The following is a 114,248-nucleotide window of genomic DNA, read 5'->3' as shown; positions in this document are numbered from 1 at the left end:
ACCTGGCATCCGAGCCAGGCCCACCGAACGGATCACATTAGCCGTTTCCCATCTTCGCGGGTGATTATTACTGTGGCTGAACGAGGCCTGCGACCAGAGCCATCCGGCCAGCTACTTGTGAAGTTTGTTGAAGTTGAGCCCTCGCCTGGGTGTTGAATATTAACGAACAGTGTTCGGAAGTCTGGCGTTGCTGTAATGCCTGTGACTTCAGCACCCTTTGGTCCGACTAGAAAACGCTTGGTCTCGCCTGTCCTGGGGTCGGAAACCAGCATCTGATTGTTGCCAAAAGGTCCGGAGCTTAACTGACTACCACTCATGTCGGTCTGGATCCACAGGCGGCCTTCGTCGTCGAACCATAGTCCATCGGGGCTTGCCATGATATTGCTTTCATTCAGCGCGCGGCCTTTGGGGTCTTGGCTGTTTTCCTGTGGGCCGGCGAGCAAATAGATGTCCCATTCAAACGGCGTTCCAGCGAAATCACGGCTCGCTTCGCGCCAGCGAATGATGTGGCCGAACGCGTTGGGCGCGCGCGGATTGGAAGCGTCGGCTTCCTGCCGGCCGCTGTTATTGGTGAGCGTGAAATAAACCTCGCCGGTATCGGGATGTACTGCTCCCCACTCGGGACGATCCATTTTAGTCGCCCCCACGATATCCGCCGCCAGACGGGTGTTGATCAGCACTTCGCCTTGGTCGGCAAACTGGACGCCAGCCGCTTGGCATGCGCTTTGAAATGCAGGGTTGGCATGATCGAGTGCGAGCCAGTCGCCGCTGCCGTCGGGGTTGAAGCGTGCTACATAGAGAACGCCGTCATCGAGCAGGCGTCCGTCGCTGCGCTGCGGACGATACTTGTCGCGGCTAACGTACTTATAGATGTACTCATTTTGCGAGTCGTCGCCTGAGTAGCAAACGACGGGGCGACCTGGTTTGACCGGTGCGAACACTAGCCCTTCATGGGCGAAGCGACCAAGGGCAGTGTGCTTCACTGGGGTCGCATTTGGGTCGAATGGGTCTATTTCGACCACCCAGCCGAATGTGTTGGGCTCGTTACGATAATCAGAACGCGCGTCGCCGCCGATACGGGTGGCATTGAAGCGCTCAAACTCATCGCCAGCAACTGTCTCCCAGCCGTAACGGCCGCTGCCGCGTACGCCATAGCGGCTGAGCTCGCGCGGTAACTCGCTGTCGGCGGTGCCGAAGTAGCCTGCCCAGTTCTCTTCGCAGGTAAGGTAAGTACCCCAGGGCGTATGCCCGTTAGCGCAGTTGTTCAGAGTGCCTCTGGTTGACGTGCCGCTCGGGCTGTAGCGAGTTTGCATCAGCGCATTACCGCGTGCAGGTCCTTCGATGCGCATGGGCGTGGCACCGGTTATGCGGCGATTTCTCTCCGTTGGCAGTACCGACCATTCGCCACGTGGGCCGCGGCGGACCTCCACAACGGACACGCCGTGCGCGTTGATCTCTTTACGCACCTCGTCGACATTGGTGCGCTTGCCGTCCACTACTGTCGGGCCGTTCCGATGGAGCAGGGGAGCGTCGATGTATTCGTGATTGAGCACCAGCAAGCCATGATCGCTCTGCCGTCCACCGAGCTTCGCGTTCATTGGAAAGAAGTGCATCCCATCATGGTGCATGCCCACCTGCTGAGCCTGGTCTTCGGCGCTATTGCTGCCGTCTTCCAGCCAGGCCGGATAGCGGCCCGTAATGGGGGTGCCCCACGGAATGAAGGTTGTGGCGGCATAGCCGGCGGGTACGGTGATGGTGTCCGCGCGTGTAACCGAAACCGGGGAAAAGGGCAGGCGGGTACGACGCTTGAACGGAATATCTTTAAGTCCGCGGGCCGACGGTTCGGCTGCTTGTACGAGTCCCGGAAGCGACGCGCCAAGAAACGCCAGGGCGCCCATTGCTGCACCGCCAGCTAGCACTTTGCGGCGACCAATGGAGATCACATCCTGGATATGTGGATTCGTTGAATGGTTACTGGGCAACTCGTCCCCGTTGCCGAACAGAATGTCTTCGTTCTCAGTAATCACGGCGCAGCTCCATAACGATTTGTTGTCGGAGCCATGACGCTAAATTGCATATGCGACAAGAGAATGACAGTTGGCCGCTTGGCCGACGAGGAGCAGGCGCATGTAGCGTTTTGCCTGCGCAAAAAAAAGCCTCGGCACAGGTGCCGAGGCTTTTTACTACACCGCAGCGTTGAGGCTGCGAACCTGTTCTTAGTGGAACTGGTTCATGGTGTTGTCTTTACCGCTTGCCTTCAGAGCAGCTTCGCCAGCGAAGTACTCCTTGTGGTTGTCGCCGATGTCGGAGCCAGCCATGTTCTGGTGCTTGACGCAGGCGATACCCTGACGCAGTTCCTGACGCTGAACGCCCTTCACGTAGGCCAGCATGCCTTGGTCGGCAAAGTAGCCCTTGGCCAGGTTGTCGGTCGACAGTGCGGCAGTGTGGTAGGTCGGCAGGGTGATCAGGTGGTGGAAGATGCCGGCGTGAGCCGAACCATCGCGCTGGAAGGTGCGGATCTTCTCGTCTGCAACCTGGGCCAGTTCGGTTTCGTCGTACTCGACGCTCATCAGCTTGGCGCGGTCGTAAGCGGAAACGTCCTTGCCTTCGGCTACGAACGCGTCGAACACCTGCTGGCGGAAGTTCAGGGTCCAGTTGAAGGACGGGCTGTTGTTGTAAACCAGCTTGGCATCCGGGATGGTCTTGCGGATCTCGTTGACCATCTCGGCGATCTGGCCAACGTGCGGCTTCTCGGTTTCGATCCACAGCAGGTCGGCACCGTTTTGCAGCGAGGTGATGCAGTCCAGGACGCAGCGCGCTTCGCCAGTACCTTTGCGGAACTGGAACAGGTTGCTTGGCAGGCGCTTGGGACGCAGCAGCTTACCTTCGCGCTTGATCACAACATCGCCGTTACCCAGCTCGGCTTCGGTGATTTCTTCGCAATCCAGGAAGGAGTTGTACAGGTCGCCCAGGTCGCCCGGCTCTTTGGTCACGGCGATCTGCTTGGTCAGGCCAGCACCCAGGGAGTCGGTACGAGCAACGATCACGCCGTTGTCGATGCCCAGCTCAAGGAATGCATAGCGAACAGCTGCGATCTTGGCGAGGAAGTCGGCGTGCGGAACGGTCACTTTACCGTCCTGGTGGCCGCACTGCTTCTCGTCGGAGACCTGGTTTTCGATCTGGATGCAGCAAGCGCCTGCTTCAATCATGCGCTTGGCCAGCAGGTAGGTGGCTTCCGGGTTGCCGAAGCCGGCGTCGATGTCGGCGATGATCGGTACGATGTGGGTTTCGTAGTTATCGATCTGGTTCTGGATCTCAGCGGCCTTGGCTTGGTCGCCAGCTTCACGAGCGGCATCCAGGGCGGTGAACAGCAGGTCCAGTTCGCGGCTGTCAGCCTGACGCAGGAAGGTGTACAGCTCCTCGATCAGGTCGGAAACGGCAGTCTTCTCGTGCATGGACTGGTCCGGCAGCGGGCCGAACTCGGAACGCAGAGCAGCAACCATCCAGCCAGACAGGTAGAGGTAGCGCTTGTTGGTTGTCTTCAGGTGCTTCTTGATGGAGATCAGCTTCTGCTGACCGATGAAGCCGTGCCAGCAGCCGAGGGACTGCGTGTAGACGGACGAGTCGGCGTCGTACTCGGCCATGTCCTTGCGCATGATGTCGGCGGTGTACTGAGCGATTTCCAGACCGGTCTTGAAGCGGTTCTGGGCGCGCATGCGAGCGACGGACTCAGGGTTGATGGCGGCCCAGCTGCTGCCGTATTGCTCTTTCAGGGCGGCAACTGCCTTGATGTCGTCTTGATATGCGGACATGTTCAATCCTTCAAAATGAGTGTGGTTGAGCACCGACTTTTCCCACCGAAACCTACGTGCTATCGCTGATCTTTGCGGGCAACACGCGGCAGAGCGTCGAAATATCGACTGGGACGAGGATTGAACCAAGAGAAGGGGGGATACGATCGCCGGGCTGGTTCCGGTCATTGCGCCCACAGCCGGCGTGGCTGCCGTGTGCGCTACAACAACGAGAAGCGGTCAGTCTGGCTGATGCGTCAATCGCTACCCCGTCCCTCAGGACGACTCGTTCCAGTCGCAACCTCGTCAGTCCGCCTTGTGGGCAGTACAGTCACGGAACGGCTCGGCTGGTTGGCTTGAGCACGCCCCGGAGACCCTTGCCAGGGCCCCTGGTTAGCGGGAGCGGGGCAATAATGCTCCGCTGAAATAGCATCGTCAATCGTTTTGTAGTGTTTTTTTCAGGGCACTACATTGTTGTGGGGTGTCTGGAGAAGGGCTGGTTCACTCGAGAACATCGACCTTCAAGCGCATCGACAGGTTCTGCCCGCCATCAGTCGAGTAGCGACGTAGCGTTCCGCGTTGTTCGGAGCTGGCACTTTCGTCGACGCCGCCAATGGTGATCCATTCGCCGACGCGGCCGCTGACTCGGGTATCGGCGCTCTGAACCTCGACGACACCGCTGCGGCCCTGCGCGAGCCGGTCACGGGTACTGCTAATCGTGATCTGCACCCGGTCGCCGTGCACCGTAGCGGTGGCATAGAAACCTCGAAGAACATCACGGTATTGCGTTTGCTGGTAGATCTGGCCGTACCCGTCGGTATTCCGCGTAGTCAGCGGGACACTCTGGCCAACTTGAATCAGAGCTGGATAACCCTCGCTGGCTTGTATTTGCTGAACGCCGCCTTCGCGACTGTTGGTGCTTCGGCGGATGATGCGTACTTGATCTCGGCCGCCTATCTCGCCGCGGCCGGTTTCAAATTCCACGTTGCCGGAACGTACTGAGCCGTCAACGCGATATCCACTGGCGCTGCTGCTTGCTGAGTCTTGGGTGTCGACGCTGATAAGCAGACGCTTAGGTTCCACATCCAGCTGATCGACTACACGGCGCAGTTCACTGATCAACGACTCTGGCGCGTTGACGATGAGCTGGTTGCCGTAGGCCGTAACCCGTCCCTGATTGCCTAGCACGGACTCGGCGACAGCGATCACATCTTCAGCCATGCGATTGTTCAGTTGGATGACTTCAGTCGCGGCGTGTAGTGGTAGGCAGACGCTGAGTGTGGCCGCCAGTAGCAAGGCACGAAGGGTCATAGCAGGAAACTCCGCAGGTTTGCATCCGATAGTCCATGATCCCACGCCTTGTCGAATTCCGCTTGGCGTACGCGAACCCGTGCGAGGTCACAGTACAGGGCGTATCCAACGTACTGGTCGACCTTGGGGCGCTCCAGCAGCCCGCAGTTGTCGGCGATTAAATAGGTGCCACCCGGGTCGGGGTAGTCGGGCTGCAGCTTTCGAATATGCACACTGCTGGTCAGGCGCCGGGCAAGCTGCAAGAGCCTATGGCCTTCCTTGACTGCGCGAGTGGGGTCGCGCAACAAGATGCGCAGCTGATTACGAGGATGAGCCACAAGCAAACGCGTGCAAGCCTCTTGGATACTGCTGTGATGATAAAGCCAGGGTTCTAGATCTGTACTGTAAATGCACAGGGATCTACGGGCTTGCTGCATCATGGCCAGTGCGTGCTCGCGTATTTCAGTAGGCTTGCTGAAACGCTGTAAGGCGGCGTCTTGGCCGAGCTGGAACGGTGCAGCATCCCAGTCCTGTGGCTCTGAAAGATCAACCGGCGGATTATGGAGCGCAAAACGCCCTGGAGAATGAAAGTCTATGGCCGGCAGTTCGGCACTATCAATTCCTTCATCCAGGGTGTGATCGCTCATATGGCCTCATTGGCTCCGGCGAAGCATCTCGACATGGGGTATGCCTGCTTCGAGAAATTCGTCGCTGACGACTTCAAAGCCAAGGCGCTCGTAGAACGCGGTGGCGTGAACCTGTGCGGTCAGTGTCTGTTGCGTCAAGCCGCGGTGTTCGGCCTCAGCAATCACTGCACGCATCAACGCGTCGCCTACATTCATGCCGCGCCAGTCGCGTAGAACGGCTACTCGGCCGATCTGCCCGTCAGCCAGGAGGCGGGCGGTACCGATTGGATAGTCACCCTCCAGTGCGAGGAAGTGAATAGCTTCGGCATCATCGGCATCCCATTCCTGTTCCGGTGGAACAGCCTGCTCGGCGATGAAGACCGCCTCGCGGATGCGTCGTAGCTCTGAGTTGTCCTGCTGCCAATCGGCAATTCGTACTTGAACGCTATTCATCAGCAAACTCCAGACTTCCTTGTTTGACCAGCTCGCACAGCAGGCTACGCCCGTCTTCGTCGTCCAGCCATTGGCCGATATTTTCGACATGCAAGGCGTCGGCTGAACAGATCAGTTTCAGCAACTCTCGGAGCGTGGAAGGAAGCAGGCGGCTCTGACCACTGGCAAACAACAGTAGCCCGATATCTACCTCGCTCCAAGCCAATCGGGCTGCCGGATTGCGCACCAAAATAGCACCATCCTTCAGTGCCGAAAGCAGCTCAGCGTTATCCATCCCGGGACCTTCTACCCGCTCGGGGTAACGTGGTTCGGTCATGAACTGGCCAAACCATGTGAGGAGCAGGCGTTCGTCACTCATGTGTTCGGCGAGTAGTCCTTTCAGGCGGTCCAGTGCATCGCTTTGAATTTGGTATGGATCGTCTGTTGGCTGCAGGTCGGCGTCGCTGTAGCGATCTTCGTCCGGCAGAAACTGCGCCAGGAAGTCGGTGAAGTGGGTCAGTACCTCGGCGGCGCTTGGCGCGCGGAAGCCGACCGAGTAGGTCATGCAGGCGTCTTCGGCAGTACCGAAGTGAGCGAGGCGGGGGGGTAGATAAAGCATGTCGCCCGGCTCCAGTACCCACTCATCGGTGCCTTGGAAGTCGGCGAGAATTCGCAGATCACCATGGGCCAGCATTGGGCTTTCGCTGTCGCACATCTGGCCGATGCGCCAGCGGCGCTGACCATGTGCTTGCAGGAGAAACACATCGTAGTTGTCGAAATGTGGGCCGACGCCGCCCCCCGGCGCCGCGTAGCTGATCATCACATCGTCGATGCGCCAGTTAGGCAGGAATCGAAAGTGCTCGATCAGATCGGCGACCTCCGGTACCAGCTGATCAACAGCCTGGACCAGCAGGGTCCAGTCACGCTCGGGAAGTTGCTGATAGGTGTCCTCGGCAAACGGGCCGCGGCGCAGCTCCCAGGGGCTTTCGCCATGCTCGATGACCAGACGGGATTCGACTTCCTCTTCCAAGGATAGGCCTGCCAGTTCGTCTGCCGAAATGGGGCTTTGGAAGTCTGGGATGGCCTGGCGAATGAGCAGTGGTTTCTTCTGCCAGTAATCGCGCAGAAACTCCCGGGCGCTGATGCCGCCTAGGACTTGAAGTGGAATGTCAGAAGTCATGCGTAACACCTTGCTCTATATACAGAGCTGAAAATAAAAACGCCCGGCACAGCCGGGCGTGCATACATGTAATCGCTCAGATGCGCTTGGCCTGGGCAACGGCGTTGCCGATGTAATTGGCCGGCGTCAGTTTGCGCAGCTCTGCCTTCGCTTCGGCTGGAATGTCCAAACCGTCGATGAAAGTCTGCAGGGCTTCGGGCGTAATGCCTTTGCCGCGGGTCAGGTCTTTCAGCTTTTCGTACGCGTTTTCCACGGCGTAGCGGCGCATGACTGTCTGTACTGGCTCGGCCAGCACCTCCCAGCAGGCGTCGAGGTCTTCGGCGATGCGGGCGGCGTTGAGCTCCAGCTTGCCGATGCCCTTGAGGCTGGCCTCGTAGGCGATGACGCTGTGGGCGAAGCCGACGCCGAGGTTGCGCAGTACGGTGGAATCGGTCAGGTCACGCTGCCAGCGGGAGATCGGAAGCTTGCTTGCAAGGTGCTGGAAGAGTGCGTTGGCGATGCCGAGGTTGCCTTCGGAGTTCTCGAAGTCAATCGGGTTGACTTTGTGCGGCATGGTAGAGGAGCCGATCTCCCCGGCAACGGTCTTCTGCTTGAAGTAACCGAGCGAGATGTAGCCCCAGACGTCGCGGTCGAAGTCGATGAGAATGGTGTTGAAGCGCGCGATGGCGTCGAACAGCTCGGCGATGTAGTCGTGCGGCTCGATCTGCGTCGTGTAGGGGTTCCATGTCAGGCCGAGGTCACCTTCGATGAACTCGCGGGCGTTGGCCTCCCAGTCGATATCCGGATACGCACTCAGATGGGCGTTGTAATTACCCACTGCGCCGTTGATCTTGCCCAGCAGCGGAACGGCCGCAACCTGGGCAACCTGACGCTCCAGGCGATAAACGACGTTCGCCAGCTCTTTGCCAAGGGTGGTCGGTGAAGCAGGTTGGCCATGGGTGCGCGACAGCATCGGCACGTCAGCAAACTGCACCGCGAGCTTGCGAATCGACTCGGCGACCTGGCGCATCAGTGGCAGCAGAACGCTGTCGCGGCCTTCACGCAGCATCAGCGCGTGGGAGAGGTTGTTGATGTCTTCGCTGGTGCAGGCGAAGTGGATGAACTCGTTGACCTTGGCCAGTTCCGGCAGCTGCTTGGCCTGCTCTTTGAGCAGGTATTCAACTGCTTTGACGTCGTGATTGGTGGTGCGCTCGAACTCCTTGACGCGCTCGGCATGTTCCAGCTGGAAGTTCTCGGCCAACTGATTCAGCACGGCATTGGCTTCGCTGGAGAAGGGCGCGACTTCCGGTACGCCTGGATGAGCAGCGAGGCGCTGGAGCCAGCGGACTTCGACCTGAACACGGCAGCGGATCAGGCCGAATTCGCTGAAGATCGGGCGCAAGGCGCTGGTTTTGCCGGCGTAACGGCCGTCGACGGGGGAAACCGCCGTGAGCGAGGAAAGCTGCATAGAGGGCATTCTCGGACAGTCAGGCAACGAAAAGAGGGCGCAGATTATACATGAATGTACCAGGTGAGCCCGGCACATTCGCTGTGGTTAGAGGTCTTCGCTCTGGGTCGCGCGCAGCCTGGGATAAAGGGCATCGAGCAACTTGCGCCGACTAAAGATCAGTTGCCAGCGATGGCCGCCGAGTTGGCGCCAGAGGCGGGCCGAACGAATGCCTGAGAGGAGCAGGGCGCGGATCTTGGAAGCATTGTCCGGCTGCTGAAGGTGGCGCATGTCGCCCTGGACCTGAATGCGCTGACGGAAGGTGCTCAAGGTGTCCTGATAGAGACCGCCGAACGAAGCGACGACATTTTCGTGCGTTATACCGAAGTGCTCGACTTGCTGCTGGATCTGGTCCAGCCGGCTGCCGATGACCTGGAGCATGTCATCGCGTTTGTCGAGCTGGCGTTCCAGACCGATCATCGCCAAGGCATAGCGCAGGGGCTCGCGTTGCAGGGTGCTGCTGTCGCGTTCCAGCGCGCCGACCAGAGCGCGGTAACCGTCACGCAGATTCAGATCATTGCCGCCGTAGATTTCAAGGGTGGTTTGCGGGTTGCGGGCCAGTAGACTGCCAAGCATGCAGCCGAGCGAGGCATTCGGAATTTGGCCGGTGCGTGCGATTCGGTCCACCAGCGTTGCGGCTTCGAAGACCGCGCCAAGTGCGATCAGCTGTTCGTCCAGCGCTTTCATGGGCGACCCTCGAACCAGGGTTCGGCCTGCTCGATCACGCCACCGCCCAGGCAAATTTCACCTTCGTAGAAAACCACTGACTGGCCTGGCGTAACTGCGCGCTGAGGTGCATCAAAGACAGCGCGATAGCCGTCTGGTGTCTTTTCCAGCGTGCACGCCTGATCACTCTGGCGGTAGCGAACTTTGGCTGTCAGCCTGAGTGGCTCGCTGAGGTTGATCGGGTTTACCCAGTAGATGTCCGACGCCAGTAGGGCGCGAGAAAAAAGCCATGGATGATCGTTACCCTGACCAACTACCAGCACATTACGCTGCAGGTCTTTGCTCAGGACATACCAAGGCTCGTCCGAGGCATCTTTGAGGCCGCCTATGCCCAAGCCTTGCCGCTGTCCGATGGTGTGATACATCAAGCCGTGATGACGGCCGATCACTTCACCATCGATGGTTTCGATATTACCGGGCTGGGCGGGAAGGTATTGCTTGAGAAAGTCGCTGAAGCGCCTTTCGCCGATGAAGCAGATGCCGGTGGAGTCTTTCTTCTTAGCCGTGGCAAGTCCGTACTTCTCGGCGATCGCTCGCACTTCAGGCTTTTCAAGCTCGCCGACAGGAAACAGCGTCTTGCTCAGCTGCTCCCCACCGACCGCATGCAGGAAGTAACTTTGGTCCTTGTTCGGGTCCAGCCCTTTGAGCAGCTCGCTGCGATCATTCACGTCGCGACGACGTACGTAATGGCCGGTCGCGATGAGGTCTGCTCCCAGCACCAAAGCGTAGTCGAGGAAAGCCTTGAACTTGATCTCCCGGTTGCAAAGGATGTCGGGGTTCGGCGTGCGTCCCGCCTTGTACTCGGCAAGGAAATGTTCGAAAACGTTGTCCCAGTACTCGGCTGCGAAGTTGGCTGTGTGCAGCTTGATGCCGATCCGATCGCACACAGCCTGGGCGTCGGCCAGATCTTCCTTGGCGGTGCAGTATTCCGTGCCGTCGTCCTCTTCCCAGTTCTTCATGAACAGGCCTTCGACCTGATAGCCCTGCTCGAGCAGCAGGAGGGCGGAAACGGAAGAGTCCACTCCGCCGGACATGCCGACGATGACACGTGTTTTTTCCGGGGAGATGAGGGTGGTTACAGACATAGGAACACGCTGAGGCTCTGCAAAGGGGCGGAATTCTATCAGGCTGCAGCAGGCATGACGAAGCCGCGTTCAGTTGCGAATCACGTCAAGCGAATGCAGCGGCCCGGTCAGATAATCATCGATACAGCGGGGCACCAGTTCGCTGCGCCAGCGTTCAGGTTGCGCCTCCAGCTCTTCGCGGCTCAGCCACCGAGCGGCGACGATGCCCTCGTCGAGTTGACGCTGCGGATCATGCTGCAGGGCTCTGGCGGCGAAGCACACGCGCTGATAGGTCACGCCATTGCTGGGGGCGGTGTACAGATAAATTCCCACGACGCCAATGAGCTCGACGTCCCAGCCGGTTTCTTCGAGTGTTTCTCGAATAGCCGCCTGGCGCAGATTCTCATTGGCTTCCAGATGCCCGGCAGGCTGATTGAGTACGAGACGGCCTGCCTTGAGCTCTTCTACCAACAGAAAACGTCCCTGGTCTTCGATAACGGTCGCGACGGTGATATGCGGTTGCCAGTCCATATAAGCTGCCTTGCGCAAATGACGCGATCATAGCAGCGGGCTACCAGAAAGCACGAACCCCGGCACGGGCCGGGGTTCGTGGTAACGCTCAGGCGTTGACTCAGGCGTTCAGCGCGGCCAGGGCAGCGTTGAAGGTCGCGCTGGGGCGCATGACCTTGCTGGTCAGTTCAGGATTGGAGCGGTAGTAGCCACCGATATCGACTGGCTTGCCCTGAACGGCGGCGAGTTCGTCAACGATGGTTGCTTCCTGCTCGGTCAGTTGCTTGGCCAGCGGAGCGAAGTGGGCCTTCAGCTCGGCGTCTTCGTCCTGGGCGGCCAGGGCTTGCGCCCAGTACAGAGCCAGGTAGAAGTGGCTGCCGCGGTTGTCTAGCTGACCCACCTTGCGTGCCGGGGACTTGTTGTTGTCCAACAGCTTCCCGGTGGCCTGGTCGAGGGTCTTCCCTAGGATCTTGGCTTTGGCGTTGCCGGTCTTGATTCCGGTTTCCTCCAGGGACACCGCCAGAGCGAGGAATTCGCCGAGGGAGTCCCAGCGCAGGTAGTTTTCTTCTACCAGCTGCTGCACGTGCTTCGGTGCGGAACCGCCGGCACCGGTCTCGTACATGCCGCCGCCCGCCATCAGCGGAACGATGGAGAGCATCTTCGCCGAGGTGCCCAGTTCCATGATCGGGAACAGGTCGGTCAGATAGTCGCGCAGCACGTTGCCGGTCACCGAAATGGTGTCCTGGCCACGAATCATGCGCTCCATGCTGACGCGAATGGCTTCGTTGTAGCCCATGATGCGGATGTCCAGACCGGACAGATCGTGGTCCTGAAGATAGGCTTCTACTTTCTTCTGAAGCTGGCGATCGTGCGCGCGCTCAGGGTCCAGCCAGAAGATTGCCGGGGTGTTCGACTGACGAGCGCGGGTGACGGCAAGCTTGACCCAGTCGCGGATCGGAGCGTCCTTGGTCTGGCAGGCACGCCAGATGTCGCCTTTCTCGACGTCATGCTGCATCAGCACGGTGCCATCGGCCAGGACGACGCGCATGGTGCCGTCAGCCTGCATCTCGAAGGTCTTGTCGTGCGAGCCGTATTCCTCAGCCTTCTGCGCCATCAGGCCAACGTTCGGTACGCTGCCCATGGTGACCGGATCGAAAGCGCCGTTGGTTTTGCAGAAGTTGATCATCTCTTGGTAGATGCGGGCGTAGGTGCTTTCCGGCATTACCGCTTTGGTGTCCTTCTGCTTGCCGTCCTTGCCCCACATTTGACCGGAGTTGCGAATCATCGCCGGCATCGAGGCGTCCACAATGACGTCGCTCGGGATGTGCAGGTTGGTGATGCCCTTGACCGAGTCAACCATCGCCATTTCCGGACGGTGGCTATAGACCTCATGGATGTCGTGCAGGATTTCTTCCTGCTGCGAGACCGGCAGCGACTTGATCTTGTCGTAGACGCTGCTGATACCGTTGTTCGGGTTGACACCCAGCTCCTTGAACAGCTCGCCGTATTTGTCGAATACGTCTTTGTAGTAAACGCTGACCGCATGGCCAAAGACGATCGGGTGCGAGATCTTCATCATGGTGGCTTTGACGTGCAGGGACCACATTACGCCGGTCTCCTTGCAGTCCTGCAGCGTTTCTTCGAAGAACGCGCGCAGTTTGTTGCAGCTCATGAACATGCCGTCGAGCACTTCACCTTCCTGCAGGGCGAGCTGCTTCTTGACCTCGACCTTGCCATCCTTGCCGACGAACTCGATGCGCACGTCACCGGCTTTGTCCATGGTGATCGACTGTTCGCTGGAGAAGAAGTCGCCGCCGCGCATGTAGTCGGCGTGAGACTGCGACGCCTTGCTCCACTTACCCATGGAGTGTGGGTGCTTGCGTGCATAGGCCTTAACCGCAGCAGGAGCGCGGCGATCGGAATTGCCTTCACGTAGGACAGGGTTTACGGCGCTGCCGAGCACCTTGCCATAACGCGCGCGAACATCTTTCTCCGCGTCGGTTTGCGGATCTTCCGGGAAATTGGGGATGTTGTAGCCAAGGGCCTGCAGCTCGGCAATGGCCGCCTTGAGCTGAGGTACGGAAGCGCTGATGTTAGGGAGTTTGATGATGTTGGCATCGGGCTGGTTGGTCAGCTCGGCGAGTTTGGCCAAGTCATCATCCACTTTCTTGTCGGCGTCCAGCTGGTCGGCAAAGCTCGCAAGAATGCGCCCTGCAAGAGAGATGTCGCGTGTTTCGACGGCTAAATCGGCAGAGGCTGCGAACGCTTCTACAATGGGCAGAAGCGAATAGGTGGCCAGGGCTGGAGCTTCGTCGGTGAAGGTATAGATGATCTTCGAAGGGGTGGACATTTAGCGTTAACTCTCTTCTTGCTGGGCGTGCACAGAATCCCGAGTGCGCCGGGTAGGCGCTCTGGCTCTCCGTCTAGTTGAACCAGAAGTGGGATTCGCCGCGGTGTGATGGATGCACCAATAGAGTGTCGAGCATTTGAACCGGTGAGCCGCGATAGCAGCTCGGCGGTTTCAAGAGGCGGGTCTTGTACAAGACAGGCTCGTCCCTTATGACTTGTTAGTCATCGGGCCAGTATACCATCGAGCCAGCGCATGGCAGAACGGCGTTGCGCATACGACGAACGAACATGTAGTTTCAGTCGATTCAAGTGAGTTACCCTCAAAGATGATCGATGTCTAACCACGAAGACGGAGTCAAGCATGGGATACCAAAAGATCCAGGTGCCAGCCAGCGGTGACAAAATCACCGTCAATGCCGATAACACACTGAACGTACCTAATAACCCCATCATTCCCTATATCGAGGGTGACGGTATCGGCGTTGACATCAGCCCGGTGATGATCAAGGTGGTGGATGCGGCTGTTCAGAAGGCCTATGGCGGTGAGCGCAAGATTGCCTGGATGGAAATCTATGCAGGCGAAAAGGCCACACAGGTCTACGACCAGGACACCTGGCTGCCGAAGGAAACCTTGGAAGCCGTTCGTGATTACGTTGTGTCCATCAAGGGCCCGCTGACTACTCCGGTTGGGGGCGGTATCCGTTCATTGAATGTTGCGCTGCGCCAAGAGCTCGACCTCTATGTCTGTCAGCGCCCGGTTCGCTGGTTTACAGGCGTGCCGAGCCCGGTGAAGAAGCCGCAAGACGTGGATATGGTGATCTTTCGTGAGAACTCCGAAGACATCTACGCCGGCGTCGAATGGAAGGCTGGATCTCCGGAAGCGGAAAAGGTCATCAAGTTTCTGACCGAGGAAATGGGCGTCAAGAAAATCCGCTTCACTGAGAACTGCGGCATCGGCGTTAAGCCGGTTTCTTTGGAAGGTACCAAGCGTCTGGTGCGCAAGGCGTTGCAGTACGCGGTCGACAATGACCGGAGCTCAGTGACCATTGTCCACAAGGGCAATATCATGAAGTTCACCGAAGGCGCCTTCAAAGAGTGGGGCTACGAAGTGGCCCGCGACGAATTCGGTGCAGAGCTGCTGGATGGCGGCCCTTGGATGCAGTTCAAGAACCCGAATACCGGCAAGAACATTGTCGTCAAAGACGCCATCGCGGACGCCATGTTGCAACAGATTCTGCTACGGCCGGCTGAGTATGACGTCATCGCTACGCTCAACCTGAACGGCGATTATCTATCCGACGCACTGGCTGCTGAGGTGGGTGGTATCGGCATTGCTCCGGGGGCAAACCTGTCGGATACCGTTGCCATGTTCGAGGCGACTCACGGCACAGCGCCGAAGTATGCCGGTCAGGACAAGGTCAACCCAGGTTCGCTGATTCTCTCTGCCGAGATGATGCTACGCCACATGGGTTGGGTGGAAGCAGCTGACCTGATTATTAAGTCCACCGAAAACGCCATTGCCGCCAAGACCGTTACCTACGACTTCGAGCGTTTGATGGACGGTGCACAGCTGATGTCCTGCTCGCAATTCGGCGATGCAATGATCAGTCACATGTAAAAGCGGGTGTACAAAAAAAGGCCGATCAGATGATCGGCCTTTTTGTTTTGTTTCATAAAAAGTCAGGCGTCTACTGTTGAAACGCCTTGGGCAACAGCAGGGGTCGTCGCTTCAGACACGACCTGCTGCGGTCTGATGTCGGTAGCGTGTAGGCCTTTCGGACCCTGCAGAATGTTGAACACGACTGCTTGCCCAGCTTTGAGAGTTCGGTAGCCTTCCATCTGGATGGCCGAGTAGTGGGCGAACAGGTCCTCATCGCCGCCGTCTGCTACGATGAACCCATAGCCTTTGGCGTTGTTGAACCACTTGACCTTACCGCTTAGCATGCTGTTATCCCTCTGCAAATGAGTCCATTACTGGAGTAACATCCATTTCATTCCGCGCTTATGCAGCCCGAGGCCTCATGTTGCGCAACCCGTTTGCCCTTGTAGGCACATACTGTTTGTATCACCGTTTTGCCGATAGTCAAGGCGACTCGTCAGCTGGCTGCGAAGCTGTCCATATTTATCTGGCCCCCGTGCCACGACCTAGAACCGTTATGCGCATGCATGCTATTGCTCAGATTCGACTAACATTCAATCAGGATCGGCCCTTAGGGGACGAGGACGATGCCACTGGCCTCGCGGTCGAGGAGGCCAAGCCTGAATTAAAGGCACCACCGATGTACAAAGTTGTCATGTTTAATGATGACTACACGCCGATGGATTTCGTCGTCGAGGTGCTGGAAGGTATTTTCAATCACAGCAGGGAGCAGGCCACCAAGATCATGCTGGCCGTTCATACCGAGGGGAAGGCGGTCTGCGGGATGTATACCCGTGACGTAGCCGAAACCAAAGCGATGCAAGTGAATCAATATGCAAGGGAGTGCCAGCACCCGCTGCTTTGTGAGATCGAGAAGGACGGTTAACTCCGACTGCTGGGGAAGAGGTGAAGCTATGTTGAACCGTGAGCTCGAAGTCACTCTGAATCTGGCTTTCAAAGAGGCACGTACCAAGCGTCATGAGTTCATGACGGTTGAACACCTCCTGTTGGCCCTACTGGACAATGAAGCGGCTGCGACCGTATTGCGAGCCTGTGGCGCGAGCCTGGACAAGCTGCGGCACGATCTGCAGGAGTTCATTGATTCCACCACTCCACTTATTCCACAGCACGATGAAGAGCGCGAAACCCAGCCTACGCTTGGGTTTCAGCGAGTTCTGCAGCGTGCAGTCTTCCACGTACAAAGCTCCGGCAAGCGTGAGGTCACCGGGGCCAATGTGCTGGTGGCGATTTTCAGCGAGCAGGAGAGCCAGGCTGTATTCCTGCTCAAACAGCAGAACGTTGCACGCATCGACGTCGTTAACTACATCGCCCACGGTATTTCAAAGGTGCCTGGCAGTGCCGGAAATCCGGAAGGCGATGCGGAGATGCAGGACGAGGATGGAGGGGAGCCGGGTGCCTCGAGTAATCCTCTGGATGCATACGCTAGCAACTTGAATGAGCTGGCGCGCCAGGGGCGGATCGACCCATTGGTCGGGCGCGAGAACGAGGTGGAGCGAGTAGCGCAGATTCTGGCGCGTCGCCGCAAAAATAACCCCCTCTTGGTTGGCGAGGCCGGTGTGGGCAAGACAGCCATTGCCGAAGGGTTGGCCAAGCGTATCGTCGACAATGAAGTGCCCGATTTGCTGGCTGACAGCGTCGTCTACTCGTTGGACCTGGGCGCGCTGCTGGCCGGTACGAAATACCGTGGTGACTTTGAAAAACGGTTCAAGGCACTACTCGGGGAGTTGCGCAAGCGGCCTCATGCAATTCTGTTCATCGACGAAATCCACACCATCATTGGCGCTGGCGCTGCGTCCGGCGGTGTAATGGATGCATCGAATCTACTCAAGCCTCTGCTTTCTTCAGGGGAGATTCGCTGCATTGGTTCTACGACGTTCCAGGAGTTTCGTGGGATCTTCGAAAAGGATCGTGCGCTCGCGCGTCGATTCCAGAAAGTTGATGTCACCGAACCGTCTGTCGAGGACACCATTGGCATTCTGCGCGGCCTCAAAGGGCGCTTCGAGCAGCACCACAACATCGAATATAGCGATGAGGCGCTTCGTGCGGCAGCCGAACTGGCGTCCCGTTACATCAATGATCGCCATATGCCCGACAAAGCTATCGATGTGATCGATGAGGCGGGTGCCTATCAGCGCCTGCAGCCGGAAGATCGTCGAGTCAAGCGCATCGAGGTAGAGCAGGTCGAGGATATCGTTGCGAAAATCGCGCGAATTCCTCCAAAGCACGTCAGCAGCTCGGACAAGGAGTTGCTGCGAAATCTCGAGCGTGACCTCAAGCTCACTGTTTTTGGGCAAGACGACGCAATCGACTCTCTTTCCACCGCAATCAAGCTTTCCCGTGCCGGACTCAAGGCGCCGGATAAACCCGTCGGCTCATTCCTCTTCGCTGGCCCTACTGGTGTTGGTAAGACTGAAGCTGCGCGGCAGCTTGCCAGGGCGCTGGGTGTGGAGCTGGTGCGCTTCGACATGTCCGAATACATGGAGCGCCACACCGTATCGAGACTGATCGGTGCGCCCCCAGGGTATGTCGGGTTTGATCAAGGCGGATTGCTCACCGAGGCGATTACCAAGCAACCGCATTGCGTGCTCCTGCTTGACGAGATTGAGAAGGCGCATCCCGAAGTCTTCAATCTGCTTCTGCAGGTTATGGACCACGGCACGCTTACGGACAACAACGGGCGTAAAGCTGACTTCCGTAATGTGATCATCATCATGACCACGAATGCAGGGGCGGAGACCGCGGCGCGCGCTTCCATTGGCTTTACCTTGCAGGATCACGCGTCTGATGCGATGGAAGTCATTAAGAAGAGCTTCACGCCGGAGTTCCGTAACCGTCTGGACACCATCATCCAGTTCGGTCGCTTGAGCCACGAGGTGATCAAGAGCATCGTCGACAAGTTCCTCATCGAACTGCAGGCGCAACTGGAAGACAAGCATGTGACGCTAGAGGTGTCGGATGCGGCCCGCGGATGGCTGGCCGAGCATGGCTATGACGCACAGATGGGCGCGCGTCCAATGGCGCGGCTGATTCAGGACAAGATCAAGCGGCCACTGGCTGAAGAGATTCTGTTCGGAGAGTTGGCTGAGCATGGCGGGGTAGTGCATATCGATATTCGTGGCGGGGAGCCGTTCTTCGAATTCGAGACTACTGCCGAGCTGGCCTGATTGTAAGTTGTAACTAGCGCCCGGCTTCGGCCGGGCGTTTTCGTTTTTGGCATTGCACCAGTGCCGTTCCCCCTGTTTGCTGCGCCAACAAAAAAGCCCGGTAAGAACCGGGCATTTTTTCTCGCAGCTCGCTTAGCGGGCGCGGTAGGTGATGCGACCCTTGCTTAGATCGTAGGGGGTCAGTTCAACGCGAACCTTGTCACCGGTAAGAATCCGGATGTAGTTCTTGCGCATCTTTCCGGAGATGTGCGCAGTAACGACGTGCCCGTTTTCCAACTCCACACGAAACATGGTGTTAGGCAGGGTGTCGACGACAGTACCTTCCATTTCGAAGCTGTCTTCTTTCGACATTCAGTAAAGTCCTCGGTGTCCAAATGAGTAACCCGGCGCATGCGTGCGCGGGCAAAAGCGGCAAGCATTGTGCCCGAAATGGGTCGATGAGCCAAGGACTTCAGCTGAGCGTAACCCAGCGCTGGTTAACCAGCAGTTCGATGGGGCGATATTCGGTCTTGTAATTCATCTTTCGGCAGTTCTTGATCCAGTAGCCGAGATAGACTGCTTTCAACCCCAAACGCGCGGCCTCACCTATCTGCCAGAGGATCGCGTAGCGCCCCAGGCTGCGGCGTTCTTCTTCAGGGTCGTAGAAGGTGTAGACCGCGGATAATCCGTTAGGCAGTACGTCGGTTACGGCCACAGCCAGCAGCCGCCCGTTCAGGCGGAACTCATAGAACCGTGAGAACGGCAGGTCGCGTACCAGGAAGGTGTTGAACTGGTCTCGGCTGGGCGGATACATGTCGCCATCGGCGTGGCGCTTATCGATATAAGTGGCGTAAAGGGTGTAAAGCTCTTCACTGAAAGCTGGGCGGACGCTATGAACCTGCAAGTCGGCGTTGCGCTTCAGGATTCGCTTCTGTTGACGGCTCAGGTCTGGTGCGCTTACCGGGATACGCGCCGGAATGCAGGCGGAACAGCGCTGGCAGTGGGGGCGGTATAGGTGATCGCCACTGCGCCGAAATCCCATCTCCGAAAGCTCCGCATACACCTGCACGTCCATCGGCTGGCTTGGATCGAGGAACAGTGTGGTGGCCTGTTCATCGGGCAGGTAGCTGCACGCATGGGGCTGAGTGGCGTAGAACTTGAGGCGAGCCAGTGAAGTCATGGTCAACTCTCAGAAATCATGAACTCAGTGTAGGTCAGCTTATGATGGCCGACTAGGCGCGCCAGTCTGCTGTGCTGGGGCAATCCAGGTACGCGGCGAGTGCGTCCGCAAACGCCTCTCGCGTGATGCTGCGAGCGCCGAAACTCTCCAGATGCCGCGTGGGCATCTGGCAGTCGATCAAAGCGAACTCCCACTCACGCAGTCGTTCCACCAAGGTGACGAACCCGACTTTGGATGCATCGGTTGCGCGACTGAACATCGACTCGCCAAAAAATAGCTTACCGATGGCCAGTCCGTAGAGTCCTCCGACGAGTTGTTCGTCGCGCCAAACCTCCACCGAGTGCGCCAAGCCTATTTCGTGAAGCCTGATATAGGCCTGCTGCATTGGTGTGGTGATCCAGGTACCTTCGGCATAACTGCGAGGGTCGGCACAGCCTTGAATGACATCGCTGAATGCTCGATCAAGTGTGACCTCGTAGTCCCCCTGGCGGATACGTTTGCGTAGGCTGCGGGAGACGTGTAGTTCGTGCGGATAGAGGACGGTACGTGGGTCGGGCGACCACCATAGCAATGGCTGCCCATCCTGATACCAGGGGAAGCAGCCATGGCGATAGGCAGCCACTAGCCGCTCGGCGCTCAGGTCGCCTCCGGCCGCCAGTAGGCCGTTGGGTTCACGCAGAGCCGTTTCGAGAGGGGGGAAAGTAAGGTCGTCGCGCTTAAGCCAAGTCAGCATATCGCCACGCTGGTAGGGGAGGGCGGGCCGTAGCCCGCCGCATGATCAGTTGTCGAGGTATTTTTCGGCGTCCAGCGCCGCCATGCAGCCAGCACCGGCAGAGGTAATTGCCTGCCGATAGACGTGGTCGGCCACGTCGCCGGCTGCGAAGACTCCCGCAATGCTGGTGCAGGTCGCGTCGCCTTCTCCGCCGCCTCTGATCTTCAGGTAACCATCCTTCATTTCCAGCTGGCCTTGAAACAAGTCGGTGTTCGGTTTGTGGCCGATGGCGATGAATACGCCAGCGAGGTCGAGTTTGTTCTCTTCGCCGGTAAGCGTGCTCTTCAGTCGAACGCCGGTCACGCCGCTCGCGTCACCAAGCACCTCCTCGAGCGTGTGGTTCCAGTGCAGACGGATATTGCCGTTGGTCGCCTTATCCATGATCTTGTCCTGCAGGATCTTCTCCGACCGCAGTTTGTCGCGGCGGTGGATCAGATGGACTTCCTTGGCGATGTTGGACAGGTAAAGGGCTTCCTCGACCGCGGTATTGCCGCCGCCGATCACGGCGACGACCTGGTTGCGGTAGAAGAATCCGTCACAGGTAGCGCAGGCGGAGACGCCGCGGCCGGCGAACGCCTCTTCCGAAGGCAGGCCGAGATACTGCGCGGAAGCACCGGTGGCAATGATCAGGGCATCGCAGGTATAGACGGCGCTATCCCCTCGAAGGGTGAACGGACGCTGCTGCAACTCTGCGGTATGGATGTGATCGAAGACGATCTCGGTGTCGAAGCGTTCGGCGTGCTTCTGCATGCGGACCATCAGGTCCGGGCCGGTCAGACCTTCGACATCGCCGGGCCAGTTATCTACTTCGGTTGTGGTGGTCAGTTGGCCGCCTGGCTGGATGCCAGTGATCATCAATGGCTTCAAATTGGCGCGGGCAGCGTATACCGCAGCGGTATAACCGGCCGGGCCTGAGCCGAGGATGATCAGACGCGAATGCTTGACTTCACTCATAAAAAGCCCTCATAAGCCTTTGTTGCAAATAGAGAAGCGTGCTCCAGTCGAGCCGCGCCGGGAAATCGGGCGTTTATGCTACACCGAAGCATTGGCAAAAGCCCAAGCCGCCGCGGAACCCGCATGCCATCGAATCGACAAACCCGTACAATGCCAGGGTTCTGGCTGACTACGGTTCATCGCGCCGCAGGCGCAGGAAAGAAAGCGTTTTGAAGAATTCCTCATCTCCCGCGCCGGCAACTGTCTGGCGACAACAACTGCACTATCGCCTCAAGGAAGGCGCGTTGATTGCGCTCGGTGCGCTCTGCGTCTATCTGTGGATGGCTCTGCTGACCTACGATCCGGGCGACCCCGGCTGGACGCATACGAGTAATGTCGATCAGGTCCGCAATGCTGCGGGGCGCGCTGGCGCCTGGTTTGCCGACGTTCTGTTCATGGCGCTCGGTTATTTCGCTTACCTGTTCCCGCTGTTGCTGGGCGTCAAAACCTGGCAGGTGTTTCGCGCGCGGCATCAGGCCTGGGCGTGGAACGGTTGGCTGTTTTCCTGGCGCTTGATCGGGCTGGTGTTCCTGATCCTGTCCGGCTCGGCTTTGGCGTACATCCATTTCCAGTCTGCCGCCGGTCTGCCCGCTTCGGCCGGTGGTGCGCTCGGTGAAAGTCTCGGGCAGTTAGCCGTACTTTCGCTCAACGTGCAGGGCAGTACCCTGGCGCTGTTGGCGTTCTTCCTGTTTGGCTTGACCGTTTTTACGGACTTGTCCTGGTTCAAGGTGATGGATATCACCGGCAAGATCACGCTCGATCTGATAGAACTCATCCAAAGCGTCTTCAGCCGCTGGTGGAATGCCCGGGCGGAGCGCAAGCAGATGGTTGCCCAGCTCCGTGAAGTGGACGACGTGGTAAGTGAGGTGGCAGCGCCCATGGTGCGTGACCGTCGTGAGCAGGCCAAGGTCAAGGAGCGCATCATCGAGCGCGATGAATCCCTGGCCAAGCACATGAGCGAACGTGACAAGCGTGTGGCGCCGGTTATCGCGCCGCCTGCTCCGCCCAAGGCGGCCGAGCCGAGCAAGCGTGTGCTCAAAGAGAAGCAGGCTACGCTGTTCGTCGATCCGCTGATCGAGGGCAGCCTTCCTCCGATTTCCTTGCTCGATGCCGCGGAAAAGCAGCAAAAGCAATACTCGCCGGAATCGTTGGAGGCAATGTCGCGGCTACTGGAGATCAAGCTCAAGGAGTTTGGCGTCGAGGTCATCGTCGAGTCCGTTCATCCAGGCCCAGTCATTACCCGGTTTGAGATCCAGCCCGCGGCAGGCGTCAAGGTCAGCCGCATTTCCAATCTGGCGAAGGATCTTGCGCGCTCCTTGGCGGTGATCAGTGTACGTGTGGTCGAAGTCATTCCGGGCAAGACCACCGTAGGTATCGAGATTCCCAACGAGGATCGCCAGATCGTGCGCTTCTCCGAGGTCCTTTCTTCTGCGCCTTATGACGACGCCAAATCGCCGGTCACCATTGCTCTGGGCCACGATATCGGCGGCAAGCCGGTTATCGCCGACCTCGCGAAGATGCCGCACCTGCTGGTGGCCGGTACGACCGGCTCCGGTAAGTCGGTGGGCGTCAACGCGATGATTCTTTCGATCCTGTTCAAGTCCACGCCAGAAGAGGCGCGGCTTATCATGATCGACCCGAAGATGCTCGAGCTGTCGATCTACGAAGGTATTCCGCACCTGCTCTGCCCGGTCGTTACCGACATGAAAGAGGCCGCCAACGCCCTGCGTTGGAGCGTCGCCGAGATGGAGCGCCGTTACAAACTGATGGCGGCGATGGGCGTGCGTAACCTCGCGGGCTTCAATCGCAAGGTCAAGGACGCCGAAGAAGCCGGCACACCGCTGACCGATCCGCTGTTCCGTCGCGAAAGCATGGACGACCAACCGCCACCGCTGAAGACGCTGCCGACCATCGTTGTGGTGGTGGACGAATTTGCCGACATGATGATGATCGTCGGCAAGAAGGTCGAAGAGCTGATCGCCCGTATCGCGCAGAAAGCGCGCGCGGCCGGCATCCACCTGATCCTCGCCACGCAGCGCCCGTCGGTGGACGTGATTACCGGCCTGATCAAGGCCAACATCCCTACCCGTATGGCGTTCCAGGTATCGAGCAAAATCGATTCGCGCACCATCCTCGATCAAGGTGGTGCCGAACAATTGCTTGGTCACGGCGACATGCTCTATCTGCCGCCGGGTACCGGTTTGCCGATTCGTGTACACGGCGCCTTCGTTTCCGACGAAGAGGTACATCGAGTGGTTGAGGCCTGGAAGGCCCGGGGCGCACCCGACTACATTGAGGAGATCCTTGTCGGCGTGGAAGACTCCGGCAGTGGTTTCGATGGCGGCAGTGGCGAAGGCAGCGGGGAAGGCAGTGAAGAAGATCCGCTGTACGACGAGGCCGTGCGCTTCGTCACTGAAAGCCGTCGTGCATCGATTTCCGCCGTGCAGCGCAAGCTGAAGATTGGCTACAACCGTGCCGCGCGGATGATCGAGGCCATGGAAATGGCCGGCGTGGTGACATCCATGAATACCAATGGCTCGCGCGAAGTCATCGCGCCGCCGCCTATGCGCGATTGAATCGCTTCGAGGGCTAAATGCAATTGATCCGTTTGCTGTGTGCATCTGTCCTGATGGTCGCCCTGGCCCCGGCTCACGCCGACCAGGCTGCGTCTACCCAACGACTGACTGGCTTGCTCAATCAGGCCGAAACCCTGACCGGCCGCTTCTCGCAGCTTTCGCTTGATGGCGGCGGTACTCAGCTGCAAGAAACCTCCGGTGAGCTTGCGCTCAAGCGCCCTGGACAGTTCCGCTGGCACACCGACGCGCCGATGGAGCAGCTGCTGGTCTCCAACGGCAAGAAAGTCTGGCTGTATGACCCGGATCTCGAGCAGGTCACCATCCAAGAGCTCGACCAGCGCCTGACCCACACTCCGGCGCTGCTGCTGTCCGGCGACGTTTCCACCATCAGCGAGAACTTCGAGGTTTCCCACAAGGAGGCCGGTGAGGTCGTGGACTTCACGCTCAAGCCTAAAGCCAAGGACACGCTTTTCGATAACCTGCGTCTGTCATTTCGCAACGGAGTGATCAATGACATGCAACTGATCGACAGCGTCGGTCAGCGCACCAACATCCTCTTCATGGGCGTGAAGATGAATCAGCCGCTCAAGGCCGATCTGTTCACCTTCGACATTCCAGAGGGTGCCGATGTCATTTCCGAGTGACCGTCATCCGACATTCGTATCAGGTGGCCTGCGCAGCTGCGGGCCGCTGCAATCGAGGTAACCGTCCGCAATGGACCTGTTCAACCGCGAACCTGTCGCCCAGCCCCTTGCCGCGCGTCTACGTGCGTCCAGCCTCGACGAGTACGTCGGGCAGGACCACTTGCTCGCTCGCGGCAAGCCTTTGCGTGAGGCGCTAGAGCAGGGCGCGCTGCATTCGATGGTGTTCTGGGGGCCGCCCGGGGTCGGCAAGACCACCTTGGCGCGGCTTCTGGCCAAGGTTTCCGATGCCCATTTCGAGACGGTTTCCGCTGTGCTCGCCGGGGTCAAAGAGATTCGTCAGGCGGTAGAAATAGCCAAACAGCAGGCGGCGCAATATGGCCGACGTACCATCCTGTTCGTCGATGAAGTGCATCGCTTCAACAAGTCCCAGCAGGACGCCTTCCTGCCTTACGTCGAAGACGGCACGCTGATCTTCATCGGCGCGACCACCGAGAATCCCTCCTTCGAACTCAACAACGCCTTGCTCTCACGTGCCCGCGTCTATGTGCTGAAAAGCCTCGACGAAGCGGCCTTGCGCAAGCTCGTCGCGCGCGCGCTAAGTGATCCAAAAGGGCTGGGTGACTTGCATCTGGAGCTGCCGGAAGAGAGCTTCCAGATGCTGCTGGCCGCGGCCGACGGCGATGGCCGTCGGTTGCTCAACCTGCTGGAGAACGCATCGGATCTGGCCGAGGAGGGCGGTAGCATCAGTACCGACCTGCTCCAAGATCTGCTGGGCGACAGTCGACGACGTTTCGACAAGGGCGGCGAAGCGTTCTACGACCAGATTTCCGCCCTGCATAAGTCGGTACGTGGTTCCAATCCGGATGCGGCACTGTACTGGTTCGCGCGTATGCTCGATGGCGGCTGCGATCCTCTGTATATCGCCCGGCGCGTCGTGCGCATGGCCAGCGAGGAAATCGGCAATGCCGACCCGCGCGCGCTACCTCTATGTCTGAATGCATGGGACGTGCAGGAGCGCCTAGGCAGCCCGGAAGGCGAGCTGGCCGTAGCGCAGGCCATCGTCTATCTCGCCTGCGCGCCGAAAAGCAACGCTGTCTATACCGCGTTCAAAGCAGCCATGCGCGACGTTGCAGAGAGTGGCTCGCAGGAGGTGCCGCTGCATCTGCGCAATGCGCCGACCAAGTTGATGAAAGAGCTCGGTTACGGCAACGAGTACCGCTACGCCCATGACGAGCCGGATGCTTATGCTGCCGGTGAGGATTACTTCCCTGAAGCCATGCAGCCGCGCCGCTACTACCAGCCCGTGCCTCGTGGGCTGGAAAGCAAAATCCGCGACAAGCTGGAACACCTCGCCAGGCTTGATCGCGAAAGCCCGAAACAACGGAGAAAAGGATGATCCGTATGGCCTTGGCCGTCGCGTGCGGCGGTGTGATCGGTACACTGTTGCGTTTTGCTGTCGCCACCTGGGTCAGCGCTCAGTGGCCTCGGCATTTTTATCTGGCCACAGTGGCCGTAAACCTGCTTGGTTGCCTACTGATCGGCTATCTCTACGCGACCTTTCTCGCGCGGCCAGACATTTCCCCAGAGTTGCGCGGCGCATTGATCATCGGTTTTCTCGGCGCACTGACGACTTTCTCCAGCTTCTCGCTGGATGCGCTGCGGCTGCTGGAGAGCGGCCAGCTGGCGACCGCTTTCGTTTACGTCGGCGGCAGCGTACTCGGCGGGTTGCTGGCAGCCTGGGGCGGTCTCACGCTCGCGAGGTTATGAACCGGCGCCCGTTCACAGTAAACTTCGCTCCCTGTTCGCCCTTCATCCAAGCTTTCACAGACGAGACCCACCATGCTTGATTCGAAACTGGTACGCACTCAGCTACAGGACGTGGCGGCCCGCCTGGCCACCCGTGGCTACCAGCTGGACGTGGCGCGCATCGAGGCGCTGGAAGCTCAGCGCAAGACCGTGCAGACCCGCACCGAACAACTTCAGGCAGAGCGCAACGCGCGCTCCAAGTCCATCGGCCAGGCCAAGCAGCGTGGTGAGGACATCGCGCCATTGCTCGCCGACGTGGATCGCATGGGCTCGGAACTCGAATCCGGCAAACAGGAGCTGGACCGCATCCAGACCGAACTCGACCAGCTGATGCTGAGCATTCCCAACATGCCGCACGAGTCTGTGCCGGTCGGGGCGGATGAGGATGAGAACGTTGAGGTTCGCCGCTGGGGCACGCCGAAGACCTTTGAATTCGCCGTTCAGGACCATGTCGCCTTGGGCGAACAGCATGGTTGGCTGGACTTCGAGACCGCTGCCAAGCTGTCCGGCGCCCGCTTCGCGCTGATGCGCGGCCCGATCGCACGCCTGCATCGCGCGCTGGCACAGTTCATGATCGACCTGCACACACGCGAGCATGGCTATGAAGAGGCCTACACGCCGTATCTGGTACAGGCGCCCGCGCTGCAGGGTACCGGCCAGCTGCCGAAGTTCGAGGAAGATCTGTTCAAGATCAGCCGCGAGGGCGAAGCCGATTTCTACCTGATTCCGACCGCGGAGGTTTCGCTGACCAACATCGTTGCCGGCGAGATTCTCGATGCCAAACAGTTGCCGCTTAAGTTTGTCGCCCATACGCCGTGCTTTCGTAGCGAGGCCGGTGCGTCAGGCCGCGATACCCGCGGCATGATCCGCCAGCACCAGTTCGACAAGGTCGAGATGGTGCAGATCGTCGAGCCGTCCAAGTCTTTCGAGGCGCTGGAGGAGCTGACCGGTAATGCCGAGAAGGTACTGCAGCTGCTGGAGTTGCCTTACCGCGTGCTGTCGTTGTGCACCGGTGACATGGGCTTCGGCGCGACCAAGACCTATGACCTGGAAGTCTGGGTGCCGAGCCAGGACAAATACCGCGAGATTTCCTCCTGCTCAAACTGCGGCGATTTCCAGGCGCGGCGCATGCAGGCGCGTTATCGCAACCCGGAAACCGGCAAGCCGGAACTGGTGCACACGCTCAACGGTTCGGGCCTGGCAGTCGGGCGTACATTGGTCGCTGTGTTGGAAAACTACCAGCAGGCCGACGGTAGCGTAGTTGTGCCGGAAGTACTGAAGCCATACATGGGCGGAATCGAAGTCATCGGCTGAGGTTGCGTCGCGCTGCGTCACCGCGGTCCTGGTATCAGACCGGATCCTTGATATTCGACAAGGGGCATCACGGCCGTAATGGCTGTGATGCCTATACCTCCAACACCCTCCAGGATTCGCCCATGGAATACCTTCCGCTGTTCCACAACCTCAAAGGCCGTACGGTGCTGATCGTCGGTGGCGGCGAGATTGCCTTGCGCAAGGCTCGCTTGCTCAGCGAAGCCGGCGCGCGGCTGCGAGTGGTGGCGCCAAGCATTGAGGCGCAACTGGCCGAGCTGGTGATGGCGGGGGGAGGCGAATGCCTCGATCGCGGTTATGAACCGCAGGACATGCGCGGCTGTGTGCTGGCTATCGCCGCCACCGATGACGAGCCGCTGAACGCCTCGGTGTCGCAACATGCAAATGCGCTGGGCATGCCGGTCAACGTGGTCGATTCGCCAGACCTGTGCAGTGTAATTTTCCCTGCGATCGTCGATCGCTCGCCGTTGGTGATTGCCGTGTCCAGCGGGGGCGATGCGCCTGTACTGGCGCGGCTGATCCGTGCTCGTATCGAGACGTGGATTCCTGCGGCCTACGGGCAATTGGCGGGGCTGGCCAAACAATTTCGCGCGCAGGTCAAAGCCAAGTTTGCTGATGTGCAGCAGCGGCGAGTGTTCTGGGAGGAAACATTCCAGGGCTCTATCGCCGAACAGGCCCTGGCTGGACGTACTGCTGAGGCCGAACGCCTGCTTGCCGAAAAGCTTGCAGGTGCCGCGCCCCGCGCTCTAGGTGAGGTCTATCTGGTTGGCGCCGGTCCAGGCGATCCGGATCTGCTGACGTTCCGTGCCTTGCGCCTCATGCAGCAGGCCGATGTCGTGCTCTACGACCGTTTGGTTGCGCCGGCAATCATCGACCTGTGTCGCCGCGACGCCGACCGCATCTACGTTGGCAAGCAGCGCTCGGAACACGCCGTGCCGCAGGATCAGATCAACCAGAAGCTGGTTGCCCTGGCGAAGGAAGGTAAGCGCGTGCTGCGTCTCAAGGGCGGCGATCCGTTCATCTTCGGTCGCGGCGGCGAGGAAATCGAAGAGCTGGCAGCACACGGTGTACCGTTTCAGGTAGTGCCGGGCATCACCGCTGCCAGCGGCTGCGCGGCCTATGCGGGTATCCCCCTGACCCATCGTGACCACGCCCAGTCGGTGCGCTTCGTTACTGGCCACCTCAAGGATGGAAGCTGTGACCTGCCTTGGGCTGAACTGGCGGCGCCGGGCCAGACGCTGGTGTTCTATATGGGATTGGTGGGGCTGCCGGTGATCTGCCAGCAGCTGATTGCCCATGGCCGTTCGGCGGATACGCCGGCCGCGCTGGTACAGCAGGGCACCACGAGCAATCAGCGCGTGTTCACGGGCACGCTGGCTACGCTTGCAAAGCTGATTGCGCACAAAGAGGTGCAGGCACCGACACTGCTCATCGTCGGTGATGTTGTGAAGCTGCGGGATAAGCTCGCCTGGTTCGAAGGCGCCCAAGCGAGCGTGTAGACCGAGCGCTCGCGTGCAGCCTGCGCCGTGTTGTCAGCGGCGCAGATAGGCGGTGAAATCGATATCGCCGGCAGAAAGGATCGCCTGAACGCGGTTGTGCACGTTGAGCTTGCGCAGGATCGCCGAGACATGCGCCTTTACGGTGGTTTCAGCGATATCGAGGTTGTAGGCGATCTGCTTATTGGATTCACCCTTGGTCATGCGCTCTAGCACCAGCAGTTGCTTGCGGGTCAAAGCCTGCAACAGCTCCGGCGGAATCGACGGCTCGCTATGGTAGGAGTGACGGCTGGTGGGCTTCTGGCTACGAATGATGTCCGAGGGCAAGTAGACGTTGCCGTTGAGGATCTGCTCGATCGCGTCGGTCATCTGTGCCCGCGGCGAGGATTTGGTGATGAAACCGACGGCGCCATAGGTGATTGCCTGCAGCACGATCTGCTTGTCCTGCTCGGCGGAGACGATTACCACGGGGATGGTGGGTGCTTCGTTGCGCAGGTTGATCAGGCCATTGAGCCCGTGCATGCCGGGCATGTTCAGGTCCAGCAGCACCAGATCGAGATCATCATGTTCCAGCGTCAGTGCCAGCGCGCTGTCGAGGTCGGCAGTTTCGAGGATTTCGCTGTCGGGAAAGCCGTCGCGAATGACGTTATGGATGGCTTCACGAAACAGCGGATGGTCATCCGCAATCAGTATCTTGTACAAGGCCGGTCACCTCTTTGTTGTGATTATGGTGGGCATGTTCATCAGGACATCATTCGCTGCCAGGCAGGGGCTCCGGAGCGGCAGGGTGCAAGGGCAGGCCCGCTTGCTCCCAACCGTCTACCCCGTCGCGATACCAATACAGTCTTTTATAGCCCAAGGCATGGGCGCGTTTGGTGGCGTTCCAGCCGAGCCAGCAGTCGGAGCGGCAGTAGAAGACCAGCGGCCGTTCGACATCACCCTGACTGACACGGGCGAGGTTGTCGCTGAAGTAGCTTGCCCATTCGGGTTGCAGATCGCCATCACCGGTATTGGGTAACCAGATGCTGCCCGGTAGATTTGCGTGCGGCTCACTGTCGATGAATTGCCCTGCCAGCCATTGGCTGCGATATACGTCTACCAGTATCAGATCGGGGGTTTGCGCCAACAACCTCTGCAGGGAGGACGTATCCAGCGTCTTAGCGCCTTCGGCGGTGGCCGGTGTCGGGCTACGGTACTGCGTCTGACGATACCCGTCGGTGGAGAACAATGCCGGCTGTGCATCCGCGATGGCGGTCAGCGGTTCGCTGAGCCCAGACAGCGCGGCGATCAGCAATGGCAGCAGCAGCCTGAACATGATCCTGATCCTTAGCACTTCGGTGGGTCGATTACAGAGCATTGGGCTCGTCTTTGAAATCCTACGATGGAGAGTAAAACCGGTACCAAAGTAGCAATTGGCTCATGCCGAGCGGCGCAATGCTGCATGTTGCGGGTTGAAGCTGATTACTGCGAGCACGCTGAACAGCAACGTCAGACTGAGGCAAACCAGCAGCGCAGTGGGTGCGAGCCGCAGGTAGAGTGCGTGACGCACCAGTTCCACGGCGTAGGAGAATGGGTTGATCGCGCAGATCCAGTACAGCCACTCGCTGGCTTCTCGCATCTTCCACAGCGGATACAGCGCCGAGGACAGGAAGAACATCGGGAAAATAACGAAATTCATCACCCCGGCGAAGTTCTCCAGCTGGCGAATGCCGTTGGACAGCAGCAAGCCCAGTGCACTAAGCAACAACGCCACGAGCAGCAGGGCGGGCAGGGCGACGAGTAGGCCGAGCAGTGGCGGTTGGACGCCGTAGAACCAGGCAATGGCGAGAAACGCATAGACCTGCAGCAACGAGATCAGCGCAGTGGCCACCAGCTTGCTAGCCAGCAAGAAACTGCGCGGCAGCGGACTGGTCAGCAGTACCCGCATGCTGCCCATTTCGCGGTCGTAGACCATCGATAGCGAACCCTGCATACCGTTGAACAGCAAGATCATGCAGGTCAGTCCCGGCACGATGTAGGTCTCGTAGGTGATGTAGGTTTCGTACGGTTCGATGATCGCGATACCAAGCGCTGCGCGAAAGCCGGCGGCGAACACCACCAGCCAGAGCAGCGGGCGTACCAGTGCGCTGAAGAAGCGCGAACGCTGCTGTACGAAGCGCAACCATTCGCGCAGGACGATGCCGCGCAGGCATTCCCAGTAAGTGATCATGACCTATTCCGCCCGGAAACAGGGGGCGCGCTCGTGTGCTGAGCAGCGTCACCCCTGGGTTCCGGCATGATTGTATCCGTGGAAGCGGGTTCGACCGCGAACGGCGTGGCCCCGCGCTGAGGAGGTGCATCGCCTGCGTCACTCACGCTGCTTTGGCCGTCGTTGCCGGTCAGCCGTGCAAAGCTCGCGGCCAGGTCCTCGCCCTCGGCAACCAGTGTCGCAGCGCGTCCTTGCGCCACCAAACGGCCACGGTTGAGCACCAGCAGGTCATCGTCGGCGCGCACTTCATCGAGCAGGTGTGTAGTCCATAGCACGCTCATGCCCCGTTCCTGGCAGAGCATGCGCACGTGCTGGTTGAGCGCTTGCCGGCTGGCTGGGTCGAGGCCGGCGCTGGCCTCATCGAGCAACAGCAGATCAGGCCGGTGCAGCAGGGCACGGGCGATCTCCACGCGCCGGCGATGGCCGCCGTTGAGTTCCCGTACTTTGCTACGACGGCGCTCGCTGAGCTGCTGGCGCTGCAGTTCCAGTTCGATGCGTTCGGATGCCACCTGTCTAGGCATGCCGTGCAGTGCAGCGTGATAGCGCAGGTTCTGCTCCACGGTCAGATCCAGGTCCAGCGTACTCTGCTGGAATACCACGCCCAGACGTACAAGTGCCTTGCGTGGGGCATCGCGCAGGCTGAAGCCGGCAATGCTGATCTGGCCCTGCTGCAAGTCGTACAGACGAGTGAGCAGCGCGATCAACGTCGACTTACCCGCACCATTGGGGCCCAGCAGCGCAGTAAAGCGTCCCTTGGCAGCAGTGAAGTTCACCCCGTCGAGTGCCTTGCGCTCACCGTAGGCGAATGCAACGTCGGCAACCTCAAGTGCATTCATGGCGTAACCACCACCCCCCACGGATAACGGCCTACCTTGATCGATTTGGTGACCTTCAGCTTGGCTACATCGATCACCGATACGTCGCCACTGACGCCGTTGGTTGTGAGGAGCAAGCTCTCATCGGGGTTGAATGCCATGTGCCAGACGCGCCGGCCCACCAGCAGATAGTCGAGCACCTCGTAAGTTTTCGCGTCCACCACCGCGATGTGGTTGGCAGGGCCTAGCGCAACAAAGGCATATTTGCCGTCTGAGGTGAGTTTGATACCTACCGGCTGGACCTTGTCCGGGTGCACGCCCTTGATCTTGAAGGTCAGTGTTTTGAGGATCTCGCGCTTGTCGACATCCACTACGCTGACCGTGCCGCCGATCTCGGCCGATGCCCAGAGCAGCTTGCTGTCCTTGGTGAACTCAACGTGGCGCGGACGCTGGTCGACCAGGGTGTTATCCACCAGTTCGTTGGTGGCCGTGTCGATCCAGTGCAGCATGTTGGTGGTTTCGCTGGTGTTGACCGCCCACTTGCCATCAGGGCTGACCGCCATGCCTTCGGGCTCGACGCCGACATCGATCTGCGCCAGCACTTCTTCCTTGTCGACATCGACCACTGTCACCAGGGCGTCGTCCTCATTGGAGATGTATAGCCATTTGTTGTTGGGGTGCAGGGCGAACTGCTCCGGGTCTGCGCCGGACGGCAGCTGCTTGATGATCTGCCGTGTGGCCAGGTCCATCACTTGCACGGTGTCCGAGTCACTGGCGCAGATGTACAGCAGCTTGTTGTCGTGGGAGAGGGTGAGGCCGCGCGGACGCATGCCGACCTGCAGGGTCTCGACCGTTTCCATCTTGTTCAGATCGATCACGCTGATGCTGTCGTCTTTCTCGTTGGAGACGTACGCGGTGGCGGCGACGGCTGTTCCGCCGGCAAGGCTGAGAGCAACGGTGATCGCGGTGGCAAGGGCAGTTCTAGTCATGTCAGGCTCTCTTGTCGTTATTTTATTGTGGGGGTCGCCGTGCGGCGTTCGTCCAGTTGCAGCAGGTACTCATCAGCTTCCTCTTGGCCTCCGGCGGCGGCGCGTTGCAGCCAGAGGCGTGCGGCAGTGTGGTCAGCTGTGACGCCACGGCCTTCCGCCAATACGACCCCCCAGTGGTAGCGCGCCAGGCTGACGTAGCTGATGTCATCCGGTTGTTCCGCGCCCTGCTTGAGCAGTGCGGCGGATTTGCTCAAGTCGCGCTCCACGCCGCTGCCGCTCTCGTACATCTGCGCCAGTGATATCAGCGAGTAGACGTCGTTCCAGCGTGCTACGCAGTCCTCGAAAATTGCTTTGGCCGCCTCGAAGTTGCCGGTCTTCGCTGTCACGTAGCCGTACAGGCATTTGATGCGCTTTGGGCTGTCGACATAGGCCTCATAGCCGAGCTCATCGCCGTGGGCGAATGTGCTCGAGAAGGCTGCCAAGCCCAGCAAACTGGAGGCCGAAAGGTAGTTCACGAACTGGCCCCGCTCAGTCGGCAACTGCTTTCCGGCGCGTCAAAGCCCAGAGTGTCCAGCTCGCTGGTGGGATGCAGAAAGCCATCCTGCGGCGAGTTTGAAACCAGCGCGCGTGGATGTATTAGAGGAATTGGCTGGCGTAACTGGCCGTTCCACGAGCGAAAGCTCAGCTTGCGCCCCTTGAAACCGTCCAGTGGCAGGTCACCGCTGAGCGCCAGCTGGCGGATCTGCACAGCATCGGTGCTGCGCAGGCGGGTGATTGCTGCGGCGAAGCTGCGCACGCCCATCCACGTGGCGAAATCGCGATCATTCATCCAGCGCTGGGCGTGTGTCTCGAAGCGTTTCTGCAGCTGGGCGGCACCGTAGGTTTCCACCGTTTTGTGCCAGCCGGTGGCGGTCAGGCCCTGAGTGCCTGCGACCGGGCGTGGCAGCCAGGTGTGATAGGGCACGTATTCGCCGAAGTCACCACGCTCATCGGCTACCAGCACCACGTCATATTCGGCGCCTTGGGTGAACAGCGGCATCTCGGCCTGGGCGCTGCGGCGCTGGTCGTTATCGAAACTCCAGGGCTTTTCCACCACGATGCGGTGGCCGAAGCGCTTGGCCGCACGGCGCAATGCGTCGGCATAGGCCTGGTCATCTTCAGTGGGGCCAACGATCAGCATCCACCGGTTCCAGCGGCGCACCGCGAGAAACTGGCCAAGTGCATCGGCAAGCATGCTGCGGCTGGGCAGGGTGTGTAGGACGTTCGCCATGCAGTTTTGGCTGCGCAGCGCGTCGTCGGCACTGCCGGCATTGATCAGCAGGCTATCCGGCATGGCGGTGGCGAGCTGTCGGAGCGTGGCAGCCGGTGCGTTGACCACGAACAGGCGCAAGCCATCGGCGTATTGCTTGGCAGCCAGCTCCAGCAGTTCGTCCGATGTTTCGCTGGTGGCGGTTTCGAGCGTGTAGCTGTGTTTGAGAAAGCGCCCGGTGCTGTTGCTGTCGGCAATCGCCAGCTCGGCACCGCGCAGGCCCGCATCTTCAGGCTCGGGAATGACGTTGGAGAGCACAGGCCCCGTATCTGGGCGGTAGTCGAGATAACCAATGCGTATCGACAATTCAGCGCTAGTTGTAGCTGCAGCGAACGGCGTACCGCAGGCAAGGGCGATCAGGAAACCGGCTCGTCGTAATACATGGCGCATAGGCAGCTCCTGTGGCGTTGTAAGCAGCATAGGAACCATGGCGGGGTGGGGGAATATGCAGAAAGTAGCGGTCGCTGTGTACCAAGGTCGTAGAAACCTCAGAGGATCGTGGCGGCGCTGGAGCCAGCGCCGCCTCAGACCTTTAGCGGGAATGTCTGACCTTGAAGCGGCCAACCTGCACGATCATCTGCTGTGCCTGCTGCGTCAGTTCCTGCGCAGCTCGCGTGGACTGCTCGGAGTTCGTGCTGTTGTGATGGACGACCTCATCGATCTGGCTGATAGCCAGGCTGACCTGCTCGATCCCCGACGCTTGCTGGCTCGAAGCGGAAGCAATCTCGTCCACCAACTGCGAGACCTGCGCTGCACCCTGGACGATGGCTTCGAGTGCCCGAGCGGTGTCGTCGGTGAGCTCCATGCCCTTGATCGTCCGCGCGTTGGACTACTGAATCAGACGGGTAGAGCGCTGTGCTGCTTCGGCACTGCGGGCCGCCAGCTGGCGAACTTCATCGGCAACCACCGCGAATCCTCGGCCATGTTCACCGGCGCGGGCTGCTTCAATGGCTGCGTTGAGCGCGAGCAAGTTGGTTTGCGTGGCAATCTCTTCGATCGCCTTGATGATGTTGGTGATATCAAGACCGGACTGATTGATCTCCTGCATAGCGGCTTTAAGCGTGACCATCAGCTCGTTGCCGCTGCGTGCCGAGTGCTCGGAGCTGCGCGATAGTGCATTGGCTTCGCCTGAATATTCGGAGGTCTGGCGGATCTGTGCGGCCATCTGGTTGATGGTGGCGCTGATCTCGGTGACCGCGGAGGCCGACTCCGTTGCGCCATTGGAAAGATCCTGGCTCAACGACGTCACTTGCCCGGCCTTGTCGTTGATCATCCCGGAGCTCAGCTGCACCTGGGACACCAGCTCGTTTAGGTTGTCGACCATTCGCCGCAGCGCCAGGCCAAGCTGGTCCTGCTCCGATGCCAGGCGGACTTCTACCGCCAGATCGCCCTGGGATATCCGCTCGGCCACATGCACCTGTTCCTGAAGGCTGTCCGCCATTCGATCGAGACTGGCCGAGAGCTGACCAACTTCATCTTCCGATTGATGACCCAGACGTTGTGAGAAGTCCCCTTTCTGAATCGCCCCGGCAAGCTGAGCGGCCTTGCGGATGGGTAGTGCGACCGCCCGTGAGGAAATCCACAGTGCAATGACCGCGAGTATCGAAATAAGCACGCCCGCACCGATCTGTTGAAGCATGCCCTTGTTACTTTGCGCGTCCATCTCTGCTTTCAGTTCGTTCGCCTTGGCCAGCACGATCTCTTTGTCGATCTTCAGCATGATCGACCAGGGCTTGCCGGTGCGGCCTAGCTCGATGGGAGCGAAGACCACAACCATGCCGCTATCGTCTATGCGGGCGAGCTCTTGGCCTTTCTGAATGGTGTTCAGCGCTGTCTGCCAGTCACCCGGCATTACTTGTCGGAAATGCTGGCCAATCAGGTTCGGATGGCGGCTCTCTGCCACGATCAGCCCCTGGTCACTGATGATTGCCACCTCGCCCTGGCCATCGAACAGCTTGCCGGAAACTTCCTGGCTGATCTTCTGGACGAAATCGAGGTTGTAGTCGGTGCCCGCTACGCCCATGAAGCGGCCATCGACAATGATCGGGACCGATAGCGTCGCTAGCCACACCTGCTTGCCCTGCACGATATAGGGGAGTGGGCCGAGCACGCTTTCCTTGAGGTTCTCCCGCGGGCCAATGTACCAGCCGCCTTTGAGTACGCCATTGGGGTGCTTGTCCATTGTGTCGTACTCGACCAGCGGCTGGACCGCAATCTTGCCGTCTGCTCCGCGGGTCCAGTAGGGCGTGAAACGACCGGTTTGCTCGTTGTTACCGTTCTGGCCGCCGGTAAAGAGGAAATCCTGACCGTCGATTGCATCCGGCTCCCAGCACGAGTAAGTGCCGTTGAAGTCCGGATAGCTCTTGAGCACGTTCAGCAGGATTGAATTGACCTCATCACGACCGATCTGCAGGCCGTCGCTGCCCGAGTTTGCTTTAGCTACCGCGAAGGTGGTCGCCATGCCGCGTGCGGCTTCCAGGGCTTCGGTAAATTCGGAGCGAATTTCGCCAGCGTACTTCCCGCCGAGGTTTTGCAGTGTTTGTAACGCGTCGTCCTGGGCCTGCTGGCTGACGCGGCTCGAAACCAGTTGCTGTGTCGAACTGGCGATATAGACGCTGTAGCCGATCAGTATTCCGGCTGTCGTGAGCAGACACAGTCCGCCGATGACAGCGATTCGCTGTTGTATGGATTTAAGAGACATCACGGTTCCCACTCCTGAATAGCGCAAGAAAACTGGTTACGTTCGTGCACGGCGGAACGCCGGGATTCTCTGGCGTAGTGCAGTCGAAGGAGGCCGATGTCCATTTGGCATCACGTGTACCGTTATGGCGGCCCGCAACGCGATTTGTTGAGTGATACCTTGGTCTTGCTACTTTGGTACTGGTTTTGGCGGGTTGCTGATCGAGCCCGCTGTGGCGGGACCACACTACCGAGCGGCTGAACCGCGCTCAGGGACGGATTGCGGGTTTGCCTCACCACGTACATGCATTCTGGGCAAACCAAATCCGCAGGGTTGCGGCGACCCTGAACGCAATCGGCCGCTACCAAGGTAGGAAGCTGGGCGGCGGGGTGTGCCTTAGGATGGGCCACCGAAAACAATAAACGAGGCCATCGCCATGCCCACTTACAAAGCGCTGCTGCTCAACCTCCTGCTCATCGGTAGCCTGATCGGTTTCGATCAGAGTCATGCTGCCGGCGATCTCACTCGTCGTACCCAGGCGTTGCCAGACCTGCGGTTCGGCTCGGAGGAGAGCGACTACGCCGTCTCACAAAAGGAGTACCAGCTGGAAACTGGCGTTGCCTACCAGCTAAAGGTGAGTTCCGATGGGCAAAAGGAGTGCGCTTTCCAGGCTCCCGAATTCGCCCAATCCATTTTCCTGCGCAAGATCGAGGCGGGCGGGGTGGAAATCAAAGCCATCACCCTGGTTGAGCTGGAATTTGAAGATGCCGGTGAAGCTGAAATTTTTTTCCTGCCGATCAAGCCAGGTAGCTATCCGTTCTACTGCAAGGGCCTGCAGAACAAGGGAATGGAAGGCCGATTCGTAGTCAAGTGAGGCTTGCTGCATTGCCCAGGCCGCTCGACGGCCCATTGACTACCGGAGATCTGAGACATGTCTGCGCTCTGGCGAATTAACCTGCTGGTCACGCTGTTTTTTGCGCTGGTCACGCTGGTTTGCCTTGCGGTGCTGATCCGCCAGGCCAGCCATGACGTTCAGCGCGAGCTCAATGCCGCTGCCGCGGTGGTGGGCTATCTCAGTGAAATGGCCGAGCGTGATCCCGAGTCTTTGCGCCCGGGCCTTACCAATAGCCTGCGACACATTCGCGTGCATTGGTTGACGGAGCAGGAAGGCGAGCTAAACGTAGCCGAATCGACCTTCGATGACTGGCTCGGTGCCTGGTTGTATCCGGCTGAGCAGGTTTCGCCAACGGTGGTGCAACTGCCCAATGGCGAGCGTCTGCAGATCAGCGTCGATCCGAGTGATGAAGTCGAAGAGGTCAAAGATTCGCTGCTGCAGCTGCTGGTGCTGTTCGGCTTCGCGCTGCTGCTATGCCTGCTGGCGATTCGCTGGGCCGTGCAACCTGGAATGCGAGTGCTGGGCGAGCTGCTGGGTGCGCTGGTGCGTATTGCCGACGGTCGCCTGGATACCCGCTTAGCGTCCCATCGGTTTGCCGAAGCCCGCCAATTGGCCGAGCGCTTCAATCACATGGCTGCTGCGCTTGAGGACACTCGGGCAGATAACGACCGGTTGACTCAGGCACTGCTCGCCTTGCAGGAGCGCGAGCGCACCCGGCTGGCTCAGGCGCTGCATGATGACCTTGGCCAGTACCTCGCCGGAATCCGTGCCCGGGTCTGCTTGTTGCGTGTGCAAGCAGACCAGCCCGACGCCGTGCGTGAAAATGCGGCCCATCTTGAGCAACACAGCCTTGACCTGCAGAACGGCTTTCGCGCGCTGGTGCACGACCTCTATCCGGTCATGCTCGATCACCTGGACCTTGAGGATGCTATCGGTCAGCTCGCTGAGCAATGGCAGAACACGCAAGGTATCGCGTGTGAAGTCCGGCTGCAGGGAGCGATTCCCGCGCTGTCGATGGAGGCCAAGGTTCATTTGTACCGCATGGTGCAAGAGGCGCTGACCAATGTAGCCCGTCATGCGCGCGCTACACGGGTGCGGGTGCATCTGCGCGGCAAAAGCAACGGCCTGCGCCTGCTGCTTTGCGACAACGGCCACGGTCTCCCGCCCGAGCAGGCAGGGGTCGGTCTGCGCTCGATGGTCGAGCATGCGCGCTGCCTTGGCGCTCGACTGCGCCTGAAACACAGGCCCGGGAGCGGCTGGATGCTCTATCTAAACCTGGCATTGAAAGAGGTAGCACCATGAAGATCCTATTGGTGGATGACCATGCGGTGGTACGTCAGGGCTACGCCAGTCTGCTCACCGCGTTGCTCCCCGAGGTGACGGTCAGCGAGGCGGCGAGCGGCGAGCAGGCGCTGCTGCAGGTGCAGGAGAGCATCCCCAGCCTGGTGGTTCTCGACTTGGGCCTGCCCGGGATCAGCGGCCTGGAAACCTGCCGACGTCTGCGGCAGCGCTTGCCGCTGCTTCCGGTGCTGATCTTCAGCATGCACGATGAACTGGCGTTGGTACGGCAGGCATTGGATGCCGGGGCGTCCGGTTACCTGACCAAGCGCTGCGCGCCGGACGTGCTGGTCGAAGCGGTACGTAAAGTGCTCTCTGGGCAGTCCTTCATCGAACAGCCACTGGCAACCGAGTTGGCCTGCCAGAGGCCCTCGCAGTCGCCGATCAAGGGCCGCCTGGCCGAGATGACGCCACGGGAGATGGAGATTTTCATCATGCTCGCCCGCGGAATCGGTAACCGCGAGATTGCCGAGCGTCTGTGCATCAGTAGCAAGACTGTTTCGAACCATATGGCGTTGCTGAAAAACAAACTGGAAATCACCTCCCAGGCCGAACTGGTGCACTTGGCCATCGATCAGGGGTTGTTGCGCATCGGCGAGCGCATGCTGTGCGAAGCCTGATCAGGCTGATTCCGACATCGGTCGGAGCGGTCCGCAATGTCTGTTTGCTGATTGGCGCAAGCTCCAGAATCAGCATCGGTCTTCGCCCACCAGCAGCTGGCGCTGCTCGACGGGGAGACCAAGAAATACCTGCAACGCTGCGTAGGCATCGTTCGCTGCATAGATTTGTTGAGCTGGCGTCAGCACTGCCCTTGCCCAGTTAGACGTTGCCACGCTGCGGGATTTGTTGATCCTTGCGTTGAGGATTCCGGCTACCGCGCCACGCAGGCCAACCTGGCCTTTCTTGCCTTGATAGCGAAGCGTCGAGCCGAGATCGAGGAGCTGGTTAGGCTGGATATCCAGCTTGCTGCGCAGTCGACTGCGATCGGACTTCAATCCGAAACCGATCTTCACAATATCCCCTGCCTGAAGCACGCTGCGCGCCGCCTCAATGCAGCCTGGCGCACCAATTTGAAACAGATAGGCCTTTTCTGGCGTGGCGAACTGGATCAGGTGCGGGCCGCTGGAAACCTCGCCGACCTTGAAGGTCGGCTTGGATTCGGTATCGAAGCCGATGCAGCTGAACGCCGCTATTTCATCTGCCGCTACACGAAACTCGTCCGGTGTCGCCGGAGTGAAAATGCGTTCGTATGTGATGCCCTCGAACGCGGGTAACACGTCGAGCTCGGTGTGTTGCGGGATGTGAATGATCAGCTTCTGGCTCAATCGTTAGTCCTCGGAAACCAGAAATACAGGCGATGCGGGCTGCCTCTTTGCCAGCCCCAAACGCCCGTTTTGAGAGCTCGCCGGGCAGTTTGCGTGTCGCTGTTCTTTCAGAGTCTAGAACCCGTCGGCGTTAAGCTCGGGGCGACACTCTGCTTTTCATCAGGTCTTCAGTTGACTGGCGAACTGGCCAACCGCGCTGACCACGCGCTGGGCTCCGTCCTGAATCTCTACGATCACCGCTCCTGCCTGGTTGGCGAACTCCAGGCCCTGTTCGGCCTGGCTACGGCTGGTGGACATGCTTTGCACCGCCGCTTGCGCGAGATCCTGGTTCTTCTGCACAACGCCAATAATCTCCGCGGCCGCATTGCTGGTTCGCGCGGCCAGTTGGCGCACTTCATCTGCGACCACTGCGAAGCCGCGGCCTTGGTCGCCGGCTCTGGCCGCCTCGATGGCTGCGTTTAGTGCCAGCAGATTGGTCTGATCGGCGATGCCGCTGATGGTCTTGAGGATCGCGCTGATCAGCTGGGACTGTTTGTCGAGCGCCTCGATACCGTCCGAGGCCTGCTGCATCTGCTGCGCGATACGACGCATCACGTCGACCGTTTGTTGAACGACTTGGGCGCCACGCTGGGCGCTGAGGTCAGTGTGTTGCGAGGTGTCGTAGGCAATGGTCGCGGCCTCGGCGACCGCCAGCTCACGGTTGACCTGATCGGTGACGACCGTGGCGAACTTGATCACCTTGTACAACTTGCCGTAGGCGTCGTGCACCGGGTTGTAGGAGGCTTCGAGCCAGACGGTTTGGCCGTGTGCGTCGATGCGCTTGAAGCGTTCGACGATGTACTCACCGCGGTTCAGTCTGGCCCAGAACTCCCGGTACGCGGCCGAGTCGGCTTCCTCGCGTTCGCAGAACATGCGGTGGTGCTTGCCCTTGATCTGCTCGAGGCGATAGCCCATGCCGTCGAGAAAATGCTTGTTTGCAGTGATGACATGCCCGCTCAGGTCGAATTCGATGACGGCAGTCGAGCGCATCAACGCGTTGATCAAGCTTTCATGTTCGCGTGACGTTTCGATGGTGCGCGTCAGGTTAGTCGCGCACAGGGTGAAGCGATGCAGCGTCCCGTCCGAGCCCTTGATCGGTTGCCAGATCGAGCGCAGCCAGGCTTCCTGGCCATCGCTGCGTAGCAGTCGGTAGGCACCGCTGACGTGCTCGGCGCGCTGCATGGCGCTCTTGAGGCGCGCGTAATTGGGTTCGCTACGAAACTGCTCAGTGAAGAAATCGTCGAGCGGGCGGCCGATGAGATCGTCGCGGCGAAAGCCCATCTCGCTCAGAAACAATTCGTTGGCGTGTTCGATGCGTCCTTGCCGGTCCACTTCCAGAACCATCATCTCCCTGTAGAGCGAAGCCTTGATCTGGCCGTTGATCGCGACTTCTTCGCGTAACTCGGCCAGTTCGCGCTTGAGGTGATTGTTGAACATCGTATTCGCATCCAGTTGTGAGGCAAGATCGCCTAGTCATTTAATCGGCGACTGGATGTATTTCGTTAGGGAGCACTGCTACAGATTTTTCAATGACCCTGATTGAGCCAGACAATCGGCTTGGGCGGCTCGGCCTTTCAGGGCATTGCTGTCATTTTTCCCAGTCGTGCGGGCAGTCCTTGCAGCCCTCCATATTGGTGCCCTGAAAGGTCGCGTAATGCCGGCGTGCACCGGTCAGTACCGCATCGCCCAGATTGGCGTCGTTGAGCTTGGCTTCCTGCAGGTTGGCATCGGTGAGGTTGGCGCCTTTGAGGTCGGCTTTGCTTAGCCAGGTCATTTCCAGATCCGCGGCGTGCAGATTGCTGCTGTGCATCCTGGCGCCGCTCATGCGAGCAAATTCAAGGTAAGCACCTGTGAGGTCGGCGCCCTTGAACTGCGCCGCCTGGGCGAAAAGTCCCCAGCCTTGGATGGCAATCAGCCGGGCGTTGGTGAAGTTGGCCAGGCGCAGATTGGCCTGCTGCAGGCTGGCGCGGTTCAGGGTGGCGTCGGTGAGGTTGGCTTTTTCCAGGTTGGCTAGATCGAGCACCGCGTGACGCAGGTTTGCACCGCTTAGGTTGGCGCCGGCGAGGTTGATCCGCCGTAGATCCTGATTGCTCAGGTCGGCGCCGCGCAGGTCGGTGTTGGCACATTGACTATCGGGCTCAAGAACACATCCGTTGATGATAAGCGGACCGTCTTCGGCAGCGAAGCTAACGCAGCTGGCTAGCAGCGCAAGCGGTAGGAGTAGGCGAGAGAGTGTCGTCATGGGTGATTTATCCGAGGGATGGACGGGTGGAAGGCGGTCACACGGCGTTTTGGCTTGTCGGCGAGAGCGCCAACTAAGAGCCGCTTAGGCCAGGCGCGCCGTGTGAACCGCATTACCTTGGTGCTGCCCGAAGCGTGCCCGCCAGTACGACGGGCACGCTTCAACTCAACGCTTCGCGGTCTTGTTTTCCCAATCCGGCAGCTTGAACACCCAGAACGAGCCGCCCTGGGCGACCGGCTTGGTCAGCACGGCCATGTCACCACCCCACAGCGGCACGGCACCGCCGTAGCCCACGGTGACACCGATGTACTGCTCGCCGTCCTGAACCCAGGTTACTGGTGGAGAAATGATTCCGCTGCCGGTCTGGAACTTCCACAGTTCTTTACCCGTTTTCGCATTGAAGGCCTTGAAGTAGCCGTCGCTGGTGCCGGTGAATACCAGGTTGCCCTTGGTGGCCAATACGCCGGCCCACAACGGCAGCTTTTCCTTGTGCTCCCACTCCACCTTGCCGGTGGTGGGGTTCATTGCGCGCAGGATGCCGACATGGTCGTCGAACATGCGCTTGATGCGGAAACCCTGGCCGAGGTAGGCCGAGCCTTTCTTGTAGCTGACTTCCTCGGTCCAGTAATCCTCCTTCCAGTGGTTGGCGGGTACATAGAACAGGCCTGTGTCCTGGCTGTACGCCATTGGGTTCCAGTTCTTGCCACCAAGGAAGGGCGGGGAGACCTCCACCGATTTGCCATGTTTTTCGCCCGGTTCCGGCTTGGGTGGACGCTGCCCCTCGTTCTCTACCGGGCGGCCGGTTTCGAGGTCGATATGGCTGGCCCAGGTGATGCCGTCCACGAAGGGGAAGGCGTTCTGCAACTTGCCGTCCTTGCGGTCGACAACATAGAAGAACCCGTTACGGTCAGCGTGAGCGGTAGCCTTGACGGTCTTGCCGTTCTTGTCCTTGTAGTCGAACAGCACCAGTTCGTTATTGCCGGAAAAGTCCCAGGCGTCGTTCGGCGTGTGCTGGTAGAACCACTTCACCTCGCCGGTACTTGGGTCGACGCCGACCTGGCCGGAGGTGTACAGGCTGTCGTAATCCTTCGGATCGCCGCCATCGCTGGTGCGCTCCCAGCCGTTCCATGGGGCCGGGTTGCCAGCGCCGACGATGATGGTATTGGTTTCCGGATCGAAGCTCGCGCTCTGCCACGGTGCGCCGCCGCCCTGGCTCCAGGCTTCCTTCTTGCCGGTCGGGTGGTTGGGATCATCCGGCCAGGAGGGCGCTTTGATGTCGCCGGTGGGGGTGCTGTCCTTGCCGTTGAGGCGCCCCATGTGGCCCTCGACGAAAGGGCGCATCCAGACTTCTTCACCGGTATCCGGGTCGCGAGCGAATAGCTTGCCGACGATACCGAACTCGTCACCCGAGCTGCCGTGCACCAGCAGGACCTTGCCCGTCTTGCCATCCTTCACCAGGGTCGGCGCGCCGGTCATGGTGTAGCCGGCGGCGTGATCACCAAACTTCTTGTTCCAGACGACCTTGCCGGTGTCCTTGTTCAGCGCGACGAGACGCGCATCGAGCGTGCCGAAGTAGATCTTGTCGCCGTAGATGGCGGCGCCGCGGTTGACTACGTCGCAGCAGGGGCGAATGTCGTCGGGCAGGCGATGGGCGTAGCTCCACAGGCGCTTGCCGGTCTTTGCATCCAGCGCGAAGACGCGGGAGTACGAGCCGGTCACGTAGATCACGCCGTCATGGACGATGGCTTGGGATTCCTGCCCGCGCTGCTTCTCGTCACCGAATGAAAACGACCAGGCCGGGGTCAGCTTGAACACGTTGCTTTCGTTCACCTGGGCCAGGGGACTCCAGCGCTGGGCGTTGGTGCCCATGCCGTACTGCAGCACATTGCTGGTGGTCACGTGATCGTTGGCGATGTCTTCCCAGCTGACCGGTTTGGCGAGTGCGGCGCCGGCCCACGCAAGGCTGCCGGCCAGTGCCAGGCATTGCACGGCGATGGCCAGTGGGTGTTTGGAGCCGGGGTGCGATCTTGTTGTCATGGTTGCGATTCCCTTGGTCGATTCGGACGAGGCCGCCGTATAGCGGTGGCCTGGCGATTCGATTATTGGGAGCGCGCCGCCGAAGCCGACACGGAAAATCTCCCGGGAAGACCGGGAATACTTCCCAAACGCCCGGTGTTTGGCCTTGCTACCGGAGTGGCGTTCGGGCTGCTGCAAAAGGTGGTGGCAAAACCCAGTACCAAGGGAGGAGATGCAGGCGTCCAAAGCAGGATTCTGCCGGCCCGCTCACCCCTCCAACATGACCACCATGCGCTCCGATGGGGGCTGCCTTGCACAGGTTCTCGAATAGAGGGTGGTAGTCATGAATAACAAGATCTTTTTGCGCTCACTGCTGGCAGCGGGTTTCCTCGGTATGTCTGGTCTGGTCATGGCCCACGGCGACGTGACGCCGCAGGCAGTCAACACCAAGGGGCTGCCGTCGCTCGGTGAAGAATGGCTGGACGAAAACCCCTATCGCGCTCCGAACGAGCACTACGATCTGGCGGTAGAAATCGGTTCTTCTGCCTACAACCAGAACTGCGCTCGTTGCCATGGCCTTGAAGCCATTTCCGGCGGCATTGCGCCGGATCTGCGTGAACTTGAAGCCAGCTACGATGGCGATGAGTGGTACAAGGAGCGGGTAATCAACGGCGCGGTGCGTGACGGCGCCGTTTACATGCCGCGAATGGCCGACACGCTCAGCCAGGAAGCGCTGTGGGCCATTCGTACCTATATCGAAGCTGAAGCGGCTAAGCAGTAATGAACGCCGCGCGGCTGGCTCTGACGCTGTGGCTAACGCTCTGCTGCGCCCTGGTGCAGGCGGATGTGGTCAAGGTGCGCGCCTTCGATGACATCATCGAGTCCGGCGTGCTCAAGGTGGCGATGTACGAGAGCTTTCCGCCGTACAGCTATCAGCAGGACGGGGAGCCGCTCGGGGTCGATGTAGAACTGGCGCGAAAGCTCGCCGAAGGGCTGGGCCTGAAGCTGCAGGTGTTGTGGGTGACTCCGGACGAAACACTGGACGACGACTTGCGCAACTTCATCTGGAAGGGGCATTACCTGCGTCCGAACGTGCTGGCCGACGTGATGCTGCGTGTGCCGTACGACCGTGAGTTTGCCTACAAGCGCAACGAACTCGGTGAGGTGATCAACGAGCTGGTGGTGATGTTCGGTCCCTACCAGCGGGAACGCTGGCAAACCGCTTACGACGATCGCCGTGTAGATGAAGTGCCGAGCGTAGCGATCTTCCAGTACCACCCGATCGGGGTAGAGGTCGACAGCGTGCCCTCGTTCTATCTGTCCTCGGTATTCGAGGGCCGGTTGGCGAAGAACACGCATCACTACCCGAGCGTGCAGCAAGCATTTGCGGCACTGCAGCAGGGCGAGGTGGACGCCACCATGGCCATGCGCGGGGAAATCGAATGGCTGCTCGATCAGGCCGGTAGTGATCACCTGAAACTCGCCGAGAACGCTTACCCGAACATGGGCAAGCAAGTGTGGGATCTGGGCATGGCAGTACATGAATCCAACCGGCAGCTGGCGTACGCGCTTGAAGAGGTGCTGGAGCCGCTGATCCTTGAAGGCCAGCTGAGGGCGCTCTATGCCAGCTATGGATTGAGCTACGAGCTACCCGGGTTGTACCAGGATGTGGAGAGCGACGTGGCCGGGCGCTGACCGGCTGCGCCATGCCGATCCCGCTGCGGATCGCCGTTCGAGGAGTCGACATGAGCGTCCGAATCTTGCTGCTGCTAAGCGTATTCCTGGCTCCGGGCGTGATGGCGGCTGAGGCCGACCCGCTGCAATCGGTGATGTGGGAATATCACCACAAGGGTTTGCTCAATGGCGAGCCTTACGTGTTCGACGAACGCGTGCAGGTCCAGGTGCCACCTTTCGCCGAGGATTCCCGCCAGGTGCCGGTGCATATCGATGCCCGAGCCCTGGGCGATGAGGTAGTACGGGTCGAGGCATGGGCCGACCTCAACCCGATCCCGCGTATCTTCACTTTCACGCCCGGCAACCAGGTGTTGCCGCTGGTGGCCATTCGCATTCGCGTTGAACAGGCGACGCCGATTCGCGCCGCCGTGCTCACCCGCGATGGTGTCTGGCATATCGGTTCAGCCAAGGTCGATGCCGCTGGCGGCGGCTGTACGGCACCAAGCGTGGTGCGCGCACAACTTGGCTGGGAAGATCGCCTTGGCGAAGTCATTGGCGGGCGCTTCGCTCGCGGCGACTTCAGTCGACTACGTCTGCAGGTCTCTCATCCCATGGATAACGGCCTGGTTGGCGGCATCCCCGAGTTCTTCCTCAATCAAGCCGAGCTGCGCGATGCGGACGGCCAGGTGCTGGCGGAGCTGGAGCTGTATCCCGCTGTCAGCGAAAACCCCAGTTTGAGCCTGGAAGTGAAGGGCAGCCAGGACACCCGCTTGTGGCTACGCGACAACAATGGAAATGAGTTCGAAGCCGCTCTCTAGCCCCGCGCCCGCTGTCTTGACTGCACTACCAGTCCGCAACCCAAGCCAAGGAGGCGTCATGCGCCCGTTCATGCTGATCTTCGCGCTCTGCCTGACGCTGCCCGTGCAGGCCGAGCTGCGTTATGCCTTAGAGCCCCGGCAGATAGCCGATGATGTCTGGCTGCTGGAGGGTTCGACCGACAACTTCGACAAGCGTAATGGTGGCAATATCGTCAATACGGGGTTCATCGTCACGGATGACGGCGTGGTGGTGATCGACAGCGGGCCGTCCAAGCGTTATGGCGAGGCGATGCGCGCGGCGATCACAGGCGTTACCGATCGGCCGGTGATCAAGGTCTTGCTCACCCATCACCACCCCGATCACGTGCTGGGCAACCAGGCTTTTGCCGATGTACCCATCGCAGCACTGCCTGGTACCACCGAGTTGCTGCGCGAGCAGGGCAATGCCATGGCGGAGAACATGTACCGCCTGGTCGGAGACTGGATGCGTGGTACCGAGGTGATACTGCCGAGCGAAACGCTGGAGCCCGGCACGGTGCAGATCGGGAGCCGCACGCTGCGTCTGCTGGCGCTGCGTGGTCATACCGGCGCCGACCTGGCAATTCTCGATGAACGTAGCGGCGTACTGTTCGCTGGCGACATCCTCTTCTATCAGCGCGCGCTGACCACACCGAATAGCCCAGGCCTGGATATCTGGCTGGCCGATCTCGACACCCTGAAGGCGCTGCCTTGGAAGCTGCTGGTAGCTGGGCACGGCCCGGTGGCCGACGACGCCGAGCCGTTCGAACAGATGCGCGACTATCTCGCTTGGCTGGACGGCCTTTTGCGCGACGGCGCGAGCAACGGCGCAGACATGAACGAGGTGATCCAGAGTGCGATCCCTGAGCGTTTCGCTGGCATCAGCCTGACCCGCTACGAACTGATTCGCAGTGTCAGCCATCTGTATCCGCGTTACGAAGCCATGACGCTGCCGCGCGTCGACGAGTGAAGGCGCGCTTCAGGCGCGCCGGGTTGCCGTGGACAGCCGTTACTGCAGTTGCAACTGATCGCCACGCTCCTGCTGCCAGTCGTCCAGGCTTGGTGCCGCTTCTTCGCCATCCATGCGATGGATGATCGTGAAATAGTCCTGCTTGAATCGGTCCTGCATGATTTCACTGCGGCTTCTGACACGTACGGCGAAGATGCTCTGCACGTTCTGATGATCGAAGTCGCGCCAGTATTGCTCGTCCTTCAACAGGCGATAGCGGTGATTCTCCATCGCCGCGATCACCGCTGCGCTGTCGAGTTTGCCGGCACGTTGCGCGGCAGCCGCCCATTGCTGAACGATCCCGTACGCCGAGGCGGCCGTGCTGCCGGGGTATGCCTGGTGCTGCGCGATGTAGCGATCGACAAAGGCCTGGCCCGCGGCGCTTTCGACCAGCTTGGGTACGCGCCAGGTCCAGGCCTCGGTGCCGATGACATGTTCCATCACCATCGGACCGGCCTGCTCGACGATGCTCTGCGTGAGATTGGGCACGATGATTTGCATGCGCTTGCCCAGATCCAGGGTTTGCGCCAGACGCATGGTCTGCACCAGATCCTCGCCCAGCAGCACGATCACCAGTACATCCGCCTCGCTGGCGGCGGCTTTCTGCAGGGCGGCCAGGTATTCACCGCGTCGTGCGCCGCGCTCGGCGATTTTCGAGTAGCCGTGGCGTGCGCGGTCGCGGCTCTTGGTCGCTTCGCGCAAGGCCTGCTCCATACTGCGCCCCCACGCGTCGTCGAGGCTGATGTAGTGATAGCGCCGGTTGGGCATGTGCCAGCTGAGGTACTCGCCGAGCACGCGTGCGCTCATCCAGGCGCTGTTCGATTCACGGAACAGATGACGATGACCGTCACGCCCGGTGATCTCGTTGGCGTAGCCGAGCGTAGGGAAGTAAAGCAGCCCGAGTTCGCGAGCACGCTGGCCGGCTGAAAGTGCTTCCTCGCTGTTGGCGCCGCCGAACACCATCGACGCGCCCTGGCTGGCGAATCGCTCGACATTGGCCTGCGCTTTTTCCGCACGGGCTGCCGAGTTGAGGCTGACCAACTCCAGCGGCCGGCCCAGCACACCGCCCCCCTGGTTGATCTGTTCGACGGCGAGCATGGCGCCACGGCGTAGCTCCAGCCCTTCGGACTTGTAGTTGCCGGTACTGGGGTAGTTGAGGCCGAGGCGAATCGGTTTGGCTGCGTGGGCGGCCGTGAAAGTAAGCAGCGCGAGGGCGATGACCAGGGTAGGGCGCAACATGGCTCGTATCCTTCTGAGCAAGGGGACGTCCGTTTTAGGGTCTGAGCGGGGCTTGCGGAATAGTCTTTTCCGGCTGGATGGCTGCGACTTCGGTGCCACTAGCGACCGTTAGCGAGCAGCAAAAGCAGGGTTTGCGGTGCTTGCGGGGGAGTATTGCTACCAAGGGAGTAGGGAAATCGGTACTGCGGGCAATTGTTGGCGAGGCGGTGCAAACCAAGAATCAACAACAGACCGGGAAAATTTCCCGGCATAACAATGAACCCGCAGAGGTAGCCGCAATGAAGCACACCGGTCTTCGCAAGCCCTTCGCCTTGACGGCGCTATGCGCCGCGGTGGCGATGTCCAGCCTGCACGCCTGGGCCGTAACCGACCAGGAAATCCTCGACGACGCCAAGTCCACCCATCAGATCGTCACCAACGGTCTGGGCTTGCAGGGCCAGCGCTACAGCACCCTGGATACGTTGAACACCAATAACATCAATCAGTTGCGACCGGTTTGGGGCTTCTCTCTCGGTGGTGAAAAACAGCGCGGCCAGGAAGCACAGCCGCTGATCAAGGACGGCGTGATGTACATCACCGGCTCCTATTCGCGGGTCTACGCGGTGGACGCCCGCACGGGCAAGGAGCTGTGGCAGTACGACGCGCGCCTGCCGGACGGCATCATGCCGTGCTGTGACGTGATCAACCGCGGCGTCGCGCTGTATGACGATCTGGTTATTTTCGGCACTCTGGATGCCAAGCTGGTCGCCCTCAACAAGGACACCGGCAAGGTTGTCTGGAAGAAGACGGTTGCCGATTACAAGGCTGGCTACTCGCTGACCTCTGCACCGCTGGTGGTCAACGGCAAGCTCATCACCGGAGTATCCGGTGGTGAGTTCGGCGTGGTCGGCAAGATCGAGGCGTACAACCCGAAGAACGGCGATCTGCTGTGGACCCGTCCGACCGTGGAAGGGCACATGGGCTACGTCTGGAAGGACGGCAAGAAGGTCGAGAGCGGCATCTCCGGCGGCGAAGCCGGCAAGACCTGGCCGGGTGATCTCTGGAAGACCGGTGGCGCCGCGCCCTGGCTGGGCGGTTATTACGATCCGGATACCGATTCGCTGCTGTTCGGCACTGGTAACCCGGCGCCGTGGAACTCGCACCTGCGCCCTGGCGACAACCTGTACTCATCTTCGCGACTGGCACTGGACCCGAACGACGGCTCGATCAAGTGGCATTTCCAGTCCACCCCGCATGACGGCTGGGACTTCGACGGTGTGAACGAGCTGATCTCCTTCGACTATCAGGAGGGTGGCAAAACCATCAAGGCAGCCGGTACTGCGGACCGCAACGGCTTCTTCTACGTATTGGATCGCACCAACGGCAAGTACATCCGCGGCTTCCCGTTCGTGGACAAGATCACCTGGGCCAAGGGACTGGACGCGAACGGCCGCCCAGTGTTCGACGAAACTCACCGCCCAGGTAACCCCGGTGATGCGGACAAGGGCAAGTCCGTGTTCGTCGCACCGTCCTTCCTGGGCGGCAAGAACTGGATGCCAATGGCCTACAGCCAGGACACCGGTCTGTTCTACGTGCCGTCCAACGAGTGGGGCATGGATATCTGGAACGAAGGTGTCGCCTACAAGAAGGGGGCTGCCTACCTGGGGGCGGGTTTCACCATCAAGCCGCTCAACGACGACTTCATCGGTGTACTGCGCGCCATCGATCCGAAAACCGGCAAGGAAGTGTGGCGCTACAACAACTACGCCCCGCTGTGGGGCGGTGTGTTGGCCACCAAGGGCAACCTGGTGTTCACCGGCAACCCCGAGGGCTACCTGATGGCTTTCGACGCCAAGACCGGCAAGAAAGTCTATGAGTTCAACACCGGCTCGGGCGTGATCGGTTCTCCGGTTACCTGGGAAATGGACGGCGAGCAGTACGTCTCCGTTCTGTCCGGCTGGGGTGGTGCGGTACCGCTGTGGGGCGGTGAAGTCGCCAAGCGGGTGAAGGAATTCAACCAGGGCGGCATGCTCTGGACCTTCAAGCTACCGAAGGATCAGGTCGCCAAGCGCTGATCAGTCTGCGTGGCGGAAACCCGGCGAGCGTCGGGTTTCTGCAAACTGAACCCCGGTCATCATGGCCGGGGTTTTGTCGTTCTGGCGCCCAGGCAAAGGCTGTTCATGCGTGGCGATAGGCGCTGGGCGTAACGCCCACTTCGCGGCGGAATACCTGGGAGAAGTGGCTCGGGCTCGAATAGCCCACCTCCAGTCCGATGTCGATGACGCTGCGCTGCGTCTCGATCAGCAGCCGACGTGCCCGCGCCATGCGCAGGCCGATGAAGTACTGCGACGGCGAGAGCCCGGTGGCACGTTTGAACATTCGGCTGAAGTGGTATTCGCTCAGCTCGGCGTTTCGTGCCAACTGAGCGAGACTGAAATCGTCGGCCAGCTGTGCATCCATTGCCTCGATCACCCGGCGCAGCTTGTAGGCCGGCAAGGCATTGCTGCGCCGGACGGCGTCTTGCGGAGCCCGATAGTGGCGTACCAGATGCACGGCAAGTGCCTGAGCCAGGCTGCGAATGCAGAGCAGGCTGGGCTGACGCTGGTCGAACAGCTCGTGATGCAGCTTTTCCATCAGCCAGCGAACCGTTTCATCGTGGGTGCCGGAGACATCCAGCAAGGCAACTGCAGTGCTCTGCGGACCGAGCAGCTCCCGTCCTGCCTGGTCGATGAGCGGCAGGCCGAGATACAGGTGCATCACCTCGAAGCGCTCACCCTCCAGCGTCTGCCAGCGCATCTCGTAAGGCTCGTGGGTATCGGTCAGGAAGAAATCGCCGGCCCTGACGGTTGCCGCACTCCATTGGCCGCCCGGCGTACGTTCCTCTACTCGTGCTGCACCGGCCAGTACCAGCACCAGCAGCGGCTCAACCACCGCCGGCACCCGTATCGGCTCGATGATCGTGCGATGGCTGAAGAGCTGAACCACCACGTCCTGCATGGGCAGCTGCAAAACCGTCGCCCGCGTTTCACCAGGCAGGTAATGACTCATCGTCTGGGCCGGGGCGCGGCGGGCATCTGACGGGGGCGGGGTATCGGGTGGCCGAGGCACGTGGGACTCCAGGACAAAACCGCAAGCGGCTGGCGTCGATAGCCTAGCGCAGTGGTTGTCTGATGCTGCCGCTTCAAGGGTATTTACGGATCATCCCTACGCTGGCGAATGGACGCGCGAGCCGTAGGGTGGGCTTCAGCCCGCCGCCCAGCCGTGCGGTCTTTGGTGGGCTGAAGCCTACCCTGCAGGTGCCTGCATGCCTCACTGCTGCGCGCAAGACTCCGACAGCCAGCGCAAGCCCGCGAAAGCCGGGGGCGCCACGATGAGCAAGACTGAACCTGTCGATAACCAAGGCGCCCATGGCGCAATCCATACCGGAGGAAATCAGCATGAGCAATTCGAAGCACAGCGTTATAGAGGAAGTTGCAGGCAAGGTCGCGCTGGTCACCGGTGCCGCCAGTGGCATCGGCAAGGCTATCGCCTTGCTGCTGCACGAGCGAGGTGCCAAGGTCATCGCCGAGGACATCGACCCGGCGGTCGAGGCGCTCGCCCGGCCGGGGCTGGCGCCGCTGCAGGCCGACATCACCGAAGATGGCGCAGCAGAACGCGCGGTGGGCCTGGCCATCGAGCATTTCGGCCGGCTGGATATTCTGGTCAACAACGCCGGCATCATCATTAACAAGCTGGTGGTGGACATGACCCGCGAGGACTGGGAGCGCATTCAGGCCGTAAACGCCACGGCGGCCTTCCTGCATTGCCGCGAAGCGGTCAAGGCGATGATGCCCAACCGCTCGGGGGCGATCGTCAATATTGCTTCCTACGCGTCATACTTCGCCTTTCCGACCATTGCCGCCTATACGGCCTCCAGGGGCGCGCTGGCGCAGCTGACTCGCACGTTGGCGCTGGAGGTGATCGAACACGGCATCCGGGTCAACGCCATCGGCGTAGGCGATGTTGTGACCAACATCCTCAACGACGTGGTCGAGGACGGCCCAGGCTTTCTCGCGCAGCATGGGCAAGCCGCGCCCATCGGGCGTGCGGCGCAACCGGAGGAGATCGCCGAGATCGTCGCTTTCCTGGCGTCGGAACGGGCTAGCTTCATGGTGGGGGCGGTGGTCATGGCCGATGGCGGCATGACGGTGACAGCCGGCTGAGGCCGCTGTGCAGAAACACGAACCCCGCCAGTAGGCGGGGTTCGGTGCTTTACGTAGACGGGCGCTGGATCAGTCTTCCAGCGAGCCCATCGCGGTGGTGTTGAAGCCACCGTCGACGTAGAGGATTTCGCCGCTGATGCCCGAGGCGAGATCCGAGCAGAGGAACGCACCGGCATTGCCGACTTCGTCGATGGTGACGTTGCGGCGCATGGGCGTCTGCTTCTCGTTGGCAGCGAGCATCTTGCGGAAGCTGGCAATGCCGGAGGCGGCCAGGGTGCGGATCGGGCCGGCGGAGATGCAGTTTACGCGAGTGCCTTCCGGACCGAGGCTACCGGCCAGGTAACGAACGCCAGCTTCCAGGCTGGCCTTGGCCATGCCCATCACGTTGTAGTTCGGCATGGTGCGCTCGGCGCCCAGATAGGACAGGGTCAGCAGGCTGCCATTGCGGCCTTTCATCATTTCGCGCCCGGCCTTGGCCAGAGCGACGAAGCTGTAGGCGCTGATGTCGTGAGCGATCTTGAAGCCTTCACGGGTGGTGACTTCGGTGAAGTCGCCATTGAGTTGGTCGCCGGGAGCGAAGCCGACCGAGTGCACGATGCAATCCAGGCCGTCCCACTTCTTGCTCAGTTCTTCGAATACGCGGGCGATCTCTTCATCGTTTGCAACATCGCAGGGGAAGCACAGCTCAGGGCTCGAGCCCCAACCGGAAGCGAATTCCTCGACGCGACCCTTGAGCTTGTCGCCCTGGTAGGTGAAAGCCAGTTCTGCACCTTCGCGATGCATGGCGGCGGCGATGCCCGAGGCAATCGACAGTTTGCTGGCAACGCCGACGATCAGTACGCGCTTACCGGTGAGAAAACCCATGTGCTTGTCCCTCTTCTGGTTGTTCGGCAGAGCTGGGTGCCATGAAGGCGGATTCCAGCAGCTGCTGTGTATATGGATGTTGCGGTGCCGCAAAAATGTCCGCGGCCGCACCCTGTTCCACTACCTGCCCCTGCTTGACCACCATCATCTGGTGGCTGAGCGCCCTGACCACCGCCAGGTCATGGCTGATGAACAGGTAGGTCAGGTTGTATTTGGCCTGCAACGAGCGCAGAAGCTCCACCACCTGGCGTTGTACCGTGCGATCGAGCGCCGAGGTCGGCTCGTCGAGCAGTATCAGCGCCGGCTTCAAAACCAGAGCCCGGGCAATGGCAATACGTTGCCGTTGCCCGCCGGAAAACTCATGGGGGTAGCGATGCCGGGTTTCCGGATCGAGGCCAACCTCCACGAGCGCGTCAATGATTGCCTGTTCCTGCTCCTTGGCATTGCCCATCCGGTGGATGTGCAACCCTTCGCCAATGATCTGCCCGACCGACATACGTGGGCTCAGGCTACCGAAGGGGTCCTGAAAGACCACCTGCATCTGCCGCCGCAACGGCCGTACCTGGCGCTGCGACATGCTTTGCAGTTGCTGGCCCTGGAAGCGGATCTCGCCCCGACTACCCAACAATCGAAGAATAGCCAATCCCAGCGTGGACTTGCCGGAGCCGCTCTCGCCGACGATACCCAGCGTCTGCCCCTTGGGCAGGCTGAAGTTCACACCGTCCACCGCCTTGATGTGGTCGACGGTGCGTCGCAGCAGCCCTTTCTTGATCGGGAACCACACGCGCAGGTCGTCGACCTCAAGCAGCGGCGCTGCCTCTTCGACCGTAACAGGACCGCCACTGGGCTCGGCCGCCAGCAGTTCCTGGGTGTACGGATGCTGAGGGGCGCGGAACAGATCTTCACACAACGCCTGTTCGACGACGCGACCGCGCTGCATGACACATACGCGATGGGCAATGCGCCGAACCAGGTTGAGATCGTGGCTGATCAGTAGCAGCGCCATGCCCAGGCGGGCCTGCAATTCCTTGAGCAGCTCGAGGATTTTCAGCTGCACGGTGACGTCGAGGGCCGTGGTCGGTTCGTCGGCGATCAGCAGCTCCGGTTCGTTGGCCAGCGCCATGGCGATGACCACCCGTTGCCGCTGTCCGCCCGACAGCTCGTGCGGGTAGGCGCGGATGCGTTTGTGCGGTTCGGGGATACCGACCAGCTCGAGCAGTTCCAACGTCCGGGCGCTGGCGGCCTTGCCGCGCAAACCTTTGTGAATCTCCAGCACCTCGTTGATCTGCTTGCCCACGGTATGCAGCGGGTTGAGCGAGGTCATTGGTTCCTGGAACACCATGGCAATGCGATTACCACGAATTTTGCGCATGTCCTTTTCGTCGGCCTTGAGCAGGTCTTGGCCGTGGAAAAGGATCTGCCCTTGCGGATGGCGGGCGAGGGGGTAGGGCAGCAGCCGCAGGATGGAATGCGCGGTTACCGACTTGCCTGAGCCGCTCTCGCCGACAAGGGCCAGGGTTTCTCCCTTGCGGATGTCGAAGGTGACGCCTTCGACGACACGCTGGGTTTGCTCACCGGTGACGAACTCGACGGCCAGATCGCGGACCTCGACCAGATTCTCGGCTATCGGTTGTTCGGGCATGTTATTTCCTTGGGTCGAAGGCATCGCGCGCCGCCTCCCCGATAAACACCAGCAAGGTCAGCATCACCGCCAGCACCATGAAGGCACTGATGCCCAGCCAGGGCGCCTGCAGGTTGGCCTTGCCCTGGGCGACCAGTTCACCGAGCGACGGCGAACCGGCCGGCAGGCCGAAACCGAGAAAGTCCAGCGCGGTGAGGGTGCCGATGGCGCCGGTGAGAATGAACGGCATGAAGGTCATGGTGGAAACCATGGCGTTGGGCAGGATATGACGGAACATGATCGCGCCGTTCTGCATGCCGAGGGCGCGCGCGGCTCGCACGTACTCAAGGTTGCGGCCGCGGAGGAATTCCGCACGCACCACGTCTACCAGACTCATCCAAGAGAACAGCAGCATGATGCCCAGCAGCCACCAGAAATTGGGCTGCACGAAGCTTGCGAGAATGATCAGCAGATAGAGCACCGGCAGGCCCGACCAGATTTCCATGAAGCGCTGCCCGACCAAATCGACCCAGCCGCCATAGAAACCCTGCAGGGCGCCGGCAATGACGCCGATCACCGAGCTGATCAGCGTCAGGGTGAGGGCGAACAGGACCGAGATACGAAAGCCGTAAATGACTCGTGCCAGTACGTCGCGCCCCTGGTCGTCCGTGCCGAGCCAGTTCTCCAGCGAGGGCGGGGCCGGCGCGGGCACCTGCAGCTCGTAGTTGATGCTCGAATAGTTGAAGGGAATCACCGGCCAGACCATCCAGCCGTCCTTCTCAGCGATCAACTCCTGGATGTACGGGCTCTTGTAGTTGGCCTGCAACGGGAATTCGCCGCCGAATGCCGTTTCTGGATAACGCTTGAACACCGGGAAGAACCATTCGCCGTCATAACGCACGACGATAGGCTTGTCATTGGCAATGATTTCCGCGCCGAGGCTGAGCCCGAACAGGGCAAGAAAGATCCATAGCGACCACCAGCCACGCTTGTGTGCCTTGAACAGTGCAAGCCGGCGCTGATTGAGGGGAGACAACTGCATCTCAGGCCTCCCTGCTTTCGAAATCGATACGTGGGTCGACCAGGGTATAGGTCAGGTCGCCGATCAGCTTCACCACCAGCCCGAGCAGGGTGAAGAGAAAGAGGGTGCCGAACACTACCGGATAGTCACGGTTGATTGCTGCCTCGAAGCTCAGTAGACCAAGGCCGTCTAGGGAGAAGATCACCTCGATCAGCAGTGAGCCGGTGAAGAACATACCGATGAAGGCAGCCGGAAAGCCGGCGATGATGATCAGCATGGCATTGCGGAATACGTGGCCGTAGAGCACGCGATTCTTACTCAAGCCCTTTGCGCGTGCCGTGATCACGTACTGCTTGTTGATCTCGTCGAGGAAGCTGTTCTTGGTCAGCAGCGTAAGCGTCGCGAAGTTGCCGATCACCAGCGCGGTGACGGGCAGGGCAAGGTGCCAGAAATAATCGATGATCTTGCCGCCCAGGGTCAGGTCTTCGAAGTTGGCCGAGGTCAGCCCGCGTAGCGGAAACCAGTTCCAGTAACTGCCGCCGGCGAACAGCACGATCAGCAGGATGGCGAAGAGGAACGCCGGGATGGCGTAGCCAACGATGATCGCCGAGCTGGTCCAGACGTCGAACTTGCTGCCGTGCCGCGTGGCCTTGGCGATCCCCAGCGGAATCGAGGCCAGGTACATGATCAGCGTGCTCCACAGCCCTAACGAAACGGAGACCGGCATCTTTTCGATGATCAGGTCGGTGACCTTGGCGTCACGAAAGAAGCTCTCGCCGAAATCCAGTCGCAGGTAGTTGCTGAGCATGATCCAGAAGCGCTCGACTGGCGGCTTGTCGAAACCGTACAGACGCTCGATCTCGGCGACCAGTTCGGGGTCCAGGCCTTGAGCGCCACGGTAGCTGGTGCCTGCGACCGCGACCTCCGAGCCGCCGCCAGCGATACGGCTGGTAGCGCCTTCGAAACCCTCGAGTTTGGCGATCGCCTGCTCCACCGGTCCGCCAGGCGCGGCCTGAATGATGATGAAGTTGATCACCAGGATGCCGAACAGTGTGGGGATTATCAGCAGCAGTCGGCGAAAAATGTAAGCCAGCATGCTTAGCGCTCCGCCTCGGCGTCATCGTCCGCCATGGCGCCAGCTTCTTCAGCCTTCTTCGCCTCAGCGGGATCGGCTGCTGGAACTTTTGCATCAGGTTTGCGCCACCAGGTCATCAGGCCGATATCCTGCTTGGGCGTAACCTCGGGATGAGTCAGGTGATTCCAGTACGCCACTCGCCAGGTCTTGATATGCCAGTTGGGCACGACGTAATGGCCCCACAGCAATACTCGGTCGAGGGCGCGGGTGTGGGTAATCAGCTCCTTGCGCGAGTCGGCACCGATCAAGCCTTCGACCAGAGTGTCGATTGCCGGGTCCTTCAGGCCAATGAAGTTGCGGCTGCCTGGATTGTCGGCGCTCGCCGAGTGCCAGTATTCGCGCTGCTCATTACCCGGGGAGTTGGATTGACCGAAACCACTGACAATCATGTCGTAATCACGCGAACGCAGCCGGTTGATGTACTGCGATACGTCGACCCGGCGAATTTCCAGATCGATGCCGAGGTCAGCGAGATTGCGCTTGTAGGGCAATAGCACGCGTTCGAACTCGGCCTGCACCAACAGGAACTCCAGCTTTACCGGTTTACCCTCGGCATCCACCATTTGGTCGTTCTCGACCTTCCATCCCGCCTCGGTCAGCAATCGGTACGCCAGGCGCTGTTGCTCGCGAATCACGCCGTTGCCTTCAGTACGAGGCAAAGCGAAAGACTTGTCGAATACCTCGTCCGGTATCTTGCCGCGCAATGGCTCAAGGATCTTGAGTTCGTCCTGATCTGGCAAATCGGAGGAGGCGAGCTCGGAATTGTCGAAATAGCTGCGAGTACGGGTATATGCGCCGTTGAACAGCTGGCGATTGGTCCATTCGTAGTCGAACAGCAATCCCAGGGCTTCGCGAACACGGCGATCCTGCAGTTGTGGGCGGCGAATATTGAAGATGAACCCCTGCATGCCGGTTGGGTTGTGGTTACGAATTTCATCTTTGACGATGCGCCCGTCCCTCACGGCCGGAATGTCGTAAGCGGTCGCCCAATTCTTCGCACTAGTCTCGAACCAATAGTCGAAGTGCCCGGCCTTGAAGGCCTGCAACGCAACGGTGTTGTCACGGTAATAGTCGAAGTTGATGCGGTCGAAGTTGTAGAAGCCGCGATTTACCGGCAGATCCTTGCCCCAGTAATCTTCGACGCGGGCATAGCGAATCGAGCGGCCTGCCTGGACCTTGTCGACGCGGTAGGGGCCACTGCCCAGCGGGACTTCCAGGCTTCCTGTGGTGAAGTCCTTTCCTTCCCACCAGTGCTTTGGCAGCACCGGCAGCTGCCCGAGAATCATAGGCAGTTCGCGATTGCCGGCGTGCTTGAAATCGAAACGCACCCTTCGAGGGCTCTCGGCGGTAACCTTGTCTACATCGGCGTAGTAACCACGATAATGCGGTGCGCCCTGACTCATCAGCGTTTCGAAGGTGAACACCACGTCTTCGGCTTTCACAGGTTCGCCATCGTGAAAGCGAGCCTCCGGCCGCAAATGGAAACGCACCCAGCTGTTGTTCGGTCCTTTCTCGATTTTCTCTGCCAGCAGGCCGTAGACGGTGAAGGGTTCGTCGAGGCTGTTGGTGGTCAGGGTGTCGTAGATCAGGCCGACGTCATCGGCTGCTACACCCTTGTTAATGAAGGGGTTGAGCGAGTCGAAGCCGCCGAAACCCGCTTGGCGCAGCGTGCCGCCCTTGGGGGCATCCGGGTTGGCATACTCGAAATGGCTGAAATTGGCCGGGTACTTCGGTTTTTCGTCATACAGCGTCAGCGCGTGGCGGGGGGCGGCCTCGGCCAGGCTTGCCATGCAAACCAGGCTCAGTAGCCCGGCGCGGAGCAGCGGATGGCGCAGTCGGTTATTCATTTGGTCTTCTCCAGGCTCTTCAGCCACCAGGCGCGCAAACCCAGCGTGTAGGGCGGCGTGGTGACATGGGCGAACCGATTTCGGTAGGCCAGGCGGTGGTTACTGATGAACCAGTTTGGAATGGTGTAGTGGTTCCAGAGCAGCACCCGGTCGATGGCGCGGGCTGCTGCGACCTGCTCGTCGCGTGTTTGCGCGGCGAGCAGTTTGGCGATCAGGTCATCGATGATCGGGTTGGCGATGCCGGCATAGTTGCGTCCGCCTCTGACGTCGACCTGGCTGGAGTGGAAATAAAGGTATTGCTCCAGACCTGGGCTCAGGCTCTGCGCGAGCGTCATCAGAATCATGTCGTAGTCGTAATGATCGAGGCGCTGCTTGTACTGGGCGCTGTCGACGGTGCGCAGATTGGCCTGGATGCCGATACGGGCGAGATTCTCGACATAGGGTTGGAGAATGCGCTCGAGACGCGGATTGACCAGGAGGATCTCGAAGCGCAGTGGCTGGCCAGCGCTGTTCAGCAGACCCGCATCCGATGCCTTCCAGCCTGCTTCGGCGAGCAGGCCGAGTGCTCGGCGCAGCGTTTCACGGGGAATGCCCCGGCCTTCGGTTTTAGGAAGCTGGAACGGCTCAGTGAACAATTTTGCCGGCAGCTGCTTGCGATAGGGCGAGAGTAAAAGCCACTCACCGCCTTCTGGCTTGCCGGTCGCAGTGAAGTCACTGTTGGGGTAATAGCTTTCGCTGCGGTTGTAGGCGCCGTAGAACAACGCGCGGTTGGTCCATTCGAAGTCGAACATCAGACCGAGGGCTTCCCGGACGCGGCTGTCGGCGAAGGTTGCCCGGCGGCCATTCATGAACAGTGCCTGGGTCTGGGTCGGAATTTGGTGAAGGATTTCGTCGCGAATGATTTCACCGCGCATTGCCGCGGGAAATTGATAACCGTTGGCCCAGTTCTTGGCCTGATGTTCGATGTAGAAGTCGAATTCGCCGACCTTGAAGGCTTCGAAGGCCACGACGCTGTCGCGGTAGAACTCGACATCTACCCTGTTGAAGTTGTATTTGCCCTGATTGACCGCAAGCTTGGCGCCCCACCAGTCCCGCACGCGCTCGAACACTACCTGTCGGCCGGGCTGTACGTGGGTGATGCGATAGGGGCCACTGCCTAGCGGCGGTTCGAAGGTGGTGGCCTTGAAGTCACGATCTTTCCAGTAGTGCTGCGGTAATACCGGCAACTCGCCGAGACGCATGATCAGCAGCGGGTTATCGGCCTGCTCGAAAACGAAGCGGATGCGGTGGCGATTGAGAATGTCGACCCGCTTCACGCCTTGCAGGTTGGTGCGGTACTGCGGGTGACCATCCTTGATCAGCAACCGGTAAGAAAAGGCGACGTCGTACGCTGTGATTGGCTTGCCATCATGGAAGCGGGCCTCCTTGCGCAAATTGAAGACCACCCAGCTGTTGTTATCGCTGTGCTCCACCGACTCGGCAATCAGGCCGTAGCTGGACGCGGGTTCGTCCCCGGATGGATCGTAGATCCCAGTGCCAACCATCAGCGGTTCGTTCAGCTCGCTGATGCCATATTGCAGGAATCCAGGAGTAGCGCTCGGACTGGTACCCTTGAAGGTATACGGATTGAGGGTGTCGAACGTACCGGACGCCATCAGTTTGATCCGCCCGCCCTTAGGCGCACGCGGATTCACCCAGTCGAAATGGGTAAAGGAGGCTGGATACTTGAGGGTGCCGAACTGCGCATAACCATGGCTTTCGCTGATGGTGGCGAGGGCGGGAAAGCTCAAGGCCAGGCAGGTCATTAACAGTAGCAGGGGTCGCATCAGACGGGGGATCCGATCCTTGGCGCTTACGGGCTTCTCGGGCCGGTACAGTAACAGCTTGTATGCGCTGGAAAAAGGCCGGGCAACTCGGGCAAACTGCCGGTCATTTCCCCTAATGGCATTGTGCAGAGGTGGCCTCTTGGATGTACGTGCCCAGGGTCTACAGGCGTGGGTCGACCGCCTGAATCAGTCTGAGCTTCCCGCGCTGGCGTCTGTGGTAAAGGACCTTCAGCGCCTTGCCGTACATGAGCATGCCTCAGTGCAGCAGCTCGCCGATGTGCTGCTACGCGATGCCTCACTGACGTCCAAAGTGCTCAGGGTAGGCAATAGCAGCTATTACAACCCGTCGCAGGAAACCATCAAGACGATTTCCCGGGCCATCGTGATGATCGGCTTTGAGAACGTGCGCTTGATCAGCCTGTCGGTCACGCTTATCGACAGTCTGCTCGAGCGGGCTCCGCGGGAACAGCTACTGGAACTGCTGGCGCGCTCGTTTCATGCGGCGGTACAGGCACGCAACATCGCTGGCTACGTACTTTCCCGTCATGAGGAGGAGGTGTTCATCGCGGCGCTGCTCTACAACGTCGGTGAGCTGGCATTCTGGGGGTGTGGCGGTGATCAGGTGGAGGAGCTGGCTCTGCAGCTTGCGCAACCTGGTATCAAGGCTGACGAAGCGGTGCAGAGCGTGTTGGGCACGAGTTTCAGGCAACTCAGCCTGGGGCTGGTAAGGAGCTGGAATCTCGGCGAGCTGACCAGTCTTGCCCACAGCCAGGCGGCCGGCAACGATCCGGCCGCGCGCGCCGTGGCGCTGGGTGTGCAGATCAGCGAGGCCGCACTCGGGGGTTGGGAGTGCGAGCAGATGGCGGTGCTGACCAAGGCCGTCGCGGAGTTCACCGGGGTGAATGAGGAGGACGCTCTGCAGCAGATCCTGGCCAGCGCCGACGAAACCGTACAGGTGGCGACGACATTCGGCGCCAGCCGCCTGGGCAGGCTCATTCCAAGTACCGATCCAGAGCAGATTCGCATGCAGCAGGCCCAGCGCAAGGCGTCCTTGCTGCAGCCCGACCTATTGCTCATGCAGCAGTCACTACAGGACCTGGGGCTGATGGCTACCGGCGGCGGTGACGCTGGGCTGATTCTGCACACGCTGCTTAAGGGCTTGCACCGCGGGGTTGGGCTGGAGCGAGTGATGGTTGCGGTCCTGGCGGATCAGCAGACGCGCTTCAAAGTGCGCTGCGCGCTTGGTGAAGGGAGCGATCGCTGGCTGCAAAGTTTTGTGCTGCCCGCTGATCAACCTGAGCAACCCCATGTGTTCAGCTATGCGCTGCGCCATCGCCAGTCGTTGTGGATGGGGGTGCCGGCAAGCTACAACCTTGCTGATCTGGTAACCCAGCCGTTACGTCAGTGGCTAGGTGACGGGATGTTCTTCATCGCACCGCTGATGGCGGGCACCCGTGAAATTGGCGTGCTTTACGGCGACTGCCGGCTTTCGGGGCGGGCGCTGAAACACGAGCAATTCGTCGCGTTCCAGCGTTTCACCCAGCTGACCGGTCGCTGCCTGGATGCTTTGGGCAAACGCCCGGCTGGGTGAGCGATGGTGAACCGTTAGTTGGGGAGGTAAAGCGTCAGGAGCTGGCCAGGGCGCAGCACATTCGTACCTTTCGGATTCCAGGTCTTCAGGTTGGTCAGCTGCACGTTGAAGCGCTTAGCGATCTGATATAGCGAGTCGCCTTTCTGGACCTTGTAATAAGTAGGGGAATTGCCCTTGGTTTCGGCCTTGGCTTCTGTCGGGCCTTGCAGGAACAGTGCTTGGCCAACCTTGAGCTGGCTGCCCGACAGCTTGTTCCAGCGCTGCAGGTCGCGAACCGATACGCGCTGTGCCTTGGCGATGTCCCAGAGGTTGTCGCCAGACTTGACTCGGTAGCTGCGCGGTGCCGACGCTGGCTGGCGCGCTACGGCATGCAGCAGTTCTCGCGAGGCCCCGGCGTCACCGCTGGTTGGAATGCTCAGTACCTGGCCGATGCGCAGCGTATTACTGTCGAGCCGGTTGACGTCGCGAATGATGTTGACTGTCAGATGATGTCGGTTGGCGATGCCACCCAGCGTGTCGCCTGCGCGGACCTGATACTGCTTCCAGTCGACCAAATCCTGCGGTTTCATCAGGGCCAGGTTGGCGGCCAGCATTTCTGCCTTTTCCATTGGCACGAGAAGCTGCTGCGGGCCATCCAGCGTGATGCGGCGGGTAAAGGCGGGGTTCAGCTGATACAGCTCGTCCTCATCCAGGTCAGCGAGTTTGGCCACTCGGGCCAGGTCCATGCGTTGTTTGAGTGCAATGACTTCGAAGTAGGGTTCATTGGCAATCGGGTTGAGGTTGATGCCGTAGGCTTCGGGGGTTTCGATCAGCTGCGACAGCGCGAGTAGTTTCGGTACGTAGTCACGAGTTTCACGCGGCAACGGCAGGTTCCAATAATCGGTAGGCAGCCCCAGCTTCTGATTGCGCTCGATGGCGCGGCTGACTGTACCTTCCCCTGAGTTGTAAGCTGCCAGTGCCAGCAACCAGTCGCCATTGAACAGGCCGTGCAGATAACTCAGATAACGTAGCGCGGCGTTGGTCGACGCCGTGATATCGCGGCGGCCGTCGTACCAGTTGGTCTGACGAAGATTGAAGTGACGACCCGTCGAGGGGATGAACTGCCAAAGCCCAACCGCATGAGCTGGGGAATAGGCAAAGGGGTCGTAAGAGCTTTCGATAATTGGCAGCAGTGCCAGCTCGAGAGGCATGTCGCGCTCTTCGAGCCGCTCGACAATGTAATGAATGTAGGGACTGCCGCGCTCGCTGGCGATCTCTATCGACTGAGGGCGGCTGGCGAAGAGCAATCGCTGCTGTTCGATGCGAGGATTGCTGTCGAGGTGCTCTTGAAGCTTGTAGCCCTCACGAATACGTTCCCAGATGTTTTCATGCTCGGCGACGGCCGTAGTGTCCGTCAGCCAGATGGGTTCCTGTGCCACCGGCACCGCCACGCGTCTAGTCTGTTCGCGCGTGTCGTCACGCACGGCGTTACTCTGACAGCCCGCTAGGGCTACGCATATGGCTAGAGCCAACGCCCGACCAGAGGCTGCCAAGGCGTCCGGTTCTAGGCGTTTCTTGGGAGCTGGCGGCATTGGCTGGAATCTTCCCCGGAAACAAAATTCGGGGGATTCTAGGAACGCACCCTGGTGGGGTCAAGTTTGCACGCCCCGTTTCGGGAACCTGTCGACCTTGTCAGAAATGATCTTTCCATGCGCGCAAAGCCGCAAAAACTGCGACTTCGCCGTCAAGCTTGCTGCCGCTGTGTTCGCTCGCTGCGTGCTGGACAGCCGCTACGTTGCTGCGCAGGAAGGGGTTGGTGGCGCGTTCGATGCTCATCTGCGAGGGCAGGCTGAAACGGTTCGATTCGCGCAGTTCGGTGACTTCACGCACGCGCTTTTCAACATCCGGGTTGCCTGGTTCCACTGCCTGGGCAAAGCGCAGATTGCTCAACGTATATTCGTGGGTGCAGTAGACGAGGGTGTGTTCTGGTGTGGCTGCCAAGCGCTGCAGCGAATTGAACATCTGCTCGGGCGTGCCTTCGAACAGGCGACCACATCCAGCCGCGAAGAGCGTGTCGCCACTGAGCAACCAGGGCTGTTCGGCATCAGCATGAAAATACGCGATATGTCCGAGCGTATGGCCTGGAACCGCTATGACCTGCAGGCCCTGGCCGAGCACCTGAATGTGCTGGCCATCGCTCAGTGCCTCGTCACGCGAGGGAATCTTTTCCGCTGCGGGCCCGTAAACACGAGCGCCAGTCAGTGCCTTGAGTCGTTCGACGCCACCAACGTGGTCGTGATGATGATGGGTAACGAGGATGTCGCTGAGCTGCCAGGCCGGGTGATCGCGGAGCCAGTCCAGGACCGGCGCGGCATCGCCGGGGTCGACGGCGGCGCAGCGTTGCGTTGCATCGTCCTGAAGCAACCAAATGTAGTTGTCGGTGAAGGCGGGCAGGGCTTCGATCTTCAACATGTGCGGGTCGCCAATTGGGTGACAAAGGCGCATCCTAGCAGTCCCATGGGAAAGTTGAACCCGAGCGATCTCAGCGCCGTACAGACCTGCACGACGAACGGAGCCGACCGATGAAAGATCGACCACCCGCCCAAGGCAGCGATCACTGGCTGTCCATGATCAACCAGGCATCCGACTGGTTCGAGGGTCCGCTGGGCCAGCAGTTGCTTGCTCAGGAAAAGCACATCCTCACTGAAGAACTGGCGCGTTGTTTCGGCAGCTACCTGGTGCACAACGGTCCTTTTGGCGGAGAGCCGGTGCAGCCGGAGAACATCAAGCGCAGTGTGCGCCTTGGGGCGCCACTGCCGGGCGTGGAAATTCACTGCGAGGAGCAGGCTTGGCCGCTTGGTGAGCACGCCGCTGATGTGGTGGTGTTGCAGCATGCTTTGGACTTCAGTCTGTCCCCCCATGGATTATTGCGTGAAGCGGCGCGTGGCGTGCGTCCGGGCGGTCATCTGCTGATCGTCGGCATCAATCCCTGGAGCGCTTGGGGTCTGCGCCATCTGGTCTCCCGCGAGGCGTTTCGGCAGGCCCGTTGCATTCGCCCGTCGAGGGTTGGGGACTGGCTGAATCTACTGGGATTCGCACTGGAGAAACGCCGCTTCGGATGCTATTGTCCGCCGCTTTCTTCGAGCGACTGGCAGGCGCGGTTGTCTCGTCTGGAGTCCGTTGGGCAGCAGTTGCAGGCACCCACTGGCGGCTTCTACCTGTTGGTGGCGCGCAAGTTGATGATCGGTCTGCGGCCCTTGCGTCAGGAGCGCCGCGAACGCATGGGCAAGTTGTTACCGATGCCCGTCGCCAAGGTCAGCCGCCGCGAAGCCGAACAGCACCGACTCCCTTGAAGACCCGACCTGCCGTCAGACAGAGTAAGCAATCCAAATGAGCGACGACTGGGTCGAGATCTATACCGACGGTGCCTGCAAGGGCAATCCTGGCCCGGGCGGCTGGGGGGCCCTTCTTATATATAAGGGCATCAAGCGAGAGCTCTGGGGCGGCGAGCCTGATACCACCAACAATCGCATGGAGCTCATGGCGGCCATTCAGGCGCTTACCGAGCTAAAGCGTTCGTGCAAGGTTCGCCTGGTCACCGACTCGCAGTATGTGATGCAGGGCATCAATGACTGGATGCCCAACTGGAAGAAGCGTGGCTGGAAAACGGCAAGTAAGCAGCCGGTGAAAAACGCCGATCTTTGGCAGCAACTCGACGAGCAAGTCAACCGCCATCAGGTGAGCTGGGAATGGGTCCGTGGTCATACCGGCCATCCGGGCAATGAGCACGCCGACCTGCTGGCTAATCGCGGCGTAGTGCAGGCCAAACGACAACCGATTGTGTAAGTGAGCGAAACGACATGCGCAGCGTAGTGCTGGATACTGAAACCACCGGCATGCCGGTGACCGATGGCCACCGGATCATCGAGATTGGCTGTGTCGAGGTCATCGGCCGCCGCCTGACCGGGCGGCACTACCACGTCTATCTGCAACCTGATCGTGAAGTGGACGAGGGCGCGATCGCCGTTCACGGCATCACCAACGAGTTTCTGACCGATAAGCCGCGCTTCCGCGAAGTTGCCGACGAGTTCTTCGAATTCATCAAGGGTTCGCAGCTGGTCATCCACAACGCAGCGTTTGACCTTGGTTTCATCAATAACGAGTTTGCTTTGCTCGGTCAGCAGGACCGTGCCGAGATAACCGATCACTGTTCGGTGCTCGATACCCTGTTGATGGCCCGCGAGCGCCACCCCGGGCAGCGCAACAGCCTCGATGCGCTGTGCAAACGCTACGGTGTGGACAACTCGGGCCGCGACCTGCACGGGGCGTTGCTCGATGCCGAGATTCTTGCCGACGTCTGGCTGACCATGACCGGCGGGCAGACCAATCTGTCCCTCGCTGGTGATGGAGAAAGCTCCGATGGCGGGCGACAGCAGCCCAGTCCGATCCGGCGGCTGCCGGCCGATAGACCGCGCACCGCGGTGCTACGTGCCAGCGAGGAGGAGCTTGCCGCGCACGTGGCGCGCATGGCAGCGATCGAGAAAGCGGCGGGCGCCACGCCGCTGTGGGCTCAGCTCGAAGGCTGAAGCTTGTGACATTGCAGGCCAGAACGGCGATCCCGGCGACGACCGTCGTCTGCTGCGCTGTTCCTTTACTGCGGACGCTTCTACTCTGTAGGTGGACCGTCCGCAGAGAGCGCGCATGTACAAAGACCTGAAATTCCCCATCCTCATCGTTCACCGTGACATCAAGGCCGACACTGTCGCCGGCGAACGCGTGCGTGGCATCGCTTCGGAACTGGAGCGAGATGGCTTCAATATCCTGCCTACGGCCAGCTCCAATGAAGGGCGAATCGTCGCTTCTACCCATCACGGTTTGGCGTGCATTCTGGTCGCGGCGGAAGGCGCTGGTGACAACCAGCGCTTGCTGCACGATGTGGTAGAGCTGATTCGTGTCGCCCGACGCCGTGCTCCGCGGCTACCGATCTTCGCCCTGGGTGAGCAGATCACCATCGAAAATGCACCAGCCGAGGCAATGGCCGATCTCAACGAGTTGCGCGGCCTGCTTTACCTGTACGAGGACACGGTGCCGTTTCTGGCGCGCCAGGTGGCTCGGGCCGCGCGCGGCTATCTCGAGGATCTGCTGCCGCCTTTCTTCAGTGCGCTGGTCCGACATACCAGCGAGTCGAACTATTCCTGGCATACACCAGGGCACGGTGGGGGAGTGGCCTATCGCAAGAGCCCGGTCGGCCAGGCGTTTCATCAGTTTTTCGGTGAGAACACGTTGCGCTCGGACCTGTCGGTTTCGGTGCCCGAGCTTGGTTCGCTGCTCGATCACACCGGGCCGGTGGCGGCGGCGGAAGCCCGCGCTGCACGTAACTTCGGTGCCGACCACACGTTTTTCGTGATCAACGGCACCTCAACGGCGAACAAGATCGTCTGGCACTCGATGGTCGCCCGCGATGATCTTGTATTGGTCGATCGCAACTGCCACAAGTCGATTCTGCACTCGATCATTATGACCGGCGCCATACCGCTGTACATGAGCCCGACGCGCAACGAGCTGGGCATCATCGGCCCGATACCTCTGGAAGAGTTCACCCAGGAGTCTATTCAGGCGAAGATCGCCGCCAACCCGCTGGCCCGGGGAAGGCCGCCCAAGGTCAAGCTGGCGGTCGTGACTAACTCGACCTACGACGGGCTTTGCTATAACGCCAACCTGATCAAGCGCACCCTGGCCGACAACGTCGAAGTACTGCATTTCGACGAGGCTTGGTATGCCTATGCGGCGTTTCATGAGTTCTACGATGGCCGCTACGGCATGGATACCCGCGAGCAGGGCCCGCTGGTGTTCACCACTCATTCAACGCACAAACTGCTGGCGGCGTTCAGCCAGGCGTCGATGATCCACGTGCTCGACAGCCAGACCCGGCAACTCGACCTCGACCGTTTCAATGAAGCGTTCATGATGCACATCTCCACTTCGCCGCAGTACGGCATCTTGGCTTCTCTGGATGTGGCGTCGGCGATGATGGAAGGCCCTGCTGGACGCTCGTTGATTCAGGAAACCTTCGATGAGGCGCTGAGCTTTCGTCGGGCGCTGGCCAACCTGCGCCAGCATATCGACCCGGGGGACTGGTGGTTCAGCATCTGGCAGCCGCCGCTTGTGGACGGGGCCGAGTCGCTGGTAACGCCGGATTGGCTGCTTGAGCCCACGGCCGACTGGCATGGCTTCGGTGATATCGCCGACGATTATGTTTTGCTCGATCCGATCAAGGTTACGCTGGTGACGCCTGGGCTCACGGCATCCGGCGCCTTGGGCGAAAGCGGCATACCGGCGGCGGTGGTCAGCAAGTTCCTTTGGGAGCGTGGCCTGGTGGTCGAGAAGACAGGTCTGTATTCGATGCTGGTGTTGTTCTCAATGGGCATCACCAAGGGTAAATGGAGCACGTTGCTGACGGAGTTGCTCGAGTTCAAGCGTCACTACGATGCCAACGTGCCGCTGACCGATGCGTTGCCATCGATCGCTCGCAAGGGTGCGGCGGCTTACGCCGGAATGGGCTTGCGCGATCTCTGCGATGCGTTGCACGCGTGCTATTGCGAGAACGCCACTGCGCGCGCCATGCGCAGGATGTACACAGCGTTGCCGGAGCCGGCGATGACCCCGGCGCGGGCCTATGACAAACTGGTTCGCGGCGAGGTTGAGGCTGTGCCGATCGACGCCCTTGAGGGCCGTATTGCCGCAGTCATGCTGGTGCCGTATCCGCCGGGTATCCCGCTGATCATGCCGGGCGAGCGCTTCACCGGGGAGACCCGTTCGATTCTCGATTATCTTCGCTTTGCTCGGGACTTCGCCGAGCGCTTCCCCGGCTTCGATGCGGATGTCCACGGCTTGCAGCATGAGTCTGGTGCGCAGGGTAGTCTGTATACAGTCGATTGCGTTCGTGAAGGATGAGTCGCCGGTGAAGCCGCCCGTCTATCACGGCCTGAACACCTCAAGTGACGGCGTGGTCTGTATCACATCGTCTGCATCGACATTCACCCGTCTTAGTGCCAGTTGTTATAGTTGCCCACTGTCGTGCGGGTTGTCCCGTCACGACGCTCCCCATGCGCCATTGGTGTCGAGGATGACAGCGTGACCGAATACAAAGCCTTCCGTGTAGAGTTGGCGGACCAGATTGCCCAAGTCGTGATCAACCGTCCCGAGAAGATCAATGCGATGGACGCCGCGTTCTGGTCGGAAATCATCGAAATCTTCAACTGGATCGATGCTACCGACGAAGTGCGTGTAGTAGTCCTCAGCGGAGCCGGTGAGCACTTTTCTTCCGGCATCGACCTGCAGCTTCTGGCGCAGGTCGGTAGCCAGCTTGGCAGCGATATTGGGCGCAACGCAGAGCAGCTGCGACGCAAGATTCTTTCCTTGCAGGCGTCTTTCAACGCCGTCGACAGCTGCCGCAAGCCTGTCATCGCGGCGATTCAGGGTTATTGCCTGGGCGGCGCCATCGATCTGATCTCAGCCTGTGACATGCGTTACAGCACGACGAACGCAAAATTTTCGATCAAGGAAATCGACATGGGCATGGCTGCCGATGTCGGTACCCTGCAGCGTCTGCCGCGAATCATCGGCGATGGCATGATGCGCGAACTGGCCTTCACCGGTCGCACCATCGAAGGCGAAGAGGCACGCGCCATTGGCTTGGTCAATCGCACCTATGCAGACCAGGCCGCGCTGATGGATGCGGTGCTGGAACTGGCCCGGGGCATCGCCAGCAAATCACCGCTTGCCATTCGCGGCACCAAGGAAATGATCCGCTACATGCGTGACCACCGTGTCGATGACGGCCTCGAATATATCGCCACTTGGAATGCTGCCATGCTGCAGTCGGCCGATATCAAGGTCGCCATCGCCGCTCATATGAGCAAACAGAAGCCGGACTTTGCCGACTGATGCGCCACCACACGTTTGCGCGGGAGGCGCACTAGGCATGGTTACTGGAGCTACTTCACTCGGTCTGGTACGTGACGAGCTGTTCGCCACCATGGAAGAGGCCGAGCAGAGCCTCGAGCACTTCATCATTGATCGCAACAACGGCGGGCTATTGCAGCAGGCCGTAGAGAACCTCAAGCAGGTGCGCGGTACGCTCAACCTCATCGAGCTGACCGGCGCCGAACTGCTTGCGCAGGAAATACTGCAACTGGCAACTGACATTCCGGTCGGTGCTGGCGAGGACCGCGACGTGCAGCTGGCGGCGTTGAGCAATGCGCTCTACGTATTGCGACGGTACCTGGAAAGCGTAGACGCCAGTCGTCAGGAAATCCCCGAACTGCTGTTACCGGCAATCAATGCGCTGCGTTTGGCATGTGCACAGCCACCGCTGCCGGAGAGCTTCTTTTTCAGCGTTCGCCTCGATCACGCCCGTCCTTCCGTGGATATGCCGGCTCGTTCGGGGGATACCCCGGTTGCCGAAGCACGGCGATTGCGTCAGATGTATCAGGTTGGATTGCTGGGCTTCATTCGCGAAGAGAATCTGCCATCCAGCCTGAAACTCATGGGCCGTGCGCTGACACGCCTGGATCATCTGTTCATTGGCTCGCCGGCCGGCCGTCTGTGCTGGATTGGTAGTGCCGCCGTTGAATCACAACTGGACGGTCAGTTGTTGCCGCGCAAATCGCGTAAGCAGTTGTTCTCACGGTTGGACCGAGAGCTCAAGCAAGTCATCAGCAACTCTGCATACGAGGCGCCTCGCAGCCTGCTCAAGGAGCTGCTGTATGTCGTCGCACTGGCGGACACCCATGGATCTATCGCCACCCAGGTGCGTCAGGTCTTTTCGCTGAGCTCGCTGCCCTTCACTGACCATCTGCTTGAAGAAGAGTCCCAGCGTCTTGCTGGTCCTGGCCAGGCGGTCATGCGCTCGTTGTCCTCGGCGATTCGAGAAGAACTGGCTAGCTTGAAAGATCTGCTGGATCTGATCGAACGTGGCACGGCCCAGGCTGAGGCCTATTCGAACTTGCACAACCTGCTGGGCAAGATGGCCAAGACGCTCGGGATGGTCGGTCTTTCCTCGGCGGCCAGCACGCTTCAGGCCCAGTTGAGCGACGTCTCCGCATGGAGCCTGGAGCATGCGCCCGAGCCTGATGTCATCCAGCGCCTTGCCGATGCGGTGCTCTACGTCGAGAGCATGGTCGCCAGTCTGGAGCGTGGGGATCGGCGCGATACCAAGCCTCAGGTCGCTCGGCCTGGGATGGAGGCGGAAGCCTTTGCTAACCATCAGCTGACAGAGGCCTTCATTGTCGTGATCGATGAAGCAACTGCAGGGCTTGCACTGGCCAAGCGGGCGATCACTGCTTACCTCGAATCCAATGGCGAGAAGCTGCACCTGGCCAATGTGCCATTCAGCCTGCAGGCCGTGCGTGGCGGGTTGCGTTTTCTCGAGCAGGAGCGCGCTGCCGAGCTGATCGGCGCCTGTGCTGATTTCATCCAGAAGTTCATGCTCGAGTCGAATCAAATGCCGCCTGAGCAACTTTTGGAGACCCTTGCCGATGCCCTGACCAGCCTTGAGTACTATCTCGAGGGCGGTGCGGTATTGCGACGTGACGATTCACGTGTGAGCGTGCTGGATCTGGCCAGCGAAAGCGTGCGCGCGCTGGGCATGCCGGTAGCCGCCTGATGAGCTTGCGCTGGCAGGCGGCGCTGCTCGACCCCCTGATGGCAGGAGGGTGGGCGGTGGTGCATTGTCGGCAGCAGTTTCTTCTCGACAGTAACGGTGTGCTCTTTCCTCGAGATTGGCTCAAACGTTTGGACCTGCCATTGCTGAGCGAGCAGGGGCTGGGGCATTTCGACGGCGAACCTGTATTTCTTTTTGAGCTGGATTTTCCGGCAGAGGTGCCGGGCACGCGCTGGCAGGGCCTGCGCCAGTTCATGCAGGAGGATGATCGCGATCTGTTCCAGTTGCTTGGGTACGCCACGCAGATCGGTACCTGGGTGAGTCAACATCGTTTCTGTGGCAGCTGTGGTGCGCCGATGCAGTCACGAGCTGGCGAGCGCGCCATGTATTGCGCGGCCTGCGGCGTTCAGCATTACCCGCGGCTATCACCCAGCATGATCGTCTTGGTTACTCGGGGGGACGATGTGCTACTCGCCCGCTCGCCACGCTTTGCGCCAGGGGTGTATAGCACGCTGGCCGGTTATGTGGAGCCGGGTGAGTCAGTGGAGCAATGCGTCGCGCGTGAGGTGCGAGAGGAAGTGGGCGTGGCCATTCATGCGCCGCAGTACATCGCCAGTCAGGGCTGGCCGTTTCCGCACTCACTCATGCTGGGATTCCATGCCGAATTCGCCGGTGGCGATATCGTCCTGCAGCCTGAGGAAATCGAGGATGCGCGCTGGTTCGCCATCGACAGTCTGCCGGTGTTGCCTGCCCGCCAGTCCATTGCGCGCTACTTGATCGAGCTTTATCTGGCGCGCCGGCTAGGCCACCCCGAACCAGTGCTGCCAGGCTAGCCGCAGGCTCATTGCCAGAACCACCAGAATGAACACTGGGCGGATGAATCTTGATCCACCGCGGATTGCCGTGCGGGCACCGAAATAGGCACCGGCCATCAGGGCCAACCCCATGCCGATGCCAAGTACCCACGCGACTTGGCCGCCGATGATGAAAATGCTCAGGGCTACCGCATTACTGACAAAATTCATCGTGCGCGCAACCCCGCTGGCTCTTAGCAGATCGAGCGGGTAGATCAGCATGCTGCTAACGGTCCAGAACGCGCCGGTCCCAGGCCCGGCTACGCCATCGTAGAACCCGAGGCAGAGGCTTTGTGGCCACTGGCGCTTGTGTCCGATGAGCACTGTATCGCTGCTGGGCTTGGCGGGCATGCGGCTGAATAGCAGGTAAATACCGCAGGCAGAAACCACCAGGGGCAGCATCTGGTTTAACCAGCTCGCCGGCATGAACTGCGCGAGTGCCGCTCCCAGCGCAGCGCCGATAGCGGTGCCGGCAAGCGCCCGCCGCCACAATCCTGGTTCAAATAGACGGCGGCGATAGAAGGTGTAGCTGGCTGTAGCGGAACCGAAGGTCGCGCACAGCTTGTTGGTGCCCAACACGAGATGCGGTGGCAGCCCGGCAGTCAGCAAGGCGGGAATCGTCAGTAGCCCGCCGCCGCCAGCGATGGCGTCGATGAACCCGGCTATGAAGGCCACCGCGAAAAGAATTACCAGGGTGGAAGGATCGAGCGCGAGCTCAAGTGCGAAAGGCATACGAGCCTCGATGGGCTGAAGGACAGCGGAGAATAATGCGACCTTCACCTTGGCGAAAGGGGCGCGCCGACATGACCGGCATCCTCCTCTAGAAGAACGAGAGTGTCAGCCCGTGATGGCCGTCCCATGCCGATGCTGGTTGCTCTGATGGCACGCGCGGATAATGGCGCTCCCAATCAAAAGGACACTTGGTTATGCAATATCTCGGGCTTGCGATCGTGGTCGCGTTGTTGGCTGTGATCGTGCTGCTGGTCGCGCTGCGTTTGCTGCTGGGGGGCAACTGGTTGATGGGTTGGCTGCGCGGTACCTGCGGCTTTTTGGTCCTCGCCCTGGCTGGATTAATCGCCATGGTTGGCTACGACGTTAGCACCTACGCGGCGCTACCGAACGGGGAACCGCTGGTCACCTTGAGTTTTCACGCCCAGGGTCCGCAACGTTATGAAGTCAGGTTCGAGCAAGGAAAAAAGACACATACGGCACTGCTGGAAGGTGATCTCTGGCAGCTCGATCTGCACGTGCTTCGCTGGAAAAGTCTTGCTGAGTTGATCGGCTTGGAGTCGGGTTATCGACTGGAACAACTTTCCGGGCGCTACCTCGCGGTAGAACAGCAGAACCTGGCCCGTCATGCCCGGGTGGTATTAAGCGAGAGACCCTTGGGCGTGAATATCTGGCAATCGCTACAGCTAGGCCAGCACGACATGCTTTTTTTCGAGGGGCAGGTTCTGCGTGTCGACTACATGCCGATTGCCGATGGCGCCGTGTACGCGGTCGACCTTGCACCTACGGGGCTACTGGCCAGGCCGGTGAATGCCGCGGCTACCGAAGCATTGAAGAACTGGTAGGTGTGAGTGGCCAAAGAAAAAGGGAGCCGTGTGGCTCCCTTTTTTTGCGTTAGATCGATCAGGCCAGATAACCGCCGTCGACGTTCAGGGACACACCCGTGGTATAGCTCGAAGCATCGCTAGCCAGATAGAGCACCGCACCGGCCATTTCGCTGGGTTGCGCGACCCGGCTCAACGGGATGTGCTGCAGTGCCATTTCCAGAATGGACTCGTTCTTGACCAGGGCCGAGGCGAATTTGGTATCGGTGAGGCCCGGCAGCAGTGCATTGCAGCGAATTCCGAACTGCGCGCATTCCTTGGCGAAAGCCTTGGTCATGTTGATCACGGCACCCTTGGTGATCGAATAGATGCCCTGGAAGTTGCCCGGCGTGACGCCATTGATGGAGGCGACATTGATGATGCTGCCGCCGCCGTGCTCGCGCATCAGCTTGCCGGCTTCGATGGACATGTAGAAGTAACCGCGGATGTTTACATCGACGGTTTTCTGGAAGGCCGACACATCAGTGTCGAGAATGTGGCAAAACTGGGGATTGGTTGCGGCGTTGTTGACCAAAATGTCGAGGCGGCCGAACTGTTCGCGGATTTGCGCGAACACCGCCTGGATCTGTTCCATCTCGCCAATATGGCAGGCGACTGGAGTCGCTTTTCCGCCAGCGGCGACGATTGCGTCGGCTACTGCCTGGCAGCCTTCGATCTTGCGGCTGGATACGATGACATGAGCGCCTTGCTGCGCGAGCAGCTTGGCGATGGCTTCGCCGATCCCTCGGCTGGCCCCGGAAACGAAAGCGATCTTGCCGTCTAGGTCGAACAGGGTTGTTTTGGACATGGTCGTTCCTCTTTTCTTGTTCGTTCCCGCGGCGGGCCGCGGGGTTTGGTTTGGTTTCAGAGCTTCGATTGCCCGATCACTTGCAGCGCCCTTTGTTCAAGCAGCTTGTTCATGTGGATGAACGAGGCAAAACGTTTGTCCTGGGTCTGGCCGTGATAGAAGCGGTAGTAGATCTGCTGAACGATCCCGGCCAGGCGAAACAGGCCGTAGGTGTAGTAGAAATCGATGCAGGGGACCTCGATGCCGGCCCGTTGCGCGTAGTAATCGACGAATCCTTGCCGGGTATGCATGCCCGGCAGATGGCTTGGTTGGCGACGCATCGCCTGCATTGGCTGGGGATCATCGGCTTCGATCCAGTACGCCAGGGTATTGCCCAGATCCATCAGCGGATCGCCAATGGTGGTCATTTCCCAGTCCAGTACGCCGATGATTTCCATCGGGTTGTCCGGGTTGAGGATGACGTTGTCGAAGCGGTAGTCGTTGTGAATGATCCCGGGCTTGGGATGGTCTGCCGGCATCTTGTCTTTCAGCCACGCCTTGACCGCTTCCCAGGCAGGGGCATCAGGGGTGATGGCGCGTTCGTAGCGCTCACTCCAGCCTTCGACCTGGCGCTTCACGTAGCCTTCGGGCTTGCCTAAATCACCGAGGCCGCAGGCCTGGTAATCGACGTTGTGCAGGTCGACGAACTTGTCAATGAAGCTCTCGCAGAGCGCGCGGGTCTGAGCTTCATCAAGGTTCAGCTCTGGGGGCAGCTCGGAGCGCAGGATGATGCCGTTTACGCGCTCCATGACATAGAACTCGGCGCCGATTACCGACTCATCGGTGCAGTACACATACGCCTTCGGGCAGTAGGGGAAGCCTTCGTTGAGCTGATTGAGAATGCGAAATTCACGGCCCATGTCATGGGCAGATTTTGCCTTGTGTCCAAAAGGAGGGCGGCGCAAGACGAGATCAAGATCGGGGTATTGCAGCAGGTAGGTCAGATTCGAGGCGCCGCCGGGGAACTGGGAAATCTGCGGTGTACCTTCCAGGCCGGGGATATGCGCCTTCAGGTATCGGTCGATGACCTCGACCGCCAGCTCTTCGCCTTCTCGGACGCGGGTGGTTTGATCTGTAAGCGCCATTGTTATCCCTTCTACTTATGTTCGGTGCCCAAGATGATTCAGTAATCTAATGCTGGAGGTGCCCCAGACCAAGCGATGCCCGCTGTTATTGGCCGGAGTGTTGCTGGTCAATCAAGCTCCCTGATTCGATGGCGATGGTTTCGCCGGCATAAAAAAACCGAAGTCTTGGACTTCGGTTTCTTGCATCGCAGCGGTTGGCTCTCGCCTCAGGCTGGGAACAGTTCGCTGAGCTTCATAGCCAGCATCATGTCACCTTCGGCACGCAGCTTGCCGCCCATGAAGGCCTGCATGCCATCGGTTTCGCCGCTGACGATGCCCTGCATGGTCTCGCTGTCCATGATCAGGGTGACGTTGGCGTCGCTGGAATCGCCCTGTTGCAGATCGCAGGTACCATCCTTGACCACTAGGTAATAGTTTTCGGCGTCAGTGATGTTGAACTGGAAGACCAGATCCAGGCCTGCAGCGGCGCTGGGGTTGAACTTCGACTGCATGCCTTTGAAAGTCTCGGCGACGTTGCTCATGAGGGTTTCCTTTTTGGTCGTTATGGGTACACGCAGCTTTTGGCCGCTTGGGGCTGGGCTCATCTATGAGTGACGAGCTCCGGATTTTTCAGGAGTTGCAGGTGTGCATGACTGTTGAAGGAAGCCAGCGCGACATCACGGTCGCGAAACTTCAACAGGCTGAGCGATGTGTTGACGATCTGCCAGTTCAGCTCGAACGCCTTGATCGGCGGTACGCCTATGATCAGTTGCAGCAGCGCGGTGATAGTTCCGCCGGAGGTGAAGATGGCCACGTGGTCACGCTTGCCAGCTTGATCGAGAACGCGCTCCAAACCGCCACGTACACGGTCGATAAAGTGCTGCCAGCTCTCCAGCTCTTCTTTCTCATGTTCGCCGGATATCCAGCGATGTACGACATGGGTGAACAGTCGTTGAAAGTCCGCGCGGTGATCGGCCGCGTTGCGCAGGATATGCATCGCATTCGGCTCGACCTTCAGAAGGTCGGGTAGGTGGGCACGGATTACCGCATCGGCATGGAATTCGTTGAAGGCCGCATCGATTTCGAGTTCGGCCTGCGTGCCGAGCCTAGCCATTGTGGTGCGAGCGGTATCTTGCTGGCGATCGAGCTCGCCGCTTAGGCATCGGTCAAAGCGCACATCAAGTTGCGCCAGGTAATCACCCAGCGCTTCGGACTGGCGATATCCCAGCGGGGAGAGCACATCGTAGTTTTCTGCGCCGAAAGACGCCTGACCATGTCTGATCAGGTAGATACTGCCCATTGCTGCTGCTCCGGCCGGCACTGTTTTTCGCGAGGGTAGGGACATCGTCTAGGAGTGTCAACGACAATTCGAACGTTTGTTTGAATTGCCCGCACTGGCTCAGCCAAAGGCCCGTCGGTATGCTGGCGGCGTGCTGCCGGAGGGTTACCTGTCGGCTACCGAACATTTATCTAGGGGGATACGTGGAATTTCTTGTCGACTACGCCAGCTTCCTGGCCAAGACCGTTACGCTGGTAGTGGCGGTCGTGATCGTGCTGATCGCGCTCGCATCGATGCGGCGCGGGCGCAGCAAGCAAAGCGGCGGGCACCTGGAGGTGCACAAGCTCAACGAGTTTTATAAATCCATGCGCGAGCGCCTGGAGCAGGCTGTTCTGGAGAAGGATGCGTTCAAGGCATTGCGTAAACGTGAAGCGAAGGCTGCCAAACTGACCAAGAAGCCTGAGACGGTGGCGCGGGTCTTCGTGCTCGACTTCGACGGCGATATTCGAGCGTCTGCAGTCGACAACCTTCGCCACGAAATCACCGCATTGCTGACAATGGCGACGCCGCAGGACGAGGTGGTGCTGCGCCTGGAAAGTGGTGGTGGCATGGTCCATGGCTACGGTCTGGCCGCCTCGCAGCTGGTGCGTATTCGCGATGCCGGTGTGCCACTGACGGTCTGTGTCGACAAGGTTGCAGCCAGTGGTGGCTACATGATGGCCTGTATCGGCAACCGCATTCTGACTGCGCCGTTCGCCATTCTCGGTTCCATTGGCGTGGTGGCACAGCTGCCGAACGTGCATCGCTTGCTGAAAAAGCACGATGTGGATTTCGAAGTGCTGACCGCCGGCGAGTACAAGCGCACGCTGACTGTGTTCGGCGAGAACACCGAGAAGGGCCGCGAGAAGTTCCAGGAAGACCTGGAGACGACCCACGAGCTGTTCAAGAACTTCGTGGCGCGCTATCGGCAGAACCTCTCGATAGATGATGTGGCGACGGGTGAGGTGTGGCTCGGCATCGCCGCGTTGGGCAAGCATCTGGCAGACGAGCTCAAGACTAGCGATCAGTATCTCGCCGAGCGAGCGCAGGAAGCGGAACTGTTTCAGCTGCATTACCTACATAAGAAAAGCCTGCCCGAGCGCTTCGGCATGGCGGCCAGTACGGTCATGGAGCATGGCCTGCTCAAAGGCTGGAGCCGGCTGAACGAACAACGTTTTTGGCAATGACAAGGGGAACCGCGATGAGTAGCTTCAAGGCACTACAAGTCAGCGAGGCGGCCGAGGGTCGTTTCGAATCCAAAATCGTTGATCGCGTTATCGACGAGCTGCCCGCCGGTGAGGTGCTCATCCGGGTGAGTTACTCCTCGTTGAACTTCAAGGACGCGTTGTCTGCGAGTGGCAATCGCGGAGTAACTCGGTCTTTTCCACATACGCCAGGAATCGACGCGGCTGGTGTCGTGGCTTCGTCCAGTGTGGGCGAGTTCGCCGAAGGCGATGAGGTGATCGTCACGGGCTACGACCTGGGCATGAACACTGCCGGTGGCTTCGGTCAGTACATCCGAGTTCCGGCGGCCTGGGTGATCAAGCGCCCGCAGGGGCTTTCGTTGCGCGAGGCAATGATCCTCGGCACGGCTGGGCTGACCGCGGCTCTCTGCGTCGACAAACTCGAACAGGCTGGCCTGGAACCGGGCGAAGCGCCTGTGCTGGTCACCGGTGCGACCGGTGGCGTTGGCAGCATAGCGGTGGCGCTGTTGGCCAGTCTCGGCTACAAGGTTGCGGCGGTCACGGGCAAGGCTGATCAGGCAGAGTTCCTCACTCGTCTGGGCGCGAGCCAGATTGTCGAGCGCGCCGCATTGCAGGCCGGTGTGGAGAAGGCGCTGCTCAAGGAACAATGGGGTGGAGCGGTAGATACGGTCGGCGGTGACATCCTGTTCAATGTAGTCAAATCATTGCGGCGTGGCGCCAGCGTGGCCTGTTGCGGACTCACAGCAGGCACTCACTTCCAGGCCAGCGTCCTGCCCTTTATCTTGCGTGGGGTCAATCTGCTGGGTGTGGACTCGGTGGAAATCCCGTTGGTGGTCAAGGCCTCCATGTGGGACAAGCTGTCGTTGCAATGGAAACTGGCCAATCTGGACGACCTCTCGCAGGAGGTCGGCCTGGAGCAGTTGCCAGAGGCAATCGAGCGCATTCTGACCGGCGGTCAGGTAGGTCGAGTGCTGGTGCGCGTGGGCTGAATGCCAACGCGTTTTGGTTTATCGCCGCGATAGCAGCAATGAATTTCCTCGGCAGCGGTATTTGGCGGAATCTAGCGCCACTCCTGATCGCAACCGAGGAAATCGCTCATGAAGAAGCTCGCCGAGAAGATCAAACAGATCGCTTCCGGAAAAAAGGTCGATGTAGTCACTACTTCGATCGAACACCCTAACTTTTGGATGTATCAGTGAAGCAATAAAAAGCCCGCCAATAGGCGGGCTTTTTATTTGCCGGTTTCGACTGGGCTGGCATCAACCCTGGCGACGGCGGAACAGCGGGCGCTCATCGTCCGCTGCGGCCTGATAGGTCACCGAAAAGTCCTTCAAGCCTTCCAGCGCGTCGACCGGGTCCCGATCGGCGCGAATGGCGAATGCGTCGAAGCCACAGCGACGCATGTAGAACAGCTGGTCGCGCAGTACGTCACCGATGGCACGGATCTCACCCTTGTAGCCGTAGCGCTCGCGCAAAAGACGGGCACTGGAGTAGTGGCGGCCGTCGGTGAAGCTGGGAAAATTCAGCGCGATGACCTGGAAATGCGCCAAGTCGTCCGCGATGTCCTCGACCTGCTCGTTGGCATCAAGCCAGACCCCGAGGCCGCCGTCGCGGGCTTTCAGTGCATGGGCATGGTCCAGCCAGAGATGCAGCGGCACGATCAGATCGTCGCTGTTGCACAGGTCGTCGAGCGTCTGTTCCTTGGGCAGCAGGTGCCAGGTTTCATCGACCAGTTGATCGTTCTTAATGATTCGCTGCATAGACGCGCTCCTTGAAGGGATCAATGCCGATGCGGCGGTAAGTGTCGATGAACTGTTCATCTTCGGTACGCTGCTCCACGTAAACGTTGATGATCTTTTCGATCACATCTGGCATCGAGTCTTGAGCGAAGGATGGGCCGAGAATCTGGCCGAGGCTCGCGTCACGGCCGGAACTGCCGCCCAACGAAACCTGATAGAACTCCGCACCTTTCTTGTCCACGCCCAGAATGCCGATATGGCCGACATGGTGGTGACCGCAGGCGTTCATGCAGCCTGAGATGTTCAGGTCGATGTTGCCTAGGTCGAACAGGTAATCGAGGTTATCGAAGCGACGCTGGATGGATTCGGCGATCGGAATGGACTTGGCATTGGCCAGCGAGCAAAAGTCGCCGCCAGGGCAGCAGATGATGTCGGTCAGCAGGCCGATGTTCGGCGTGGCCAGGCCCAGCTCGCGCAGTTCGTGCCAGAGTTCGAACAGCCTGGCCTGCTCGACGTCGGCCAGGATCATGTTCTGCTCGTGGGAGTTGCGCACCTCGCCGAAGCTGTAGCGATCGGCCAGGTCGGCGATGGCGTCGAGCTGTTTGTCGGTGACGTCGCCCGGTGCCACGCCTGTGCTCTTCAGCGAGAGGGTGACCGCCGCGTAGCCGGGTTTCTTGTGCGCGACCACGTTGCGCTGGCGCCAGCGGGCAAAGCCCGGATTCTCGGCACCCAGCTGGGCGAGGGCGGCGTCCTGGTCTTCCAGCGCTTTGTACTCCGGATCGATGAAGAACTTGCTGACACGCTGAACTTCGTCTTCGGTCAGCGTCGTCGGGCCGTCCTTCAGATGCGCCCATTCGGCATCGACGCGCTCGGCGAACACTTCAGGCGTGAGCGCCTTGACCAGGATCTTGATGCGTGCCTTGAACTTGTTGTCACGACGGCCATAGCGGTTGTAGACCCGCAGGATAGCGTCGAGGTAGCTCAACAGATGCTGCCAGGGCAGGAATTCGTTGATGAAGCTGCCGACGATCGGGGTCCGGCCGAGGCCGCCACCGACCGAAACGCGGAAGCCCAACTCGCCGGCGTCGTTCTTCACTGCTTCCAGGCCAATATCGTGTACTTCGATGGCCGCGCGGTCGCTGACTGCGCCGTTGACGGCGATCTTGAACTTGCGCGGCAGGAAGGCGAATTCGGGGTGGAAGGTCGACCACTGGCGAATGATCTCGCACCACGGGCGAGGATCGATCAGCTCGTCCTTGGCGACACCGGCGAACTGGTCGGTGGTGGTGTTGCGGATGCAGTTGCCGCTGGTCTGGATGGCGTGCATCTGCACGGTTGCCAGCTCGGCGAGAATCTCCGGTACGTCTTCCAGCTCCGGCCAGTTGAACTGTACGTTGGTCCGGGTACTGATGTGTGCGTAGCCCTTGTCGTAATGACGTGCGATCTCGGCAAGCTTGCGTACCTGGGTGGAGGACAACAGCCCGTAAGGCACGGCTACGCGCAGCATCGGCGCGTAGCGCTGGATGTACAGGCCATTCTGCAGACGCAGCGGGCGGAATTCTTCATCAGCGAGTTCGCCAGCCAGGAAGCGGCGAGTCTGGTCGCGGAACTGCCGGACCCGATCCTCGATGATGTGTTGGTCGTACTGATCGTAAACGTACATAAATGTCCTGTTTTCAGGCTGTCTACAGCATTCGCGCGCACGGCCGCGCACCCATTCAGGGAGGGCGGCACGATACCAGCTAGCGGTTATGCGCAAAAGTGATGTTTGGGAATATGTTTAGAACTAAACCAAGCGAAATGGACTTATCACGAGCTGCCCTTGAGCAACCCTGATCCGTGGTCTTAACTGGCTGAACACAGGCCGTCATCGGTTGTTTAGAGGAGAAGTCCCATGAGAAACGAACAGCGCGACAGTATGGTAGACGCAGCAGCCATCTTCAGTCTGATCATGCTCGCGGTGGGCACCGCGATCTTCTGGGTTAGTCACCAGTAACGACAGTTCAGCTTCCGACCAGATAGAGCACCAGTTTCACCAGTCCCAGGATCACCAGCACAAACAGGACGGTGAAACCCACGCCGAGAATGATGAAGTGGCTGGGTTTTCCGTGGCTGAAATCCCGGGTTCTGTTCTTGCCGCTCTGTACGCCCAGTGCCGCGGCCAGAACGCTGCTCAGCATTTCGCGAAGCGTCAGAGTCTTTTCCTGATTATCTTTCATTGGTGTCTCGGACATGACTGCCTCCAATCGCGGTTTCTCCGAAGTCTAGTCGAGCGCGTACAAAGGCATTGCCAGCGCAAAGACTTGATGAAGTAAAGAGCCAAGCGAGACGTGCGCACAGGTTATTTTTGAAGGACAGGACCGGTTGTACTACAAACCGGTCCGCCGCATTACTCTGCCTTGATGGAGATTTTCTTCGTGCTGTCGGTGGTGCCTGGTTGCTTGGGCAATGACAGACGCAATACACCCTTGCCGAACGTGGCGTCGATCTTGTCGCGGTCTACGCCTTCGGGCAGCGCGAAACTGCGTTGGAAGCTGCCGTAGGACCTCTCAGAAAGGTGGTAACCGTCTCGCTCCTCCTTATGATCCTGGCGTTTTTCACCCTTGATGATCAGGCTGTTGCCGGTCAGCTTTACCTCAACGTCCTTTTCATCCAGCCCGGGCAGCTCCGCTGTGATCTCGAACGAGTTTTCCTTCTCGACTACGTCCACCGCCGGCATTCGACTGGGGCCACCCTGCCACAGTGGTGTGGTTTCCAGGCTATGGCGGCTGAAGGGCAGATGCCAGGGGCGGTCAAAGTCGTCGAAGAGACGATCCACTTGTCTACGCAGGGAGTCAAAGGCGCGCGAGGGCTCCTGAGGCGCCGACGGCACGTTTTTTTCGTTCGTATTGACTGAAGGTTTGTTCGAAGTGTCGTTCATTTCGCAACTCCTCATTAGCTAGGAAAGTTCAAAGCAAGACTTTGCTCTGCCAGCTGCAGGACTGCGGTTTGAAACGGATCAACCAATACCCCACTATCTGTGCGCTATCTAGAATAGTGCGCTGTTCTGGCCTGCGCACGGCAAGTTGAAGCGTTTCAGGGAAACGCTCAGATGCTCTCCCTTATCCAGTCCCAAAGCCCCAGCGAGAATCCTGGGAAAAGATTGATTCCCAGCGCCGACTTGAGCAGATACAGGATTACCAGGCCCACCAGCGCGGAGAACAGCAGGAACAAGGTCGCCAACGCAGCCTTGGCCATGAGTGAGAGATTCTGTTGTGGTCGCGTCAGGTTTCGCTTGTTGCGTCCAGCGACGATCGCAAAGTAATAGCGGTCGCGCCAAAACCGTACCGTGCCGCGCAGATCAACACGGTGCCTGACCCATGACCTTGCGCCGAACACCCCACGTAATGCGTCCAGCTGCTCTTCGCTGAACGACTCACGCAAATGCTCGGGCAGGCGCTGTTTCAAACCACGGATGAACGGGTCCTGATCGATGGGCACCTCTGTATAGGGCTTGGGATATGGCGTGCGTTCTTCGTCTGCTTCGGGTGAGGTCATTGCAGGAGTCGCTCCGGAAGGCGCGTCAGAGCGCGGCGAGAGTAGTGTGGATTTGGCTGAAGTTTGGGCGGCGTTCCGGCTGCTCGGACATGCACTGGTTCTGTAGCTTGAGCAGAGTGTGCCGGCGCGCGTCGTTTTCGAGGTCTGGGCAGCGTTGCAGTAACTCTTCCAGCAGACAACCGAAAGCGCGTGATTCTATGCGTTTCAGCGCTTGGCCAGTGGCACTGTCCGGCTCGAAGAACGAGGCAGCGCCGAAATCGCTGAGCAGGCATTCGCCCTTTGGATCGACCAGCAGATTATGGGCGTACAGATCGCCATGGAGGATGCCGCGTTCATGCAGATGAGCGACTGCCGAGGCGGTGCCGCTGGCAATGCGTAGCACCTGCTCCAAAGTGAAGCTTCTATTTTCGGCGTAGCAATCGCGCGTGCAACTGACCAGCGACGGCGGACCAGCCAGTGGCTGGAAGGCCGGCTCGACCAGATCCATAAGTAGCCCCGGTGTTTGCCCCGGCTGATCGGCCAGCGGCCCGGCAACATCGATCAGGTTTGGATGGGCGCCAGCGGATACGCAGGCGGCCATCTCGCTGTGGGGCAGGCCGTCGCTGGTGACATGGCCCTTGAACAGCTTGGCGGCCATTTGCTTGGGCGCTTGCCCGGTTGGCTGCCACCCAGCACGGTAGATGATGCCGGATGCACCCTGGCCCAGCTGCTCGTGCAGGGAGACCTGTTCGCGCGGGATCGCCGGTAATGAATGGCGCGCGAGGCTCATCGCTTCGCTGGCGTCGCTGAAGGGGTTGCCGGCAGCGGCCAGCCAGCTGAGGCGTGGCTGCGTCAGCAACCAGTCGGGCAGCGCCGGCAGGCGGTTGGCGGCGATGCGCAGCAATTCGAGATTGACGCAATTGGCCAGCGAATCCGGCAGCGAAGACAGCTGGTTGCCAGCGAGCATCAGTTTTTGCAGGCGTCGGCAGTTGCCGATCTCGTCAGGCAATGCCTGCAGTTGGTTGTCGGTGAGGATCAGCCAGCGCAACGCCGGCGGCAACGCGGCGGCGGGCAGATGGCGAATCTGGTTGGCCTTGAAGCCGATCATCTCCAACTGCTCGCAGTCGCCGAGGCAGTCCGGCACCTCGGTGAAGAGGTTGTCCGAGCAGAACAGGATGCGCAGCTTGCGCAGGCGGGACAGGTCGGACGGCAGGCTCTTGAGGCGGTTGCCGGAGAGATTCAGCACTTCCAGCGTATCGGCGAGAGCGAAGATCGCCTCCGGGAAGCTCTGCAGGTCGGTCGAGAGATCGAGGCGGCGGATTCCGGCCAGTTCACCACGTTCCAGTTGTTCCAATGTGTGCATGCGGCTTGCGCTTTCCTTGCTGAGATGGGCGGTGTGGGCGGCGGGGGTATTGCGCTGGGACAGTGACTGGAGCTTGTGGGTTCAGGCCCCACGATCAACGCGTCGCTTGCGATCGAGCACCTGCTCGGCCCGGGCGCGGAGCTGGCCGCACCCGCCATCGATGTCCTGGCCGGCCGAGTTGCGTACCTTGGTCAACACGCCGCGACTGTGCAGGTAGCGCACGATCTGCACGATGCGCTCGCCATCGGGACGCTGATATTCGTCATCTTCCAGGCTGTTGTAGGGGATCAGGTTCATCACCGCGTACTTGCCCTTGAGCAGGCGCAGGATGCCATCCATCTCATCCTGGTTGTCGTTGATGCCCTTGAGCAGGGTCCACTGATACTGGATCGGGAATCCGGTCGCGCGGGCGTAGGCCTCGCCGAGGTCGACCAGTTCGTCGGGTGTGATCTGCGGCGCCCGCGGCAGCAGGGCCTGACGCAGCGCCGCATCGGTGCTGTGCAGCGACAGGGCCAGCGCCGGTTTGACCCGCTGCTGCGGCAGGCGCTCGAACACGCGCATGTCGCCGACGGTGGAGAACACCAGATTCTTGTGGCCGATGCCGCCGTCCGTGCCGAGCAGGTCGATGGCTTCGAGCACGTTATCGAGATTGTGTGCGGGCTCGCCCATGCCCATAAACACCACCTTCTTCACCGGGCGGAAGCGTCGGGCGAGGGCGACCTGGGCGACAATTTCGGCACTGCCCAGCTGACGCAGCAGTCCGCTCTTGCCGGTCATGCAGAACACGCAGCCAACGGCGCAGCCGACCTGACTGGACACGCACAGGCCGTCGCGCGGCAGCAATACGCTTTCCACCATTTGCCCATCGGCCAGCTCCACTAGCAGGCGTGCCGAACCGTCGGCCGCTGGATGTTCGGAACGCAGCCGCGCCAGTCCGTCGATCTCGGCGCTCAGCGCCGGCAGCCCTTCGCGCACGCTCAGCGGCAGGAAGTCCTCGGCCTGCTGCTGGCGACGGCCGACATCGAGCGGCAGACCCTTGAGCCAGGCACGGGTCATTCGCCCGATATGACGGGGCTTGGCGCCGATATCGGCGAGGCGTTGCTGCAGGTCTGGGGTTCGCATAGGGCGCGCATTCTATCCGGGGTCACGCGGTGAAGCGACGGCAGAACGGCGCGATGCCGACCAGCAGGACGGCGAGCAGCGCGAAGGCCATGCCCAGCGAGCTGAAATGGGCGACCACGCCCATCATGGCCGGGCCGGCGAGGACTCCGGCGAAACCGATGGTGGTCGCCACGGTAACGGCCAGTTGTACCGGCATGCCATCCTGCCGGCTCAGGGATGAAATCAGCACCGGCGAGACGTTGGCGCAGCCCAGCCCGCACAATCCGTAGCCGATCAGCGCCACGGCCCAGTGCTCGGCGGCCAGGCTCAGGCCGATGCCGAACGCAGCGAGCAACCCGCCGAAGGCGATGACTCGGGCCGTGCCGAGCGCATTGACCAGCGGGCCGCCAGCGAAGCGCGCGATGGTCACCATAAGGGCGAAGGCTGCGTAACCCAGGCCGCCTTTGGCCACTTCGAGGCCTTTCTCTCCGGTCAGGTAAAGCGCGCTCCAGTCCAGCACGGCGCCTTCGGCCAGATAGACGACAAAGCACATCAGGCCTACGAGCAGCACCACGCCTGTGGGCCGCACGAAGGCGAAGCCGCCGCCCGGCGCACGATTGGGCAGAAAGCCGCGGGCCAGGCCGAGATTCGCCGCAACGATCAGCCCGATCATCAGAAAGCTGCCTATCTCCGGCGCCAGACCGACGGTCAGCAAACCCGTGAGCATCAGTGCGCCGCTGATGGCGCCAAGGCTGTACATGCCGTGGAAGTTCGACATCAGTCGACGGCCGACCGCAGTCTCCACCAGCACCGCCTGAATGTTCATGATCACGTCGATGACGCCCAGGCTGCCGCCGAAGCAGAACAGTGCCAGGGCCAGCAACAGCATCGAGTCGGTCAGGGCCATGCCGGCCAGGGCCAACGCCAATAGCACGACGCTGCACAGCTGCACCGGGCGGATGCCCCAGCGGCTTACCAGCACGCCGGACAGTGGCATCCAGGTCAGCGAGCCGACTCCGATGCAGAGCAGCAAAAGGCCGAACACTGCATCGGTCATCTCGATGCGTTCGCGTACATAGGGCACCAGCGGCGCCCAGACGGACAGGCCGAAGCCGGCCATGAAGAAACCGCAACGGGTTGCGTTGCGCACGATAGGGGCGTCGATCTGAACGGTGTTACGGACCGCTAGCATGGGCGGCATTCCTCGATGAACTGAGTTGGCGATGGGTTGAGTGCGCGGCGAGCCGCGTTTCACCACAGGGCCAGCAATCCGGTATCGAAGAGAAACAGCAGTCGGCTTCCCGCGGGCAGGCTTGAAGAGCAGGGGAGTGACGTGCTGGACATGGAAGGAGGGTAGCTGTTGGATAGGTACACAGAGGATACACAACCCGCGCTACTGAACAACCCGCGCGCAGGCCTGGCACGACAGTACGGCCCCCGCGTGGCTCACAACCGGTCCGGTTTGACGAGTGTGCATGCTATCGTTGGCCGCTTTGCCGCCATGTGCGCTGTCGGAGCAGTCGATGAAGTTCATACACCAGCGCGAGCACCTCAACGAGGACGATATCGTCGTCATCGAATGCTCGCAGACCTGCAACATCCGCCTGATGAACGATGCCAATTTCCGCAGTTTCAAGAACGGCGGTCGGCACACCTACCATGGTGGGGCGTTCGATAAATTCCCGGCGAAAATCGTGGTGCCGAGTACCGGCTTCTGGAACATCACCATCGATACGGTCACCCGGCGCCCGATCAGCGTGACGCGCAAACCGAACCTCAGTCACTCGATCAGGGTCATTCGACGGTCCCCCTCGCGTCTGTAATCGCCCAATGGGCTGCGAGGCAATTCACCGGGAGCGAGCTTTTGAACCGCAGCCACCATCCGCATGCCACCAACATCAGCCTTGGCAACCACATGCCGGAGACGCGCATGAGCGATAGCCGTGGCGGAACCACCCGCGCGCATCTGGGCATGCTGCTCTGGGCGCTATTTGTCGGCTTGTCCTTTCCCGCGGTGGGTTTGCTCACTGACGGGTTGCCGCCACTGCTGCTGACCGCCATGCGTTTCAGCATCGCGGCATTGGTCCTGGCGCCGCTGGCCTGGAGCCAGAGCGAAGGGCGACCGGGTTGGCGCACGCTGCTGCTGTACGCCGCCATGGGGCTATGCCTAGCCGGCTTTTTCGGCACCATGTTCTGGGCGGCCCATCGGGTCAGTGCATTGTCGATGGCGACGCTGTTCGTCAGCGTGCCGCTGCTGGCTTACTGCCTGGGCCGCGGGCTTGGTGTCGAGCAGCCAGCCGGTCGCCTGCTGGCTATCCTGGCGCTTGGTGCGAGCGGGGCGCTTGGGCTGGCATGGGCCGAGAACGGCGGCGATTTCTCCGGCATGCAGTTTGGCTTGGGCGAGCTGGGTTTCTTCTTTGGCTGCGTCGCTTCGGCGTTGTATCCGGTGCTCAGCAAATGGGGACTGGCGAACGGCACGTTGCCCCGGCAGGCGGGTTTGCGCACCTTCTGGAGCCTGATCGCCGGCGCACTGCTGATCGGCCTGATGGGCTTTATCTGGGAGCGACCGGCGTCGCTGCTGCGCATGAATCTGCTGGATCTGTTGCTGGTGATCTACCTCGGCGTTTTTTCCAGCGCCATGACCTTCTTCCTGCAGCAGCGAGCGACGTCCGTTCTCACGCCCGGTGCGGTCACGGCCTACAGCTACCTGGTGCCCTTCGTCTCGATGCTGCTGCTGTTCTTCGATCAGCCGGCACGCATGGGTGTGCACTGGTTGCCGGGTAGCCTGCTGGTCATGCTTGCCATCGGCCTGTTGCTCCGTCGCGACCGCCAGCCCTAGGGCTTTTCGCCTAGCAGAGCACGGGTGTGTGCGATCGCCTGCCGCTCGCGGTCGGTCCAGCTGCCACCGACCTCGACGAAGGGCCGATCCCGCTGCACCAGCCAGCTGCGACATGCCTCGAAGAACTCCAGTCTTTCGCTGATGTCCGGCTGGCAGCGCTGGCCGTCGGAATGCCATTCGATACCCTCGGGCGAGAGCAGCAGGTGCTGGTGGTAATCCCGCGCCAGCAGCTCGTCCTCAAGCCAGGCGGGGCAATCGCCGAACAGCGCATGACTCCATAGCATGTTGCTCAGCAGATGGGTGTCGAGAATCAGCAGATTCGGTGCCTGAATTCTCGCGGCGTCTTCCCAGTCCAGTTGGCCACGGGCAATCGCAGGAATGTCGGCAAACGTCGTGTCGCGTTGCGTCTGCTCGATGTAATGACGAACGTATTCGCCCACCATCACTCCGCCGAATGTGCGCAGCAGCCGCTGTGCAAGCCAGCTTTTGCCGGTGGACTCCGGACCGGTGAGCACCAGCACCTTCATCGCGTCGCCGCCAGTGCCGTGCGCCACTCTCGTAGCCCCATGATCGCGAGCCCGGTGAACAGCGCGTAGAGGCCGGCCGTCAGCCAGTAGCCCTGATAGCTGAAGAAGCCAATGAACAGCACATCCACGACGATCCACAGAACCCAGCACTGCAGGCGCTTTAGGGCCATCCACAGCTGTGCGAGCAGGCTGAATGCGGTGAGGGTGGCGCCGATCCAGGGAAAGGCGGCCTCGGTGAAGCTCGCCATGGCGCTGCCGAGCAGCAGGCTGCCGAGCACTGCGCAGGCAATGCCTATAGCTACCTCGCGCGGAACGGCGCCGGTCACGGGCCTACCGTGTTCGCCTGCGGCACCTCGCGTCCAGGCCCACCAGCCGTAGAGCTGCATCCCAGCGAAAACGCTATGCAGCAATACCTGTGAATACAGCTTGGCGTCGAAGAAGAACCAGGCATACAGCGATACCATGCCCAGCCCGATCGGCCAGCACCACGGGTTCTGACGCACCGTCAGCCATACGGCGATCACGCCGAGTAGCGAGGCGATCAGTTCGAGTGAAGACATGGCGTAAGACCGGCTTTGTGAAAGAGGGGCGCGATCATAGCGGACGTCGCCGCCGAAGACTGCACGTCTTGTGCCTCATGGTGATTGAACGCCGCCCGTCTCCACTGGTCATGGTTGAGGCAAGGGCGAAGCGGGAGGCTCGCCGAAGTTGAACCAAGCCCCCGAGGAGAGGGAAATGATCCTGAGTGACCCTGGCGGAGGCCGGTAGTCGCGGCGGCTTGCGAATATCGGACTGCTTATGAGTGATGCCGGAGCGATGCACGGCAAGAATCGCAATATTCAATTTCTCCGTGGCCTGGCAATCGTAATGGTGCTGCTGGCCCATGCCTCGGTGATGCTGGTCGGCGCGGAGGCCGACTGGTGGGACGGCTTGCTGCAGCGCTTCCTGCCAGGCGTTGGGGTCGATCTGTTCTTTCTTATTTCCGGCTACCTGATGGGCGCGACCTTCTTGCGCAAGCAGCAGGTCTTCGAAGCCGAGGCGGTGTATGTCTTCTACAAGAAGCGAATTCGCCGGGTGCTGCTGCCGACATGGTTCTGGGCGGCCGTAGTATTGCTGTTCAGCGTCATCGAGCCGCCGCGTGGGGCGCCGGCGCCGGCTTACTCGCTGGATACGCTGCTCGGCGTGACAGCGAGCGCCGCGTTCTTCCTCGCCAATGTCTTTAACGGGTTGCACGAGACGGATTTCGGCTATTTCTGGTCGATCGCCCTGGAAGTGCAGTTCTACCTGTTGTTCCCGCTGCTGCTGCTACTGCGCAGGGCGTTCTGGCCGGCGGTGATCGGCATCGTGCTCTGGTTCAGCTTCGCCAATCCGTTCGCGCCCGAGTGGCTGTTCCGCGCGAACGGCCTGTTCATGGGGCTGTTGTTGTGGAAGCTGTCGTCGCTGGATCAGTTTCGCGTCGTTGAGCGCGACATCGAAGCGATGACCGCCACCAGCAAAGTGCTGGTGATTGGCCTGGCGGTGGTCTCGGCGAGCATTCTGGCCATCGCTCTGGAGCCGTACGCGTCGTTTCGTTGGGCGGCGACGACGCTGGTGTTGGCCGTGCCCTTCATGCTCGCGGCCTGCTCTAGCGACGCGGTATTCGGCGCGTTGTCGCGACCGTTCGAGGCGATCGGCCAGACATCGTTCTCGCTGTACCTGTGCCACATCCCTGTCTGGCTGCTGTGCATGAGCTGGCTCGACGGCCAGCCGCTGCTACCGCGCGTGGCGGTTTGCGTAACGATGTCGCTGATCGTCGCCGGTCTGAGCTATCGCTATATCGAACGGCCGCTGATGGATGGTGCGAAATCAGCGGTTTCCGCCAGAACCACGTCGACCAGCGCTACCGCACTAACCGTCGCTCGGGCGGGGCGCGAAGGCTAGGCGTTACTCGTCCTCGTCCTCGCCGCCGATGGCGCTGAGGCACTGCAGTCGGTGTGGGCCTTCCAGCAACCAGCTTTCGTCATCTGGCTGCAGTTGGGCCTCCATGATCTGGTTGTAGCTGAACTGCCACTGGCGACGCGTGCGGCCGTCGACCAGATCGATGGTCAGCAGGATGTCCTCACTGGCGAATGGCTGATTGGCTTCGGCCGCAGCGTCGGCATCATCGAGCAGCGCCTCGTTCAGTTCGAACTGCCAGGCATGTAGGTCATCGATGATCAGCATGTCGGCGGCTTCAAGCTGGTCGAGCAGATAGGGCGTGTCGGCTGGCATGGCGAGTGGTCCTGAAGGGAGCGGAATCTGTAAGGGCTGCTATTAAACGCCGGAAGGCGCCTGCCATCCAGCATGCCGCGTGCTGCTACATCCGCCGATGGCGATCAGTGGGCATAAAGATGGGCAGGCTGCAGCCGATGATCTGTTCACGCGAAGCGTCCCAAAAATACCTGTCACCTCTATCCGAGCTGCATCTGACGCGCCGGCTTGGCGGAGGTCCTGTCGGTCCTTCGGGTCGAATGTCCTCGCGGCGCATATGAATGATGTCTGGAGTTGAACGCGCCATGTCGCAATACGAGCAAGAACGGCTATTTGCGCTCAAGCAGCTGAATATCCTGGATACCCCTCCAAGCGAAAGCTTTGACAGGATCACGCGAATGGCGAGTCAGCTGTTCGACCTGCCAATAGCCGCGGTTTCTCTTACCGATAGTGATCGCCAGTGGTTCAAGTCTCGTGTCGGGGTGGCACACATGGAAATTCCGCGGTTCAAGGCCTGCTGCGGGGAAGTAGCGGACAGCTCCGGAATGCTGGTGATCAATGACCTGCTGGCCTCGGCGTACTACCGCGACAGTACGCTCGCGCATTCCGGGATTCGCATTTATGCCGGTGCGCCACTAGTCACGCGGGAGGGCTACACCTTAGGTGCCATGTGTGTATTGGGTACCGAACCTCGTGGCATCACCGACCATGAGCAAGCAGTGCTGCGCGACTTGGCATCCATGGTCATGGGGCAGATCGAGATGCAGCACGCCTATGGCCGCGTGGACCCATTGACCGGACTGGCCAACCGCAGTCAGTTTCTCGAGGATATCGAGGACCTTGGTCGCGACCAGCCGGGCAAGGCACTGTTCGCCTTTTTCACCGATCTGGTGGACATAGAGCAGATGATGTCTATCCAGCGGGTAATGGGGCCTGCGTTTCTTGACAAACAGGTCAAGTCAGCTGCGATGCGCTTGCAGCAATCGCTGCATAAAGGCGTCAGGCTCTACAGCGTAAGCCCGTGTCAATTCGTACATATCATGGAGGCAGCCAGCGATGTGGAGGCGGTCAGCATTGCCAACGCGTTGCGGGTCGATCTCGCCGTTGTTGCTCCGGATGATTGTGCTTCGCTGCTGACACGTCCCGTCATCGGGGTAGCGCCGTTCCGCTTGGGCGAGCGCCTCGGTGAGGATGTGCTGCGTGTTGCACACTGTGCCAGTCAGGATGCTCGTCAAGTAGAGGCGGGCGTCGGGCTCTATTCGAGCGAGCTCGATGCGCAGTATCAACGGCGCTTCGTTCTGCTGGACGACTTCCGCACAGCACTCACAGGCGTAGGCCAACTGCGCCTGGACTATCAACCCCGAATTCACATGAAGACCGGGGTGTGCGTCGGTGCCGAGGCGCTGATTCGCTGGAAACATCCGTCACTGGGCAACGTTTCTCCCGCGGAGTTCATTCCGCTGATAGAGCAAACCAGGATGGCGAGACCACTGACCAAGTGGGTTATCGCACAGGCAGTGGAGCAGGCGGCAAGATGGCAGGGCACGGGCCTGAAAATCTGTATTTCGATCAACGTTACTGCGTTGAACCTCGAAGAAACGGATTTCGCGCAGAACCTGATTACAGCACTGGCCGAGCGCAACCTTGCTGCGTCAGCCATCGAACTCGAATTGACTGAAAGCGCGATGATCGGCAACAGCCCCGCGGCGGCCAGCCAGCTGGAGATTCTGCAGGCAGCAGGGATCAGCATTGCCATCGATGACTTTGGAACCGGCTACAGCAGCCTGTCCTATTTGCAGAAGATCAGCGCCCAGGTGGTGAAGATCGACCGCTCGTTCATTTCGCTTCTTGACCAGCGCCCTCGCAGTCAGACGCTGGTCAAGGCGATGGTCAGCATGGCCCATGATCTGGGTTATAGCGTGGTGGCCGAAGGTATCGAAGAGCCAGGGGTTTACGATTTTCTAAAGGCCATTGGCTGTGATGAGGCGCAGGGCTTCCTACTCTCTAGGCCTCTATCCGTCGAGGCCTTTGAGCTTTGGTTGGCACAGCGCCAAGCGTCGTAACTGTTCCCTAGGGGCGTGTCGCAGGACGCCGTGCCACCAATGAGACTGCGGCCGGTACGCCCGGCCGTGTTGGCTGCGCCGTGCATAGGGCACGGCGGCTTGTCAGGCGTCGTAGCCCAGGTTCGGCATCAGCCAGCGTTCGCTGACGGCGATGTCTTCGCCTTTACGCTGGCTGTAGCTTTCCACCTGATCCTTGTCGATCTTGCCGACGGCGAAATACTGCGCCTCGGGATGGGCGAAGTACCAGCCGCTGACGGCCGCGGTTGGCAGCATGGCGTAGTGCTCGGTGAGCGTTACCTGGCTGATGCCGTCGGCATCCAGCAGCTGGAACAGCGTGCCTTTCTCGGTATGGTCCGGGCAAGCCGGGTAGCCGGGGGCAGGGCGGATGCCCTTGTACTGTTCGCGGATCAGCTCATCGTTGCTCAGCTGCTCATCCTTGGCGTAGCCCCAGTACTGCTTGCGCACCTGTTGATGAAGCCACTCGGCGCAGGCCTCGGCGAGACGGTCGGCGAGCGCCTTGACCATGATCGAGTTGTAGTCGTCGCCCTTGTCCTGGTAGGCCTTGGCCAGCTCCTCGGCACCGATGCCGGCGGTACAGATGAAGCCACCTACATAGTCCGCGATGCCGCAATCTTTCGGTGCGACGAAGTCGGCCAGGGACAGATTCGGCTTGGCGTCCGGCTTGATGATCTGCTGGCGCAGGTGATGCAGGGTAGCCAGCTTCTCGCCATTGTCGCCGTAGACTTCCAGATCGTCGTCCTGCACCTGGTTGGCCGGCCAGAAGCCGAACACGGCACGGGCGCGGATCAGCTTCTCGTCGATCAGCTTGTTCAGCATCGCCTGGGCATCGCTGAACAGTGCGGTGGCCGCTTCGCCGACCACTTCGTCCTCGAGAATGCGTGGATACTTGCCGGCCAGGTCCCAGGCAATGAAGAACGGCGTCCAGTCGATGTACTCGGCCAGCGTGCGCAGGTCGATATCTTCCAGCAGCTGGCGGCCGGTAAAGCTCGGCTTGACCGGCGTGTAGCTGGCCCAGTCGAATTGCGGCTTGTTGGCGACGGCCTGGGCATAGCTCAACCGCTCGGTGCGCGCACTGCGGTTGGCAGTGCGCTCACGGATCATGGCGTACTCTTCGCGGGTCTTCTCGACGAAAGCCGGCTTCAGTTCCTTCGACAGCAGGGTCGTCGCGACGCCCACCGCGCGCGAAGCGTCGGTGACGTAGATCACCGCATCGTTCTGGTACTTCGGCTCGATCTTCACCGCGGTGTGGGCCTTGGAGGTGGTCGCGCCGCCGATCATCAGCGGCAGGGTAAAGCCCTGGCGCTGCATCTCCCTGGCGACGTGGACCATCTCGTCGAGCGACGGGGTGATCAGGCCGGACAGGCCGATGATGTCGCATTTCTCGGCGATGGCGGTCTGCAGGATCTTCTCCGCCGGGACCATCACGCCCATGTCGACGATGTCGTAGCCGTTGCAACCGAGCACCACGCCGACGATGTTCTTGCCGATGTCGTGGACGTCGCCCTTGACCGTGGCCATGAGGATCTTGCCCTTGGCCTCGGGCTTGTCGCCTTTCTCCGCTTCGATGAAGGGGATCAGGTGCGCTACCGCCTGCTTCATCACCCGGGCCGACTTGACCACCTGCGGCAGGAACATCTTGCCCGAGCCGAACAGGTCGCCAACGATGTTCATGCCGCTCATCAGCGGGCCTTCGATGACTTCGATGGGGCGCGCGCACTGCTGGCGGGCTTGTTCGGTGTCCTCGACGATGAACGCGGTGATGCCCTTGACCAGGGCGTGTTCCAGGCGCTTGTCGACCGGCAGTGCGCGCCAGGCTTCGTCCTCGACTTCCTTGACGCTGCCGTCACCCTTGTACTTGTCAGCCAGGGCCAGCAGGGCTTCGGTGCCTTCCGGGGTGCGATTGAGGATCACATCCTCGACGGCGTCGCGCAGCTCCTTGGGGATCTCGTCGTAGATCTCCAGCTGGCCGGCGTTGACGATGCCCATCGTCAGGCCGTTCTGGATGGCGTAGTAGAGGAAAACCGAGTGGATCGCTTCGCGCACCGGGTTGTTGCCGCGGAAGGAGAACGACACGTTGGACACGCCGCCCGAGGTCAGTGCATAGGGCAGGTTGTCGCGAATGAAGGCGCAGGCTTCGATGAAGTCGACCGCGTAGTTGTTGTGTTCCTCGATGCCGGTGGCGATGGCGAAGATGTTCGGGTCGAAGATGATGTCTTCCGGCGGAAAGCCGACCTCGTTGACCAGAATGTCGTAGCTGCGCTGGCAGATCTCGCGCTTGCGTGCAGCGGTATCGGCCTGGCCGGCTTCATCGAAGGCCATGACCACCACGGCGGCGCCGTAGCGCTTGCACAGGTGGGCGTGATGCTTGAACTGCTCGACGCCTTCCTTCATGGAGATCGAGTTGACGATGCCCTTGCCCTGGATGCACTTGAGGCCTGCCTCGATCACTTCCCACTTGGAGGAGTCGATCATGATCGGCACGCGGGAGATGTCTGGCTCGCCGGCGATCAGGTTGAGGAAGGTGACCATGGCCGCCTTCGAATCCAACATGCCCTCGTCCATGTTGATGTCGATCACCTGGGCGCCGGCTTCCACCTGCTGCAGGGCGACTTCCAGCGCCTCGGTGTAGTTCTCCTCGCGGATCAGGCGGGCAAACTTGGCGGAACCGGTGATGTTGGTACGTTCACCTACGTTGACGAACAGCGAGCTGCGATCGATGGTGAACGGCTCCAGGCCCGACAGGCGGCAGGCCTTGGGAATGTCTGGAATCACGCGCGGCGGGTATTTGCTGACGGCCTCGGCAATCGCCTGGATGTGCGCCGGCGTGGTGCCGCAGCAGCCGCCGATAATGTTGAGAAAGCCGGAGGCGGCGAATTCTTCGACCACTGCAGCCATTTCCGCCGGGCTCTCGTCGTACTCGCCGAAGGCGTTCGGCAGGCCGGCGTTGGGGTGCGCGGAAACGAAGGTGTCGGCCTTGCTGGAAAGCTCTTCCAGGTACGGACGCAGATCCTTGGCGCCGAGGGCACAGTTCAGGCCGACGGAAATCGGCTTGGCGTGGCGCACCGAGTTCCAGAATGCCTCGGTGGTCTGGCCGGACAGGGTGCGGCCGGACGCGTCGGTGATGGTGCCCGAGATCATGATCGGCAGTTCGACGCCTTCGTCTTCGAACACCTGTTGCACGGCGAAGATGGCTGCCTTGGCATTGAGCGTGTCGAAGATCGTTTCGATCAGGATCAGGTCGGCGCCGCCCTCGATCAGGCCGCGCGTGGCCTCTACATAGTTCTCCACCAGCAGGTCGAAGGTAACGTTGCGATAGCCAGGGTTGTTGACGTCCGGGGAGATCGAGCAGGTGCGGCTGGTCGGGCCGAGTACGCCGGCGACGAAGCGCGGCCGATCCGGCGTTTCGGCGGTCTTGGCGTCCGCCACTTCGCGGGCCAGGCGCGCGCCCTCGACGTTCAACTCGTACACTAACGACTCCATGCCGTAGTCGGCCTGGGATACCTGAGTGGCGTTGAAGGTATTGGTTTCGAGGATGTCGGCCCCGGCGTCCAGATAGGCTTTCTCAATGGCCTGGATAACATCCGGGCGGCTCAGCAGCAGCAGATCGTTATTGCCTTTGACGTCCTGTGGCCAGTCTGCGAAGCGCGCGCCGCGGTAGTCTTCTTCCTCCAGCTTGTAGCTCTGGATCATGGTTCCCATGCCGCCGTCGAGAATCAGGATGCGCTCTTTGAGCGCTTGCTGAAGGGCCTGAAGACGGGAGCTGCGAGTGGACATGGGAACTACCTGAAAAGCTGGGACAAAAGAGTGCGAATGATAGCAAAGCTGCATGCTTTTTTAGCTTCCGCGGTTTTGCATGAATATTATTCAGGTTGTGCGGTATTAGCGGTGCGTGAGTGAGGTGAATAGAATGTGCGCTCATCTCCAGGCGTTCGTTGCATGTCTTTCCGTTTTTGGCTCGGTTGCCTGCTGCTTCTCCCTCTCGCGGCACTGCGTGCCGAATCCCTTTCCTACCAGCGCGACATTCAGCCGATCTTCACCGCCAAGTGTGTCGCTTGCCACGCCTGCTATGACTCGCCCTGCCAGCTCAACCTCGGCAGTGGCGAGGGTGCATCCCGTGGCGCACACAAATTGCCTGTGTATAACGGCATTCGCGTGAAGGCTCAGGCTCCCAGCCGATTGTTCCTCGATGCTTCTGGGGAAGCTGCTTGGCGGCGCAAAGGCTTCACCTCGGTTCTTGATGCTCAGGGCAACCAGGCTGCGCTGATGGCCAGGATGCTGGAGCTTGGCCGTGGCCAGCCGCTGACGCCCAATGCCAAGCTGCCTTCGGAACTGGAGATCGGCATCGGTCGGGAAAACACCTGTCCGCTGCCGGAGGAATTCGATCGCTACGCACGGCGCAACATGCATGGCGGCATGCCTTTCGCGGTGACCGGGCTGAGCGATGCGGAGTACGCAATCCTGCAGCGTTGGCTCGAGCAGGGCGGGTCAGTCGAAGCTCCCTTGCCGCTAGAGCCTCCGGCGACCGAATCCTTGCAGATCGACGAGTGGGAGCGCTTGTTCAATACCCCCGGTGCACGCGGCAGCCTGGTTGGCCGCTGGCTGTATGAGCACCTTTTCATCGCGCACCTGTACTTCGAAGGATCGGACGGCGGTCGTTTCTATCAATTGGTTCGTTCACGCACACCCATTGGTGAACCGGTCGACCCGATTGCGACGCGACGGCCGAACGATGATCCGGGCACCCGGTTCAGCTATCGTTTGCGACCGATTACCGATGTGATCGTGCACAAGACGCACATCACGTATCCGCTGAGTTCGGCAAAGTTGGCACGGGTCCGCTCACTGTTCTTCGAGGGCGACTGGGCAGCCGATTACATCCCGGGCTATGGTGCTGACCACCGCGCCAATCCGTTCAAGGCTTTTCAGGCCATCCCCGCCGAGGCTCGATACCAGTTCATGCTGGATAACGCTGAGTACTTCGTGCGCACCTTCATCCGCGGGCCGGTCTGTCGCGGACAGATCGCCACCGACGTGATTCGCGACAACTTCTGGGTTTTCTTCCAAGATCCGCAGCACGATCTGTACATCACCGACCGGCACTTTCGCGAGCAGACCACGCCGTTGTTGGCGATGCCGGGACAGTTCGACGAGATGGGCGACCTGCTGGCGTTCTGGAGGAAGTACCGCATCAAGCGCAACCAGTACGAACAGCTGCGCATGAAGGCGTATGCGGGCAAACCCGCGCAGTGGAAGCAAATCTGGTCTGGTAATGACAACGCCTTGCTGAGCATCTTTCGCCAGCATGACAGTGCGTCCGTGCGCAAAGGGCTTATTGGCGAGATACCACAGACGCTCTGGTGGATGGACTATCCACTGCTCGAGCGCACCTACTACCAACTCGTGGTCAATTTCGACGTGTTCGGTAACGTTTCCCATCAGGGGCAGACGCGGCTGTACTTCGATCTGATCCGCAACGGTGCTGAGCTGAATTTCCTCCGACTGCTGCCAGCCAAGTCTCGCCAGTCCATTCTCGATGGCTGGTACGAGCAGGGCGGGCAGCTGAAGCTGCTTTTGGCCTACACCTCCATCGACGACTCGACACCCTCGCTGCTGCCGCTGAACAGGGCTGATCCGAAGCGCGCGTTCGCTCGAGAGATGCTGGCAAGGTACGCCGGCATCAACGCGGCGCCCGATCCGATCAATCGCTGCCAGGGCGCCCATTGTTACCGGGCAGAACAACCGGCAAGCCTCCAGCGGGCCGAGCAGGCCCTCAGTCGCCTGACCAACCGACTCGCCGGCGGCCTGCCGGCGATCCTGCATCTGCCGGAAGCCACGCTGTTGCGCGTCGAATACGGTGACGACCAACGTGAGATCTACAGCCTGCTGCGCAACCGCGCTCATAGCAATGTGGCGTTTATGTATGGCGAGTCGCTGCGCTGGCAGCCGCGGCTGGACACCCTGACCGTGTATCCGGGCATTCTGAGCAGCTACCCGAACTTCATCTTCAATCTGTCAGCGGCCGATGTGCCGGCATTCGTTGTCGCATTGGAGCGAGTGAAGGATCGGGCCGATTTGGATCGCCTGGTCGAGCGCTGGGGTGTGCGTCGCAGCCATCCGGACTTCTGGAATTACTTCAATGACCTGACGCGATACCTCGAACAGACCGCGCCGGTTGAGGCGGGTGTTTTCGATATGAATCGTTATGAGAATCTTTGATGCGGGGTTTGTTGTTTGGCCTCCTATCATGGCGAGTGGGATGCGCAGGTCGCTATTCCGACTAAAATACTAGGACTTAACCGCGGCAGTGGATTGGCGTACACTGCCGCGCATGTCTGCGAGGAGTCCTCATGAGCGCGATCACTATTACCGAAGCTGCACACGATTATCTGGCCGATCTGCTCGAGAAGCAGAACACCACGGGCATTGGCATTCGTATCTTTATCACCCAGCCAGGTACGCCCTATGCCGAGACCTGCATCGCTTACTGCAAGCCAGGTGAGGAGAAGCCGGACGACATCGCTCTGGCGCTCAAGAGCTTCACGGCTTGGATCGATGGTACCAGCGAGCCCTTTCTGGAAGACGCGCTGGTCGATTACGCGACTGATCGCATGGGCGGCCAGCTGACTATCAAGGCGCCGAATGCGAAGGTGCCGATGGTCAATGAAGACAGCCCATTGAACGAGCGCATCAACTACTACCTGCAGACCGAGATCAACCCGGGCCTGGCCAGCCATGGCGGGCAGGTGACACTGATCGACGTGGTAGAGGAAGGCATTGCTGTGCTGCAGTTTGGGGGTGGTTGCCAGGGCTGTGGTCAGGCTGACGTCACTCTCAGGGAAGGCATCGAGAAAACCCTGTTGGCTCGTATTCCAGAGCTCAAGGGTGTGCGTGACGTGACTGATCACACCAATCGCGAAAACGCCTATTACTGAGTCATGCGAGGCCGCTGGGCGGCCGTTCGGCAGTTTTTAGGGTGAAATGCCATTATTTTGCCTTCATTGGCGCGCACAGTACGCCTGTCCTGCGTTAAGCTCTCGTGCCTAGGTTGATCGGGCAACGAGAGCTCGCACCACATGTCTGCCATTTCCCTGTTGATTTGCGATGACTCCGCGCTGGCGCGCAAGCAGCTTTTGCACACGCTGCCGGCCGGCTGGCCGGTTGACGTCAGTCAGGCAGCTACCGGGCTCGAGGCACTGGAGCGCATACGCGAGGGCGGCGTCGACGTTCTGCTACTCGACCTCACGATGCCGGAGCTGGATGGCTATCAGGTGCTCGCGCAGATGCGAGAAGAGCAGCTGCAGTGCAAAACCATCGTAATCTCCGCGGACATTCAGGATGAGGCGGTGCGGCGCGTATTGGCACTTGGCGCGCTGGCGTTCATCAAGAAACCCGCTGACCCTGTGCATCTGCATCAGACCTTGGCCAGTCTTGGGCTGCTGGATGGTGTCTCGCCATTGATCAGCCGCGTTACGGGCGAGCGGATCAGCTTCCGCGATACCTTTCGTGAAGTCGTCAATATCGCCATGGGCAGGGCGGCGGCTTTGCTGGCGCGTGTTCTCGGCGTCTTCATCCAGCTGCCGATCCCCAACGTGAATATCCTTGAAGCCGGCGAGTTGCACATGGCACTGGCCGATGCGGCGCGCGGCGAAAAGCTGACTGCCGTCTGCCAGGGCTACATCGGTGGAGGCATCGCCGGCGAGGCACTGTTGCTGTTCCATGACTCGGAAGTCGCCGACATGGCGCGGCTGATGCGCCGTCAAGATTACCTGGAGATGGAGATGCTCCTGGATCTGTCGAGTCTGCTGATCAGTGCATGCCTGAGCGGAATCGCGGAACAGATCGAGGTAGTGTTTTCTCAGGGGCATCCGCAGGTGCTGGGGCAGCATGCCTCCATCGAGGAGCTGATACGCATCAACAGTGGCCGTTGGAAAAAGATGCTGGCAGTGGAGATCAGCTACAGCCTGGAAGGGCACGACATCCACTTTGACCTGTTGCTGCTGTTCACGGAAGATTCGGTTGAGCTTCTGACGCGCAAGCTCGCCCACCTGATGGATTGAGCATGAGCAATTCCGCTGAGCTGAACGAACTTCACTGGTTGCTGGCCATCGTCCAGAGCATTGATGTGGGTGTCGTGGTTCTGGACCGCGACTACCGTGTCGAGGTCTGGAACACATTCATGGAGAACCGCTCCGGTTTGCAGCCGGCGCAAGCGCGCAATCAAACGTTTTTCTCGCTTTTCCCCGAGGTGGACGAGGATTGGTTTCGCCGCAAGGTTGAAAGCGTCATGACCCTTGGTACGCCGTCATTCACCATCTGGGAACAACGACCGTATCTGCTGCGTTTCAAGAACTACCAGCCAATCACTGGGCTGGAAGATTTCATGTATCAGAACACCACGCTGTTGCCCCTCAAAGGTACCAACGGTCGCATCGACCAGGTCTGTCTGATCATTTACGACGTCACCGATGTCGCAGTTAACCGTCGCCAGCTGCAGGCGGCGAATGCCGAGCTGCAACGCCTCTCCAGCACTGACAGGCTGACGGGGCTGTACAACCGCGGACATTGGGAAGAGATGCTGCGCCTGGACTATGCTCGCCATCGTCGCTACGACAGTCAGGCAGCTTTGGTCATGTTCGATATCGACCATTTCAAGGCGATCAACGACACCTATGGACATCAGGTGGGTGACAGCGTGATCCAGGAGGTCGCGGACCTCATTCGCGAGAACTTGAGGGATTCGGATGTAGCCGGACGATATGGCGGTGAGGAATTCGTCGTGCTGCTGCCCGATACCGATAAGCAGGGTGCTCTGACATTTGCCGAGCGTCTAAGATATGCGGTGGAAAGCCGAGAGGTTCTGCATGAGCAGCACCGTATTCGCTTCACTATCAGTCTTGGCGTCGCCGATCTCAGCGTACCCACCAGCAGTCATGCCCAACTGATCGAGTGGGCTGACTCGGCGCTGTATGCCTCCAAAGCCGGCGGCCGCAATCGCGTCACGCTGCATCAAAACTAGCTTTGACTTGCACGCTGTTTGAGAAAGGCGAGCAGCGTAACCTCCTCGGCGCTGAGCCACTTGCGCTTACGAGCCCCACGTAGCTTGCTCAGTTCACCCTCACTGAAGGCTTTTACAATCGCTGGGTGAATGTAGCACTGGCGGCACACGGCGGGCGTGTTGCCCAGCTGGCTGGCGACCTGTTTCACCGTCTCTACCAAGTTCTTCCGGGCGGTACTCTCCGGTGAAGCGTCCAGCTTGCGCAACCGCTCCAAAGCCAGTGCGCTGCCAGCCCAGGTGCGGTAGTCCTTGGCGGTAAAATCGCGGCCGGTCATCTCCCGCAGATAGAGGTTCACATCGTTGGAGCTGACGGCCCTGCGCTGGCCGTCTTCATCCAGATACTGAAACAGGTGCTGGCCCGGCAGCTCCATGCAGCGGCGCATGAGCCTGGCCAAGCGACGGTCGCGTAACGTGACTTCGTGCTCCACGCCGCTCTTGCCGCGAAAGTGAAAGCGGATCGAGGTGCCGCGCACGTCCACGTGGCGCGTACGCAACGTAGTCAACCCGTAGGATCGATTATCCCTTGCGTAACGTGGGTTGCCGATTCGGATCAGAGTGGATTCGAGCAGCATGACCACCAGCGCCATAACCTTCTCGCGCGACATTCCTGGGCGCGCCAGATGCTTTTCAAGATTGCAGCGCAGTTTCGGTAGGGCCTCGCCAAACTCGAGCATCCGCTCGTACTTGTCGCTGTCACGGATTTCGCGCCAGCGGGTGTGATAGCGGTACTGCTTGCGACCTCGCGCGTCTCGTCCGGTGGCTTGAAGATGGCCCTGAGGGTCGGGGCAGATCCACACGTTACGATAAGCCGGGGGAATCGCCAGTTTATTGATCCTGCGTATCTCTTCTTCGTCGCGAATGCGCTCGCCGTTTGGCTCGAAGTAGGCGAATTTTCCGCGTTGTAGCCTGCGCCCGATACCGGGCTGGGAATCATCGACGTAATGCAAATCTGGCGGGAGTGTGGGGCATAGCAACGTGCCGGTGTCACCGGCTTCGTCGGCAGGAATGGGGCGGGTGCCCTCGGCCAGGGGCGGGGGTTCGTCCATCATGGTGTCATTGCGCATATGCACCTGCTTCCACTAAGGCCCCGCCAGCTACTCAGGCGGGGCTGCCGATGGGGTCAGTTGTCCTTTTCGGCGCTGTTGCGCATTAACAGGCGAATGGCGGCGACCAGTTCGTCGATCGCTTCGCGATACAGCTCAGGCTTGCCCTCAGTTTCGGCCTGGTCCGCATGTTTGCGCGCCGTGTCGAGGTGATCATGGATCGATGAATAGTCGCCAAGCATGGTGTGCTCCTCCTGCTGATCATGAAAAACGGCCACAGGCGGATGCTCAGGCCGCCTTAACAACTGACCGGCGACGGTAAAGACGGTTCGTACCGTGTATCAGCGCGCGCGAAGGGTGGAGAGTGCCTTCGACCAGGTTTGGTTGGAGCAGCGCGGGCACTGTAGCTTCTGATGGCTTTCCAGCGCCTGCGGGAAGCCGCAGCGACTGCAGGCATACATGCCGGCAGCCGGAACCTGGCTGAATTCGGGTCGATACTCCGGTGGCAGTACGGAAAGCCCTGGGCGAACTGCCTCCGGTTCGTGGAAGAACAGGCTGACATTGCCGTCATTCTCCAGAATCCCGAGTCTCACCTGTCCAAGATGCTCGACCCCCTGCTGGCGTAGCTCCATGAAGAACTCATCAGCAGAAATGTTCAGGCTGTCGAGACTGCGCAACTCATAGATACCGTCACGAATGATGGTGACCGGCTTGCCTTCAAGCCAGGCGCCAAACCGTGGGCTTCGGTTCATGAAGAACACGGTAAGACGGTACAGCCCTAAAAGCGTGGCAAAAACCGCGGCGACCGGCAGCAGGGGAACATCGTGGTAGAACGAGACGTCACCCGCGGCAGAACCGAGGGTCAGGATGATCACCAGCTCGAACACAGACAGCTGGCGAATGCCGCGGCGTCCGCTGACTTTCAGAAAAACGAAAACCGCGACAAATGCGAGTAATGCCCGCAACCCAACCTCGGCAACGAACATCAACGGAAACTCGTCCAGCAGCATGCGCTGCAGGTCAAACGGGGTCATCACCGAGGCATCCTTCCAACCAATAGATGAGCACGCCTTCGCGATCTGAGGCGGGGCGTTGATTCGAGCAGTCAGCCGTTCCGGTCACATTCTCAGCTGGCAGCTGCTACATCGAATTCGAGGTCTATGCCGTCGCCGCTGCCATCGCCTACAACCGATCCGACTGCCGGCCGTCTGGTCACTTGGCGGCCTTTGTAGAACTCGCTCAGATGCCGTTCGGCAATTTCACTGATGTGGTCGATCAGTCCGGGCATCTGGGCATCTCTCGGCACGATGAAGTTTAGTGTCACGTGAAGAGCGTCCTGCCCCTGAGGGAGGTTGGCGAGCCCGCAGCTCTGCCGTTGATCGTTGACGTACGCTTCTGCACCTTTCATGAGCTTTCTCCTGGTTCACTAGTTGGAGTTCAGACCGTCAAACGGGCGAATGGATCAGTGATGGAAAGCGGGTACGGCAAAAATCACAGGCATGAAAAAAGGCCCGGAGCGCAGCTGCGGGCCTTTTTACGAGCAACCCATGGTTACTCGGGCATGTGCCATGGCGACAAATGAGCGCCATCGCGGCTCAGTTGGGCACGGGTCTGTTCCAGGGTTTCGCCGAGCTTCACAGGATCGGTGAACACGCTGCTGGACATCCTGCAGCGGCCTAGCAGGCGTGCTTCATCGCGATCGACGACGGTGATGCTGACTTCACCGTTTCCCTCGGGCAGCGTCCAGGCAACGCACTGGAATGGTTTGAACGCGCGGTCGGTGATCAAAAGGGCTTCATTGATACGCAGCGGGGTGTGCATGGGGCATGTCTCTCTGTGTGATACCCAAAATACCTGCAGCCAAGCTCGTTGGCGTTGGCCTTACATTGCAGTTGATGTACCCAGAGGACTGACGAGTCACATGCGAGTTCGAAAAAATTTGAAGGGCTTTGCAATTAGCCAAAAGTATAACTTTGACGCCGGGCGACTCGGGATTAGGAAGTTAGAGCTAACTCCCTGTAAATATTGAAAAACTTCGCGGCATCGTAGTTGGCAACCATCACGACCGGTGGCCGCGTGGAAAAACCGATGCGACAACCTGTCGCGATGGGACAACAGGCGCCGCGAGGTTGGCTCGCTTCACCATGGTGCGAAGCAGGGGCGGGCGCTTGGTATAGGTGCAATCGCGTACTAGGTGCCTGCGGTCCGCCGGGCGCTTGCGGACCGCAGGCCGGTCCTCAGACTTTGAACTGGCTGAGTAGACGGTTGAGCTGATCGGCGAGTTCGCCGAGACGCTTGCCGGCTTCACTGGACTGCTCCGCAGCCAGCGTACTCTCCTGGGCCAGTCCCGCAGCCTGAGTCACATTCTGATTGATATCCTCAACCACGTGGGACTGCTGCAATGTTGCGCTGGCGATCGACGCATTCAGGCCGGAGAGGTTGCGTAGAGCCTGAGCGATCTCACTGAGGCTTGCGCCTGCCTGGCTTGCCTGTTCGACGGTGAGCTGGGAGGCGCGGTTGCTCTCCATGATCACGTTGACTGCAGCGCCTGAGTTCTTCTGCAGCCGCTCGATCATGCTGTGAATCTCTGCGGTCGATTGCTGTGTGCGCTGCGCTAACAGACGGACTTCATCGGCGACCACGGCGAAGCCTCGACCCTGCTCGCCGGCTCGCGCGGCTTCGATCGCCGCATTGAGCGCCAACAGATTGGTCTGGTCGGCGATCGAACCGATCACTTCGAGTACCGAGCCGATCTTGGTGGTTTCGTCGGCCAGCGACTGGATTACTTCTACCGCCTTGCCGATAGTTGTTGAAAGCTCGTCGATCTGCTGCAGGCTCGCTTCGATATTTCGCTGTCCTTGGCCCGCCTGGTTCTCGGCGGTGCCCACCTCGCTGGAAGCGTGTTCGGCGTTCTTCGCCACTTCCTGCACGGCGTAGGTGACCTCGTTGACGGCCGTCGCCACCTGCTCCATCTGAAGCATCTGCTGCTGGCTTTGTTCGTGAGCCTGGCCGGACAGCTGGCTCAGCGAGCGCGAGGATTGGTCCAGCGCGCCGGCGGTTTCGAACAGCTGGCCGACCACGGTGCGCAATTTTTGCGTGAATCGATTGAAGTCGCGTCCAAGGGTGCTCAGCTCGTCGTTGCCGGCCACGTCCAGCGTGCGGGTCAGGTCTGCTTCACCGCTGGCGATGTTCGCCATGGCGGCCATGGTGTGGCGAAGCGGGCGGACAATGCTGCGAATCAGGATTGCGACCAGCACCGCCATGATGGCTGAGATGAACAGGCCGATCAGCGAGAATCGGGTTACATAGTTCCAGAATTCCTGCTCAACATCGTCCACGTAGATGCCAGAACCGATGATCCAGCCCCACGGTTTGAAAAGCTGCACGTAGGAAATTTTCGGCACCGGATCTTCCGCACCGGGCTTTGCCCACATGTAGTCGACCAGGCCGGCACCGTCGCGCTGGGCGATCTTGACCATTTCGTTGAACAGCTCTTTGCCTTCCGGGTCCTTGATCTTCGAAAGGTCCTGACCGTCGAGCTTCGGCTGCATCGGGTGCATGATCATGGTCGGACCGAGATCGTTGATCCAGAAGTAGTCCTGGCCGTCGTAGCGCAATACCCGAATTTGCTCGATTGCCGCTTGCTGGGCCTCGGCGGTCGTCATGGCACCACTGGTTTCGAGCTTCCGATAGTGTTCGAAGACACCCGCGGCTGCTTCCACGATATTGCGTGTCGCCTCCTGTTTGCCTAGGTACAAATCAGAGCGGACCTGCTGAATCATCAAAATACCGAGGACGAACAGCATGACGACGGCTACCACTGGGATTAGCCAGAGGCGCTTGCTGATGGGGACGTTGCGCAGCAGATTCATGGATACGGCTCCTAATTTGTCTTTCTTATCGTTCTTTCGGGCTGGTCGGCTTGTTGAGTCGCCGCTTTCAGGGTGCATCTGTGCAACACGTCTAGCTTGGTCAAGGCTGTTGCATCCCAAGGGCTGATGCGTTCGATCAGCGGCTGCCTGGTGACGCTGCCCGGCGAGTCCCTACATAGCTTCTCGGCCGCGCGCGAGGAAAAATGAGTGCTGGGTTACGTGTGTAAAGGAATTTAGTTCTATGGGATGAGTCAGAACAGCCGTTCAGATGGCATTCTGACATATACCTTGGTTGTATTGAGCTGCGATGAGCTGCATCGCTTATGGGGATTAGATGGATCTTTGGGTTGCGGTTCAGGCGCTGATACTGGGTGTGGTCGAGGGTGTAACCGAGTTTCTGCCGGTATCCAGTACCGGTCACCAGATCATCGTGGCGGATTTGATTGGCTTCGGTGGCGAGCGGGCGCTGGCCTTCAATATCATTATTCAGCTCGGGGCGATTCTCGCGGTGATCTGGGAGTATCGGAGCAAGATTCTGAGCGTAGTGGTGGGGCTGCCCAGGGAATCTCAGGCGCAGAAGTTCACGCTGAATCTGCTGATTGCTTTCATGCCCGCGGTGGTGCTCGGCGTCGCCTTTGCCGATCTGATTCATGAATACCTGTTCAATCCCATCACGGTTGCCGCTGCGCTGGTGCTTGGCGGCATCGTCATGCTCTGGGCTGAACGCCGCGATCACGTGATTCGCGCCGAAACCGTCGATGACATGAACTGGGCGCTGGCTCTGAAGGTAGGTTTCGCCCAGTGCCTGGCGCTGGTGCCCGGCACGTCGCGATCGGGATCGACCATCATCGGTGGGCTGCTGTTTGGTTTGTCGCGCAAGGCCGCCACCGAGTTTTCGTTCTTTCTGGCGATGCCGACCATGGTGGGTGCAGCCGTCTACTCCGGCTACAAGTACCGCGATCTGTTTCAGCCCGGTGATTTCGCCGTCTTCGCTATCGGCTTCGTTACTTCATTCATCTTTGCGATGCTTGCGGTGCGGGCACTGCTCAAATTCATCGGGAACCACAGCTATGCCGCATTCGCCTGGTATCGGATCTGCTTTGGGCTGCTGATTCTGGCGACCTGGCAGTTTGGAATGATCGACTGGACCAGCGCCCAGGGTTGATCCATCGGGGCAATGAGACGGCCTTCGTCCGGCTGATGCTGCACACGAGCGCGTCGGGCTTTGCCATAGTGGGATCTCCATCAGGAGGTTCCATGAATAGTACCGCGGATCATTTTCAGCTCGACCTCAACGGTATTTCTCTCAGCCTTTATTGCTTCGGCCCCGAAGAGGGCAGGCCGGTGTGGTTGCTGCACGGGTTTCCCGAGTGCTGGTATTCGTGGCGCAATCAGATCGATCCGCTAGTGGCGGCTGGTTATCGCGTGTTCGTTCCCGAGATGCGTGGCTATGGGCGCAGCAGCGCGCCAGTCGAAGTCTCGGCCTACGATGTGCTGACGCTATGCGGGGACGTTCGCGCGGCCATGGACCATTTCGGGCACCGGCAGGTGGCGCTAGTCGGGCATGACTGGGGCGCGATGGTTGCCTGGTACCTGGCGCTTCTGGAGCCGGAGCGGATTACCGCGCTGGTCACCATGTCAGTCCCGTTCGCTGGGCGGCCCCGCCGCCCCGCCACTGAGATCATGCGCGAGACCACTGGCGACCGTTTCAATTACATCCTCTATTTCCAGGAGCCAGGCCGCGCCGAGCGTGAGCTGGACGCCGATATCGATCGCACCCTGCGCCTGCTCATGTACTACCAGGAGCGAAACCTGCTGCTGCAAGACAAGCCTGCCGACGGCACGCTGTTCGAAGATGACATGCAGCCGGGACCGTTGCCCGAATGGTGCTCAGAAGAGGACTTGGCAGTGTATCGGCAGACGTTCGCCGAGCACGGTTTTCGTGGTGCGCTGAACTGGTATCGCAACTTCGAACGCAACTGGCAGGTTACCGAGCCATTGCAGGGGCGCAAGATCACGCAGCCGACGATGTTTCTGATCGGCGACCATGATCCGGTAGGTGAGCTCGAGGCCTATACGTTGCAGAAAATGCCGCAATGGGTCTCTGATCTGGAACGACACGAACTGGCGCCGTGCGGCCACTGGATTCAGAACGAGCAGGCGGAGAGGGTGAGCGCGCTGCTGCTGGACTTTCTTGCCCGCCGCTTTGCCAGCTGACGAGCGGCAAGACGCACTGCTGAGGCGATGCCTATGAGTCTGCAGCGCCCTCTCCGAAGAAAGAGGCGCTGCGATAGGGGCGGGTGAGGCTCAGACCAGCACGCCCTGGCTGCGCAGGTAGTCGTCGTAGCTGCCGCTGAAGTCGGTCACGCCGTTCTCCGACAGCTCGATGATGCGCGTCGCCAGCGAGCTGACGAATTCACGGTCGTGGCTGACGAAGATCAGCGTGCCCGGGTAGTTCTCCAGCGCCAGGTTGAGTGCTTCGATCGATTCCATGTCCAGGTGGTTGGTCGGTTCGTCCATCACCAGAACGTTGGGTTTCTGCAGGATCAGCTTGCCAAACAGCATGCGGCCCTGTTCACCACCGGAGATGACCTTGACCGACTTGAGGATCTCGTCGTTGGAGAACAGCATGCGGCCAAGGGTGCCGCGTACCAGCTGTTCGCCGCCCTGGGTCCACTGGCCCATCCATTCGAAGAGGGAGAGGTCATCCTCGAAATCGTGGGCATGATCCTGGGCGTAGTAGCCGTACTCGGCACTCTCGGTCCACTTGACGCTACCGCTGTCCGGAGTCAGTTCGCCAACCAGGGTGCGCAGCAGGGTGGTCTTGCCGATACCGTTGGGCCCGATGATCGCCACACGCTCGCCGGCCTCGACGGTGAAGCTGAAGTTCTTGAACAGCTCCTTGTCGTCGAAGCTCTTGGACAGGCGTTCCACAGTCACTGCCTGGCGGTGCAGCTTCTTGGTCTGCTCGAAGCGGATGAACGGACTGATACGGCTGGAAGGCTTCACTTCGGCCAGCTGGATCTTGTCGATCTGCTTGGCACGGCTGGTGGCCTGCTTCGCTTTGGAGGCGTTGGCCGAGAAGCGGCTGACAAAGGTCTGTAGCTCGGCGATCTGCGCCTTCTTCTTGGCGTTGTCCGACAGCAGCTGCTCGCGCGACTGAGTGGCGGCGGTCATGTACTCGTCGTAGTTGCCCGGGAACAGGCGCAGCTCACCGTAATCGAGGTCGGCCATGTGGGTGCAGACTGAGTTCAGGAAGTGGCGGTCGTGGGAAATGATGATCATGGTGCTGTTACGCGCCGTCAGAATCGTTTCCAGCCAGCGGATGGTGTTGATGTCCAGGTGGTTGGTTGGTTCGTCCAGCAGTAGTACATCCGGATCGGAAAACAGCGCTTGCGCCAGCAGCACGCGCAGCTTCCAGCCTGGGGCGACTTCGCTCATCGGGCCGAAATGCTGCTCAAGCGGAATACCCAAACCAAGCAGCAGTTCTCCGGCACGGGATTCTGCGGTGTAGCCGTCCATTTCGGCGAATTCACCTTCGAGTTCGCCGACCTTCATGCCGTCTTCTTCGCTCATTTCCGGCAGTGAGTAGATGCGGTCGCGCTCGGCCTTGACCTTCCACAGGTCCTCATGGCCCATGATCACGGTGTCGATCACGTTGAATTCTTCGTAGGCGAACTGATCCTGGCGCAGCTTGCCCAGACGCACGTTCGGCTCGAGCATCACCTGACCCGCAGAGGGCTCCAGATCGCCACCGAGAATCTTCATGAAGGTCGACTTGCCGCAGCCATTGGCGCCGATCAGACCGTAGCGGTTGCCACCGGCAAATTTGACGGAAACGTTTTCGAACAGCGGCTTGGCACCGAACTGCATGGTGATGTTGGCGGTAGAAATCAAAGACTTGTCCTGCGGGTGTAACAGCGGTGGTTAATCGCCTGCCTCCGTTCCCCATACCAAGTACGTACCAGTTTGATTCTGGCAGGCAGCTTTTCGAGCTCGTTCCAATCGGAGGCCGAGCTCAGCCATTTGGCATAAGTTGAGAGCAACATCTGGACGCGGTACCCAATGGGTTTGGCCATGAACGAAGAGGGTTCATGGCTAATCGTCAGGTACATGGTTGCGTAGGTGTGTCGGGCGTCGTATTGCCGGCTGCCGGTGCTTTGAGCATCTAGCGCGGCGTGAAAGTCGACAATGGTAACACTTGGCTCTCCGTTCCACAGCCCGCGCGTGCTCGGCGGCTAGACGAAAGGCCATTGCCCAGGTGGGCATGGCGGCCACTGTTATTGGCTATCGCCCAAGACACCCGCGCTTGGGTCACGGGCTCGGCGAGCGATACAGGTGCGTCGTGTCTACGTTGTACAGCGCCGAATCGGCAAACGCTTCGGCCGTCAGCACTCGGCCGACGAGGATCAACGCCGTACGGCGAAAGCCCTTCTCGCTTACCTTGGCTTCGATGTCGGCCAGGGTACCTGTCACCCAATCCTGATCGGGCCAGCTGGCGCGGTGCACCACGGCAATCGGGCAATCCAGGCCGTAATGCGGCAACAGCTCGGCGACGATG

Annotated in this window: 101 protein-coding genes and 2 pseudogenes (1 of these 103 only partly in view); 39 read left to right on the top strand and 64 right to left on the bottom strand. The window is 60.2% G+C overall.

The annotated features are described in order from the left end of the window. Window positions 1-32 precede the first annotated feature (32 nt). The 11 genes from AAEZ08_RS03050 to AAEZ08_RS03000 form a co-directional block, all read right to left on the bottom strand. Window positions 33-2,027, bottom strand: coding sequence for a PhoX family protein (locus AAEZ08_RS03050; protein WP_500123682.1), 1,995 nt, complete (start codon window positions 2,025-2,027; stop codon window positions 33-35). A gap of 189 nt (window positions 2,028-2,216) precedes the next feature. Continuing rightward, the gene (locus AAEZ08_RS03045; protein WP_003282519.1) at window positions 2,217-3,812 is read right to left on the bottom strand and encodes an isocitrate lyase; all 1,596 of its coding nucleotides are present in this window, start codon (window positions 3,810-3,812) and stop codon (window positions 2,217-2,219) included. Between the two features lie 480 nt (window positions 3,813-4,292). Further along, window positions 4,293-5,102 (bottom strand): secretin N-terminal domain-containing protein, encoded by an 810-nt coding sequence (locus AAEZ08_RS03040; protein ID WP_003282520.1) that lies wholly within the window; start codon window positions 5,100-5,102, stop codon window positions 4,293-4,295. Beyond that, complete coding sequence (locus tag AAEZ08_RS03035; protein WP_058064549.1) at window positions 5,099-5,728, bottom strand: DUF7931 domain-containing protein; 630 nt, start codon at window positions 5,726-5,728, stop codon at window positions 5,099-5,101. The genes AAEZ08_RS03040 and AAEZ08_RS03035 overlap by 4 nt, the downstream gene beginning before the upstream one ends. Window positions 5,729-5,734: 6 nt before the next feature. Further along, the gene (locus AAEZ08_RS03030; RefSeq protein WP_058064548.1) at window positions 5,735-6,160 is read right to left on the bottom strand and encodes a GNAT family N-acetyltransferase; all 426 of its coding nucleotides are present in this window, start codon (window positions 6,158-6,160) and stop codon (window positions 5,735-5,737) included. Further along, a complete protein-coding gene (locus AAEZ08_RS03025; RefSeq protein ID WP_500123681.1) occupies window positions 6,153-7,319 on the bottom strand; it encodes a ribosomal protein uL16 3-hydroxylase in 1,167 nt (388 codons plus the stop codon). Before AAEZ08_RS03025 ends, AAEZ08_RS03030 begins: the two co-directional genes overlap by 8 nt. Before the next feature lie 76 nt (window positions 7,320-7,395). After that, the gene (purB, locus tag AAEZ08_RS03020) at window positions 7,396-8,766 is read right to left on the bottom strand and encodes an adenylosuccinate lyase (protein ID WP_500123680.1); all 1,371 of its coding nucleotides are present in this window, start codon (window positions 8,764-8,766) and stop codon (window positions 7,396-7,398) included. An 87-nt stretch (window positions 8,767-8,853) separates the two neighbouring features. Continuing rightward, complete coding sequence (hflD, locus tag AAEZ08_RS03015) at window positions 8,854-9,492, bottom strand: high frequency lysogenization protein HflD (RefSeq protein ID WP_500123679.1); 639 nt, start codon at window positions 9,490-9,492, stop codon at window positions 8,854-8,856. Further along, on the bottom strand, window positions 9,489-10,616 hold the full coding sequence (mnmA, locus tag AAEZ08_RS03010; RefSeq protein WP_152987351.1) for a tRNA 2-thiouridine(34) synthase MnmA: 1,128 nt from the start codon (window positions 10,614-10,616) through the stop codon (window positions 9,489-9,491). Before mnmA ends, hflD begins: the two co-directional genes overlap by 4 nt. Window positions 10,617-10,685: 69 nt before the next feature. Then, window positions 10,686-11,126, bottom strand: coding sequence for an NUDIX hydrolase (locus tag AAEZ08_RS03005; RefSeq protein ID WP_058064545.1), 441 nt, complete (start codon window positions 11,124-11,126; stop codon window positions 10,686-10,688). A 100-nt stretch (window positions 11,127-11,226) separates the two neighbouring features. After that, window positions 11,227-13,455, bottom strand: a complete 2,229-nt coding sequence (locus tag AAEZ08_RS03000) for an NADP-dependent isocitrate dehydrogenase (RefSeq protein WP_058064544.1) — start codon at window positions 13,453-13,455, stop codon at window positions 11,227-11,229. A 360-nt stretch (window positions 13,456-13,815) separates the two neighbouring features. On the opposite strand from AAEZ08_RS03000, the gene icd reads away from it, so the two are divergent. Next, window positions 13,816-15,072, top strand: a complete 1,257-nt coding sequence (gene icd, locus AAEZ08_RS02995) for an NADP-dependent isocitrate dehydrogenase (protein ID WP_058064543.1) — start codon at window positions 13,816-13,818, stop codon at window positions 15,070-15,072. Between the two features lie 62 nt (window positions 15,073-15,134). Here icd and cspD read toward each other — a convergent pair whose 3' ends face one another. Then, on the bottom strand, window positions 15,135-15,398 hold the full coding sequence (gene cspD, locus AAEZ08_RS02990; RefSeq protein WP_003282530.1) for a cold shock domain-containing protein CspD: 264 nt from the start codon (window positions 15,396-15,398) through the stop codon (window positions 15,135-15,137). Between the two features lie 218 nt (window positions 15,399-15,616). On the opposite strand from cspD, the gene clpS reads away from it, so the two are divergent. Then, window positions 15,617-15,979, top strand: coding sequence for an ATP-dependent Clp protease adapter ClpS (gene clpS / locus AAEZ08_RS02985; RefSeq protein WP_058064553.1), 363 nt, complete (start codon window positions 15,617-15,619; stop codon window positions 15,977-15,979). 28 nt (window positions 15,980-16,007) lie between these two features. Further along, window positions 16,008-18,278: an ATP-dependent Clp protease ATP-binding subunit ClpA gene (clpA, locus tag AAEZ08_RS02980; protein WP_058064542.1), complete on the top strand. Its 2,271-nt coding sequence runs from the start codon at window positions 16,008-16,010 to the stop codon at window positions 18,276-18,278. A gap of 132 nt (window positions 18,279-18,410) precedes the next feature. On the opposite strand, the gene infA is transcribed toward clpA, so the two are convergent. From infA to trxB, 4 genes are all read right to left on the bottom strand, one after another. Continuing rightward, window positions 18,411-18,629 (bottom strand): translation initiation factor IF-1, encoded by a 219-nt coding sequence (infA, locus tag AAEZ08_RS02975; RefSeq protein WP_002553999.1) that lies wholly within the window; start codon window positions 18,627-18,629, stop codon window positions 18,411-18,413. A gap of 100 nt (window positions 18,630-18,729) precedes the next feature. Next, complete coding sequence (locus tag AAEZ08_RS02970) at window positions 18,730-19,437, bottom strand: arginyltransferase (protein WP_500123678.1); 708 nt, start codon at window positions 19,435-19,437, stop codon at window positions 18,730-18,732. Window positions 19,438-19,489: 52 nt separating this feature from the next. Next, a complete protein-coding gene (aat, locus tag AAEZ08_RS02965) occupies window positions 19,490-20,170 on the bottom strand; it encodes a leucyl/phenylalanyl-tRNA--protein transferase (RefSeq protein WP_500123677.1) in 681 nt (226 codons plus the stop codon). Window positions 20,171-20,215: 45 nt separating this feature from the next. Then, window positions 20,216-21,163 carry a thioredoxin-disulfide reductase gene (gene trxB / locus AAEZ08_RS02960; RefSeq protein WP_003282535.1) on the bottom strand — a complete coding sequence of 316 codons (948 nt, stop codon included), beginning with the start codon at window positions 21,161-21,163 and terminating at the stop codon, window positions 20,216-20,218. Window positions 21,164-21,324: 161 nt separating this feature from the next. Between trxB and ftsK the strand changes: the two genes are divergently transcribed. The 6 genes from ftsK to cysG all read left to right on the top strand — a co-directional run bounded on the left by ftsK (window position 21,325) and on the right by cysG (window position 29,059). Next, entirely contained in the window at window positions 21,325-23,778 is a 2,454-nt protein-coding gene (gene ftsK / locus AAEZ08_RS02955; RefSeq protein WP_177333388.1) for a DNA translocase FtsK, read from the top strand. 17 nt (window positions 23,779-23,795) lie between these two features. Beyond that, window positions 23,796-24,422, top strand: a complete 627-nt coding sequence (lolA, locus tag AAEZ08_RS02950; RefSeq protein WP_058064539.1) for an outer membrane lipoprotein periplasmic chaperone LolA — start codon at window positions 23,796-23,798, stop codon at window positions 24,420-24,422. A 70-nt stretch (window positions 24,423-24,492) separates the two neighbouring features. Then, window positions 24,493-25,818, top strand: a complete 1,326-nt coding sequence (locus AAEZ08_RS02945; protein ID WP_003282538.1) for a replication-associated recombination protein A — start codon at window positions 24,493-24,495, stop codon at window positions 25,816-25,818. Beyond that, window positions 25,815-26,189, top strand: coding sequence for a fluoride efflux transporter CrcB (gene crcB, locus AAEZ08_RS02940; protein WP_036991366.1), 375 nt, complete (start codon window positions 25,815-25,817; stop codon window positions 26,187-26,189). Before AAEZ08_RS02945 ends, crcB begins: the two co-directional genes overlap by 4 nt. Before the next feature lie 72 nt (window positions 26,190-26,261). Next, complete coding sequence (gene serS, locus AAEZ08_RS02935; RefSeq protein ID WP_003282540.1) at window positions 26,262-27,542, top strand: serine--tRNA ligase; 1,281 nt, start codon at window positions 26,262-26,264, stop codon at window positions 27,540-27,542. Window positions 27,543-27,664: 122 nt separating this feature from the next. Beyond that, a complete protein-coding gene (gene cysG, locus AAEZ08_RS02930; RefSeq protein WP_500123676.1) occupies window positions 27,665-29,059 on the top strand; it encodes a siroheme synthase CysG in 1,395 nt (464 codons plus the stop codon). Window positions 29,060-29,092: 33 nt separating this feature from the next. On the opposite strand, the gene AAEZ08_RS02925 is transcribed toward cysG, so the two are convergent. The 8 genes and pseudogenes from AAEZ08_RS02925 to AAEZ08_RS02890 form a co-directional block, all read right to left on the bottom strand. Beyond that, entirely contained in the window at window positions 29,093-29,758 is a 666-nt protein-coding gene (locus AAEZ08_RS02925; RefSeq protein ID WP_003282542.1) for a response regulator transcription factor, read from the bottom strand. 49 nt (window positions 29,759-29,807) lie between these two features. After that, window positions 29,808-30,371 carry a PQQ-dependent catabolism-associated CXXCW motif protein gene (locus AAEZ08_RS02920; RefSeq protein WP_102820053.1) on the bottom strand — a complete coding sequence of 188 codons (564 nt, stop codon included), beginning with the start codon at window positions 30,369-30,371 and terminating at the stop codon, window positions 29,808-29,810. Between the two features lie 102 nt (window positions 30,372-30,473). Continuing rightward, window positions 30,474-31,265, bottom strand: coding sequence for an ABC transporter permease (locus AAEZ08_RS02915; protein WP_003282544.1), 792 nt, complete (start codon window positions 31,263-31,265; stop codon window positions 30,474-30,476). Further along, window positions 31,262-32,140 carry an ABC transporter ATP-binding protein gene (locus tag AAEZ08_RS02910; RefSeq protein ID WP_003282545.1) on the bottom strand — a complete coding sequence of 293 codons (879 nt, stop codon included), beginning with the start codon at window positions 32,138-32,140 and terminating at the stop codon, window positions 31,262-31,264. Before AAEZ08_RS02910 ends, AAEZ08_RS02915 begins: the two co-directional genes overlap by 4 nt. Then, the gene (locus AAEZ08_RS02905) at window positions 32,137-33,108 is read right to left on the bottom strand and encodes a YVTN family beta-propeller repeat protein (RefSeq protein ID WP_003282546.1); all 972 of its coding nucleotides are present in this window, start codon (window positions 33,106-33,108) and stop codon (window positions 32,137-32,139) included. The genes AAEZ08_RS02910 and AAEZ08_RS02905 overlap by 4 nt, the downstream gene beginning before the upstream one ends. Before the next feature lie 17 nt (window positions 33,109-33,125). Beyond that, window positions 33,126-33,599, bottom strand: a complete 474-nt coding sequence (locus AAEZ08_RS02900; protein WP_500123693.1) for a tetratricopeptide repeat protein — start codon at window positions 33,597-33,599, stop codon at window positions 33,126-33,128. 20 nt (window positions 33,600-33,619) lie between these two features. Beyond that, window positions 33,620-34,807 (bottom strand): ABC transporter substrate-binding protein, encoded by a 1,188-nt coding sequence (locus AAEZ08_RS02895; RefSeq protein WP_500123675.1) that lies wholly within the window; start codon window positions 34,805-34,807, stop codon window positions 33,620-33,622. Between the two features lie 142 nt (window positions 34,808-34,949). Beyond that, a pseudogene (locus tag AAEZ08_RS02890) lies at window positions 34,950-36,878 on the bottom strand (methyl-accepting chemotaxis protein). 655 nt (window positions 36,879-37,533) lie between these two features. On the opposite strand from AAEZ08_RS02890, the gene AAEZ08_RS02885 reads away from it, so the two are divergent. From AAEZ08_RS02885 to AAEZ08_RS02875, 3 genes are read left to right on the top strand one after another with little or no spacing between them, the layout of a single operon-like run. Continuing rightward, window positions 37,534-37,971 (top strand): cupredoxin domain-containing protein, encoded by a 438-nt coding sequence (locus AAEZ08_RS02885; RefSeq protein WP_102820054.1) that lies wholly within the window; start codon window positions 37,534-37,536, stop codon window positions 37,969-37,971. Between the two features lie 57 nt (window positions 37,972-38,028). Continuing rightward, window positions 38,029-39,294: a sensor histidine kinase gene (locus AAEZ08_RS02880; protein WP_058064531.1), complete on the top strand. Its 1,266-nt coding sequence runs from the start codon at window positions 38,029-38,031 to the stop codon at window positions 39,292-39,294. Further along, window positions 39,291-39,950: a response regulator transcription factor gene (locus tag AAEZ08_RS02875; RefSeq protein WP_003282552.1), complete on the top strand. Its 660-nt coding sequence runs from the start codon at window positions 39,291-39,293 to the stop codon at window positions 39,948-39,950. Before AAEZ08_RS02880 ends, AAEZ08_RS02875 begins: the two co-directional genes overlap by 4 nt. A gap of 69 nt (window positions 39,951-40,019) precedes the next feature. Here AAEZ08_RS02875 and AAEZ08_RS02870 read toward each other — a convergent pair whose 3' ends face one another. The 4 genes from AAEZ08_RS02870 to exaA form a co-directional block, all read right to left on the bottom strand. Beyond that, on the bottom strand, window positions 40,020-40,655 hold the full coding sequence (locus AAEZ08_RS02870; protein WP_500123674.1) for a 3'-5' exonuclease: 636 nt from the start codon (window positions 40,653-40,655) through the stop codon (window positions 40,020-40,022). A gap of 159 nt (window positions 40,656-40,814) precedes the next feature. Beyond that, entirely contained in the window at window positions 40,815-42,131 is a 1,317-nt protein-coding gene (locus tag AAEZ08_RS02865) for a methyl-accepting chemotaxis protein (RefSeq protein WP_500123673.1), read from the bottom strand. A 151-nt stretch (window positions 42,132-42,282) separates the two neighbouring features. Then, entirely contained in the window at window positions 42,283-42,936 is a 654-nt protein-coding gene (locus tag AAEZ08_RS02860) for a pentapeptide repeat-containing protein (RefSeq protein WP_003282555.1), read from the bottom strand. 165 nt (window positions 42,937-43,101) lie between these two features. After that, window positions 43,102-44,973: a quinoprotein ethanol dehydrogenase gene (exaA, locus tag AAEZ08_RS02855; protein ID WP_058064528.1), complete on the bottom strand. Its 1,872-nt coding sequence runs from the start codon at window positions 44,971-44,973 to the stop codon at window positions 43,102-43,104. Between the two features lie 322 nt (window positions 44,974-45,295). On the opposite strand from exaA, the gene pedF reads away from it, so the two are divergent. The 4 genes from pedF to AAEZ08_RS02835 are packed head-to-tail and all read left to right on the top strand — an operon-like array spanning window position 45,296 to window position 48,432. Further along, window positions 45,296-45,733 carry a cytochrome c-550 PedF gene (gene pedF, locus AAEZ08_RS02850; RefSeq protein WP_003282557.1) on the top strand — a complete coding sequence of 146 codons (438 nt, stop codon included), beginning with the start codon at window positions 45,296-45,298 and terminating at the stop codon, window positions 45,731-45,733. Next, window positions 45,733-46,647, top strand: a complete 915-nt coding sequence (locus tag AAEZ08_RS02845; RefSeq protein WP_500123672.1) for a substrate-binding periplasmic protein — start codon at window positions 45,733-45,735, stop codon at window positions 46,645-46,647. The genes pedF and AAEZ08_RS02845 overlap by 1 nt, the downstream gene beginning before the upstream one ends. 50 nt (window positions 46,648-46,697) lie before the next feature. Further along, a complete protein-coding gene (locus AAEZ08_RS02840) occupies window positions 46,698-47,444 on the top strand; it encodes a quinoprotein dehydrogenase-associated SoxYZ-like carrier (RefSeq protein ID WP_500123671.1) in 747 nt (248 codons plus the stop codon). Between the two features lie 58 nt (window positions 47,445-47,502). Continuing rightward, window positions 47,503-48,432 (top strand): quinoprotein relay system zinc metallohydrolase 1, encoded by a 930-nt coding sequence (locus AAEZ08_RS02835; protein WP_500123670.1) that lies wholly within the window; start codon window positions 47,503-47,505, stop codon window positions 48,430-48,432. Window positions 48,433-48,471: 39 nt separating this feature from the next. Here AAEZ08_RS02835 and AAEZ08_RS02830 read toward each other — a convergent pair whose 3' ends face one another. Further along, window positions 48,472-49,710, bottom strand: a complete 1,239-nt coding sequence (locus AAEZ08_RS02830; protein ID WP_500123669.1) for an ABC transporter substrate-binding protein — start codon at window positions 49,708-49,710, stop codon at window positions 48,472-48,474. Window positions 49,711-49,988: 278 nt separating this feature from the next. Here AAEZ08_RS02830 and AAEZ08_RS02825 point away from each other — a divergent pair, with 278 nt between their 5' ends. Beyond that, window positions 49,989-51,764: a PQQ-dependent methanol/ethanol family dehydrogenase gene (locus AAEZ08_RS02825; protein WP_058064523.1), complete on the top strand. Its 1,776-nt coding sequence runs from the start codon at window positions 49,989-49,991 to the stop codon at window positions 51,762-51,764. A gap of 103 nt (window positions 51,765-51,867) precedes the next feature. Here the strand turns inward: AAEZ08_RS02825 and AAEZ08_RS02820 are convergent, their stop codons facing one another. After that, entirely contained in the window at window positions 51,868-52,737 is an 870-nt protein-coding gene (locus AAEZ08_RS02820) for a helix-turn-helix domain-containing protein (RefSeq protein WP_500123668.1), read from the bottom strand. A 389-nt stretch (window positions 52,738-53,126) separates the two neighbouring features. Between AAEZ08_RS02820 and AAEZ08_RS02815 the strand changes: the two genes are divergently transcribed. Then, on the top strand, window positions 53,127-53,891 hold the full coding sequence (locus tag AAEZ08_RS02815) for an SDR family NAD(P)-dependent oxidoreductase (RefSeq protein ID WP_500123667.1): 765 nt from the start codon (window positions 53,127-53,129) through the stop codon (window positions 53,889-53,891). A gap of 69 nt (window positions 53,892-53,960) precedes the next feature. Here the strand turns inward: AAEZ08_RS02815 and fabI are convergent, their stop codons facing one another. The 6 genes from fabI to AAEZ08_RS02785 are packed head-to-tail and all read right to left on the bottom strand — an operon-like array spanning window position 53,961 to window position 62,205. After that, a complete protein-coding gene (fabI, locus tag AAEZ08_RS02810) occupies window positions 53,961-54,755 on the bottom strand; it encodes an enoyl-ACP reductase FabI (RefSeq protein WP_003282073.1) in 795 nt (264 codons plus the stop codon). Further along, complete coding sequence (locus tag AAEZ08_RS02805) at window positions 54,736-56,382, bottom strand: ABC transporter ATP-binding protein (protein ID WP_500123692.1); 1,647 nt, start codon at window positions 56,380-56,382, stop codon at window positions 54,736-54,738. Before AAEZ08_RS02805 ends, fabI begins: the two co-directional genes overlap by 20 nt. 16 nt (window positions 56,383-56,398) lie before the next feature. Then, the gene (locus tag AAEZ08_RS02800) at window positions 56,399-57,418 is read right to left on the bottom strand and encodes an ABC transporter permease (RefSeq protein ID WP_003282070.1); all 1,020 of its coding nucleotides are present in this window, start codon (window positions 57,416-57,418) and stop codon (window positions 56,399-56,401) included. Window position 57,419: 1 nt separating this feature from the next. Further along, complete coding sequence (locus tag AAEZ08_RS02795; RefSeq protein ID WP_003282069.1) at window positions 57,420-58,493, bottom strand: microcin C ABC transporter permease YejB; 1,074 nt, start codon at window positions 58,491-58,493, stop codon at window positions 57,420-57,422. A 2-nt stretch (window positions 58,494-58,495) separates the two neighbouring features. After that, complete coding sequence (locus AAEZ08_RS02790) at window positions 58,496-60,379, bottom strand: extracellular solute-binding protein (RefSeq protein ID WP_058065768.1); 1,884 nt, start codon at window positions 60,377-60,379, stop codon at window positions 58,496-58,498. Continuing rightward, window positions 60,376-62,205 (bottom strand): extracellular solute-binding protein, encoded by a 1,830-nt coding sequence (locus tag AAEZ08_RS02785; protein ID WP_102820065.1) that lies wholly within the window; start codon window positions 62,203-62,205, stop codon window positions 60,376-60,378. Before AAEZ08_RS02785 ends, AAEZ08_RS02790 begins: the two co-directional genes overlap by 4 nt. Before the next feature lie 139 nt (window positions 62,206-62,344). Here AAEZ08_RS02785 and AAEZ08_RS02780 point away from each other — a divergent pair, with 139 nt between their 5' ends. Continuing rightward, entirely contained in the window at window positions 62,345-63,796 is a 1,452-nt protein-coding gene (locus tag AAEZ08_RS02780; RefSeq protein ID WP_181066553.1) for an HDOD domain-containing protein, read from the top strand. 14 nt (window positions 63,797-63,810) lie between these two features. Here AAEZ08_RS02780 and AAEZ08_RS02775 read toward each other — a convergent pair whose 3' ends face one another. Both AAEZ08_RS02775 and gloB read right to left on the bottom strand, forming a co-directional pair. Then, complete coding sequence (locus AAEZ08_RS02775) at window positions 63,811-65,367, bottom strand: lytic transglycosylase domain-containing protein (protein ID WP_500123666.1); 1,557 nt, start codon at window positions 65,365-65,367, stop codon at window positions 63,811-63,813. Between the two features lie 100 nt (window positions 65,368-65,467). Then, window positions 65,468-66,247: a hydroxyacylglutathione hydrolase gene (gloB, locus tag AAEZ08_RS02770; protein ID WP_102820067.1), complete on the bottom strand. Its 780-nt coding sequence runs from the start codon at window positions 66,245-66,247 to the stop codon at window positions 65,468-65,470. Between the two features lie 110 nt (window positions 66,248-66,357). Here gloB and AAEZ08_RS02765 point away from each other — a divergent pair, with 110 nt between their 5' ends. From AAEZ08_RS02765 to nudC, 7 genes are all read left to right on the top strand, one after another. Next, window positions 66,358-67,128 (top strand): class I SAM-dependent methyltransferase, encoded by a 771-nt coding sequence (locus tag AAEZ08_RS02765; RefSeq protein WP_058065772.1) that lies wholly within the window; start codon window positions 66,358-66,360, stop codon window positions 67,126-67,128. Between the two features lie 37 nt (window positions 67,129-67,165). After that, complete coding sequence (gene rnhA, locus AAEZ08_RS02760) at window positions 67,166-67,621, top strand: ribonuclease HI (RefSeq protein ID WP_181066555.1); 456 nt, start codon at window positions 67,166-67,168, stop codon at window positions 67,619-67,621. 14 nt (window positions 67,622-67,635) lie between these two features. Further along, window positions 67,636-68,361, top strand: coding sequence for a DNA polymerase III subunit epsilon (dnaQ, locus tag AAEZ08_RS02755; protein ID WP_058065774.1), 726 nt, complete (start codon window positions 67,636-67,638; stop codon window positions 68,359-68,361). Window positions 68,362-68,476: 115 nt separating this feature from the next. Beyond that, window positions 68,477-70,729, top strand: coding sequence for an Orn/Lys/Arg family decarboxylase (locus AAEZ08_RS02750; protein ID WP_102820068.1), 2,253 nt, complete (start codon window positions 68,477-68,479; stop codon window positions 70,727-70,729). Window positions 70,730-70,909: 180 nt separating this feature from the next. Continuing rightward, the gene (locus AAEZ08_RS02745; RefSeq protein WP_003279819.1) at window positions 70,910-71,722 is read left to right on the top strand and encodes a crotonase/enoyl-CoA hydratase family protein; all 813 of its coding nucleotides are present in this window, start codon (window positions 70,910-70,912) and stop codon (window positions 71,720-71,722) included. A 37-nt stretch (window positions 71,723-71,759) separates the two neighbouring features. Then, window positions 71,760-73,442 (top strand): FimL-related protein, encoded by a 1,683-nt coding sequence (locus AAEZ08_RS02740; protein ID WP_102820069.1) that lies wholly within the window; start codon window positions 71,760-71,762, stop codon window positions 73,440-73,442. Further along, a complete protein-coding gene (nudC, locus tag AAEZ08_RS02735; RefSeq protein WP_102820070.1) occupies window positions 73,442-74,272 on the top strand; it encodes an NAD(+) diphosphatase in 831 nt (276 codons plus the stop codon). The genes AAEZ08_RS02740 and nudC overlap by 1 nt, the downstream gene beginning before the upstream one ends. On the opposite strand, the gene AAEZ08_RS02730 is transcribed toward nudC, so the two are convergent. Beyond that, complete coding sequence (locus tag AAEZ08_RS02730) at window positions 74,240-75,025, bottom strand: TSUP family transporter (protein WP_003279815.1); 786 nt, start codon at window positions 75,023-75,025, stop codon at window positions 74,240-74,242. The two genes, nudC and AAEZ08_RS02730, sit on opposite strands and share 33 nt — an antisense overlap. A gap of 194 nt (window positions 75,026-75,219) precedes the next feature. On the opposite strand from AAEZ08_RS02730, the gene AAEZ08_RS02725 reads away from it, so the two are divergent. Then, the gene (locus AAEZ08_RS02725; RefSeq protein ID WP_102820071.1) at window positions 75,220-75,867 is read left to right on the top strand and encodes a hypothetical protein; all 648 of its coding nucleotides are present in this window, start codon (window positions 75,220-75,222) and stop codon (window positions 75,865-75,867) included. 58 nt (window positions 75,868-75,925) lie between these two features. On the opposite strand, the gene AAEZ08_RS02720 is transcribed toward AAEZ08_RS02725, so the two are convergent. The 4 genes from AAEZ08_RS02720 to AAEZ08_RS02705 all read right to left on the bottom strand — a co-directional run bounded on the left by AAEZ08_RS02720 (window position 75,926) and on the right by AAEZ08_RS02705 (window position 79,096). Beyond that, on the bottom strand, window positions 75,926-76,693 hold the full coding sequence (locus AAEZ08_RS02720; protein WP_003279811.1) for an SDR family oxidoreductase: 768 nt from the start codon (window positions 76,691-76,693) through the stop codon (window positions 75,926-75,928). Window positions 76,694-76,749: 56 nt separating this feature from the next. After that, a complete protein-coding gene (locus AAEZ08_RS02715) occupies window positions 76,750-77,817 on the bottom strand; it encodes a phosphotransferase family protein (RefSeq protein WP_102820072.1) in 1,068 nt (355 codons plus the stop codon). Between the two features lie 206 nt (window positions 77,818-78,023). Next, complete coding sequence (locus AAEZ08_RS02710; protein WP_058065782.1) at window positions 78,024-78,338, bottom strand: SCP2 sterol-binding domain-containing protein; 315 nt, start codon at window positions 78,336-78,338, stop codon at window positions 78,024-78,026. A 59-nt stretch (window positions 78,339-78,397) separates the two neighbouring features. Further along, complete coding sequence (locus AAEZ08_RS02705) at window positions 78,398-79,096, bottom strand: histidine phosphatase family protein (protein ID WP_058065783.1); 699 nt, start codon at window positions 79,094-79,096, stop codon at window positions 78,398-78,400. A gap of 182 nt (window positions 79,097-79,278) precedes the next feature. On the opposite strand from AAEZ08_RS02705, the gene sohB reads away from it, so the two are divergent. Then, a complete protein-coding gene (gene sohB / locus AAEZ08_RS02700) occupies window positions 79,279-80,301 on the top strand; it encodes a protease SohB (RefSeq protein ID WP_500123665.1) in 1,023 nt (340 codons plus the stop codon). Between the two features lie 14 nt (window positions 80,302-80,315). Further along, the gene (locus AAEZ08_RS02695) at window positions 80,316-81,308 is read left to right on the top strand and encodes a YhdH/YhfP family quinone oxidoreductase (RefSeq protein ID WP_003279804.1); all 993 of its coding nucleotides are present in this window, start codon (window positions 80,316-80,318) and stop codon (window positions 81,306-81,308) included. Window positions 81,309-81,578: 270 nt separating this feature from the next. Here the strand turns inward: AAEZ08_RS02695 and AAEZ08_RS02690 are convergent, their stop codons facing one another. The 8 genes from AAEZ08_RS02690 to AAEZ08_RS02655 form a co-directional block, all read right to left on the bottom strand. Then, window positions 81,579-82,079 (bottom strand): DUF934 domain-containing protein, encoded by a 501-nt coding sequence (locus AAEZ08_RS02690; protein WP_003279803.1) that lies wholly within the window; start codon window positions 82,077-82,079, stop codon window positions 81,579-81,581. Further along, window positions 82,063-83,721 carry a nitrite/sulfite reductase gene (locus AAEZ08_RS02685; RefSeq protein WP_003279800.1) on the bottom strand — a complete coding sequence of 553 codons (1,659 nt, stop codon included), beginning with the start codon at window positions 83,719-83,721 and terminating at the stop codon, window positions 82,063-82,065. Before AAEZ08_RS02685 ends, AAEZ08_RS02690 begins: the two co-directional genes overlap by 17 nt. 340 nt (window positions 83,722-84,061) lie before the next feature. Further along, entirely contained in the window at window positions 84,062-84,277 is a 216-nt protein-coding gene (locus AAEZ08_RS02680) for a DUF2970 domain-containing protein (RefSeq protein WP_500123691.1), read from the bottom strand. Between the two features lie 170 nt (window positions 84,278-84,447). After that, entirely contained in the window at window positions 84,448-84,978 is a 531-nt protein-coding gene (locus AAEZ08_RS02675) for an Hsp20/alpha crystallin family protein (RefSeq protein ID WP_500123664.1), read from the bottom strand. A 167-nt stretch (window positions 84,979-85,145) separates the two neighbouring features. Further along, window positions 85,146-85,595, bottom strand: coding sequence for a 3-phosphoshikimate 1-carboxyvinyltransferase (locus AAEZ08_RS02670; RefSeq protein ID WP_500123663.1), 450 nt, complete (start codon window positions 85,593-85,595; stop codon window positions 85,146-85,148). 25 nt (window positions 85,596-85,620) lie between these two features. Beyond that, window positions 85,621-86,937, bottom strand: coding sequence for a leucine-rich repeat-containing protein kinase family protein (locus AAEZ08_RS02665; protein WP_500123662.1), 1,317 nt, complete (start codon window positions 86,935-86,937; stop codon window positions 85,621-85,623). An 81-nt stretch (window positions 86,938-87,018) separates the two neighbouring features. Then, a complete protein-coding gene (locus AAEZ08_RS02660) occupies window positions 87,019-88,059 on the bottom strand; it encodes an RNA methyltransferase (protein ID WP_500123661.1) in 1,041 nt (346 codons plus the stop codon). Between the two features lie 22 nt (window positions 88,060-88,081). After that, complete coding sequence (locus AAEZ08_RS02655; protein WP_181066563.1) at window positions 88,082-89,230, bottom strand: MFS transporter; 1,149 nt, start codon at window positions 89,228-89,230, stop codon at window positions 88,082-88,084. Window positions 89,231-89,561: 331 nt separating this feature from the next. Between AAEZ08_RS02655 and AAEZ08_RS02650 the strand changes: the two genes are divergently transcribed. Continuing rightward, entirely contained in the window at window positions 89,562-89,861 is a 300-nt protein-coding gene (locus AAEZ08_RS02650; RefSeq protein ID WP_003279791.1) for a DUF1883 domain-containing protein, read from the top strand. Between the two features lie 92 nt (window positions 89,862-89,953). Next, on the top strand, window positions 89,954-90,877 hold the full coding sequence (locus AAEZ08_RS02645; RefSeq protein WP_051121783.1) for a DMT family transporter: 924 nt from the start codon (window positions 89,954-89,956) through the stop codon (window positions 90,875-90,877). Here AAEZ08_RS02645 and AAEZ08_RS02640 read toward each other — a convergent pair. After that, a complete protein-coding gene (locus AAEZ08_RS02640) occupies window positions 90,874-91,404 on the bottom strand; it encodes an AAA family ATPase (RefSeq protein WP_003279788.1) in 531 nt (176 codons plus the stop codon). The two genes, AAEZ08_RS02645 and AAEZ08_RS02640, sit on opposite strands and share 4 nt — an antisense overlap. After that, the gene (gene pnuC, locus AAEZ08_RS02635; RefSeq protein WP_500123660.1) at window positions 91,401-91,964 is read right to left on the bottom strand and encodes a nicotinamide riboside transporter PnuC; all 564 of its coding nucleotides are present in this window, start codon (window positions 91,962-91,964) and stop codon (window positions 91,401-91,403) included. The genes AAEZ08_RS02640 and pnuC overlap by 4 nt, the downstream gene beginning before the upstream one ends. Before the next feature lie 238 nt (window positions 91,965-92,202). On the opposite strand from pnuC, the gene AAEZ08_RS02630 reads away from it, so the two are divergent. Further along, window positions 92,203-93,324, top strand: a complete 1,122-nt coding sequence (locus AAEZ08_RS02630; RefSeq protein WP_500123659.1) for an acyltransferase family protein — start codon at window positions 92,203-92,205, stop codon at window positions 93,322-93,324. Window positions 93,325-93,327: 3 nt separating this feature from the next. Here the strand turns inward: AAEZ08_RS02630 and AAEZ08_RS02625 are convergent, their stop codons facing one another. Continuing rightward, window positions 93,328-93,654, bottom strand: a complete 327-nt coding sequence (locus tag AAEZ08_RS02625; RefSeq protein ID WP_500123658.1) for a DUF5629 family protein — start codon at window positions 93,652-93,654, stop codon at window positions 93,328-93,330. 260 nt (window positions 93,655-93,914) lie between these two features. Here AAEZ08_RS02625 and AAEZ08_RS02620 point away from each other — a divergent pair, with 260 nt between their 5' ends. After that, window positions 93,915-95,696 (top strand): sensor domain-containing phosphodiesterase, encoded by a 1,782-nt coding sequence (locus AAEZ08_RS02620; protein WP_500123657.1) that lies wholly within the window; start codon window positions 93,915-93,917, stop codon window positions 95,694-95,696. Window positions 95,697-95,798: 102 nt separating this feature from the next. On the opposite strand, the gene metH is transcribed toward AAEZ08_RS02620, so the two are convergent. Further along, window positions 95,799-99,491 carry a methionine synthase gene (metH, locus tag AAEZ08_RS02615; protein ID WP_500123656.1) on the bottom strand — a complete coding sequence of 1,231 codons (3,693 nt, stop codon included), beginning with the start codon at window positions 99,489-99,491 and terminating at the stop codon, window positions 95,799-95,801. A gap of 162 nt (window positions 99,492-99,653) precedes the next feature. Here metH and AAEZ08_RS02610 point away from each other — a divergent pair, with 162 nt between their 5' ends. From AAEZ08_RS02610 to AAEZ08_RS02595, 4 genes are all read left to right on the top strand, one after another. After that, window positions 99,654-101,933: a fatty acid cis/trans isomerase gene (locus AAEZ08_RS02610; RefSeq protein WP_058065796.1), complete on the top strand. Its 2,280-nt coding sequence runs from the start codon at window positions 99,654-99,656 to the stop codon at window positions 101,931-101,933. 131 nt (window positions 101,934-102,064) lie between these two features. Then, window positions 102,065-102,649 carry a Fe-S biogenesis protein NfuA gene (gene nfuA / locus AAEZ08_RS02605; protein WP_003279779.1) on the top strand — a complete coding sequence of 195 codons (585 nt, stop codon included), beginning with the start codon at window positions 102,065-102,067 and terminating at the stop codon, window positions 102,647-102,649. Between the two features lie 141 nt (window positions 102,650-102,790). Continuing rightward, entirely contained in the window at window positions 102,791-103,774 is a 984-nt protein-coding gene (locus AAEZ08_RS02600; protein WP_003279778.1) for a response regulator, read from the top strand. Window positions 103,775-103,776: 2 nt separating this feature from the next. Then, complete coding sequence (locus tag AAEZ08_RS02595) at window positions 103,777-104,733, top strand: sensor domain-containing diguanylate cyclase (protein WP_500123655.1); 957 nt, start codon at window positions 103,777-103,779, stop codon at window positions 104,731-104,733. Here the strand turns inward: AAEZ08_RS02595 and AAEZ08_RS02590 are convergent. From AAEZ08_RS02590 to AAEZ08_RS02560, 7 genes and pseudogenes are all read right to left on the bottom strand, one after another. Next, window positions 104,730-105,836 carry a DNA topoisomerase IB gene (locus tag AAEZ08_RS02590; protein ID WP_500123654.1) on the bottom strand — a complete coding sequence of 369 codons (1,107 nt, stop codon included), beginning with the start codon at window positions 105,834-105,836 and terminating at the stop codon, window positions 104,730-104,732. The genes AAEZ08_RS02595 and AAEZ08_RS02590 overlap by 4 nt on opposite strands. 56 nt (window positions 105,837-105,892) lie before the next feature. Continuing rightward, window positions 105,893-106,057, bottom strand: a complete 165-nt coding sequence (locus AAEZ08_RS02585) for a hypothetical protein (RefSeq protein ID WP_003279774.1) — start codon at window positions 106,055-106,057, stop codon at window positions 105,893-105,895. A 99-nt stretch (window positions 106,058-106,156) separates the two neighbouring features. Continuing rightward, a complete protein-coding gene (locus AAEZ08_RS02580; protein WP_003279772.1) occupies window positions 106,157-106,849 on the bottom strand; it encodes a DUF421 domain-containing protein in 693 nt (230 codons plus the stop codon). Window positions 106,850-106,941: 92 nt separating this feature from the next. Beyond that, window positions 106,942-107,223, bottom strand: a complete 282-nt coding sequence (locus tag AAEZ08_RS02575) for a hypothetical protein (protein ID WP_003279771.1) — start codon at window positions 107,221-107,223, stop codon at window positions 106,942-106,944. A gap of 143 nt (window positions 107,224-107,366) precedes the next feature. Continuing rightward, entirely contained in the window at window positions 107,367-107,636 is a 270-nt protein-coding gene (locus AAEZ08_RS02570) for a hypothetical protein (RefSeq protein WP_003279770.1), read from the bottom strand. Window positions 107,637-108,052: 416 nt separating this feature from the next. Next, the gene (locus AAEZ08_RS02565) at window positions 108,053-108,787 is read right to left on the bottom strand and encodes a methyl-accepting chemotaxis protein (RefSeq protein WP_500123690.1); all 735 of its coding nucleotides are present in this window, start codon (window positions 108,785-108,787) and stop codon (window positions 108,053-108,055) included. A 123-nt stretch (window positions 108,788-108,910) separates the two neighbouring features. Beyond that, a pseudogene (locus tag AAEZ08_RS02560) lies at window positions 108,911-109,597 on the bottom strand (cache domain-containing protein); the annotation flags it as partial. Between the two features lie 424 nt (window positions 109,598-110,021). On the opposite strand from AAEZ08_RS02560, the gene AAEZ08_RS02555 reads away from it, so the two are divergent. Together AAEZ08_RS02555 and AAEZ08_RS02550 are read left to right on the top strand one after the other, a co-directional pair. Continuing rightward, the gene (locus AAEZ08_RS02555; RefSeq protein ID WP_500123653.1) at window positions 110,022-110,852 is read left to right on the top strand and encodes an undecaprenyl-diphosphate phosphatase; all 831 of its coding nucleotides are present in this window, start codon (window positions 110,022-110,024) and stop codon (window positions 110,850-110,852) included. A gap of 92 nt (window positions 110,853-110,944) precedes the next feature. Next, window positions 110,945-111,904 (top strand): alpha/beta fold hydrolase, encoded by a 960-nt coding sequence (locus AAEZ08_RS02550; RefSeq protein ID WP_482696222.1) that lies wholly within the window; start codon window positions 110,945-110,947, stop codon window positions 111,902-111,904. Window positions 111,905-111,994: 90 nt separating this feature from the next. On the opposite strand, the gene AAEZ08_RS02545 is transcribed toward AAEZ08_RS02550, so the two are convergent. After that, window positions 111,995-113,584, bottom strand: coding sequence for an ABC-F family ATPase (locus AAEZ08_RS02545; protein ID WP_003284453.1), 1,590 nt, complete (start codon window positions 113,582-113,584; stop codon window positions 111,995-111,997). A 417-nt stretch (window positions 113,585-114,001) separates the two neighbouring features. Further along, window positions 114,002-114,248: the end of a precorrin-4 C(11)-methyltransferase gene (gene cobM / locus AAEZ08_RS02540; RefSeq protein ID WP_500123652.1), read on the bottom strand. Its footprint extends 509 nt past the window's final position; only the last 247 of its 756 coding nucleotides appear in the window; the start codon falls outside the window, past its right edge — the gene reads right to left on this strand; it ends in the stop codon at window positions 114,002-114,004.

This window comes from Pseudomonas sp. E45-MNA-CIBAN-0222, from assembly GCF_040310405.1.
GTDB lineage: Bacteria > Pseudomonadota > Gammaproteobacteria > Pseudomonadales > Pseudomonadaceae > Stutzerimonas > Stutzerimonas stutzeri_AC.
The sequence above is the reverse complement of the archived record's forward strand: the minus strand, read 5'-3'. Positions and strand labels throughout refer to the sequence as shown.

Excerpts from the sequence above, each read along its gene's own strand:
- AAEZ08_RS03045 (WP_003282519.1), bottom strand. The coding sequence starts at position 3,812 with ATGTCCGCATATCAAGACGACATCAAGGCAGTTGCCGCCCTGAAAGAG.
- AAEZ08_RS03040 (WP_003282520.1), bottom strand. The coding sequence starts at position 5,102 with ATGACCCTTCGTGCCTTGCTACTGGCGGCCACACTCAGCGTCTGCCTA.
- AAEZ08_RS03035 (WP_058064549.1), bottom strand. The coding sequence starts at position 5,728 with ATGAGCGATCACACCCTGGATGAAGGAATTGATAGTGCCGAACTGCCG.
- AAEZ08_RS03030 (WP_058064548.1), bottom strand. The coding sequence starts at position 6,160 with ATGAATAGCGTTCAAGTACGAATTGCCGATTGGCAGCAGGACAACTCA.
- AAEZ08_RS03025 (WP_500123681.1), bottom strand. The coding sequence starts at position 7,319 with ATGACTTCTGACATTCCACTTCAAGTCCTAGGCGGCATCAGCGCCCGG.
- purB (WP_500123680.1), bottom strand. The coding sequence starts at position 8,766 with ATGCAGCTTTCCTCGCTCACGGCGGTTTCCCCCGTCGACGGCCGTTAC.
- hflD (WP_500123679.1), bottom strand. The coding sequence starts at position 9,492 with ATGAAAGCGCTGGACGAACAGCTGATCGCACTTGGCGCGGTCTTCGAA.
- mnmA (WP_152987351.1), bottom strand. The coding sequence starts at position 10,616 with ATGTCTGTAACCACCCTCATCTCCCCGGAAAAAACACGTGTCATCGTC.
- AAEZ08_RS03005 (WP_058064545.1), bottom strand. The coding sequence starts at position 11,126 with ATGGACTGGCAACCGCATATCACCGTCGCGACCGTTATCGAAGACCAG.
- AAEZ08_RS03000 (WP_058064544.1), bottom strand. The coding sequence starts at position 13,455 with ATGTCCACCCCTTCGAAGATCATCTATACCTTCACCGACGAAGCTCCA.
- icd (WP_058064543.1), top strand. The coding sequence starts at position 13,816 with ATGGGATACCAAAAGATCCAGGTGCCAGCCAGCGGTGACAAAATCACC.
- cspD (WP_003282530.1), bottom strand. The coding sequence starts at position 15,398 with ATGCTAAGCGGTAAGGTCAAGTGGTTCAACAACGCCAAAGGCTATGGG.
- clpS (WP_058064553.1), top strand. The coding sequence starts at position 15,617 with ATGCATGCTATTGCTCAGATTCGACTAACATTCAATCAGGATCGGCCC.
- clpA (WP_058064542.1), top strand. The coding sequence starts at position 16,008 with ATGTTGAACCGTGAGCTCGAAGTCACTCTGAATCTGGCTTTCAAAGAG.
- infA (WP_002553999.1), bottom strand. The coding sequence starts at position 18,629 with ATGTCGAAAGAAGACAGCTTCGAAATGGAAGGTACTGTCGTCGACACC.
- AAEZ08_RS02970 (WP_500123678.1), bottom strand. The coding sequence starts at position 19,437 with ATGACTTCACTGGCTCGCCTCAAGTTCTACGCCACTCAGCCCCATGCG.
- aat (WP_500123677.1), bottom strand. The coding sequence starts at position 20,170 with ATGCTGACTTGGCTTAAGCGCGACGACCTTACTTTCCCCCCTCTCGAA.
- trxB (WP_003282535.1), bottom strand. The coding sequence starts at position 21,163 with ATGAGTGAAGTCAAGCATTCGCGTCTGATCATCCTCGGCTCAGGCCCG.
- lolA (WP_058064539.1), top strand. The coding sequence starts at position 23,796 with ATGCAATTGATCCGTTTGCTGTGTGCATCTGTCCTGATGGTCGCCCTG.
- AAEZ08_RS02945 (WP_003282538.1), top strand. The coding sequence starts at position 24,493 with ATGGACCTGTTCAACCGCGAACCTGTCGCCCAGCCCCTTGCCGCGCGT.
- crcB (WP_036991366.1), top strand. The coding sequence starts at position 25,815 with ATGATCCGTATGGCCTTGGCCGTCGCGTGCGGCGGTGTGATCGGTACA.
- serS (WP_003282540.1), top strand. The coding sequence starts at position 26,262 with ATGCTTGATTCGAAACTGGTACGCACTCAGCTACAGGACGTGGCGGCC.
- cysG (WP_500123676.1), top strand. The coding sequence starts at position 27,665 with ATGGAATACCTTCCGCTGTTCCACAACCTCAAAGGCCGTACGGTGCTG.
- AAEZ08_RS02920 (WP_102820053.1), bottom strand. The coding sequence starts at position 30,371 with ATGTTCAGGCTGCTGCTGCCATTGCTGATCGCCGCGCTGTCTGGGCTC.
- AAEZ08_RS02915 (WP_003282544.1), bottom strand. The coding sequence starts at position 31,265 with ATGATCACTTACTGGGAATGCCTGCGCGGCATCGTCCTGCGCGAATGG.
- AAEZ08_RS02910 (WP_003282545.1), bottom strand. The coding sequence starts at position 32,140 with ATGAATGCACTTGAGGTTGCCGACGTTGCATTCGCCTACGGTGAGCGC.
- AAEZ08_RS02905 (WP_003282546.1), bottom strand. The coding sequence starts at position 33,108 with ATGACTAGAACTGCCCTTGCCACCGCGATCACCGTTGCTCTCAGCCTT.
- AAEZ08_RS02895 (WP_500123675.1), bottom strand. The coding sequence starts at position 34,807 with ATGCGCCATGTATTACGACGAGCCGGTTTCCTGATCGCCCTTGCCTGC.
- AAEZ08_RS02885 (WP_102820054.1), top strand. The coding sequence starts at position 37,534 with ATGCCCACTTACAAAGCGCTGCTGCTCAACCTCCTGCTCATCGGTAGC.
- AAEZ08_RS02880 (WP_058064531.1), top strand. The coding sequence starts at position 38,029 with ATGTCTGCGCTCTGGCGAATTAACCTGCTGGTCACGCTGTTTTTTGCG.
- AAEZ08_RS02875 (WP_003282552.1), top strand. The coding sequence starts at position 39,291 with ATGAAGATCCTATTGGTGGATGACCATGCGGTGGTACGTCAGGGCTAC.
- AAEZ08_RS02865 (WP_500123673.1), bottom strand. The coding sequence starts at position 42,131 with ATGTTCAACAATCACCTCAAGCGCGAACTGGCCGAGTTACGCGAAGAA.
- AAEZ08_RS02860 (WP_003282555.1), bottom strand. The coding sequence starts at position 42,936 with ATGACGACACTCTCTCGCCTACTCCTACCGCTTGCGCTGCTAGCCAGC.
- exaA (WP_058064528.1), bottom strand. The coding sequence starts at position 44,973 with ATGACAACAAGATCGCACCCCGGCTCCAAACACCCACTGGCCATCGCC.
- pedF (WP_003282557.1), top strand. The coding sequence starts at position 45,296 with ATGAATAACAAGATCTTTTTGCGCTCACTGCTGGCAGCGGGTTTCCTC.
- AAEZ08_RS02845 (WP_500123672.1), top strand. The coding sequence starts at position 45,733 with ATGAACGCCGCGCGGCTGGCTCTGACGCTGTGGCTAACGCTCTGCTGC.
- AAEZ08_RS02840 (WP_500123671.1), top strand. The coding sequence starts at position 46,698 with ATGAGCGTCCGAATCTTGCTGCTGCTAAGCGTATTCCTGGCTCCGGGC.
- AAEZ08_RS02835 (WP_500123670.1), top strand. The coding sequence starts at position 47,503 with ATGCGCCCGTTCATGCTGATCTTCGCGCTCTGCCTGACGCTGCCCGTG.
- AAEZ08_RS02830 (WP_500123669.1), bottom strand. The coding sequence starts at position 49,710 with ATGTTGCGCCCTACCCTGGTCATCGCCCTCGCGCTGCTTACTTTCACG.
- AAEZ08_RS02825 (WP_058064523.1), top strand. The coding sequence starts at position 49,989 with ATGAAGCACACCGGTCTTCGCAAGCCCTTCGCCTTGACGGCGCTATGC.
- AAEZ08_RS02820 (WP_500123668.1), bottom strand. The coding sequence starts at position 52,737 with ATGAGTCATTACCTGCCTGGTGAAACGCGGGCGACGGTTTTGCAGCTG.
- AAEZ08_RS02815 (WP_500123667.1), top strand. The coding sequence starts at position 53,127 with ATGAGCAATTCGAAGCACAGCGTTATAGAGGAAGTTGCAGGCAAGGTC.
- fabI (WP_003282073.1), bottom strand. The coding sequence starts at position 54,755 with ATGGGTTTTCTCACCGGTAAGCGCGTACTGATCGTCGGCGTTGCCAGC.
- AAEZ08_RS02800 (WP_003282070.1), bottom strand. The coding sequence starts at position 57,418 with ATGCAGTTGTCTCCCCTCAATCAGCGCCGGCTTGCACTGTTCAAGGCA.
- AAEZ08_RS02795 (WP_003282069.1), bottom strand. The coding sequence starts at position 58,493 with ATGCTGGCTTACATTTTTCGCCGACTGCTGCTGATAATCCCCACACTG.
- AAEZ08_RS02790 (WP_058065768.1), bottom strand. The coding sequence starts at position 60,379 with ATGAATAACCGACTGCGCCATCCGCTGCTCCGCGCCGGGCTACTGAGC.
- AAEZ08_RS02785 (WP_102820065.1), bottom strand. The coding sequence starts at position 62,205 with ATGCGACCCCTGCTACTGTTAATGACCTGCCTGGCCTTGAGCTTTCCC.
- AAEZ08_RS02775 (WP_500123666.1), bottom strand. The coding sequence starts at position 65,367 with ATGCCGCCAGCTCCCAAGAAACGCCTAGAACCGGACGCCTTGGCAGCC.
- gloB (WP_102820067.1), bottom strand. The coding sequence starts at position 66,247 with ATGTTGAAGATCGAAGCCCTGCCCGCCTTCACCGACAACTACATTTGG.
- AAEZ08_RS02765 (WP_058065772.1), top strand. The coding sequence starts at position 66,358 with ATGAAAGATCGACCACCCGCCCAAGGCAGCGATCACTGGCTGTCCATG.
- rnhA (WP_181066555.1), top strand. The coding sequence starts at position 67,166 with ATGAGCGACGACTGGGTCGAGATCTATACCGACGGTGCCTGCAAGGGC.
- dnaQ (WP_058065774.1), top strand. The coding sequence starts at position 67,636 with ATGCGCAGCGTAGTGCTGGATACTGAAACCACCGGCATGCCGGTGACC.
- AAEZ08_RS02750 (WP_102820068.1), top strand. The coding sequence starts at position 68,477 with ATGTACAAAGACCTGAAATTCCCCATCCTCATCGTTCACCGTGACATC.
- AAEZ08_RS02740 (WP_102820069.1), top strand. The coding sequence starts at position 71,760 with ATGGTTACTGGAGCTACTTCACTCGGTCTGGTACGTGACGAGCTGTTC.
- nudC (WP_102820070.1), top strand. The coding sequence starts at position 73,442 with ATGAGCTTGCGCTGGCAGGCGGCGCTGCTCGACCCCCTGATGGCAGGA.
- AAEZ08_RS02730 (WP_003279815.1), bottom strand. The coding sequence starts at position 75,025 with ATGCCTTTCGCACTTGAGCTCGCGCTCGATCCTTCCACCCTGGTAATT.
- AAEZ08_RS02725 (WP_102820071.1), top strand. The coding sequence starts at position 75,220 with ATGCAATATCTCGGGCTTGCGATCGTGGTCGCGTTGTTGGCTGTGATC.
- AAEZ08_RS02720 (WP_003279811.1), bottom strand. The coding sequence starts at position 76,693 with ATGTCCAAAACAACCCTGTTCGACCTAGACGGCAAGATCGCTTTCGTT.
- AAEZ08_RS02715 (WP_102820072.1), bottom strand. The coding sequence starts at position 77,817 with ATGGCGCTTACAGATCAAACCACCCGCGTCCGAGAAGGCGAAGAGCTG.
- AAEZ08_RS02710 (WP_058065782.1), bottom strand. The coding sequence starts at position 78,338 with ATGAGCAACGTCGCCGAGACTTTCAAAGGCATGCAGTCGAAGTTCAAC.
- AAEZ08_RS02705 (WP_058065783.1), bottom strand. The coding sequence starts at position 79,096 with ATGGGCAGTATCTACCTGATCAGACATGGTCAGGCGTCTTTCGGCGCA.
- AAEZ08_RS02695 (WP_003279804.1), top strand. The coding sequence starts at position 80,316 with ATGAGTAGCTTCAAGGCACTACAAGTCAGCGAGGCGGCCGAGGGTCGT.
- AAEZ08_RS02690 (WP_003279803.1), bottom strand. The coding sequence starts at position 82,079 with ATGCAGCGAATCATTAAGAACGATCAACTGGTCGATGAAACCTGGCAC.
- AAEZ08_RS02685 (WP_003279800.1), bottom strand. The coding sequence starts at position 83,721 with ATGTACGTTTACGATCAGTACGACCAACACATCATCGAGGATCGGGTC.
- AAEZ08_RS02680 (WP_500123691.1), bottom strand. The coding sequence starts at position 84,277 with ATGAAAGATAATCAGGAAAAGACTCTGACGCTTCGCGAAATGCTGAGC.
- AAEZ08_RS02675 (WP_500123664.1), bottom strand. The coding sequence starts at position 84,978 with ATGAACGACACTTCGAACAAACCTTCAGTCAATACGAACGAAAAAAAC.
- AAEZ08_RS02670 (WP_500123663.1), bottom strand. The coding sequence starts at position 85,595 with ATGACCTCACCCGAAGCAGACGAAGAACGCACGCCATATCCCAAGCCC.
- AAEZ08_RS02665 (WP_500123662.1), bottom strand. The coding sequence starts at position 86,937 with ATGCACACATTGGAACAACTGGAACGTGGTGAACTGGCCGGAATCCGC.
- AAEZ08_RS02660 (WP_500123661.1), bottom strand. The coding sequence starts at position 88,059 with ATGCGAACCCCAGACCTGCAGCAACGCCTCGCCGATATCGGCGCCAAG.
- AAEZ08_RS02655 (WP_181066563.1), bottom strand. The coding sequence starts at position 89,230 with ATGCTAGCGGTCCGTAACACCGTTCAGATCGACGCCCCTATCGTGCGC.
- AAEZ08_RS02650 (WP_003279791.1), top strand. The coding sequence starts at position 89,562 with ATGAAGTTCATACACCAGCGCGAGCACCTCAACGAGGACGATATCGTC.
- AAEZ08_RS02645 (WP_051121783.1), top strand. The coding sequence starts at position 89,954 with ATGCCGGAGACGCGCATGAGCGATAGCCGTGGCGGAACCACCCGCGCG.
- AAEZ08_RS02640 (WP_003279788.1), bottom strand. The coding sequence starts at position 91,404 with ATGAAGGTGCTGGTGCTCACCGGTCCGGAGTCCACCGGCAAAAGCTGG.
- pnuC (WP_500123660.1), bottom strand. The coding sequence starts at position 91,964 with ATGTCTTCACTCGAACTGATCGCCTCGCTACTCGGCGTGATCGCCGTA.
- AAEZ08_RS02630 (WP_500123659.1), top strand. The coding sequence starts at position 92,203 with ATGAGTGATGCCGGAGCGATGCACGGCAAGAATCGCAATATTCAATTT.
- AAEZ08_RS02625 (WP_500123658.1), bottom strand. The coding sequence starts at position 93,654 with ATGCCAGCCGACACGCCCTATCTGCTCGACCAGCTTGAAGCCGCCGAC.
- AAEZ08_RS02620 (WP_500123657.1), top strand. The coding sequence starts at position 93,915 with ATGATGTCTGGAGTTGAACGCGCCATGTCGCAATACGAGCAAGAACGG.
- metH (WP_500123656.1), bottom strand. The coding sequence starts at position 99,491 with ATGTCCACTCGCAGCTCCCGTCTTCAGGCCCTTCAGCAAGCGCTCAAA.
- AAEZ08_RS02610 (WP_058065796.1), top strand. The coding sequence starts at position 99,654 with ATGTCTTTCCGTTTTTGGCTCGGTTGCCTGCTGCTTCTCCCTCTCGCG.
- nfuA (WP_003279779.1), top strand. The coding sequence starts at position 102,065 with ATGAGCGCGATCACTATTACCGAAGCTGCACACGATTATCTGGCCGAT.
- AAEZ08_RS02600 (WP_003279778.1), top strand. The coding sequence starts at position 102,791 with ATGTCTGCCATTTCCCTGTTGATTTGCGATGACTCCGCGCTGGCGCGC.
- AAEZ08_RS02595 (WP_500123655.1), top strand. The coding sequence starts at position 103,777 with ATGAGCAATTCCGCTGAGCTGAACGAACTTCACTGGTTGCTGGCCATC.
- AAEZ08_RS02590 (WP_500123654.1), bottom strand. The coding sequence starts at position 105,836 with ATGCGCAATGACACCATGATGGACGAACCCCCGCCCCTGGCCGAGGGC.
- AAEZ08_RS02585 (WP_003279774.1), bottom strand. The coding sequence starts at position 106,057 with ATGCTTGGCGACTATTCATCGATCCATGATCACCTCGACACGGCGCGC.
- AAEZ08_RS02580 (WP_003279772.1), bottom strand. The coding sequence starts at position 106,849 with ATGACCCCGTTTGACCTGCAGCGCATGCTGCTGGACGAGTTTCCGTTG.
- AAEZ08_RS02575 (WP_003279771.1), bottom strand. The coding sequence starts at position 107,223 with ATGAAAGGTGCAGAAGCGTACGTCAACGATCAACGGCAGAGCTGCGGG.
- AAEZ08_RS02570 (WP_003279770.1), bottom strand. The coding sequence starts at position 107,636 with ATGCACACCCCGCTGCGTATCAATGAAGCCCTTTTGATCACCGACCGC.
- AAEZ08_RS02565 (WP_500123690.1), bottom strand. The coding sequence starts at position 108,787 with ATGGAGCAGGTGGCGACGGCCGTCAACGAGGTCACCTACGCCGTGCAG.
- AAEZ08_RS02555 (WP_500123653.1), top strand. The coding sequence starts at position 110,022 with ATGGATCTTTGGGTTGCGGTTCAGGCGCTGATACTGGGTGTGGTCGAG.
- AAEZ08_RS02550 (WP_482696222.1), top strand. The coding sequence starts at position 110,945 with ATGAATAGTACCGCGGATCATTTTCAGCTCGACCTCAACGGTATTTCT.